Source organism: Caproicibacter sp. BJN0012, assembly GCF_035986805.1.
Taxonomy (GTDB): domain Bacteria; phylum Bacillota; class Clostridia; order Oscillospirales; family Acutalibacteraceae; genus Caproicibacter.
Genome location: NZ_CP142518.1, coordinates 2529501 through 2643460 on the forward strand (window position 1 = coordinate 2529501; position 113960 = coordinate 2643460).

Here is a 113960-nt window from a genome sequence, read left to right on the forward strand (position 1 = left end):
GCTATGGTGGAGCAGGATAACGCAAAAAGGCAGGGAAGAAAACATGCCTGATTCCTGTTTTTTCATTGAATGGCGCAAACTGAAAAGAACTCATTTAGCCTTTATTATGCTGCTGTCCGGTATTTTAGGCGGGCTATACGCTTATGCATTTTTTGCTACACAGGGGAAAAAAATTCTCCGTCTACCTGTCGACCCAATTGACGGGCTGCTGACACAAACCTATGGCATGATCGCTTTGCTGAACGTTTTATCCATTACTGTGGCAGCCTCGCTTCTCTTTTACATTGAATACAACTCATTTGGAATCAAGCGGATGATGACGTTGCCGATCAGCGCGCAGAAATTGTTTTGCAATAAGGCACTGATTCTTCTGCTTCTTTTCCTCGCCGCTTTGCTATTTGAATTTTTGGGGCTTGCCGTGTCCGGAATTCTATTTCTGCCGCAGAAATGGGAAAGTATCGGGTCAATTGCGACATTTTCCTGCTATGTGTTTTTACTGTCGGTTCCTTCCATGCTTTTTATGCTTTTTATGTCGGCCCTAAGCAAAAACATTTGGGTGACGGTCGGAATAGGCGTGGCGGGTTTGTTCAGTGGTTTGGGATATGGTGCGGCCGGAAACGGAAATCCCGCTTTTTTGATCGATCCGTTTGCTTTGTTGTTCTATCCGGCGACGGTTACGAAAAGCACGCCCAATAGTGCTGTAATTGCACTTGCCGTGGCTGATGTGGTCATATTGCTTGCCATTATACAAAATGTTTTGAAAAGGAAGGAGTGGGACCAATGAGTTTGCTTTCCGGGGTACGGCTTGAATTTAAAAAAATCAAACGTTCGATGATTCTTCCGCTTCTGGCGGTTCCTTCTATTCTCGTGATTATAACGGGAATGGCTTCCATCGGTAAATATCTCTCTAGTCAACCTAAAAACGCATGGGAAATGATGTTTGTCCAAAGTTCCCTGATGTTTGCCTATTACCTGATGCCCCTTAGCTTGATTATCATTTGCGTCATGATGCTTCAGACAGAATATGCTCACCGCTCCATCATCAAAGTTTTGACTCTCCCGATCCGGCAGGAAAAAATAGCGTTGGCAAAGCTGATTACCATTGTGTTGCTGACTGCTGTCGAATTAATCCTTTATTTTCTGCTGTTTATCGCAGCGGGAAGTATCACAACGATGGTATCAGGTGTTTCGGTAGTCACACCAATACCTTATCTCTTAAAATGGTGCGTACTCCTGTTTGTGTCGGCTTTGCCGATGGTGACAATTTTTTGGGCCATTACGGTTTTGACACATCGTCCAATCGCGGCGATTGCGATCGAATTTGTATTCGTTCTGCCGGGAATTTTAGTATCCAATCTGCCCATTTGGTGGGCCTATCCGTTTAATTATCCCGGATACCTTATATCCTCAGAACTGAGCCACCTTTCCGGTTCGTCCCAAACGGCCAATCTTCCACAGTTTTGGATTGCCGCCGTTGTTCTGACAACTGTATCCGCAGCGTTGTCAATCCAAAGGTTTGCTAAGGGTGAAATTGAATAACAAGAAGGTGTTATTACAGGAATAAAAAAGGATTATTTCCGCTCATATTAAGCCTTTTGCCTATTCACACTCCCATACAGAGAATTATTTATCCCTTAGCGACAGCAAATATTGTCAGTCTGTTAGCCGCAATGATTATCTCTGTTATACAACTTGTCAAGCACAAGAGCGGAATACTTACAAAAATCGCAGAAAAAGAATAAAGGAATGGCCCGGTGTTTCCCATAGCGGAAACGGCGGGCCATTATGCTCATAACCGGAGATTAAAACTCATATACACTATTTCAGATTGCATCCCAGTTTTTCGGCTTTTCCAATGCACCCGTTTTCAGAATATCACTTTTATTTTCAACGGATGGAATTAGCAGATCTCCAAGGTCGGTCCATTTCTGATATGACGTGATGAACTCATACGTTTTGACTAAACCGTCAAACTCAGATTTTGGGTCTGTTCAGCACGAGCCAGTAAGATACCTTCTTTCATGTTGCTTGTCAGACGCAATAAAATCACAACTAAACTAATTTCTCCTGAACAAAAGGCCATTATTGCGGGAGCGTTTTGCCCCGACCCCAGTCGGTGCTTGACGTTAAGTCTCAGCCCGGGCTGCAATTTAACACTCTCTTTCCAGTGGCTCTTCTGTATTAAACGGAGATGGCCGCGGGGAGATAACCGGTAGCAATGAGATAGTCATTTATGTATTCCTTGATTGCGCTTTTGATGATGGATTCGGCATCCGGCTTTAATTTCCCCTTCCGGATTTGCCGATATTGTATGGGCAGATATTGCTCAATGACATTGAGCGGGATTTCCGCGTGGTTCACATTTTGGATCAGCGTGTTCAGGGAATCCTGCACCTCCGGATCGGGCAGATAATAGCGCGCGCGGTCGGAGAAGCTGTATTTCCGCTTGATCGCCTTCTGCGTCTCGGTGCCGTGGTAATGTTTTTTCCAGTTGCCCGGGTTGGTAAGCATCGCGCGCTCCAGCGTTTCCCTGAATTCGGACAGAACGATGCCGGAATTGTGCAGCACAGTTTTTTCCACATCCTCCAGCGCGAAGATCGCCTCGCGCAGCGCGAACGTGAAGGCGGGACCGACCTTCAGGATGGCGATGCCGTCCTCCACCATTTCTTTCAGTTTTTCCTTCGTCTGATAGTCGGTCGAGTGTCCCTCGAACACGACGCCTCCGTAGTCCTTCAGAGAATCGGTCAGTTCTTTGGCGGCTGCCCGATCATATTCGATGACGGAATCGTCGGCGAATTCCACGCCGGGCTGGACCACGACGCCGACCACGCGGGAAAATGCTTCTTCCAGCCCCTTCGCGGCGAAGGCTTTGCGGAACGCTTCAAAGGTCGACCTGAATTCCGCGGGCTTTGTCACCGCGACCGAGCTCTCGTTTTCCTGCGCACCGCCGGGGATGGGAACCTCGCTGCCGATGATATAGACCGGCTTGGGGGCCTCCGGGTTGCTCCGCTGATATTCGGCATATGCATCCTCCGCCACCCGGCAGAGTTCGGCCGCCCTGCGGGAGATCGTTTCCTCGGAAAGGCGGGTGTTCCGGTTGTCGTCCGCCACGCGCATGCTGGTGTCGATGTGGATCTTGGTGAAGCCGGCAGCCGCGTAGTCATGCAGCAGCACGCGGGATTTCTCCATTGCCTCCGCTTCGTTTTCATCCTGCCAGGTCAGCGGGCCGAGATGGTCGCCGCCCAGAATCAGCTTCTCTTTCGGGAACCCGACTTTTTGCGCGATCCCATTCACAAACCTGACAAAATCAGCCGGGCGCATGCCGGTATAGCCTCCGAACTGATTGACCTGGTTCGCCGTAGACTCGATCAGGACCGGGCTGTTGGTCGCCAAGCCGCTTTCCATTGCCGCTTCCAGCACATAAGCATTCGCGCTGCAGCAGGAATAGATACCGCCCCTGCCGGTTTCCTTCCGTTCTTCTATCATATAGAGCATCGGGTTTTTCATCTTTTGGTACCTCCATTCAAAAATAAAACGGGGTCAGTCCTCGTTGATGAGCATGATTTTCCCGTTGACCTCCCCGGTTATTTCGAAGAGCGGTTGATCAATTCGAATCCGCTTGTGTAAAACAGCCCGCTTTCATTTCGCTTTTCTCTCCTTTGCAATACTCAGGCTTTTCCGTCGCAGCCGCAGACCTTCATGCGTTCCATGACCTGTCGCTTGACCGCCTCGCGGGCTTTGGCACCGTATCGCTTCGGGTCGAACACGCCAGGATCCTGTTTTAAGTAGTCCTTCACAGCGTCGCTGAACACGACGCGCAACTCCGTCGCGAAGTTGACCTTGCAGATGCCGCAGCTGACGCAGTTGCGGATTGCCTCGTCCGTCAGGCCTGAGGCGCCGTGCAAAACCATGGGGACGGTAAGGACCTTGCGCAGGGTGGAAATAAGCTCGACATTCAGAACGGGCTTCGTCTTGTAGACGCCGTGCGCCGTGCCGACACCGACGGCCAGTGAGAAAACGCCGGTTTCCGCGACGAAACGGACGGCTTCGTCCGGGTCGGTATAGCCGGTGCCGGAGCTTTCCGTGTCGTCCTCCTTGCCGCCGACCTTTCCGAGTTCGCCTTCCACGGGAATTCCGCAGGGTGCACAGGCGGAAACCACGGCCTTCGTGATGGCAATGTTTTTGTCGAGAACCTCTTTGGAACCGTCGATCATGATGGACGTATACCCCGCCCGCAGGGCCTGAACGGCGAGGTCGTAGCTGTTCCCGTGGTCAAGGTGCATTGCGACGGGAACGGAGGCATTCTTCGCCGCGGCGCTCACGTTTGCGCAATACAGGTCGAGACCGGCATATTTGATTGTGCCGGGTGTGGTCTGGATCATGACCGGAGCGTGCAGCTCTTCGGCGGCCGCAATGATCGCCTGCACCATTTCCATGTTTTCGGCATTGAAGGCACCGACGGCATAGCCGCCCCTCTGCGCGTCAAGAAGCATTTGTTTCGATGTTGTCAGTGGCATAAGTCATTTCCTCGTATAATAAGATTCGCAGACAGTTTTAAGTGTGTCTGCTTAGTACATGGACTTTCTTTTCAACCAAGCTGAGGATCTCTGCGGCTGAGACGCAATCGCAGGCACGGTGCGCCAAAACTTGTGCTTCGCTGTGGATGCTGCTGCGGATTACGGCGGGGTGGAACGACATGCAGAAGCATGATTTTTTTGTTGCCACGGTCTACCGCAAACGAATACTGCGTGAGATCATGCGTACCGATGCTGTGCTTCGCTGTGCGGATCATCCGAATGGTCTTCACCGAAAAGCCCAGCCGGGCCCGGCGTTCCCCGTTGCTCCGCATTTTTATCAGTCTACCTTGGTCAGAATCTTCATGCTCTTTTCCGAGTTTGCCTTAATATATTTGAACGCATCGAAATACTCGTCGAACGGGAATACCCTCGTAATCAGCGGCCTTGTGTTCATCCTGCCCGTGCCTAGGTATTCGGTGACGTCATCCCAGTCCTTTTCGACGTACATCAGTGAGCCCATCAGGCGCAACTCGCGGTCCTGTACGAACGACATGTTGATCTCCGGGGTCTTGCCGAAAACGCCCACGACCACAATGTCGTTGCCTTTCTTGGAAAGGCTGATTGCCTGGTTGACGGTGGCGCCGATTCCGACACACTCAACAAACAAATCGGCGCCTTCTCCCCTGAAATACCCGCGGATCGCCTCGCCCAAGTCCTCTTTGCCAGAGTTGACGGCAAACGGAATGCCGCATTCCTTTGCGACGCCCAGCCTATAGTCGGACAGGTCCGAAATAAGCACGGATTTCGCTCCCTCCGCCATGGCCGATTGCGCCGCGAGGTTTCCGATGGTGCCGGCACCCAGAACGACGACATTCTTTCCGGCTACGCTCCCGGCGCGGCGGACCGCGTGCAGGCCGACCGCCGCGGGCTCGACTGTCGCGGCCAGGTCCAGCGGCAGCTTGCCGTTGACGACTTTCACCAGCTCTGCGCCGACCGCATAATATTCGCAGGCCGCGCCGGGTGTCTGGCAGCCGAGCACTTTCAGTGTGTCACAGATATTGTAGCGGCCTTCGCGGCAGGGCTCGCATTCTTTGCAGAACACCTGCGGCATTGCCGTGACTTTGTCCCCCACGGCAATGCCCTTTACCCCGCTGCCAATTTTCACGACCGTGCCGGAGAATTCGTGGCCCATGACGATGGGACAGGAAATAAACGGATGCTGCCCAAAATATGCGTGGATATCTGACCCACAGATTCCGACATAGCTTATTTTAATCAGCACTTCGTCATCCTTCGGTTCCGGCACTGCAATTTCCGACATTATGATTTTTTCAGGTTCAACCAATGTTGCAATTTTCGTAAATGCCATCTCCTTTATCCATAAAGTTTAAACTTTTTAATGATTTTGGCGCCGTAAGTGCCATATTCTAACCCGGATTACGGCGCCCAAGGCGGTAAAACTGTCAGTTTTTCATTTAATGAGGCCGATGGACTGATAATATTGATAGAATTTATCCATGTTGTCCTTTGTGATAAGAACCGGGTCGGTATTGACTTTTTCAAATTTCTCTTCGCCTTTGAAGACCTTATCGATGATTTCCATGCCTTGGCTGGCCTGCGTATATGCGCTCTGCTGGACCGTAGCGGTCAGGCCGCCCTGCTTCATTGAGATGATGGAGTCCGCAAGTCCGTCTACGCCGAAGAAGAACATTTCCTTATCGCGGCCCGCGTCCTTCGCGGCTTCCAGGGCACCGAGCGCCATGCCGTCGTTCATGGAGATGACTGCGTCGATATCCTTATAGGTTTGGAGCCAGTCTTCCATCTTCTCCATGCCCTTCGATTTGTCCCAGTCGCAGATCTGTTCGCCCAGGATTTTGATATCTTTGCGCTTGCTGAAAAGAACGTTCTCGTAGCCTTTACGGCGGCCGATGGAGTGGGAATTGCCGGAAGGTCCAAGCAGCACGACCACATTGTATGTGGACTTTTTGCCGGCCGGCAGCATATCGTTTGCCACCTTTGCGATCATTTCGCCGTAGGCGACGGGGTCACAGTTGACGTTCGATGCTTCTTTGACACCTCCGTCGCTCTGATTAATCATCATGACAGGCGTACCGTTGTCGATGATATCCTTGACCGTGTCCGCTTCCGCGTCAGGATCCTGGGGGTGAAGAATGATGTAGTCATAGCCCTTCGTCACGCAGGTTTCCATGATCTGCAGCTGAGTGCCAGTACTTGCCTTGCCGTCAAAGTAGTCGATGGTTATGTTGGGGTACTTGCTGTTCAACGTCTTCAGAGAAGACGACAGCCAGGAAGCGTAGGTCAGGGACATGTCCGTCGCAATGAATGCGACCTTTTTCTGTCCGTAGCTTGCCGAACCTGTACTTCCGGCCGCAGCGGAAGCAGATTCACCCGCGCTGGACGTGCTTTGGCTCGTGCTGCCAGACTCCGCCGAGGAGCAGCCGCCGAACGGAAATGCTACCATGCAAACCAGTAACAGCGCAGAAATCAACTTTTTAGCCTTTTCCATCAAAATATCCTCCTTCGAAAAATACGCAAACGCCTTTTCAGCGTCGGCTACATAGAAAGTTAGGGAGTGCTTGACTTAGGAATCCTTTCTGGCCATGATCTTTGCCGCCGTCTTTTTGTTTTTGGTTGCAATGTCGAACACAACCGCCAGAATAATAAGAATGCCTTTCAATACCTTTTGAATGTAAGAGTTGACGCCCATGAGGTTCATGATGTTGTTTAGAACTCCGATGATGCCGGAGCCGATCATGGTGCCGGTCATGGTGCCAATGCCCCCGGTAAAGCTCGTACCGCCGAGGACGGTGGCCATGATGGCATCTGTTTCATAGCCCAGGCCTTCCGAAGGAATCCCCGCGTTCAGCCGGCCCATCATGACGACGCCTGCAAAAGCAGCCAAGGTGCCGGAGATGATGAAGGCGGTCCATTTCGTCTTCTTAACGTCAATACCGGAAGCTCTGGCCGCCTGGGCATTGCCGCCGATCGCATAGCAGTACCGGCCGAATTTCGTGTATTTCATCAAGATGTGCATGATGATGAAGATGACCAGCATGAAAAAGATAATGATCGGGAGGAAACCAAAGACATACGCTTTGCCAAAAATTTTGAACTCCTTGATATCGTACACGTTGTTGCCGTCTGTGTAGAAGTAAATAATGCCGATGCAGATACTCTGCATGGCCAGCGTAACGATAAAAGAGGGCACCTTGCAGACCGTTACGAAGAACCCGTTAACCGTGCCGGACATGGCGCCCAGCACAAGCGCTGTTATCACGCCGAGCGCCAGGGAGCCGGTGTTCAGGTAGACGATGCACGCGAAGGTCCCCGCCATGCCGGCCACACAGCCGATGGAAAGATCGATCTCGCCCGTGATGATAATCATGCCCTGGGCGAACGACAGGATGGTGACAATGCCGATTTGCCTCATGATATTGGTGAGATTGTCACTTTTCAGAAAAGCGCTCGACAGCAGCGAACATATCAACATCATAAAGACAAGGATCAAAAGCGTCATCCACTTTTTTGCAGCAGCTCTTATGTTCCACTTAGCCATAACATTCTCTTGACATACACTCCATGTGTTGCCAATGCCTCCTTCATCGATTATTGGACCATATATTGGACTTGCAGGCAGGAGCATCGCGCCTATATTGCCAGTCTGAGAATGTCCTCCTGATTAAAGGACCCGCGCTCAAAATTTCCCGTGAGGTGCCCCTTGTTCATGACATAGATTCTGTCGCACATACCGATCAGCTCGGGCATTTCGGAGGAAACAAGGATCACGGAAATACCGAGGTCCTTCACCAAATGAGTGATGATATTGTAAATCTCCTGTTTTGCTCCGATGTCGATACCGCGCGTGGGCTCGTCAAGAATGAGGATCTTCGAGTTGAGCAGCAGCCATTTGCAGAGCATAACCTTCTGCTGGTTGCCGCCGCTCAGGGTGTCGATAGGGTCTTCTATGGAAGCGGCCTTTACCCTCAGCTTTTTGGCAATCTCCTCTGTTTCGGCAAGTTCTTTTTTCAGGTTGATAAACCGGCCTTTTTCAGCGTGCAGCTTTGCGAGCGATATGTTCTCGCGAATGCTGCGAATGCCGATAATGCCCTCCTTGCGACGATCCTCGCTGACCATAAGAATACCGTTTCTGATTGCGCTTTTCACGCTGCCGAGCTGGACCTTTTTCCCTTCGATGAAGATTTCTCCTCCGTCGAAAGGGTCAAGCCCGAAGACCGCCCTCATCAGTTCCGTCCTTCCTGCCCCAACCAGCCCGGCCATGCCGACAATCTCGCACTTTCTGACCTGCATATTGATATCCTCGAACATGTCTTTACTGGAAAGATCTTTCAGCTCGAAAACGACGTCGCCAACGGGAACCTCTTCCTTGGGGTAGTAATTTGTAATCTCTCTGCCGACCATATGGTACACCAGAGAGCTGTCCGTAAACTCGCTCGCCTTTCCGGAAACGATCCACTTCCCGTCGCGGATGACCGTGATGTCGTCGGCAATGCGGAAAATTTCAGCCATCTTATGTGAAATATACAGGAAGCTGACTCCCTGCGCTTTCAGGCGTGCGATGGTGTTGAAAAGCACGTCTACTTCTTTTGAACCTATGGAAGAGGTCGGCTCATCCATAATGATGATGTCAGACTTAAAGGCGACGGCCTTTACGATCTCAAGCATCTGGATCTGCGAAACCGACAGATCCTTCAGCTTTGTGGACGGATCGTAGCCGATATCGTTTTCCTCCAGAATTTTTGCCGCCCGCTCCTTGACTTCCTTCCAGTTCACGATGCCGGGAATCCGGGAGGGAAAGCGCCCCATGAACATGTTCTCCTCAATCGTGAGATCGCCGAAGAAGTTGAGTTCCTGGTAGATCATCGAGATACCGTACTTCGCCGCGTCGCCAGGCCCGTTGATCGCCACTTTTTGACCATCGACGAAAATCTCGCCGCAGTCGGCTGTATAGATGCCGTTTAAGATCTTCATAAGGGTGGACTTCCCTGCGCCGTTTTCGCCCATGATGGCGTGGACGGTTCCCTTTCTCAACGTGATATTGATATCGTCCAGCGCCTTGACGCCGGGAAACGTTTTTGAAATCCCCGCCATCTGCAGTTTTATCTCATCAGACATTCCTGTATCACCTTCCCTGTCAATCGAATCGGCAGTCATACCAGCCGTGATTCCGCGATCATTTTGCCGACCGCTTCCGGAGAGATCCGGCCTTCCATCGGCCCAAAGGCCGCGCAGTTCAGTGAAGCGGCCGCCGTCGCCATTTCAGCAGCGGCTTTCAGCGTCTTCCCTTCGAGGAGGCCGCAGAGAAAGGCGGCGTCGAAACAATCGCCCGCCCCCGTCGTATCGAGCACCTTGACCGGATAAGTGCCGACCTCCGTAGAACCTCTCCGGTCGTAAATGACGCTCCCTCTGGATCCGGATTTTAGGGCCAGGATCTCCAGGACCGGGTTATCAAAACTTTTGCGGACGGCGTCCTCCAGATTTTTCTCTCCCGTGATCAGCATGAGTTCTTCGCGGCCCGGCATCAGGACGCTTGCGTTGTCAGTGACTTCGCGGATGGAATCATAGACCTCCGGGTCGCGCATCAGTTCCGGGCGGATATTAGGGTCGAAAGAAACTTTCGCGCCCTTTGCCAGAGCCGCGTGCATGGTCTTGATGATCTCGCCGGCAAACCGCCTGTTATCCGGCAGGGCGGTGCCCATCACGTGGAAAAATTTCAGGCAATTCATATCTGAAAGGTCGGGAGCGTCAACCTCGACCGCCGCGCTGTTGCCCATATGAAAGATGAATTTACGGGAGCCGTCTGCAAAGTAGGTGACAAATGCGCACCCAGTCGAAAGCTTTCTGCTGTGGTGGATATATCCGCAGTCCACATGGTCCTTTTCCAATCTCTGTACGATGTAATCGCCGAAATCGTCCTGCCCGACCCCGCCGATGATCGCCGCAGAATGGCCCATCTTGGCGACCGTGTCGATGAAGATCGCCGGGGCCCCACTGGGGAACGGCCCGCGGAAATAGTCTTCCCGGTTGAGCGGAATGTCTTCCTTAGGGCGCATGATCTCCACAAGGATATCCCCCATGCAAAGAACCTCTGCCATATAAATCCTCTTCTCTATCAATTGAATTTATCTTTCAGGAATGCAAGCGATTTGCGCAGGTTTCGGTCCATTGTCGCTTCGTCGGCGCCTTCCGTCAGATCGCGCCAGATATGGATGGGCTTCGCGATCTCGCCGCCGCAGCGCATGAACGGTTCGATCACCACGGACTTGCTGTAGCGGATATCGCGCAGCGCCCTGCCCATTTCGTCCCAGGGCATGGAGCCCATGCCGGGCAGCTTGCGGTTTCCCTCTCCCACATGGAAGTGGCCCAGTTTGTCGCCTGCCAGGCGCAGCGCGTTCGGAAGATTATCCTCTTCGATGTTCATATGAAATGTGTCAAGCAGGAGCTTCACATTTCCGCTGCCTACCCGGCGGATATACTCCAGGCCCTCCTTGCAGTCGGTCAGGATATATGTCTCAAAACGGTTCAGGACTTCCAGCGAGCACTCGATGCCCAGGTCTTCCGCCACTCTGGCAATTTTCTGCATTTCCGGTATGCTGTGCTCCCAAGCGGCCGACTTATCGGTATCCACAAAATCGCTGGGCCAAAAGGAGTACATGGCACCGGCAATATCTCGCGAACCGACGAAATCCATGTTTTTCATGGTCTCCGTTATGTACCGGACGCCGGCTTTTCTGACTTCCGGATCGCCGGAGGAAAGGTCATACTCTCTGGTGGGCCCGATGTTCGTTGTCAGGACGAGATTCAGTTCTCTGGAAACATCCTTTAGATTTTCCAGTTCACTGCGGCTCATGTCGTGTAAGTGATTCGCGCCAATCTCCATGATATCGAACCCGGCTTCCTTGACCTTGTGAGCCGTGTGGATATAGTCACAGGCCCAGTCTTTTCCCCAGTAATGATAGAGCACCCCAAATTTCATATCTTTAAATCCCCTAACAAAAAATAATTTTCAGTGTCGTATTCAACAAACGAAGCCGGCACCCGAATTGCGGAAGATTTTGGTTCCCAGAGAAAGCGGATCTTTCGGAAGCCCACGGCGCTGAATGTAGTTCTACGTGTGCGGTCCCGTCCGACAGTGTTTTTTGGGGGACAGCAAATGCAAAACGGTGAAGATAAGCTTGGTGCCGCAGACTGAAGCGCTATTATACTGATTTACTTCATTTAAAAATGCCATTGCCTATTTTTTTAATAAAAAAGCTCTGTATTTAGGTCTCACGCCATCACGATTTAGGCTTATTTAACAATATTATCAGAATTTTTCGCTATATCTTGAACATATATTTTAGTTCCATTTCTTTCTCCAATTATAATTTTAAAAAATTGTGCTCGTGCTCAATTTAAAATTGAGCATCTCTGCCTTGCAAACTCAGTATATAGCGGCGACTGATTTTATTCAATGAATAAAATAGACGATATATTATACAATTTTTTGTAACACTTGACGTAATTATGCATTTTGTAAAATTTTTATTGTGCTCGTGCCTATTTTCTGCTATGCTATAAGCATGGCTCTTTTCTCTTGAAGGGAAAGCGTGTAAAATGTAAAAAGTGAAAATACATAGCCGTACAGCCTGTCAAAAACTGCGTGCCGGGAAAACTCCTCGGAACCGTAGCAGCCCGGTCCCTGCCCTGGATGTTCCAAGACCTGTGGGACAGCACCGCTGTTCAACATCTTCCGGCAAGTCAAAAACAGAACATTCCGAATAATGTCTCCCCTGTTTTTTATCTTCTTGCAGTTCACAAAGTCAACATTGTGTAAAGAGGCGATTCGTCATGTCAATCACAATCAAACAGATTGCGGATCTTGCTAACGTCTCCCGGGCGACTGTCGATAAAGTGATCCATAGTCGTCCTGGGGTTAAGGAAAAGACGAAGCTTAAAGTGCTAAAGATTATAAAGGAAGTCAATTATCAGCCGAACATCATCGGAAAAGCGCTTGTCAGTTCAAAGAAAGCAAAAAAATTCGGCGTCATCCTGACGCCGGAGTACAATCCCTTCGTACACGAACTGCTGCAGGGTATCCAGAAAGCGAACGACGATTTCTCCCCGTTTGGGGTCGAGATCGAGACAAAGATGCTGACTACCTTAGAGCCTGCCGAGCAAATCAGCATATTGAACGATTTTTCCTACAGGGGGTTTACCGGCATCGCAGTGTTTCCCCTCAACGACACCCAAGTCATCATGCGCATCAACCAGATTATTCAGAGCGGCATCGCAGTCGTCACCTTCAACTCCAGAGTGGACGGGATCAACGATCTCTGCTTTGTCGGGCAGAATCACTACAAAGGCGGACGCACTGCCGCCGAACTGCTGAACAAGCTGGTGCCACCGAAAAGCAAGGTCTGCGTCATTATCAGTTCGAAAAAGCTCTCATGCCACACCGAACGGCTGCAGGGATTCAGGGACAAGCTGGCCGAGTGCAGTTCCTCCCTCCAGATCGTCGACATCCAGGAAAACCAGGACCGTAAAGAGGATGCGTTCAAGATCGCGCTGAACAACTACAACAAATATCCGGACCTTGCCGGCATTTATATTTCAGGCGGCGGCGTTGACGGTATCGGCTCGGCACTTGAATTTGTCGGTGCAGCAAAAAAAATCAAAGTGGTATGTCATGACCTTACCCCGGATTCGTGCAAACTGTTGAAATCCGGAGCCGTTGATTTTGTTTTAGACCAGAACCCCTACGAACAGGGATATCAAATTCTGAAGATCCTGTTTGACGATTTGATTATGAACCTTCAGCCAGAATCGCATTTTTTTGAAATCCCCATCACCATCACATCAGAAGAACTGATTCCGTCGAACTGGCCGGACGCTGGGTGACAGAGAGACAATCTCCCTGCATCTTAAGGTACGGCTTCGGATACAAAGCATTTGGAATTCCCGGTATTATCGATGCGCTTAACCGCATGATCGTCCTTCCTCTCACGCTTATTTGATCCCTTTGCAGACAGGGATGAGCGCAAGCAGGGTCACAATGCCGACGATACCGACTAAGATGCCGGTGACTAATATCCCCCAGACCATCGTCATGCACATACCGATGCCCAGCGCCAGTGCGCCAGCGATGCCTACCAAGACGGCCAGAACGGTTTTGCCACTCCACTTGATGGGTGCTTTGTGCTCCATCTTGCGGCGGACTGCGATCATTGCAAGCAGAACCACAAGTCCAACTGTACCCATCACAATGCCGGGTCTGAATGCGTTCCATTCGGGCAGCAGGGACATGCACGTACCGATCGCCAGCAGAATTCCCCCGACGGTGGACATGACCAGGGTGACGAAGTTGCTTTTTTTCATAATGTAACTCCTCCGTTATGATTGGACGATGTCTCATCCATTTGACGGATTGATCTTATCGCCCAAATGTTGATTTGCTTGCCTAAGTTCATGGTCAGGGGAATCAAGGTCACATCCAGACGTTTTCTGATCTGCGGCGTCATGTCGCAGCAGCTGTCCACGATGATTTTACAAGTCACGCGCGGAACACCTCAAATCCTTTCAAAAAACAGAACTTTTCTGCTTCACTTCACATCCGGCGCAGCGCCCGGAGCATTCCCACAGGTCATCCGCCACGGGAGCCCAGTGCTCGGCGGGCGTTTTGCACTTGGCAGAAAGATCACGCACATTTTCGGGGCTTTCCATATCGGTGGAGTGAGCGCCGGACGTTTCCACCATGGACGACAGCGCACCTGGATTATCCAGCAGCGGGCAGGGACGCAGATGGTTTTCATTGAAAGGCTGTCGCTTCCTATACGCCATAAATAATGGTGACTGTAATGCCTCGAATAATGTTTTGTTATGGATATTCGAATCGGAGTATAAGTTTTGATTCAGTATTGCATGTCGTTTTTTTCTTACTTTGCAAGCAAGCCGTTGGCCTTTTCGCACACCTCGTACATTTCGTCATATTTCTGATCGATCAGCGGCGTGACTTTGTCGGTCTTTTTCCTGCGGATGCTCAGAAAGCAGAAGTACGGCAGAATCCAGCCGATGAAGGCGGGGATCGCCAGAATGATGCAGAGCGGCAGCATTCCCGCGAGATAGGAAAACACTGAGCCGGCCATAAAGGCGGTTCCGACAAGGCCGATGCTGAACGCAGCGATCATGGCCCCGTTGGTTTTGGCTTTTTCCAGGCTTTCGATCTGGCCGGCGCAGGATTCAAATTGGCGCTGCAGTCTGCCCAGCTCCGCCTTGTTGCGGATCTTTCGGTCGCGCTTGAATTTCATGGTGACGGAGCCTACACCCTGCACGGGGGTGGAAGTATCCTCCAGAGTCCAGCCGAAGTTGGCGTAGCCGTCCGCATACACCGACTCCATACTGCGGCTTACCGTGATGTCCTTGTACTCATAACCGATAAAATTGTTTTCGTTCCTCGTGATTTCAGCCATCATCAACAACTCCTTTTTGATCTTAAATATCCGGATGACTTTCATCCGTTTTGATGTGCCTATTGTAGCGGTAAAGTATTTATGAAATGCTTACGAAATGTTTAAAAAATATTAAAAGGGAAAACAGCCTTCCAAAAACGGAAAGCTGTTTTTATGAATTTACAGATCAGGAAAGGGGCTTGTCCGATAGTGCCCAACCCTCGATCACCCTTGCACTGATCGGGTCCGGGTTGTCCTTGAAGTTGACGAACTCAAACGACATCTGGTCGAACTTCTCGCCGGTCTTCTTGTTCGTGATATGCACGGAATAGCGGATCGGCACCAGTCGCCTTCGACAAGCATGTTGTAGAATTCACCCAGTTCCACATCGTACGACGCTGCGAAAAACTGCCCCATCAGGTCCTTATACTACTGAAAGGTCAACCGCCTCCCGTAGACATTGTAATGGGCATCCGGCTCGTGCAGGGTATTGCACCATTCCAGCCAGTTCTCGTAGCCGCCGTTCCAGTTTTTGAATCCGGTACGAAGACGATCCTTGATTTGATCCTGAAAATTTTTACTCATTTTAAACCGTCCCTTTCTTTAGTTTTCCCCGGCAGAACCGGGCTGATTTTTATTGTCAAACGGGGATTGCTGCTGTACATCCATTGACAGGGCTTATTCTACTGAAGGAATGTTTATGAATTGCTTATGAAATGTTTGAGAAATATTAAAGACAGAAAAACAGCCTTCCGAAAACGGAAAGCTGTTTTTCTGACCTTTCTATGCGATTAAATCTTTAATCTGACCGTGAATGCGGTCCCTTTGCCGGGCTCGCTTTTAACGGATAAAGAGCCTCCCAGCAGTTCAATAACACGCAGCGAAAGGGTTAAACCGAGACCGTTGCCTTCCCCTGAGTGGGAGGTATCGCCCTGATAAAATTTGTCGAAGATGTGGTTCATCGTCTCCTCACTCATGCCGCAACCGGTGTCGGATATTGTGACCGTAACCGTATCCTCATCCGAAGTCTGAACCAGCGTCACCGTCCCACCGGGATCGGTAAATTTCAACGAATTGGAAAGCAAATTGTTCCAAACGATCTCCAGCATGCTTTCGTCCGCACCGATTACGGCACGATCCTCTATATCCGCAATGAATTCGATATTCTTTTGCTCCCACAGATCTTCAAAAGCGAGCGCGCACTCGCTGAGCTGCCGGCACAAATCAAAGGGTTCGGTGGAGGGCATGATCTGCTGATTTTCCAGCTTGTTGAGCTTCAGAATATTGGTGATCAGCGCCGTGAGCTTCTGGGACGCCGTAATGATCGTATCGGTATATTCTTTGCGCTGCTCAGCCGACAGGTTCTCTTTTTGAAGCGCCATGGCATAGCTTTGAATCACTGAAAGCGGCGTTTTGATCTCATGAGACACATTTCCGATAAAATCATTTTTCAGCGTCTCGATGCTTCCCAGTTCTTCCACCATCTTGTTGAAGTCCTCGAACATTACGTCCACATAATCCTGCTTGTCGGCTCTGTGGACCGGCTCCACGTAAACCGAGAAATCGCCTTCAGCCACACCTTTGGCTGCCTCGCTGAGTTTTCGCATCGGCCTGTCAAATGCACGGACCTTTTGGCGGGCGGTAACAAGACAAAAAATAGCGGTCACAATCGCCCAGTATCCCAGCATGCCCCAGATAAATTCCGGCGGCATGCTGCCATAATCCACGTATTCGTTATAGATCATCCACTGCCCGGCAGAAAGAGTCAGCAGCACAAAATAGGTCAGCGCGTATTCCTTCCATGTAAAATGCTTCGTTTGGACCCGGCTGTCTTTTTTGACCTGCTTTTTCTTCAAGATAATACCGCCTTATACCCAAGCCCGTGCACCGTGACGATTTTGAAATCCTCACAGCAGGAGAACTTGTCCCGCAGCTTCGTGATGTATACGTCCACGGCACGCAGACTGGTGTCGCTGTCGATGCCCCAGAACTCGTCCATCAGCTGCGCGCGGGAAAAGGTATGCTTCGGATAGGAGAGCATTTTATAGAGAATATTGAACTCCCGCAAAGTCACCGGGATTTCCTCATCCTTCACCTTGACCGTCATTTCGTCCGCATCCATAAAGAGGCTGCCCACCGTCAGCTTCTTTTCATTGGCGATGTTTGCCCGGCGAAGCAAAGCGCCGACCCGCAGCACCAGCTCGTCCATGTTGATGGGTTTGATCATATAATCGTCGATGCCCGCCCCAAATCCTTTTTGCTTGGAGGACATATCGTCGCGTGCCGTCATGAACAGGATCGGAATCGTTTTGTTGATTTCCCGTACTGTTTTAGCAAATTCAAAACCGTCGATTTCCGGCATCATGATATCGGAAATAATAAGGTCATAGGGATTGTTATACATCAGATCATAGGCTTCCCTGGGATTCAGGCACCCCTTGGCAGCATAGCCGTTGTCATTCAGATACGTGCAAACGATCTGATTGAGTTTGCTGTCGTCTTCCACAACAAGAATGTTCACCATTAGAAAACCTCCCTTGCTATATGGATCATAACAGATAAATGTTTGAGAATTGTTAAAGTTTATTTTCCATAATAACTTTTTTATTCTTAGTATAACTTATTTTTGTCTGTATCAGTTGTCTCATCATATAGTAAAGCTCCACGGAGAAGAAAAGTCAACATCATCTTTGGTCGGATGATTGGAGGAAAAGAAAGTGAAATATTCTAGCCAAAAACCTTTTGAAAAGGGCTACAATGAAATGATTTCCGTACTCATAGAGATAGTAAAGAAAAATATTCGCTTGCTGTTACCGATTATGTAACTCTTAATCAATACATTAGAAAACTCAACGTATTATTACAATTTCATGTCTTAAAGTGTATTGGAGTTAAACCAGATATTATAGTAGGACGTCTAATCCAGTTTTCTAAAAATTATGCAGCGTTTTATTTTGATAAAGAGACATAAGAAACAGGGTAGTCATTAAAAAATCTGACTACCCTGTTTTTTATTAGCATTAAAGCCACACCGTAACGGCAAAGCCGCCCTTGAAATAATAGGTGTTCGCCTGTGAACCCTTTGGTGGACCCGAAGAGGATCGAACTCTCGACCTCCGCGTTGCGAACGCGGCGCTCTCCCAAGTGGTCCGCAAAGCGGGCCTCTATCCCACACTCAAAAAATGGCTTGATTCGGGGAGGGGATGCGAACCACGCAGCGGAAAGAACCCGCGTGGTTCGCAATTGAAAACCCTAGGAAATTGCAAAACTCCAATAAAAGTTGCTTATATAACTCAAAATCTTCCGCGCAAAGCAGATTGATCACCGCTCAACTGAATTTGACGCAGAAGTTATTCTCTATATACATTTTGCTATTATGTGGTAAAATTATAAATATAGCAATTGTAAGAAGCGAGTAAAAAGTTGCTATGAGTATTATGCGAGGGACGCTTTTTATGGGAATTAAAAAATCAATGGCTGGAAGCCCATTCCAAGTTGAATCTCCATCAAGGAAATATGCAATCGAACATGAAGCTGGAACAAATTTACTAATAGAACCAAAAATTCAGTGTTCTTATAAAAATGGGCATCTTTGCACACTAGATCAAGTGAAATTTCAGAAATGTCAACCCTTTAAATGTGCATATTTGCACACGGAGCTCCGAAACAATGATCATGTTTGCAAAAAATGTGCATACTACTTTGTTAAATGCAGAAAATTTTCTAACGCAAAAGAGTCATATGCAACATTTTGTCATTTCTATACTGATTGTACTTCCCCAAATTTCTGTGAAATAAATAAAAGAGTAGCAGTCAATATTCTTTCACGGGAGCTTAATAAAGCACTTAAAACTCGCGCACACCGCTTGAAATATATTCGACAGGCAGAAAAAGAAAAATCGAAAGTTTCTTGCAGCGATGTAAATAGACGTTACTTAGAGGAAAAAATTATCGAAAAGCAAAACAGTGTTATTGAAATTGACTATCATATACAAAGTATTAAAGAGCAAATTGGAAAAAAGCGCTAACATATAATATCTGAGTATTCTCCGCAGAGAACCTGAAAACTTGGTGAATATGCCCTTCGACCTCTCCGCTTATTATATAACCATCATTTTCTTTCTTTAGACTTTTGACTTGCTTCTTTTTCAAGGCTCCTTATTGTATCGAGGTATGCCTGCTCCACGGGAGCGATGGTTTGCGTCTGATACTTCCGATATTCGGCTGTGGCTTTATCAATTGCTTTCGCGTGACTGATCGTGCCAGATCCTTCCAGCACAGCCTCCCCGGTGGAGGACAGGATGCTGTTCAGGTGACTAATGTAATCGTCCATATACATGGGATTATGCCGCATCGCCTGAATCTCGGCAAAATCAAAATATCCCGAAACGAGGTTGTTCAGAACCTTCAACTCATCCTCTTTCAAGTAATTCTTTGCGACCCCGATATCTTTCAAAGTCGGCATATCACCAGAAAATGAGGTCAGGCCCATAAAGGGCTGAGCTGCATCGGCGCGCTCATAGATTACCTCCGCCGCAGTATGTCCATGCGCGGCAAAATGAAGCTTGTTTTGCACAATTTTAAAGAACCGAACAGATTCTTCGCTCTTAGGATCGTAATCCACGCTTGTGGCATACAGGTCAAGCACCTGCCGATACAGCACTTTTTCAGAGGAACGAATATCTCTGATGCGATCCAGCAGCTCATGCCAATAATTTCCGCCGCCCAATTGCTTCAGCCGTTCATCGTCCATGGTGAAGCCCTTAATCATGTATTCCTTCAAGCGTTCGGTCGCCCAACGCCGGAAATTTGTGGCGATGATGGACTTCACACGGTATCCCAGAGAAATAATCATGTCAAGGTTATAGTGCGTCGTGTTATAGACTTTGCCGTCAGCGGCAGTTGTTCGGAATTTCCGAACAACTGAATCCTCAGTCAGCTCGCCATCCTCAAAAATATGCTTGATATGCTCGCTGATATTAGATTTGCTGGTCTGGTACAATTCACATAGCTGTGCCTGCGTAAGCCAGACCGTTTCGTCCTCCATACGGACATCAATATGCGTCAGACCATCATCGGTCTGATAAATCATAATTTCGCCCTTTTCCTCGGCGGAAGAGGTTGGTCTTGAGCTCATGGTGAACACCTCGCTTACGTCTGCTCTGCAGACTACTTCTTTATTTTATTATACCACGTGAATTTCTGACTGCCTACATGGTCTTGCCAAACAAGATTTAGAATGATCATCCCGCTTCTATGTCATCAAAGAGTTCTCCGTTGATATGAAGAATTTCATCAATGGGAATGCTTGTTCCTTCGCGCAAAATTACGGCACGCTCATAATCGTCAATCTTTTTTACCGTGCCGGAGACGCTTACATATGCGCCGCCGGCCTTCTTTTTGTCCGGAACGAAGTAGGTGATGGTCACCTTGATCGGGTCGGGCAGGCGCTCCTGCACCAGCGTCAGCCGCAGGTCGATAGCGGCTTTTTCGCCCTCGTCCAACTCAATGCGACGATCTGTCAGACGGGCGGTTTCCTCCACCGCCGCTTCGTAGCCGGTCAGCGCGGCAAAGGGAGAGAATTGTGCCGCACGGTCCAGGCGGGACATGGGCGGATGCTTTTCGGAAACATGGTGCGGCAGAAGGAGAATATCGTCATAAGGCGTGTTCATGCTTTGTGCCCTCCGATCTGCCCATTGCGCTGAATGGTGGTCGCACCCTCCTGCAAGTTGGTACCTTTCAGAATGGCGTTCTTCCCGTATTTCTCCTGAATCTGCAGCATGGCGTGCTGCATCCGCTTTTCCCGCTCCAGATCGGCGGCCTCGCGCCGGCGCTTCTCCCGCTCGGCGGAGTAATCCGTGAACAGGTCAAGCTGTTCAGTTTCCCGCGGCCCAGCGGCTTCGCTTTCCGGAACGACATGGTTTGCCGTGAGATAAATGCGGCGCACCAGCAATTTGGGGTTCATGATGCGGTCAAAAAGCGCTGTCACGGCCTCGACAATAAGCTTTGTAGAGGAGGTCTGCCGGTCAAGATTAGCTGTGCCGTGGGCGTGCTTCGGGATCTTCCTGCCATAGCGGTCTGTGGTCACTTCGCCGCTGTAACTGCTGCTGACGGCGGGGTCGGTGAGATTTTCGATGTCGTAGCCCACGGTCAGTACCAGCTGGTCTGTCACAAGCTCCTTGCGTACCAGATCAAGCACCAGCAGCTCCGTCATCTCCCGAACGACCAGCTTTGCTTTCTCAAAGGAATAGGGACACTGTAATACTTGACCGGAGCCGACGCTGTTTGATTCCGGTTTATATGCCTTGATGTCGGCGATCGTGCAGGGTTCCCAGCCCCAGGCGTGGTCAATGAGCAACTCCGCGTTGACGCCGAATAGCCGGTAAAGCCGTTCCTCGTCGCGGATGGAGCAGCGCGCCACATCGCCCATGGTAAAGAGCCCGTTGGCCTCCAGCTTTTTCGCATAACCTTTGCCCACGCGCCAAAAATCTGTTAGCGGACGGTGCGTCCACAGTTGCCTGCGATAGGACTGCTCGTCCAACTCCGCAACGCGCACGCCGTCCTTGTCCGGCGCAATGTGCTTAGCTTCAATGTCCATGGCAATCTTGCAGAGATAGAGGTTTGTCCCGATGCCTGCTGTGGCCGTGATGCCCGTGGTTTTCAGCACGTCCTGAATGATCGTCATGACCAGCTTCCGGGCTGTGCAGCGGTAGGTCGAGAGGTAATCGGTAATGTCCATGAATACCTCGTCGATGGAATAAACGTGGATGTCCGTGGACGCTACATACTTGAGATAGATGTTGTAGATCTCCGTGCTGCGCTTCATATAAAGCGCCATCTGCGGCAGCGCAACAAGATAATCCAGCGCCAGCGAGGGATTTGCTTTTACCTCGGGATCGTGGCTGGAAGCGCCGGTGAGCGTCCGCCCCGGCGCGCGGCTTTTGCGCAGGGCGTTTACCTCCCGAACCTTCTGTACCACCTCAAAGAGCCGTGCCCGTCCCGGCACGCCATAGGCTTTTAAGGACGGCGAAACCGCCAGACAGATGGTTTTCTCCGTCCGGCTCTTATCCGCCACCACAAGGTTCGTCTGCATCGGGTCAAGCCCGCGCTCGATGCACTCCACAGAGGCATAAAACGACTTGAGATCAATGGCGATATAAACTTTTTGTCTGTTTGTTCCCATCGGTATTTTTCCTCAATTGCTCCAACAGCCCCCGGCATCCGGCATCAACCGCCTGCCATGTTGCATTGAAGTCGCGGGTATACCACGGGTCCGGGATGTCGCCCTGACGACCCGCATACTCCACCAGCAAGTGTATCTTGTTCGCATAATCACCGCCACAGATATGGTACATATTGCGCAGGTTTTCCTGATCCATACCGATCAGCAGATCGAAGTGGTCGTAGTCTGCGTTCGTGAGCTGCCGTGCCACTTTGCCGGCGCAGCTGATCCCATGCTCTGCGAGAAGTTTCCGCACAGACGGGTACACAGAATTGCCGATTTCCTCGGTGCTGGTGGCTGCGGAAAATATCTCGAATTGTTTCAAGAGCCCCGCCTTGCTAACCAAATCTTTCATGATAAATTCCGCCATCGGGCTGCGGCAGATGTTGCCGTGGCAGATAAAAAGTATCCTTGTCATGTGGTCCCTCCGGGATGTCTTATTCCGTTTCAGTATAGCATGGTTCCGATACTTCGTCGAGGACAAGCTGCTCCTGTAAACGGGGCCTTTTTAGGTGAAGATAGCGCGTGTGGTAAGTCCAATTTATATAAATAGTAATTGGAAATTTTCGTAAAACCATTGTATAATATATGATATGTAAGGTGAAACAGACAAAGGTTTGTGACGCAAAGCTATAGGGCCTGTTAATGGTCGCCAGATGCACCACTCTGAAATACTATCGCTTTTGTGATAGTGCCTTTTTCTAAAGGTACAGATTATTGGACAGGCAATAATTTATAATTCGTTGTAAATAAAAGCATTAGCCCGGTCGCTTTAATAATGGAGGTAAAAAATGGAACAGAAACAGAAAGTCGCATATCTCAAAGCACTAATTTACATTGCGGCGGCAGATGATACGGTGCAAGATTCCGAACGTGCGCAATTCACGGAGCTTGGCAAGCTTTATGGCCTGACTAATCAAGAAGTTCAGGAGATTGCCGACAGTGTAATTAAGAAAGAAGAATCATTAGAATCTATTCTTGCCGGAATCACTGACCGCCCAATAAAACTCTTGCTTCTCTATGATTTGCTGGCAATATGTTATGCCGACAACAACTATTCTATCGCGGAGAAAAATACCATGAAAACGATTGCTGCTCTTCTTGAAATTGAAGGAAGCAAACTAACAGATATGGAAAATGTGATGACAGAAAGTGTCGAACTCCACGAGAAAATCAATAAAATCCTGGAAAAGTGAAGGGGTGGGATGATATGAAATTAGGCAAGGTTTTACTTGTATTAGGAGCAGGAGCAGCGTGCGTTGTTACTGGTGGCCTTGCAGCGCCAGCAATCGGTGCGGCTGTTGGTACATCCCTTTTGGGATTATCAGGGGCGGCGGCTACATCAGCAGGCTTAGCGGCGCTTGGTGGTGGTGCTTTAGCGGCTGGCGGCGCTGGGATGGCTGGTGGGACTCTGCTTGTTCAAGCAATTGCCGGAGGCGTGGGTGTTCTGGGTGCCGGAATCGCGACAAATGCCGCAGAGGGTGTGAAAGTAAAAAAACAGAATCAAGAACTGCGTGATGAATTGCACCAACAGAATATTGATAACGCTACCAAACAAAAAGTCATTCAGCAGTTAAATAATAAGGTTGAGGAATTAAAACAAGCCTTGGCCGATGAGAAAAAGAAAACTGACTGCAATGAGGACCGGATACGACTGCTCCAAGATCAACTTGATGACATTCTGCGCACCTTGGAAGTTGCTAAGGCGGCATAAGGGTACATTATGGACAAGGATAGCATCATTCTAAAATACGAGCAGGACGAGGTCGCTAATGCTGCTTCTAATTTAGAGACGGCAGCATCACAAAATAATGATCAGTGCAAAGAGTTGGATGAGCTTCAAGAAAAAATGAAGCGAATATACGAACTGACCGGAAAACAGCCGTTCTCACCCTCAAGTGTACAACTTGCAAAACCATCGGAATCTACGGTTGAAAGAAGCACATTTATGCCTCCACAAACGCTTACTTATGACCAGCTTTTTGTGAAAGCCAGTAATTCGCTCGTTGCACGCGGGCTTGATGTGGATAGCCTTGATTACCATTCACTTGTATCAGAAGACGAATTGGTCGCGATAGAGAAAGAATTAAACAGGCCACTTCCCAGACGAGAAAGATGGACAAAAGGCGATTTTGTGGCAGTTTTCATTGCTTCCGCTATTGGGAGCCTTGCAGATGTGATATTAAGCAATCGTAACAACTTATTGACTGGCACGGACTCGGATTTTTCAAAGTGGTTGAATCAGTTTCACCAACATGAGGGTGGAGGACCAATCGACTACCAGGGCCCCCATTTTGGCGGTGGTTTCCATAGAGGACTTTCTAAGGGGCATGATATCCTCCGTTTTATAGAGGGCATCATGATGTTTAAGAATGGGCAATTTGAAGCAGTTCGTTATGAGAATGGCATTGCGCATACCGTTATCAGCACAGTAAATCAATTTGGAAAGCCCTATGAGCAGTTAGGCGTACTTGAGGCAATAGTGCGTTACGCGAAACATATGTTTGCGGATTTATTCTCAACTTGTAGTTTGCCTTTTCCGGGAAGTTCATTTTTGGTTGAGGCAAATAACCGTCAAATGCGTCAATTTGCCGCTGATATGTACAAAAATGGGTTTAATATCAAAACTGTGATAAGCCAGGGGCTTTCCACTATTATCATTGAAGTTATACTGCGTATCTACTTCAGTATTCAATCAGTGGAAAAGTACAAAGATGAATTTGAAATTTCTGAAGACTATTCAAATTTTGAAGCGGCGAAACATTTCTTTAAGCAGGAAAACAAAGATAAACTGGACGAAATGCTATTGGTTGCACACTCAATTGTGACCGCTGTAAATATAGGTAAAGTTGCTATCGAAAAAGCCCCTTGGGAAATAAATGTGACAGAAATCGTTAGTGTTGTCCACTATGGCGTAAAAGTTATGTCTAAAGCAATTGAGTGTAACTCCGAGTATGCAAAACTCATTAGAAGCACTGAGAAATTACATGAAGGTTGGTCATCACTGGAGCAGCGTATCCGTACTGACGAACAGATGGTTCTCTCCGAAAGCTCAAGGCTAATAATTGCCTGATTCAATATGTAATAAGGCCACTCGGCACATAGCTGAGTGGCCTGTTGCTGTCATGTGGCCTCTGCGGGATGTCTTGTTCCGTTTCAGTATAGCATGGTTCCAGGGCTGATGCTCCTGTAAACGGGGCCTTTTAGGTGAAGATATGCCGTCACATCATTTCCATCCCGCTGAGATACTGCGCCTCGGTAATGTTAAAATCAATCCGGATGCCATAGTTTTGGCTTATGGTGACGGCCTTGATCAGATAGGACGCTACCATCTTTTTCTCCTCCAGCGAAGCACCGTCATAAACTTCCGCCCAGGAGAGGAGCCGCTGATGTTCCGCCTTGATGTCCTCAGTCAACTCTGCGGTTTCAGTCGCTTTATTCTGCAAATCTTCAATTTTTGCAGACAGATCGTTGACGCTTTGCTGTACGATATCCATTCGTTTTTTGACCTGCTCCGGCGTAAATACGCAGGTGCCTTCGATGGAATCCAGCATCAGGCCTTCCCATTTGGAAAGCTCCTTGCTGCTCTTGACATACTCCGCTTTGACCGCTTTAAGCTGCTTTTGATATGTGGTGGTCGTTGAGGTGATCTGCCGCTTCAGCAATTCACTTTCTTTCACGTCTTTGGCACGGAAGAAAATGCCGGACAAAATGGAATCTACCACCTGATCCACCTTTTCTGCGCGATAGGTAGAAGGGCCGTCGCACAGGTCTCTATGCTGCGTTCGATTGTAGCATTTGTAGATGGGAATTCGCTCCCGCACCTCGCCGTTCATGGCATGATGGCTTTTACGAGCAGTGGACGCAAAAATGCGGCCACCGCAGTGACCGCAATAAACATTTCCGGAGAGCAATGTCCTGCCGACATTTCGCCGTGGACACATTCTGTCGGGACGGGACACCTCAAGTTCCTCACCGTCTGCCAATTCCACCGTTTGCGCTGCCGCAGCACATTTTTCTTCGTACTCAGCGCTGCGCTGTTCACGGGCCTTTTCCACCCTCTGAAACTGCTCCGGTTCCACGATCTGCAGTTCTGAAAAGATTTCGGACTGCGTCTCTCCGCTGCGTAGGATTCCGACGTACATGATATTTCTCAAAATGTTTTGGATGGAAGAGTAGTGGAAGGGCTCGCCGGTACGCATATTGACGATTCCTTCCTCCGCCAAGCTGGAGGAAATTTTTCTGCCGCCGTATCCATACCGATCTGAGAGCTCAAAGATTTTCTGAACCGTCACCGCTTCTGTCGGCTCAACGGCAATGTCGTATAGCTCACGGTTCTTCTTCCCGGTACGTCCGTTCTTTACGAGCTTGTACCCGTATGGCGCGCAGCCGCCGCGAAACCGTCCTTCCTGGACAATCTGGGCAAGGCGGGTTTTGGTACGGATCGACGTTTTGATGCTCTCGCCGGATGCCTGCCAGTACCGTATGTAATTCAGCAGTTTATCCACATGGTTGTCAAAACGCTGCTGGCCTTCCTCTGCGCTCCAAACCTCAATCCCATTTTTTACAAACCATTCTACGACAAACGGCGTTTCATCCTCCTTGCGGCCCAGACGGTCAAACATGAATACAAGAAGAATATCAAATTTGCCAACCGCAGCGTCCTTTTGGATTTCCTGAATCGCGTCGCGGTCTTTTGCGGAGACTTTGAAACCAGAGACGCCCTTTTCACTGAATTCCTTGACAATTTCCCAGTCGTCCTTGTCAGCGACAAATTCGTGGCACCGCTGCTTTTGCATGGGAATATCGTCCCTTTCAACCTGCTGTTTCGTGGATACACGATACAGACAATAAACGCGTTTTGCCATGATGCTCCCTCCCTTACTGTGCCTGGCAGCGGAGATAGGCTGACTTCAGGATATCCTTGACCAGTTTTGGGATTTCATCGCTGCCGGAATCCGAAAAGGAAAGGCGAACGGTAACGCCGTCAATCACAGTTTCTGTGATTTCCTTCTCCTGTGTCGCCGCATCCTGTGTCATATTCATTACTGCTCATCTCCTCATCCATAAAATCCGAAAGGGCCTGCTGCAACCCGTCTTTCACGGCAGGCAGATCATCTGGTAATTCTTCAGTCATGCCGACCGCAAGACCCAGTAAATCCGAAATCGCGTGCAATTCCTGTATGTTCAGGCTGGGCTCCTGGCTAATCAGGATTGCCCCGTCCACAACAATCATCTGGATATCCGCATCCTCTGCAATTTTGGCCTGACGCAGAAGTTCTGCAGGGATTTGAAACCGCGGTTCCGCGTCGATTTCCGTCAGTGAATTTTTCGTAAGCAGAAACTCACGAAAAGTATTCTTTTCGCCGTCTTCCGTCAAAAACGCCACCTTGACGTGCATTCCGGCAAATAGGCCCATTGCAATCAGCTCTCTTGAGGGGATCTTCAGATTCCCGTATTGATTGATCGTATAGCTGTTCTCTGAAATCATCATTTCAATTACCTCGTTTCAATCTTAATATCACAAAAATAGGGGCCGCTCCGTTTGGTTGAGCAAGCCTGCGGCTAAGTTCTTACATGATGAGCGACCCCCATGGCTTCTGACATTAAGTCAGATTTGAAAAATGGCTCTGTTCGACACTACTCCCCGAGCCAAGGCGACGAACGAGAACAGCGGCTGGCGCCGCTTCATGGGAATCCAACCCCTCCGAGGATCTCTCCGAGCCGCCCCCATTGCTTGAAACTGTGGCTGGGCGGAAGTATCATTGTAGGCTGACGGGATCATTGCGCAGCGGCTTACCGAAGCCGCCTGCCGGGGATGGGTGCGCGCTCGCCGCCTTTTGGCCGTTCGCTTAATGGAGAACTCTCCACAGGCGGGTCTTGGCGCATCCCCGGTATCGCTTTCCTGTTTCGCAGGACCGTTAGCTAACGTATTCTCGCTGTCGGATATGACCGCCCGGGGCGGTGTTTTTCAAGGAACAATGCAGGGACTTGAAATAATCCCTTCACCTATCGCGGCAAAAACGGGTTTTTGACACCCTGTTTTTCAAAATATTTTCTAATTTTGTTCTTGGAAGCCAGAATTGATCTGGAAATATTCTGCTGAGAGGTGCCCTCTTTTTTTGCAATTGCATGGGTGGAAACGCCATCCACACAAAACATCCACATACGGCGACGCTGCAAGTCGGTAAGGCATTCTGCGATACTGCTCATGAGCAGGCAGCAGATCGCTTTTCGATTCTGTTCTTCGATATCAGCAATAAAGGAATCCTCTACCGATGCAACTGCGACAGCCATTTCCGAGAGTCCCTCCAGGGAAAGCGTGTTGTCCGAATATGCATGGCACTCACACTCGGCATCATGATAATTTTCATCGGACCACGCTTTGAAGCGAAGGAACTCTTCTTCGCTGGGGAAGTTCTCACGGGTGAGTCGAATCAAACTACCATCCGCATCCTCATATACGATGGCGTCCCTGTCTTTTTTGTTGAGCGCATAGATGCTTTTTGAATAAAACATTTTGTAACCTCCGAATTTTTGAATTTTGAATGGAAATCAAAACTCAGAGGTCACGGGTATTCAGCGATCTGGCATTGCCATTGGCCGCAGAACATAAAAAAGTCCTTTCCCGAGCAGATGGGAAAGGACTTTTAACGCGGTACAAAGCAATCGGGCAGCGTGCAGAAACACACAAAAAAGCGCCGTATAAAGCGGAATGGACACAGAGGTTCTGTGCTCCAATCCGGCTTTGTACGGCGCTTGGCAGTCTCCTCAGATTTTCATCTGATTCTCTCCGCTTGCTCGATTAGAAGTCGTATTGCGAATGATTCAATTGTAGGAGCCTTATCGGTGCTGGCGATCCCGCCGCCGGCAAGCGGCGTAAACGTGCCAACGTTTCATACGGCGGAAATAGCCGAGATTTACCGGGTATTCCTCTTTGCACTTTTTGCAGAACACCATCTTGTGGCCGGTAATATCGGAAAACACGCGCTCGACGAGATAGCCGCAGTAGGGGCAGTAGATATCCCTGAGTGTCAATGCCGCAGTTTCCTGCTTGGAGTCGGACAGCTTCCTTCTTTTCTCATCTGAAAGCTCTCTTTTTTGGTGATAGGCACGAACCTCGCTCATCAGGCATCACCGCCAGTCCCAATGCCAAGTTCGCCGACAATGTATTCCGAAATGTCATGCCGCTGCAGGATACCCAGCTCCTTGAGCCGATACAGAAAAGCCGCAAAGGATGCACCTATTGCGTTAGCCATTTCTTGAATCAGCAGACGGTCTGAAACGCGAAGGACGCTGTCGCCGTAAATCGGGATGTGCTCTGGCGCGTCAAACGCTTTCATTACATTCCAGAGTATAAATTGGGGCATCAGCAGCGCGGCACCCAGCCGGTCTATCATGGCCTCTTTGAAACTGAACAGATCTTTGATCTCAGCCGGAGAATAAACGCGTTGGCTGTCAAATTCACGATGGAAACTCGCCTGGGGCACGGTTCGATCCATCACAAAATGTGCTCCCTCGTGACTAATGGTGAACCTGCGCCTGCCGCTCTCCGGTTCCTGGCGCAGAAAACGTTCAATCACAATGGTGCCTTTTTCATACACAATCGGGGTAGCCTGTTTCTTCTCATAGATCAGCAGCGGTGTAATGCCGTCCGAGATGAATCCGATCTTATCGGTGTCACGCTCGGCGAAGGAGCGATACAGAAGCGGTAGGTGAAGGAAATCTGTCACAAAGCCTTCAATATCAACGCAGAATGCCGTGCCAGACTCTTTCCCAAGATACTGTCGGATCAGGCCGTCGCCAAGCTCGTCCAATTGCTCATAGGAAAAAATCGCCATAATCTATGTTCCACCTCCACTACGGAGAACGGTCAACGTACCATTGCAGGCCGTCTCTGTACAGATATTTTTCCGCACTTCCTATCTTAATCGTGTAGCGAATTCCTTCAAATTCATGGTGCGCAGCGGTGCAGGCGTGTAGGACTCTTTTGATGTTCCAGCTCCTGCCGTCGTCCCAGCAGATTCGGATCGGCAGCGTGACGCCTTCCTTGTCGCACTTGCAGATCACGGAAACATATACCTTCTGCATGGGACTGCACCTCCTGTCAAATCATCTGCGGAGCTTGTCCGGCTCCGTCTTAAAGCTTTTTAATTACATTTCGGGCAATACCCTGAACCGATATGCGCCGGGGATAGAGATCGTGATTCGCGGGATTGCTACTCTCCGCCTGCAAATAGTGTTTTCGTCTACTTTTATCATAGGCGAGGCGTTTGAGCGTATTGCAGTTATCATCATCCAGCGCCACAACGATATCGCCAACCCGTTCCTGTACGCCTTTTTCAACGACGATCAGGTCTCCTTCGTCGATGCCAGTCAGATTCATGGAATCGCCCTTAGCCTTGAGAATATAAAAATCTCCATATCCGAAGATGGAGGCGGGAAGAGAGACATACTCCTGAATTTCCTCCCGTTCTTCTTCTGGGGAGCCACATCGAATCGTGCCGACGATGGGAGCCAGGGAGCGGTCGGCGTTACTGTTCTGCGTCAGAGTCGTTGCAATTCGTTTGCCGTCATAGGAGATTATGCCTTTCTCGTTCATTTCAACGAGATACTTGTAGGCGGTGCCTCTGGAAACGCCTACCTCATTGGCTATCATCGTGGTGGAAGGAGAGCGGCCATAATCCGTATAATACTGCTCGGCAAAATCGCGGATTTTTTTCATCGTTTCTGGGCTGCGCTTTTTCATAATGACCTCTCCAATTCTTATAAAGAAGCAGTCTGCTTCGTTACTATCATTATACGCAGTCCAGCTTGAATTACAAGAAGATTTTCCCAAAAAGAAATGAGGTGTCGCTTAAAGGCAACACCTCATCACTTAACGTCTGATTTCATATTTCCGAATCCAGTGCTTGAACGGCATCACGAACCATTTTCCCGTATGCCGCGTTGACATCATCCGGCGCTTTGATCTTCACCCTGCCACCGAAGCCGAACACCCAAGCATAAAAGACGTGACTGACGGCAACGTCAACCACGACACGAAATGAAGCTGAATCATTTTCATGGATCTCCACGTCCATTCCAAAGCGATCGAGAATGGCGTCCATGGTGCTGTTGTCGCAGATCAGTTCCACATTCTGGCGTTTGCTGTTGTACATTCGGAAGGAGGTCTTGATGTAGTCATTGATATTGAAGTCGGTTGGAACCGGCGCGGCAGGCTCATCCAGAATCGTCGGCTGCTGAGAGATCCTGTCCATCCGGAAGTTTCCAATGTTTTGGTGCTTTTTGGAATAGCCTACCATGTAATAACAGTCTCCATCCCAGACCAGGTAGTACGGACTGAATATGTATTCTTGACCACCGTTCTTCAGCGTCTTTTCCTTTTGCGCGTTGTAGTCGTAATATTGAAACGCAATCTTTTTACCGGCATTGATCGCCGCGTTCACTGTATCGGCAATATAGAACACTTCCTCATTGTCAGGCTTGAAGCGACTGCATGCTTTGAGATTTCGCTTCAGCGCGTCCGCGCTGTGAATGCTGGCCAGCTTCTGGAGCTTTTTAATCAGGCTCTCGCTCTTTTTCTCTGTAATGAATTTTGACGATTCCACCGCGTCGATCAGAAGCTTAATCTCTGCAAGATCAAAGGTGCGGGAAAGAACACGGTATTTGTTTTGCGTGGATTTGATCATATCAACGTCAAGGCCCGCCTGCGCCAGCACCTGAATATCGTCGCTGACTGTGGTGCGGTGGGCGCTGATGTGATATTCCCGCTCCAGAATATCAATGAGCTCGTTCGTGGTGAGAACATGATCTTCATCGGTTCTTTCCAGTAGTATTTTGGCAATATAGATCGGCCTCAGTTTGTTTTCTATGTTCATGGCGATACCTCAATATCCATGATGTTATCAATGGAAATAGCTTTCCTATCTGTCAGTACAACTTTGCGCTCATATTCATCTATCTTCTTTACCGATCCTGCAACGGTCACATACGCGCCGCCTGACTTCTTCTCGTCCGGCAGGAAATAAGTGATCGTGGCCGTGGGTACTCATCCAACCGTTGGGCTATTCAAATATTGCTCATTGATCGCACTGATGTGCCTCCGCATCTGTTCAACTACGGCATCCGGCGCCGTGATAACTATATCTGGCCCAAATCCACTGATCCATCCGAAAAACTGCGGGCTGACAATAACATCAACCGATACGGTGAAGTGATTATCCCCATCGGGTACAAGGGAAACGTCCTTCCCAAATCTGTCCAGAATTGCCCCCACCAAGTGGTTTGCGACCCTCAACCTGACGGAACGCTCCTCGCCGGAGAACATGCCGAATACTTTCTTGGCATAGGTACCCATGTCCAGAGATTCAAAATGTTCCTGCCCGTCACGCTGTTGGTCCGTTATTGAGATATCCGCCATCTTGTCCACGCGGTAGTGCTTAATGATTTCAGCATCTGAATCAAAGGCGACCATGTAATAGTTCTCGTCGTCCCAGGTGAGCGCATAGGGGCTTACTTCATAGAAGTTCCCGCTCTTTCGGAATATACGTTTTTTAGCAATGTCGTATTCGAAATAGTGAAATCGAATTTTTCTGTTATGGGCTATTCCACTATGAATCTCATCCACGTTGTAATAGATGGACTCGTTCATGCTCTTGATTCGATTCGTAACGTAGACCTGACGATTAAGAAGTTGTGCCTCATAGATGCTGGCCATTTCTTCGATCTTTTTAATCAGAGAACCGGTTTTCTTGTATGTAATAAATTTTGAGGACTGGACGCTGTCAACGAGGAGTTTCAGCTCCGGCAGCTCAAAATATCGGCTGCCGACGTAATAATTGCCCGACTCCTGGATAATGTCCATACCATATGTCCGAAGCAGTTCAATATCGGTATAGATGCTTTTGCGTTCTGCCGGGATGTCGTTCTGGTCAAGGTAGGCAATCATTTGCTTCATCGTTACGGGATGCTGCTCGTCCGTATTCCGCAGCAGGTAATCGCGCAGATAGAGCAGCTTTAATTTTTGACGTTCTGATCGGGCCATATGGAACTCCTCCCATAAATGCTAATTTTCAGGGTCGTTATAGGGTGTGTCCTCCACGCCCGAGGTTTTCAGGCTGGTTACAAAGTGGTCCAGGCCGCGGCGAACAAGCCGCTTCAGCCACTCCGCACCACCGAAGTGTTTGACCAGGGCGGGACTGACGGCGTAGTAGCAGCGGACGAAAGCACGTCCGGGCACTGTCCGCTTCAGCCTGTAGTCGCGGAACCGACGCAGCGTCCATACTTCCGGGCAGTCATAAGACCCATAGACGGCGGTTGCAATGTAGCAGCCGTTCTTTTTTGGGCCGCCGCCCCCGCCTTTTTTGACCTCGTTAAAAGTCTGCATGTATTGCACATATCCATCGATGCCTTTTCCAAAATATCCGTAATCATCCGACATGTGGATTGCCTCCCCTCATTCATTATGCTTTCGGTTATGTTATAAGCATAATGAAAGTGGTGTCCAATACTCAGGACAACATCAGGATATCATAATTGAATTTGTATGACAACCAAAATTGTAATAATCAGTACATCGTATTTAATCTAAAGGCATGGCCTTTTTCTCCGTTTTCCTAAACAGTCCTGATTATTGGACAGCCTTTGACGCATGATGTAGGTGTAATAAAAAGCATCTGTGAAAGGAGTCCGCGTCATGGAAAACTACTTTGTCACGATCACCGGCATGAACCACTATCTCGGCATGAACCCGTATAAGGTCAATCGCCTTGTTAAATTGGTCAAAGAGCCTGACAATCCACACGATCCGGAAGCGATTCGTGTCGAGCTTCCGTTCATCGACACGATTGGCTACGTGGCCAACAGCGTGGGAACTGTTTTCGCCGGTACCTGCAGCGCCGGCAGGCTCTATGACAAGTTTGAGGATTACGCATATGCGCAGGTAATGTTCATCACGCATTCCAGCGTGATTGCAATTGTAGTGCCGAAAGAGGAAGTCGAGAAAAATGATGCACCAGATATGGCCCCGAACACAATGCAAGCCGAGCCACGGGATATCAGCACACCAAAGGCCAAAATCGGATTCTAAGATAGTCCGAAGTTTCCGATGTGTGGTATGATTATCTGTGTATTAAAAAGAAATAGAGGTAAAGTCATGTACATCAAAGATATGAGCATCAGCGACCAGATCGAAGGATTTTTCCTGCTGCGGGATGCGTTTGCAAAAACAACAATGAGCGGGAAACCGTTCCTGAGCATGGTCTTGTCCGACTGTACAGGCACGATCGACGCACAGATTTGGGATTATACCGGCCCCGTGACGCCGAAAGATACCGGGGCTGTGGTGAAAATTTGTGGGACTGTGTCCGAGTTTAAAGGAACAGTGCAAATTACGGTGGAGCGCTTACGCCTCGCTGACACTAACGACCAATACAGTGTCGGCGACCTGGTGCCCACGGCGCCGATCGACGTGGAGACAACTTGGAGGAAGTTGCAGGAAACTGTTGATACAATAGAGGATCAGGATTACAGATCAATCTGCAAGGAGATGCTTGGCAAATACGGTGAGAGAGTTAAAAGCATCCCCGCAGCCAAAAGCGTCCACCACAGTTTTCTGAACGGGCTTTTGATGCACACGACGTATATGCTTCAAACCGCCGATTTTCTGGCCGGACTGTACGAATCGGTAATCGACCGCAGTCTGCTGCTCGCCGGAACTCTGCTCCACGATTTTGCGAAATGCGAGGAGTTTACAACGTCGCAGCTTGGGCTTGTCACAGATTATTCCATGAAAGGGCAACTGCTGGGGCATCTCGTAATGGGCGCTCACGAAGTAGCCAATGTCGCTGCTGAGCTACATGTGCCGGAGGAAAAATCGGTGCTGCTCCAGCACCTTATTCTGTCCCACCACGGAGAGCCGGAGTTCGGTGCCGCTGTCCGGCCGATGTGTGCTGAGGGAGAGTTGCTATCGTATATTGATATGATTGACAGCCGCATGGAGATCTACCGCGAAACGCTGGAGGAAGTTCCCACTGGGGAATTCAGCAGGAGAATCTTTGCGTTGGATCGTAGGATCTACCACCATAATTAGAGGGAAAACAATGATAATAATTGCATGTGTAGACGACAACATGGGGATGATGTTCAATCGTCGCAGGCAGAGCCAGGATCGGGTTCTGAGAGAGCATATCCTGGAGGCTACGAAGGACAGTAAGCTTTGGATGAATCATTATTCCGTAAAGCAGTTCTCGGAAAACAATGCGCCGCAGATCAATGTGGATGATAATTTTATGTCTGAGGCGGGCGACGGCGAATATTGCTTTGTTGAGGACTGCGACGTCACCCCTTACCTACGGTGGGCCGAAAAAATTATCCTGTACCGCTGGAACCGGCGGTATCCGGCGGATCAAACTTTCTCTGTTGATTTGGCCGAAGGCGGGTGGAAGCTCGTCCATACGGAGGACTTTGCCGGATCTTCTCACGATAAAATTACAGAGGAGATCTATACACGATGAAAAAGTCCATTCGCGCGTTGCTCCCGCTGTTTCTGGCGATCGGGCTGCTTCTGTCCGCCTGCTCCGCAGAAAGCTCCTACTCCTTAGACTCAATTCCAGATTATTCCGGCAGCGCATATGTCAACATCAATGACAATAAGCCGTATTTTTCCGATACCGATCTGACGACGACATCCTTTGAAACCTACAGCGAGCTTGACGGCCTTGGCCGCTGTGGAGTCGCCTATGCCAGCGTTTCCACGGACACGATGCCCACGAAGGAGCGCGGCTCGATCGGGCAAATAAAGCCCACGGGCTGGCACACGGTCAAGTACGACTGCATCGACGGCAAATATCTCTATAACAGATGCCATTTGATCGGCTATCAGCTCACTGCGGAAAACGCGAATAAAAAGAACCTGATCACCGGTACCCGCTATCTGAATGTCGATGGCATGCTGCCATTTGAGAACATGGTGGCGGACTACATAAAGGAAACGGACAACCATGTACTTTATCGGGTAACGCCCATATTCGACGGTGATAACCTTGTGGCTTCCGGGGTATTGATGGAAGCGGAGTCTGTCGAGGATAAGGGCGAGGGCATATGTTTTTGCGTCTTCTGCTACAACGTCCAGCCCGGCGTTAACATCGACTATGTCACCGGAGAAAGCACGCTGGCCGAAAGTTATACGCCGGCTGCGGAATCCAGCTAAAAAGCAAGCTTATATCGGGTCGCGCGATGATTATCGCCCTGGGATATAAACAGTGCGGTCAGTGCAAACCATAGAGCGATTAAACAACCTGTGGAGGCTAACAGCGAATACTTATTTTTCTAACGAAACGGAATCTAACATTGACTTTTCCTTTACGGATAACTTCTTATTTAATCTTTAAAGCAAGCTTGAGGAGGCTTTAATATGGATTTCTGGGATCACTTAACACTTGTTACACTGATAACGGTAAGAGATTATTACCGTGACAAAGAAAAGCTGGAACGCAGAGCAAGGAAATTTAATCAGCAATGCAATAAAGAGATCGCAGGTGCTGCCTCTGACTTGTTCAATGCAATTACCGAGGTTTCCGAGAAGGCAAATCCTAATTGCATTCCCAACGAAATAGGAACTGGAAGCATTATATTGCCGGTCTATGCTTTTGCAAAAGTCTTACAGGCTCAAGGCGGAATACCATCCTCTGAACAGAAGTCATTTCTTGATTTTTATTTTAAAAATATGAGTGTTGGCTTCTCAGAAAATGAGTTCTTGGCATCAATGCACAGCAATAACGATACGCAGCATAAAATGGACGCACTTGTGGGAATATCAGAAAACTCCGTAGGGACATTCTGGATTGCTTTCTTCAAGGCTATGTATGTTACGAAAAGCGACGAAGGCACGCTTTCAAAAGTGGCGGACTATTTTTCTTCGATTGTTGTGCGGTTCTCAATACTCGGAAAACCGCAGAGTCAAGTTGCATTGCCTATCTGCGAATTTTTTATCAAGGCAATACATATGCAAATTATTGAATGTCGGAAGCTCCCGGAAAACGATCTGGACTTTATTGGCGAAGTCCCTTATTTGGAGCACAAGCAACGAATAACCAATATTGCCATGTCTCTTCTTTATGCTGCCGGTGAACAAGATGGCCTTGATTTAAATCAAATGTTGCCAATATTCTACATTTCGATGCTATATGACATGGTTAATATGGCAAGCAGAAACACCCATGATAAAGCAGGTATACTGGATTATGCCATGAAGATATGTTCAATAGAGTTTGAGTTTTCTGGCTATGACATTTATATGCATGTTGAAAACGGTGACGAACTCGGCGAGCTGATAGGCATAATGTCAAACAGAATGTTTGTAATAATAGCCGGTTTATCCGGGCAGGCGCATAGGGAAGCAGACGGGCCAAAATTTACCGCTGAATGTTTGGGATTCTTAGTTGGAGTTGAAAAGCAACTATCCAAAGAATACCCATTGAGCGGATTTGGCGATCTTGCTCGGACATATATTACTAACCAAACGCAATCTCTACTTAACTTAATGAAATGAGTGAAAATATTGAATAGCATGAAATAAGCGAGGGGGCTTTGGATTGGATTTAGTTGGTAAGAGAGTCTTGCATAAAGCAAAATTTGGTGAGGGTATAATCACAAGCTTTGCCGATAATCGCATCACAGTTAAATTTGATTCGGACGAAGCAATCAGGCTATTCGAGTACCCGACGTGCTTTCAATCATTTCTCGAACTTATTGATGAAAACGCCGCCACAGCAATGCAGAGCGTCATTGCTGAAAACGAGAAAGCAAAGCGAGAACGTCAGGAAAAGCAGCATCAAGAAGTCGAAGCGCGTAATTTTCAACGGCGCTTGCAAGAGCAAGAGCGTTCTGCAGTTCGCGGTGGAAAAGCCATTGTGCTTCGCCCATTTCCAACTGTAAACATATTTTGTGAGCAATACGAAAAAACGCTGATTGCTGAAATAACTTATCTGAAAACCAACGGGGGTAAGCGGCAGCGCATTTTCGACGGCAAACTGATTGAGAACAAAAATGGCAGTTACATTTATTCTTTTGAGGCTGATTGCGAACTCAATTACCCAGACGGAACGCAGATCACACTCTGGTCGGGGACAAGCAGCATCCCGGCAAGTATCGTAAACTGTGAGGACTTCACGCTTGTTATATCCTCAGCGACCGACCTCAGCCGAGATGTTTCTTCCATTGAGTTCTCTGCGGAACCTTGGCGGCTAATAAATTCGCTGATTGAGCGTCTTAACCATTTGAAAGATACTGCTTCTATGCCAATCGTCCAAGCCTTGGTGTGCGATGGATTTAAGAAAATTCAGTATGGTAAGGAGATCACCAAAGGGCAAGAAAATGCTTGTCAGACGTCTCTCTCTCAGCCGATCACGTTTGTATGGGGGCCTCCCGGAACTGGAAAAACTGAAACATTAGCAAAGATGGCTTTGAAGCATATTTCGCAGGGGGAACGTGTTCTCATGCTCTCATACAGCAATGTTTCGGTTGACGGTGCGATCATGCGTGTTGATAAGCTTGACAGCAATAAACGCGCCGGAAAACTTGTGCGTTATGGATACCCCCGTAACAAAGAACTTTTACAGCATTCGTATCTTACGACTTATAATCTTGCATTACATAATCATCCGGATTTATTGAAGGAGCGGACAGGCCTTACAGTTGAACGCAATGGCGTTTCAAGGGCATCCCCGCGCTATGTCGAAATTGGAGCGAGGTTGGCTCAAATCCGAGCTCATCTTGCTGAGGAAGAAAAAGCGTCTGTTCGTTCGGCTTCCTTCGTCGCAACCACGGTATCAAAAGCAGTTGTTGACAAAGTGATCTATGAAGGCAAATTTGACACCGTAATTTTTGACGAAGCGAGTATGGCCTATATACCACAGATCGTGTTTGCGGCAAGCTTGGCCTCGAAGCACTTTATCTGTATGGGCGATTTCGAACAGCTTCCCCCCATCGTTCAAAACAGCTCTGATTCAATACTCAATGCCAACATCTTCCAATATTGCGGCATCACCAGCGCGGTTGAAGCGGGTCATAGTCATGAATGGCTTTGTCTGCTTGATACACAATATCGCATGCATCCACTCATAGCGGACTTTGCAAGCATCAATATGTATCACTCGCTGCTCCGTTCTGCCGATAATATGGAACGTGAGCGGTCTGCGATAACACATTCGCTTCCGCTTTTTGATCAGCCTCTCGGAATAGCCGACCTAAGCGGAATGATGTCGGTATGTACGCAGACGACAGATTCGTCGCGAATAAACCCGCTAAGCGCGTTGATGGCGTTCGGCTTAGCTCTGCAAGTGGCAGATAAATACGACGTAGGAATCATTACGCCATATAATGCGCAATCTCGTTTGCTTCATGCGATGGCTCGTGACGCAGCTGAGCAGTGTCCGGCGTTGCGCCCAATATCATGTGCAACGGTGCATCAGTTTCAAGGCTCCGAAAAAGATGTCATAATCTATGACGCGGTTGACTGTTATCGCCAGCGTTTTCCGGGAACGCTATTAACGTCAACAAATAATAATTATGCCAACAGGCTTTTCAATGTAGCGCTGACACGTGCAAAGGGCAAGTTTGTTGCTATCGCTAATGTTTCATATATGGAGAATAAGGGCTTGTCCACGAGCCTTATGTTCTCCAAACTAATCAATCGTTATAAGCATACTCCGCAAAGCATTGAAGGAAGCGAGTTTACAAAAGCGTTCTTGAATCCTGATTATCCTTGCTATCAGTGGATAAACGCTCAAAACGGCACCGAGCTTTTTATAAGTGACCTTATTGATGCGAAAAGAGAGATTCGTATCGACATTCCGGCTGAAATGAGTTGTGTTGATATAGTCATAGGCAAAATATATACCGCACTGAAACAAGCTAAGAACAGCGGAGTAAAGGTTGTAATCCGAGCAGAAGACAAATCAACATTGCCTAATGAACTAAAGCCGTTTACCATTGAGAATAAATACACAGCAAATCCGATCACTCTTATTGATAGGCAAATCGTATGGTTCGGCGAGCCGCTGTCTAATGCTAATTTCAAATCAGAAGGGACGGTCTTGCCCACAAGGTATCGTCCTATCATCAGATTTGACGGAAAACACACAGCGAATTCTCTGTATGGCTTTCTCGAGATGAACAGGACGGTTGACCAAGGCACACTATCTTCAGAACAAGATTGCGAAAATGACGGTGCAACTTTTGCGGCATTTGTTGCAAGCAATATGCGCTGTAACGAGTGCGGCAAACCGCTCAAGTTAATTAAAACGAAGGGGAAGTTCTTTTTAGGATGCTCAGGTTATCCAGCTTGCAAGTCTTCAGGAATGATTACAGTTGATCTAATCGAAAAATATTTTTCCAGTCTCGGCAAATTTGGGAAACACTGTCCCCAGGATCATACTTCATTAGAAGCCAAATTGGGACCATACGGGGTCTATGTGCAGTGTTGCGGCTTGGCACGGCACAAGTTCAAACTGGATGAAATATAGCGTTAAGAGCAAGAGAGGGACGGCTTCTCCCTTGACATCCGTCCCCCGCCGGCGCTATGGTGAGGAAAAGGCGGCAGTGGCTTGTCCGCTGCCGCCTTAAAATTTGCTCTGTTCTGCTTCTTTGTCTGGAGTTTAAACACAATTTGGGATAGACCTGGATTTCATGGGTTTGTTCTCAAAAAACATTTTAAATTATTCCACAGATTGCTCTATGAATCTTTCATAGGCATCCGCTTTCACAAATCTTGCGCCCTGTCCCAGTGCTGCAAAGTGCTTTTCACCGCAGCGAATCTTGGCGCTCTCGGTGGGGCGCAGCGCGTCGGCCAGGATATTGCCCTTTGTTTCAACCACGAAATAGAGCTTGTTCTGTCCATTATCCTCAATGACCACAGCCCAGTCAGGATTATAACTGCCCAGTGGTGTGGCAATCTTGAACCAGTCCGGCAGCTTGGCATAGACTTTGACGCTTTCGTTGCCTTCAAACCTTTCGGCAAAGCTGCGCTCCACCTCACTATCGTATACCACATAGTTGTAAACACTGCGGTGGCTTTCGATCATATTGCGGTTCAGGTAGCCGGTCAGCTCCTCGGAATCGAACAGCTCCTGCGCATAGAATTCGCTGTCTCCCAGTTTAGTGTACTTAATGCCGTCCACGATCAGTAGCCGCATCACAGAGGCAATCGTTTTTGCAGCGTCCTCCATGTATGCCTGTGGGTTCTTTTTGAACAGCGGCAGAGTCTTGCTGCGGGTGAGAATCTCAACAATGGTGCGGCGGGTGAGGTTGGTGCGGTTTTGCAGATAGGTCACGATATCCGGCAGGTTCTCTTTTACGTCCGCAGCCAGCACCGAAAGCCGCTGCGTTTCGGCGGCATTTACGCCGCCCTCAGTCACGCTGACCTTGGCCTTGGAATACACCAATTTGGCCGTGCCCACGTTCAGGTTCATCTGCAGATTGTCGCAGCATTTTTGAATCAGTTCTTCGGAATCAAAGTCCACCCGGTAGGTGGTCTTGTATTTGATTTTATCCCACAGCGCCCGGAAATCCTCGCCCAAAAACAGCTCTTTGTTCAGCGCGACCACGCGCTTGTCCGCCGCTGGCTTAATGTTCAGATTGCCGCTGGCCTTCTTGCAGACGGCCGCAATGGCGTCCCTCTGCTCGGCCACCGGTTTCGGCACGGTAAGCGTGTTATTTTTCAGCGCCACTTTCAGCGTGCCGGTCACCTGATCCTTGCCGTCGATATAACCCCAATCTCGGAACGCATGATAAATCAGCTCCGACTTCTCCATGCCGAGATAGGCCACGCTGCCGTCAGCCTGCTTGACCGGGATATTGGCAAAGCTGTGGCTTTCCAGCACGCCGAAACGAATGCCCTCGTCTGTCTCGTACTCGTTCTGCAGCTTCTTGGCAAAAACATCGTAGCTCTCATTCGCCATGACCGTCAGCGTATTGATGGCAAATCCGTGCTGGCGTTCGCCGTTCTGGTTGACGCACAGGCGCAGGCCGCGCCCAATTTCCTGCCGCTTTTTTACATCGCTCTTGGTTTCGTTTAACGTGCAGATCTGGAACACGTTGGGGTTATCCCAGCCCTCGCGAAGAGCGGAGTGAGAGAAGATAAAGCGCAGCGGGCTTTCAAAGGACAGTAGCCGCTCTTTATCCTTCATAATCAGATTGTAGGTGTCGTCATCGGCGGAGGTGGCGCCGTTTGTGTCTTTAAGCGTGCCTTTCTTGTCCACCGAAAAATAGCCGCCGTGTACCTTTTCCACCGGGGTGTCCACGTCCACATCCTGAAACAGGGTGCGGTACTTGGGCCGCTGGATCAGTTCCTTGTAGTTGCGCTCGAAAATCTCGGCGTAGGGGCCTTGATGGGTATTGCCATCCTTGTCGTAATAGCGGTAGTTGGCCACGCGGTCGATAAAGAACAGACTCAGTACCTTGATGCCGCGATGGTTCAGCGCCAGTTCTTTATTCAGATGCTCCTCAATGGTCTTGCGGATCTGCTGCTCTTTGATGGCAAGGTCGTCAATGTCGCCCACGGCCTCACCGATACGCAGGATGGTCGGTTTGGTGGAGAAGCTGACATATTCGTTGCCCTGCTCGCAGTAGATTTCATCCACCAGATAGTTTTCATAAACCTCGCGGCCGCCGGTCAGCTGCTGCAAATCATCCCCGGTGCGCACAGTCACCGGCTTTCGCTTGACGCTGCCCTTAATTTCGCAATCCATCTCAATTTTCGCCGTGATCGGCGATTTTTTATTGTCCACGGAAAGGAGTTTCATGTAGGCATTGTTGTGATAGTCCACGCTCTCAAAGCTGGCGACCTCAATCTGCTTCACCAGTTCCATGTCAAAGGCGTCCACCGCGTCCAGCTTGTAAACCAGATTGTGCTTCACCACATGGGTGGCGGAGTAGCGCAGGGTACACAGGGCGTTCAGAGAAGTCATGGCCTTTTTGGAAGCCACCGCGCCCTTGCCCTCCACCGACTGAGGCTCGTCCACAATCACAAAGGGGCGTGTTTCCTGAATCAGCTCAATGGGGCGCATCCCGTTGAGCTGGTCGTTTTGGCGATGGATGATGTTGACCTTACTCTCCTTGTCCGGGTCGTCAAAGCTTTTTCGGAAGGCGTCGATGTTGATGACCATGATGGAAATATGGTCGCTGACGGCAAAGGAACGCACCTGCTCTAGCTTGTTGCTGTCGTAGATGAAGTAGTCGTACACCGTGTTGTCGTAGAGATTGCCGAAGTGCTCCTGCGTAATTTGCAAATTCTTATAGACGCCCTCTTTGATGGCGATGCTGGGCACCACAATGACGAACTTAGAAAAACCATAGGCCTTGTTCAGCTCGAAAATTGTGCGCAGATACACATAGGTCTTGCCGGTACCGGTCTCCATTTCCACGTCGAAATCGTATGTATTCTTTTTCAGCGTCTTGGTCTGGGGTAGGCCGTTGCGGAGCTGTACCACCTGCAAATTGGCGAGAAGCTCGTCCTCGGTCAGCTCCAGCTTGTTGCCGATGCCGTGGTTGGTGTCCTCCATGCCGATCTGCCCGGCGTAGGCGGAGACGGTGAAGTTGGACTGCTTGGGCGTCTGCCCCCGAAAGAGGTCGACCACAGAAGAAACCGCCCGTTCCTGATAATGAAGGTTTGCGTCAAATTGTAGTTTCATCGGAAACCTCCTCAAAATCTGGCAGCTCTTTATCTGGAGCACAAAGGAGCCCCGGATGTGCATAATTGCTACTTAGGTAAGTAGCTTCATGATCTGGGAAACATAAATTTGATGATTTTGCAACATAAAAAGTTAATATGTACAGTGCCGAAATTGCCTGCACCGCATTAATGTACGTCGCATCACCAAAAAAGCTTCCTCTATTATGCTTAACATGTTGATAGGACTCCCACCAATTTAATTTTCTATTGTTCCAATCAGCGAATGGAGCGATATCTTTCCCGAGCCGTCGTACAGAAACAGTTGCTGTGATTATCTTTGGATATTTTCCAAGAATAGTAGCCTTGTAGGTACCTATATCGCCAGACACTTGATGGCCCGTAATCAACTGACAAAGAATCTTGAACGCCGATTCAACTTCTGTGCAAGCTAAGATAATCAGTTTTGCAAATTCAAACGAGTGAACATTTTCTTGTCCCATTGGCTCAATATATCTTGATGTGTTAGCAAGATCGTTTTCAAGGCTTAAGTAATAATTCCATATGCCTAAAAGTTCGTCCTTCGTCATCATCCACCTCACACCGTTGTAAATGCGTCCTCGTCGAGGCCGGCGCATTTGAGGATTTCTTTGATATTGACCTTGGCGCTGTCGTCGGAAAAGCCGTTGTCCTTGAACACGACCTTCCAGGTCTCCGGGGCAAGCTCTTTGTGTAGCGATACCATGCTCTCGGCCACGTTGGGGGTGATATGGTCATCCAGGCAGATCATCAGCGCGCCCATGCCGATGATATAGACGTCCTTGCCGCCGTAGGTGCGGGTCTCCAGCGGCCAGGTCAGGTCAAGGCCCATTTTGAGCATGATTTCATAAACCACATCCAGCTCGGTGCGGCCATCAACATAGTTGCTGATGCTATCGAACAGAGAAGTCTCCAGCTTATCGGCGTCCGGCTGCCACTTTTTCAGGTTGGAGGTGTCCAGCTTGAAGTCCTTAAAGCCGATGTCCGGCACTTTTTTCGGCCCCTCGCCGATTTTGAACTGGGCGTTCTGTTCCTCAATCTCGACTTTAATTTTCTCGCCCGCACGGCGAATGCGCTCTTTACCGATTTCGCAGATGTTTTTGTACCCGGCCTTGGCGGCTTCGGTGCCCTCGGCGCAGGGTTCCGGCAGCTGAACCATGATGAATTTGCGGTTGCCGCCGTCCTCGGCGTTGAGCTGCATCACGGCGTGGGCGGTGGTGGCGGAACCAGAGAAGAAGTCGAGCACAATGTTATTTTTTTCTGTAGCTAAATATATGGGTCTCAACACAGTACCTATAGGTTTCGGCCGCGGAAAAATGTCTTTTTCAAATCTAAGATCAACAAATTGCTCTGTTCCACGTTCACTATTAACATCCTTGAAAGTCCAAGCAGTTGTTGCCTTTACCCTCAAATCATCGCTTAGATAATCTTTTTCTACTATAGTCCACCTGCTTTTTACCTGCATATAATTGGGGACTAATACAGCTCTTCTTTCAATTGCCGTGTCAATTCCGACGCGCCAGCGTCCTTCTGTACCATCATCCTTTAATGGGATGATTTTTATGTAACCGCTTGGGACATCATCCTCATATGTTGGATAGAAATCACCTGTCTCCTTGTTATACATGAAAAAATAAAACATATTGGGTCGGTCAGACCGTTTATCGCTATCTCCTGTTTTTCGAAGGTCAATATGTCTATAAAGCCTGCCGTCTGTTTCTGCCTTATTATACCTCCGTATGATATTATCCTCTGGCGCAAATCCAGCAAGTGTAGCATCTTGCTTTTGATAGACAACTATATATTCGTATGCTGTTGCAAAATTCTTTTCATCCGATCGACCTTTTGGATTGTTAATATTCGCAATACATGCAAGAAAGTTTCCTTCACCAAAAATCTCATTGCATACTTTTTTCAAGTTATCAATTTCGTTTTCATCTATGCTAATAAAAATCACGCCGTCATCGGTCAGTAGGTTTCTTGCCAGCCTCAGCCGTGGATACATCATATTCAGCCAGTCGGTGTGGTAGCGGCCATTGGCCTCGCTGTTATTACTGATTGGACGCCCCTCACCGTCCACCTGCCCGGTAATCTCCTTGTAATTTTCCAGACTGTCGGAAAAGTCGTCTTGGTACACGAAGTCGTTGCCAGTGTTGTAAGGCGGGTCAATATAGATCATCTTGATTTTGCCGTGGTAGCTCTTTTGCAGCAGCTTCAGCACTTCCAGATTGTCACCCTCGATATAGAGGTTCTGGGTGGTGTCCCAGTCCTTGCTCTCCTCCTTGCAGGGGCGCAGCGTTCCCATGGACGGCGTCTGGGAGAGCCGCAAAGCTTGTCCCTTGCCGTTCCATGTAAAGTTGTACCGCTCGGCACTGTCGTCGGTGTATTCGCCCAACACCTGCTTGAGCTTATCAAAGTCGATCTTTTCCTCGCAGCACACCTCTGGAAACAGCTCCCGCAGCGCCGCAATATTGTCCTTCAAAATATTCTCGGATTGCCCGTTAAGTTTTGTCATTGGTGCTGGCCTCCTACTTTCCTAACAAATTAGATTTTTCTAAATACTGCATAATCTCTTTGCTCTTACAATCAATGCAGGAAATTTGCTCCTCTATTATAGCCTGATATTCCATTGGGGATTTGGTTAAATCAACAGCAAAAGCTTCAACATTTGATTTAATCACATTTATTCGATCACATAGTGTCTTATCAATGAGCATTACATCGCTAACGCTTAACTCCACAAAAACAGACCCAATTTGAAAAGAAACTGAATATGCTTGGGATACAACATCCCGCAATTCACGGAATTGTTCTGCCGCTTTGGGAGTATGCAATTGAAGGAAAAGTTTAAATTGATTGATTGTATGATGGACTTGAATCATTTTGTAATGCATTAATGCTTTTGTGCGTTTTCTAAGTGTACGATAGGATATACCAGCTGTCACAGCTGCCAGTAGTGCGCTTGCGAAAATGCCTATCAAAATATTAGAGGCTGTACAGAAATCGTAATGTGAACATAGAATAGCCACAATAAACGATAATACAGTTAGAACAGCACAGACCCAAAACGACCGCTTATATGTAAGCATTTTATAGTTTCCCTTCCAGCCTTTTAATCTCCATATTCAGTTCCACCTTGCAGTTGAACTACGTTTTCTTTTTCAACGCTGTAGCGCCGCAATATTGTCCTTCAAAATATCATCGGATTGCCCGTTAAATTTTGTCATTTATGGGTAACTCTCTTTCATTTTCCTAAGACGCGTTTGTGATAAGCAGGATCATCTTCTTCTGCATCATAAATCACATGTCGGTCATAATATTCACTTAAAAACGGATAATCGTATTCGTCACCATCTGTCCACGAGCAAAGGAATATCTTCTCAATTCTTTTCCAACGACATAAATTTTCAATGGGCTCATTATCTTTTTTTCGCGCCAGAGCATCGATCGGATAGCAAATGGAAAAATCAAATTGATCGCTTGTCTTTGACCACGTTCCACGATTAAATAAGCTATCAAATTCATAATAGTTATGACCAATCCGAATCTGCTCACCGGCCTTTGGTTGTTTTTCAACGCCGACACAGCCAAGAAATGAATTGCCAGTTATGTTTTGAAGCCCGTTGATTCGAAATAAGACATGAGCATTTTTGTAACACTTCTCGATCATTGCCATAGCGAGAATGTGCTTCTTAAATTGATGTGTTCCCGTAACGAGAATTCCTTTTTCTTCGCTTTTGAAAAACTCTTCTATTTCCTGCATCGCCTGAGCTTTTCCATTCATTAAAATTCACCCGATCCTTTCTCAAATCTCTTAATCTCCATATTGAGTTCCACCTTGCGGTTGAACTGAGTTTCCTTTTTCAGCTCTGCGCGCAGGGCTGCGATTTTCGATTCCGTGGCCTGCCGCTGTGCCAGCAGCGCCCGCGCCTCGTCCCCGTCCGCGACCTCTGCCATTCCGCTCTGGTGAGCATTGAACACGGAAATTCCATCTACCATATCGTTGTACAACTCATAAAAGTTGCCGTTGCGCAGTTTCTGAAAATCCAGCGCCGCGCTCAGCTTCTCGAGTTCAGCGCTGTCCAGCCATGCCGTGCAGGCCGGCTCCTCCAGTACATTTTTCTCGCTGTCATTTTGACTGTTGCGCTGGTGCGCCGCCCAAAGCTGTACCTGATTCTCATGTTGCAGCACCAGCAGCATGGGGTAAGGAATTGTCCGCATGATGATCTCCGCAATGCGTCTTTCTCCCGCCTGCCGGGTCAGCACTGCCTCGATGATCTCCACCTCGCCGTACTCCCGCACTGTATCTCTATAGGGCTTCACAAAGCAGTTCTCTGGCTTGAGGGAATACCGCCATGTGATTTTGTCAATATTTTCGGTAAAGAGCTTTTTATCCGCCGCCGAGAGGTCGGCGTTTTCATAAAACAGCTTCTTGTAAATCACGTTATCCACTTTACAGGCCGCCGGAATATTCAGTACGTCATACATGGTCTCACTCCCTTACTTCAGCACCAAGAAACTGATCAGTTCAAAATCTTCGATGCCGTCGTAATACTCCTTTTGCATGGTGGTGCCGCCCTTACTGAACAGGCTCGCCACGCCGATCTCCTGCTTTTTGCCGATGAGGTTCTGAATGGCAGCCTCCAGCAGCGAGGAATAGGCCTTCATGTTGCTGCCGTCTTGCGTTTCAGAGTTGAACTGCGCCGCCAGCTCGGCAAATACCTCGCTTTGTCCGGAGCAGAGCTTTTTGTAATAGTCGAGAATCTTTTTGGCGTGGAGAAAGGAGACCTTCACCGCGCCGTCCTGCGTGACATAGAGCAGATAATAGGGGAACAGCGCGTTCTGTTCCCGCGTCTGCGCCGCGCCGCGTACCTGCCGCAGCGTGAAAATCACGCCGGGAGTCAGCTCGCTTTGCAGCTCTGCCGGAATTTGCGCTACGGCATACATCCCGGCTGGGGCCTGTGCCAGTTCCTTTTTATGGTCTTTCAGGTAGCCCATAAGGTCGGTTTTGAAGTCGTTGAAGGTCATATCCGTAATGGAGATGCCGCCGGAGATATCCTCCAAATCTACCACCTGATTCTGCAGGCTCCTGAGCTGCTTGCGGCGGTATTCCAAATCCTTCATTTCCCGGCCGCCCTCGTCAATGATGTTTTCCTCGCCGGTGGCGGAGACGTCCAGGAGCACCATGCGCCCCTGCACCCGCTGCTGCAAGTTGATGTATTCATCCAAATCCCGCATAGGCCAAAAGTTGACCAGCTGAATGACCTGATTGGTGGAGCCGATACGGTCGATGCGGCCAAAGCGCTGGATGATGCGCACCGGATTCCAGTGGATGTCGTAGTTCACCAGGTAGTCGCAGTCCTGCAGGTTCTGGCCTTCGGAGATGCAGTCGGTGGCGATGAGCACGTCGATCTCACCGGCCACATCCGGGAATATCTTATCTTTGTTTTTTGAGCGCGGTGAAAACAGCGTCAGCACCGTATTGAGGTCGCTGATTTTCACCCGGCCGCGCAGAGCGGACGGGATTTTCAGCGTGGTTTTATTATCGCCGCTACCGGTGACCACGGCGGCTGTCAGGCCAAGCTCCGTTAAAAACGGCATCAGGTTGGCATAGAGATAGTTGGCAGTATCCGCAAAGGCGGAGAAAATGACCAGCTTCTGATTGTCGTCGTTGAGCGGATTTTTCACTTTGTTGGCAATCAACTTTTTTAGATCGGAGAGCTTCTCATCCCGGTCAGGCGTCACCTCGCGGGCAACCCGCAAAATCCGTTCCAGATTTTCACGGTCACTGAGAAGGTCATCCTTCCATCGAATCAGATCCATATCCTGAAGCAGGACTTTGACCGATTTTCCAACGGCCAGATCCTCCAGCTCCGGGTCGTCCAAATCGATGTCACCGATGCTGACGTCCGCCGGCTCGGACAGCATTTTGCTGTCTGCGAGGGAAAGCGCATGGTCGATACCGCGCAGAATCTTGTCTACCGTCAGAGCAAAGGAATGAATGGAACTCTCCATGCGCTTGAGAATGCCCACGCGCATCAGGTTAACCAGGCTGCTTTCACGGTCAATCTGCTTAAAGACGCCGCTGCCTACCTGGGCATCATAACGCTTGCTGTATTCCGCCCGCTTTTCGGGCAGCAGATAGGCCAATGGAGAGTAAACGCAGAGCGTCAGCCGCTTAATCAGCGTATTGACGTCGCCGATGGGCGGGAACTCGTTTTTACTGTCCACGCCAGAATAGAGGTTTTTCGGCGGCAGGCGCTTGGGGAACTGTCCGATTTCCGCAATGTTGTAGTATTTTTCAATATGCTTGCGGCTGCGGGCAATCGTGATGGTGTCCAGCAGTTTGAAGTAACTCAAATCCATCATTTCTACGAAAGTATCGGAAGTGCGCTCCTCGTCCGGCAACTCCGACCAACGATTGAACACCAGCTGTGCCTTGCGCAGAACGTGCTCAATGCTGGGAATACCCACCTCGGAGAACGCGTCGTTCTTGCCCTCAGTGATGAAAGCAATCTGGTTTTTGATATCGTTCATCCGATTGTTGACCGGCGTTGCGGACAGCATTAGAACGCGGGTCTTGACGCCCGCACGGATAATGTCGTTCATCAGCCGCTCATAGCGGGTGATATGCCCCTTGACTGGTGGGTTGTTGCGGAAGTTATGGCTCTCGTCAATGACCACAAGGTCGTAGTTGCCCCAGTTGACTGTGGCGAGATCAATATCGCCGCTTTTCCCGTTCTCGCGAGAAAGGTCGGTGTGGTTGAGAACGTCGTAATGGAAGCGGTCGGCGGAAAACAGGTTGCGCCGGTCATTCAGAGTATAAATGCTCCAGTTTTCCCTCAGTTTCTTCGGAGCCAGCACCAGAACCCGGTCATTACGCAGCTCATAGTATTTGATGACTGCCAAAGCCGTAAAGGTCTTGCCGAGGCCCACGCTGTCCGCCAAAATACAGCCGCCGAACTTCTCAATTTTTTCAATAATTCCGATGGCGCCATCTTTCTGGAACTGATAGAGCTTGTTCCAAATCTCCGTTTCCTTGATGCCTGTACGGGTTTTCATGACATGATCTTCCGTCAGCTCGTCCAAATACTGATTGAAGATATGATAGAGGGTAACAAAGTAAATGAACTGCGGCGTGTTTTCTTTATAAAGCACCTGTACCTGGCGCAGAACCTCATCCTTGATATCTTCCACCGCGGAATCGTCATTCCAGAGGTCATCAAACATCTTCAAAAACTGCCGGGTGCAGTCACTACCGTACATGCAAAGATTACTGTCCACACGGCTGGAAGGCGTCAGGCCAAGGCCCTCGGTGGTAAAATCCACCGTACCGTTGATGGAAATCGAGTCGGCTCCGTTGTCTATATAGACGAGGCGCGGCTGGGCGGAGTTAGGAGCCTTGAACATCTTGATTTGCGCTTTATGCTCCAGCCATTGGGCGCATTCGCGTGCAACAGAAGCCTGACACATTTCGTTGCGCAGTTTGATTTCATACTGGTTTCCGGTGATTGCCTGTTCGGTTGGATGCTCTATGTAATATTCACGGCTGGACTGATTATCGTTTTTGATAAATACCGGATCAGTGAAAAGCATTCGTATACTTTCCACCTTCAAGAGCTCTTTTTTTAACTCTGCAAAGGCGTAAATTGTGAAGTAGGCTGTCACAATGGACAGCTTACTGCCTTTGCTGATATTTTCACGCAATTCGCCCGCGACGCTACCGTTGCGTTTGTTATCAATCATTTTTGGTGGTTTCATTCTGCCACCTCGGTTTTGCTTTTCTCAAATCGCGGATCGACCGGCTTTTTCGCATCTGGCGGCAGAAGCCAGGTCTTTCCGGCTTTTACTGTTCCGGAGATACGTCCCTGTGCACATAAAATTGCCACCCGACGTGGGGAAATGCCCCATAGTTCCGCAGCTTGCTTTGTCGTCAAAAACTCCATAGAACATACCTCGCTGATCAAATTTCTACAAAAATATATTATATTCTTTTATCTGAATATTTCAAGTTTCAAGTCTTTCAGCGATTAAGATATTAAGATATTTTTATTTTCTCATATGAAGTGTCCTATAAAAAGTACTCTGTACTGTGACGCTCACTTATTGTTCTTTCTCTGCCTATAATCGTTCCCTTCAGTTTGGTCCTTCAAGGGGGGCCATCGTGAACCTCTCCTCGGTCCAGAGAATGGCGATAAAGGCCCCCCTGGCGGAAGTAATGTTTTTACGCTGTTTTACGGCTTGATATTTTGGACTGAATACATATTGGAGCTGTTGCTGCCGTTCTCACGGTAGCACGGCTCCTTTTTGATGAAGCCGTGCCTGGTGAGATCGCCCAGCGCCCGTTTGACCGTGCTGCGGGAGAGATGTAGGTCTTTGGCGATGGTGTTGATACCGGGCCAGCAGGTGCCGCTCCGGTTCGCTCGGTCTTTCAGGTACATGTAGACCGCCTTCGCGCGGTGCGGGATGTCCTCAGCGTAAATAGTTCCGAAATAACTCATACCTTATCCTCCTGCGACTGTGATCTCTGCCTCTGATGCGCTTTGGAATCCCGCAGGCTGTAGTTGGACTGCTGCTGGCTCATGCTGGCCTGCGTGCGCTTGTCGGAGACAGGCACATTCTCAACGGCTTTGTCAGAGTGGTAGCGCGTCACGATTCGCCGCTCCAGTTCGTCCTTGTCAGCGTAGGCCACCTTGCGCTCCGCCTTCTCTGAAACCTCGTACACAGTATCAAAGGTGATGCCCCAGTCGAGGAATAACCGCAGGCGCGTCTGCATGGGATGCGTCCCAGTTTTCATGACAATGAATTGTCCCTTGGGCAGTGATTTCAACTCATCCGGCATCATGAGTGGGCGCTCCATCATCTGCAGGGACTGGCTGGGATCATTCTTACCGCGGCTGATACTGCCGCTCATGACGGTGCGGCTGCCCAGCGCCTTTGAAAGCACCTCGGCGGTCTGGCTGTTGGGCGCGAAGCCGCCGAAGATGGTACATTGACAGTTGTCGACGATGATCTCCGAGCCCTCCTTGCCGTAGTTTTTCTGGAGTTGCCCGAAGCTCTGTATAATCGGCACCATGAGCAGGCGGCGGGAACGGGAGGCGGAGAAGATAAGCTGCAGGGATTCGATAGGCGGGATGGTACCCAACTCGTCGCAGTAGAACACCACGCGGTTCGGCAGTTTCCCGCCATGCTCGTCGGCTACCGAAAGAATCTCCCTGTAGAGTTGCTGGATCATTAGTGACACCATGAAGTATTTCGTCAGGTCTTCTTCCGGCAGTACGATGAAGATGGCGCTCTTGGTATTGCAGAACTTCTCCGCGTCGATGGCGGTATCGAAGCAGAGAATCTGCTCCATCTCGCTGTCGAGGAAGGCGTTGAGCCGTGACAACACGGTGGACATGACGGAGGCCATGGCCTGGTCGGAAGAATTGAGCGCCGCGCCGGCAAACCATTTGGCCTTGTGGTCGGGCGGGAGCTTCGCCATCAGAAGCTGGAACTGGCTTTTGCCTCTGACATTCGACGGCTCCAAAAGTTCCTGCACCATTTTGAACACAGAGATGATGTGACGGCGTTCCTCCGGGTGCTCGTCGTCGGGCGGCAGGAACTCCGCCAGAAGCAGGATCACCGAGGTCAGCAGACCTTCCGCCGCGTCATAGAAGAAGGCGTTTTGTCCGTAGTTGGCACTGTCGCCGGAGGAGTTAATAATAGTTTTGCTGATGATCTTTGCATACTTTTCCGCCTTGGCTTTGGCGGCGAGGTTGTGTTCGTCGGCACGGTATTCATCCATGTATTTGTTGACGAGGTGCAGAAGATTGTTGCCGTCCGAACGGGTGGGATTGCGTAAGTCGATGACGGAGATATTATATCCATAATAGTCGCGGGCCACGGCTCCGTAGTTTCGGAACAGGTCGCCCTTGGTATCGGTGCAGAGAAAGCTCATGCCCGTGGCGCAGGCGTATTCCAGATTGGGATAGAGGAAGAAGGCCGTCTTGCCGACGCCGGATGCGCCGATCATCAACGTGTGGACATCGTCGGTGTCCACCAGAGCTGTGACTTCATTTTTCTTCCCGACACTTCCGAGAATGATGCCCTGCTCCTTCGGTTGCTCCTGTCCCTTGCGCCATGCTTTGGGACGGAACGGGATGCGCTTGTAGGTGCGCTCAATTTCCTTTTTTGAGGCGAACCGTGCGGTGCCGTGCTGACCGTCGCCCACCGTGCGGCTCTTGATGCCGTTGAGAGTATAATAATGCGCCAGCAGCGACAGTCCGCCGATGACGGCGAACATGATCGCGCCTGCGGCAATCAGGATATAGATTTTGTCCTGCATGATTTCACTCCATTTCCATAGTCATTTTTTCTTCCGTCTCACAGGCGTGCACCAACTCATCGTTCCAGTCCTTTTCTTCGGAGTGGTCGATCCGGATGTTTTCATAGCCGTGTTCAGCGAGGAATCCTGTCAGCCGTTCAGCCGCTTTGACGCCGGCATCGTCGTTGTCGAGACACAGGGTGATCTCTCCGAGCTGCTTATACTGCTCCAGCATCCAGAGCATGGCATGCTCGGAGGTTCCGCAGAGGGACACATAGCTGTGCTTCCGCCAGTCCTCCTGATGAAGGCTGATGTACGACAGAAGATCGATGGGCGCTTCGAACACATAAAGCTGATCGGATTTTCCAACCCAGTGGAAGCTGTACCTCGGATCGCTGCTCTCGATGTTGCCGCGATAGCTTTTGCCGGAGGTATAGATGCTCCGCTTGTGCCCGTGACGGGCAACGCCGTGTTCATCATTTCCGACGAACACGGCGTTGTGGTAAATCTTCGTTTTATCTGCGGATGGCTCCGCGCTCTCAAAGATAAGTCCGGCGCGGGCGAACTCCGTCAGCACATCCCGGTCGATGCAGCGGGTCTGCAGGAGGTAGGCGTAGACCCTCCGCATATCCGTGTGCGCTGGTGGGAGTTCGAAAGGTTTCCGCTGCTCTGTGGGTTCTTCCCTCGCCGATAGATACTCGATCCCACTCTCCCCGCCGAGAAGTACGGTCACTGCGTCAGGGAAAGACAGACCATAGAAATTCTGAACGAAATCGATGGCAAGACCGCCCTGCTCTGTGGCGTGATCGAACCACTGGTTGCCCCGGACGGTGACGCTGTGATCCGAGGCGAGGCGCTTGTCCCGTCCGGAGGGAAGAAGCTTTTCGCCCAGAATGCGAAGGAACTCCGGCAGGTCGACGGAGTTGGCCCGACGTTTTTGTTCCTCGGTGAAATGAATATACTGTGCGATGACACTCGCCTCCAATCTCAGTAGGGAATGATGTAGTCCTGCCTCTGCTCCTGATCGTCCTCCTTGTGACCCTGGGCGATCTTCTTTTCTTTCATCTTCCTGCGGAGCTTCTTGTCGATGCCATACCCAACGCCTCCTCGCTGCGGCGGCGTATTATTCTGAAAGACTCGGCTCATGTGATGGAGCAGTCTGGTAGCGGAAAGAAAAACGGACGGGTTCTGCGCGGCCACCGCCCAATGCTCTGTGTAGAACTGCGCGTATGTGTTGCCCTGTTCCGCCGACTGGGTAAGCCACCTCAGAGCGGCTTCCTTGTCCTGCGGTACATCTTCGCCGACGAGATACAGCTTGCCGAGCACATACATGGCGTCTGCGTTCCCGGCCTCCGCCGCGTCAGTGAGATACCGAATCGCCTCCAGGACGTCTTTCTGCACGATATCACCTTGACGGAGCAGTTTGCCGAAGGCGTATGCCGCGTAGGTGTTACCGCTGTCGGCGAGCCGAAGCAGCATTGCCGCCGCGTCACGGGCCGTATCCGACGTTGACTCACGCGCGTAAATAATCCTGACCAGCTTCCGCACATCCTCCGGGACTTTTTGCTCATCTGATGGGGCTTCCTCGAAGTTGAACTCATGGCCGAGCAGCTTCGCCGCCTCCGCGACAACCATATTGCGGATGGGCTTGAATTCCTTCTGCCGGGAAAGCGGCGGCAGTTCAGGCATCTCGTCCTGATAGGTGCTGACGATATCCGTGCGGATGTCATACCAGAGCCGGTAGGCTTCCGCTACGCGCGCGTCCCGCGCCAGTTCGTCCACGATCTCATCCACCATGGCCCTGATCGGCGCCTGCAGATAGCCATACTGCATCTTACCCTTGTGTGCGGACAGCTTTGCGGCGAGTTGCCCCGTCAGCTTCTCGATGCGCTCGTTTCGGATCGTGCCGCTCGCCATCTGCGCGATGAGCTCCTGATACAGCTTTCGCGCGTCCGTCTTGAGCGCGTCGCGGCGCTGGGTGTCGGCAGCGTACAGCTCCCGGAGCTGCTCCGGGAAGATATTCTGTGCCAGCGCGGATTTGATCTGCGTGATGCCCTGCTCGGTGAGGAAACCTTCGGTCGGATCGGTGGAATAAATGATCATGTGGATATGCGGATGATGGCTCTTGTCGTGGAAGGCCGCATACCACCGCAGATGCTCGGGCCTTATCTTGTATCCCTTCGCCAGCTCGGCGGCGCAGGAGCAGAGCATGGTGCGCCAGCTCTCCGGCGACTCGAAGCCCATGGCGTGCGCATCCTCCCGCCGCAGGGAAATGACCGGCGTCCACACGACGCCGGGATGCTCCGCGATCTCCTTCTGCACCTGGGAGATTACCAGCTTTTTACCCGTGCCGTCGAAGAGGCCGTGGGCATCCAGCTTGGCAACGCCGGGGCGCATACCGATGTAGTCCACATAGTTTTCTCGTTTGCCGATCTGATCGAAATTCTGTTCCAGCGCGGTCTGGATAAAGTCCGAAGCGTTTTCCTGCGTCGGTCGGGCGAGGTAATCCTCATACTCGAACCGCCTTTTCGCTGAAGGAAAATCTTTGACCAGCTGGCGGATGAGCCGGTCCTGCTTTTCCGTCGCCGATTTCAGCCTGTCGGTATCCGCTACCGGCGCGACGCCCTCTCGGGTTGCGATGTAGCGGATGAGATACGAGAGATGCGCCGCGCTGCTGTGCCCGCTTTTGAAATGCGGTGAGATGAAAATAATGCGCGGCATTCTTACTCATCCTCTCCGGTGAGCAGGTCGAGACTGTATTCCAGCGGGTATGGGTCGGCATAGACTTTTTCGTAGGTGAGCCTGTCGCCAAGCTGCTTGACTTCGCCAACGGCTTTGCCATGTACATATTTCAACTGTTCAGGACTTACCTTGAACATACCCGCGATGATATTCCATGTTTTCGCTTCCTCCACCGAGAGGCGAAAGAGATTGCGGTTGACATGCGCGCCGAAGCTGTCCAGTGTGCCGTGAAGTACCTGCGATAAGACCGGTGCAAGATATTCCGACGCATCCTTTGCACCCAGATATCCGGCATAGAACCGCAGGGCATTTTCAGTGAACTCATTGAGCGACTGGCAGTTGTCTTTCGGCATCGCCTCTCTGACCATGCGCTCTGTATCCGGCCCAAGCCGGACGGTATATCTGTATTTTTCTTCTGACATATTTTCCTCCTGAAACCGGATGTAGTGATGGCTTTAGTGCATGGGAAAAGCCTGAAGCAACGCAGGTTTACGGGGCGGCATAGTGCGAAATGCGGTGCAAACTCTCAAATCTGGTGCGTCAGGCCGCTCTTTTCGAAACCGCGCAAAGCCCTGTAAAACCGCGCCCCGGCCCGCTCTGCGGGACGGTGTGACAGGCGGTGATGATGTCACCGCTTTATCCTGTACTAAAATCGTGAGCTTGAGCCCGCTCCCGAATCTCCCCAACACAGCCCCAACAGGGTGGTCAAGCCCTGCCAGTGGTATCCTTTCTCTCCGCCCCGTCCAAAAGCCGCACACAGGGCGACACAGACGGCAACGTGCGGTCACTTGATCGGTTCCATTTTCGTCGTATCTTCTCCGCTGGGCGGAACAGGCGAGTGAACTGGTTTCGCCGCAGGCATTTTCGGAGCGGGTGCTTTTACCTGACGTTTGGACTTGGCAGCGGGAGCGCTCTTGCTGTCGAGATATTCACGAAGAGGTTCCGGTACTGATTTTTCATACAGTTCGGCAAGATCTTTTTCCATGCACTGCTGTGCGGTGGTGTTTTCCTTTTGCAGAGAGAAATCCAGTGCCGACAGTTTTTCCTCATCAAAAGGAATTGTAATATTGGTTTTGCTCATACTCGTTCCCTCCAATTAAAATGTAATGAATCGCATAAATGGTTCTGCATCGGGTTCGTGTTCTGCAAACTGCTCGGGCTGTGCAAAGCGGTTTTTGTAATATTCGATCTGTAAATTGGTTAGGGATGCGAAGTCACCTTCACCATTATCCCGGACAATGAAAAACGGCCCGCAGAGGATATCCTCTCCGAGCCGCCTGTTCATTTCCATGCCGTTCAGCTTTCCTTCTTCGTTTACTACGATGATGGCGCCGTCATCCATATAAACGCATTCTATGAGGCCGTCCACCTCTGCCTGCAGGCTGTTGAGATCCGAACCGATATCTTTTTCCTCGGGAGCCTTTCCTGGCTCGACGCGCAGGACGTGCAAGGTTTTGTTTTCTGATTCTTTCATGGTGTTGCCTCCGCTTCTGAAATGTAGTTGATGTATGGGATCTGCAGCCATGCCGTCCAACTCCTCTCAGAGAGCTGCGTCTTGACCACGCCGTATTTAGTGCCCATTGCTTCAATGACTTCTCCGTTTCCAATGTATACACCAATGTGGCCTTCGTGCCAGACCGCAAGCCCAGGGATATCCGGCATGGTGGACATATTTCCCTTGACTGTGGCGTTGTTGTACATCCCGTCCGCGCCCACGTCGGGCATGCCGTTGATGCCATAGCCGATGCTCATGGTGGACGTGTCCAGCCATCCATAGCCCTTGATGAGTCCCACGCAGTCGGTTGTTCTGCATCCCAGCCAGTTCTGCCGGATGAAATCCTCATAGTTGCCCACGCCGTCAGGATACTGTGCCAGTTTGGACGCGAAGAGCGAATCCGTAAGGACGGAGCCATAGGTGCCCCACACATAACCCCAGCCATTTCTCCATGCGTTCTCCGCATAGGTCACGAGGTCGAGATTGTTCTTCGTAGTGGGATCGGCGAAGGCGGAGACGTCCAGTTCGATGCTCACGCCGTCGCCTCGGGTATACCCACCGGAGAATGTATCTCCGCCGCTGTGCGTCCGGGAGTATACCTCATCCGCGTTCTTCCGCACCGCGTCGGTAATCTCTACGCCCATCTTGGAATGGATGTTGGCGTATGCCGTTTCCAACGAAACCGGCACGGCGACGGTATAGGTTTCCGAATGTTCCGTGCCATTGTCATCGGTCCAGGTGCGGGTGCGTTCCTCATAGCTCACGAAGCAGTCCACGAACTGCTCAATGCCAACGGCGCCTGGGTTTTCCTCGCCGAAATACAGAGAATAGAAAACGGCCTTGACCCGATTGGAGTCAAGGCCGCTTCCGCCTTCCGCCATGGCGTTGACAGACGCCACATTGCTGTCCATGATGGCAAGGCTGTTTTGCATATCCGTGATGTGCTGCCGGTATGCTTCCGGAACGGAGCCTGCGATCATGCCGCCGTAGTAGCAGAGGTCGAGTGCCGCCGCGTTGTGATCCGCGCCGCCCGACATAAAGCTGCACACAACGACCAGCAAGAGAATGAGCGGCGAGAGGATGGCGGCTATGATCCAGCCCACGGTTTTGCGGAGCTTTTCGCTGGTGAGGACGCTGGCGGCGATCTTCGCCGCCGCTGCCGGAGAGAGCGCCATCAGCGACCACCTGCCTTGCCGAACAGTTTTTCCTTATACGCCGGGGCATGAACCAAAAGGTTGTACCGCTCGTTGCCGCATTTGTAGAGGCAGACGCCCCGCTGGGGGAAGCGGATGAGATTGTACTCGGATTCTTCGAGCTGGAGCGTATCCATATAAAACTTCTTGTCGATGTTGCCGGCGTTGAACAGGAAGGCGTGGGTTGGGATGCTGAACAGCGGCTTTGTCAGCTCGGCTATGCCGGGGATGGCGAAGTCCTCGAGGTTCTGGCTGGCGAGGATGACGCTGGATTCTTTTTTGCGAACACGCTTCATGAAATTACGGATGTACTCGATTGCGGTCAGGTTCGTCAGGAACAGGTACAGTTCGTCGATGCTGGCAGCGGTGTTGCCCTCGGTCAGCAGCTTATCCGACATGAAGGACAGCACGTTGAACAGCAGGGCGTTCTTCACGTTTTTACTGGCCTGCAGAAGTCCCTTTACGCCGAACACCACGAAACGGCTGGATGTCACATTGGTATGACCGTTGAAAAACTGGCTCTCCGCGCCCTGACACATGGAGTGGAGCCCCAGCAGGATGTCCTGAAGCAATTCCGCTGTGTAGAGCTGAAACTTCTGCGCGTGGTAGGCTTTGTATTCCGCCTCGATCAGCTTATAGAGATCGGAGAGGATGGGATAGTCCTCCGGCGTCAGCTTTGAGAAGTCGGCTCGATCGCTGATGCCCCATTTTTCATACAGTTTTCCCAACATCAGTTCGATCACATCAATATGCTTATCATCAAAATCTTTGTAGCACCTGAAAAAATCTTTGAGGAAGGAAATGTGCTGCGAGAGCTTGGTGGTCTGCCGAAAGGTCTGCGGCGCGTCCTTATCGTCCGCGCCGCAGCCGTCGTCCCATGCCTTTGGCTCCAGGGGATTGATCATGTACTGTCCGCTCATGAGATCGACAAAGCACCCGCCGAGGTTCTCGGCGAGGTCAACGTATTCATGCTCGGGGTCCAGGCACAGGACGTTCTTTCCGCTCTCCAGAATATTGCACAGGAGCAGTTTGAGAAGATAGCTCTTGCCCTGGCCACTGTTGCCGAGAATGAGGCAGCAGGGATTGGTCTTATCGTCGTCGCGCTTGTCAAGGTCGACGAGGATATTACTGCCGAACTTATCGCGCCCGATGTAGAAGCCATGGGCGTCGGTCTTGCCGGAGTAGTTGAAAGGATAGAGGTTGGCGACCGAGCTGGCGGGCAGAACGCGCTCAAACTGAGCTCCGAACACGTTCCATCCACTGGGGCCGACGCAGAGGAAGCCCTGCTGCTGACGGAGCAGGAGCCTGTCCACATTGAGCTTGCTCCGTACCAGTTCCGTCAGCACGTCGGTCTGGAGCAGCTTCAGTTCATCATATTCGTGGGCAATGAGTTCGATATACACCGCGCAGTGGAGGAGCGGCTCGCGGTTGCGGTGCATGGCAGATACCAGCGCGGTCACGTCCTGCAGATTACTTTCCGCGGTGACCGTCTGCTGGAGGTCGTTGGTATTGGAGCCTGCCATGCGGTTTTTGTTTGCCGCGTTGTGGATGATCGTCTTTTCCTCGCTCGGCGTGACCTGCCGAGTGTAGATGCGGAGCGTCACCCCGTCCTTTTCGCCCAGATGCCGCAGGATTGCCTGCTCGTCCGTAGCGGTGGGGTATTCCCGCAGCGCCCATACACACCGATAAGTGTTGCCGCAGAGAAAGTGATCCACATTGAATTTGATGATCCCAGGCGAGATCATGTCGAGGAACTCCTTGATCTGCGCTTCCTGCGCTGGGGCCGCGCTTTTTTTACTGTGTTTATCCAATTGGGTTACCTCCTGATCCCTATTCGCCGAGGATGATCCAGCGATCTCCATCGTTGTCCTCGTATTTTTCTGTCGTGACATTCTGCTCGTAGTAAACGCCGAGGAGCCGTTTGATGCCCTCGCTCTCGCACAGACGTACGGTGAATCCCTGATCTTTGAGAGATTTTTCTATCGTCATCAGGTGAGAGCGCACATCCGTTTCTTTTTCTCTTTTCAGGCGCACGATGATAAGAAACTCACGGGCGGTTGCCATCTGCACCTGCAGGCGGTCGAGACTGACTGCGTCCAGCTCCAGCAGTTTCCGCACAGGGGGCAGGTTCTCCGCATTCGTCCGCGCTTTCAGGAAGCTCTTGTTTTCCTCAAAGTTTTCCCGGCTGTTGATGCAGAGCATCTCCACCTCCGTCTGGCCTTTGAGGACGGTCATCAGGGCGTAGATCCGCGCCGCCACACTGGCGTCGGACAGAACGCTGATGTTGGTCGGCTTGATCGAAAAAAAGACCAGCTCTCCATGGCTGGTCAGAAGGCTGTATTCGGAGATCCCGTCGATGCCGATGAGCTGGCGTGTGGACTGCCGCTCACGCTCGGCGTTCTTCTTTTTTCTGCTCATGTTTTTATCCTCCAGTAGTAGATCTGCTGCTTCCCAAAAAAGAAGCCGAAGGCGTTCACGATAAAATCGCGGATGCTGGTCCCGTCAAAGCGGATGGTGAGAAAGGCGTATACCGCCGATGCCACAACGGGAAGGAAAAAGCGGAGCTGGGCCAGCGCAAAGACAGAAAGCAGAAGCCCCACGCCGATGATGCCCACATCCCGCAGTTCCCACAGAAACAGCGTTGCCTTGGCCTTCAGGTTGTCAGGGTATAGATACAAATATTTCGCCTCCAAAAGTTTTGGGGCCGCCTCCCGGCAGCCCCGCGCGGTCATTTTTGATTATGCGATGTTCGCGTCGTCCAGCGCTTTTTGGATCAGTCCCAGCACGAATTCCCGCTGGCTTACCTTTTTGTCGGTACGCTCCGACTCGCTGTCGAGGTAACGCTTGATCCGCTGGAACAGTTCCTCCGGGATCTGAAACGCCATGGTTCTGGTGCCTTCCATTTTTCGTCCTTCTTTCAGATTGTAGTATTCGGTGATGAGCGCGATGACGTATTGGCTGAGCGTCTGGCCCGACTGCTCCTGTTCTGTCCGCACTCTGGCGTGTAGGGACTCGGGGATCTGAGCACAGAGGTTTTTTGTCGTTTCCACGGTGACAACTCCTTTCCTGATTTGCAAGCCAAGTATAGCGGGAGCGCGGCGCAATAGCTATGACCAGAACCAACGAAGAATACGGGCTAAGTGAAGCGTATTACCCACTGACCGTCTCTCTCAGTACGGCGGCGATGCCGCGCAGGACGAAGGTCACGCATGGGATTGCCACGCTGTTACCCAGCGCCTTGTAACGGGCGCTGTCCGACGCGCCGGGAATATCTGTCCAGCCGTCTGGGAAGCCCTGGAGTCGTTCACACTCCAGAGGTGTCAGGCGACGGATGAGCTGCCGCTGTTCGGTATCCGGCTGGCAGATGAGATCGGTGGCGTCCTTGTGCTGGCGCGCGCTTTCCGTACTGGCAACATCCTGCTCCACGAACTGATCTACGCGCTGCCGATTGAAGACTGCGTGATGATCTAATCCCGAGGGTTGACTTATCCCGATGTTGTCAGGTAAGGGCGGAGCTACTTGTTGAGAATCAAGTATGTGTTTTTCCGTTGTCATCATAAAACCTCCAGATAATAATATTAAAAGTGGTCGGGTAGGCTAATGCCGACTCGGCCACTTTTGGACTGAATCATATTGTTTTAACAGACTATGCAAGACCATACAAACGCTTGATCATCTGCTCGTCATTTTCCCAAATCAGCTCGATTGTAGCATTGGCTTCACATTTATCTGTAATTTTTTGTATGGCTTGCCTTTTCATTTCAGTATCGGCCCAGGCATAGATCCGAGTAGTGTTTACATCGGCATGTCCGAGAAACTCGGACAGTAAAACCAGAGGCATACCTCCCCGATACAAGTGCATCGCTCTGGAATGGCGCAACTGGTGTGGGTGAACTCTATCCGGAAATTCTGAACATAACTTTTTGCCTGTTTCTCCGTATTTGCGCATGAACAGCGAGACAGCATCCGAGGACATTTTGTTTCTGTGGCCATGAGAGATTGTATAGAACAGAAAATCCTCATCTTTCCTTGATATTGCAGGATGAGCTGTATTGAGGTAATTCTTCAGATGCCCAGCAACTTTGGACGAAATGGGTAGTTTTCGCATTTTAGCCCCTTTGCCTGTAAGATAAACAGACGGAGTATTCTGCTGCAATTCCAAATCGCCAATCCGCAAATCCAACAGTTCCTGACACCGTGCGGCAACGTCATACATTAAAATCATAAAACAAAAATCCCGAAAACCTGTTGTCTTCTTAGTATTAGGTTGCAGAAATAATGCTTCGAGAGCTGGCAAGCTCATGAATTCCACTACCTTACCGTGGGCTTTTTTAACGGGTACGTTTGCTAACTCGACCTGGAAATAGATCTTTGCCGGATCGACAATGCTTGAATATTTTGCAAAAGAGCGGATCGCCATCAAGCGCAGATTTACAGTTTGAGGTGAGCATCCCCGCGAAACTGTGAGCCAATCCAAAAAGCCGCAGACATTTGTATAAGTCAGATCATCGAAACCTATCCGAGCATACCCAAGGCCAAGTTCTTCCTTAAAATATTGAAGCAGGAGACTCAATGATTCCCGATAGGATTTCTGCGTATTTTTGCTGTAGTTTTTTTGCTTGAGTAAATATATCTCAAGAAAATTTTTAATTGTTTTGAAAAAGCGTTCGTCTTTCATCAGCATTGTTCTACCTCCGGAATCATATCTACGTAATCTTCAAGGTGAAGATCTGACATTTGTGGAAAAAATTCAGGCACAAGATGAATGTAATAGGCGGTGTCAGACAGATTTTTGTGTCCCATATACTCGCTGAGATAAGCAAGACAGGCATTGACATCCTGTCCTTCCTTCATCCATTGATACAAACGATGTGTGGCAAATGTATGGCGGAGATCATAAAGTCTGGGTTCGTTCCCTGCGCAATGGTGATATAGTCCGGCCTCAATCAAAAATTTCCTGAAGGTGGGAATGATCCACTCTTGGGAATACATCCCCTCTCCGCGACTGCTTGGACTGGGAAAGAAAAATCTTCTTTCCGGATAGATCAACCCAACTTTTTTAGAATACCGGCGGCATAATTCCAGTATTGAGCCCGAAAGCATGACGATGCGGTCTTTATGACCTTTGGATTCCAGTATTTTTACACAGCCAGTATTAAGATCAACATCTTCCGGACGTAGGCGACGAGCTTCAATTGGCCTTAATCCGCAGCAGTAAATCATTCTGAACATCACGGAAACAACTAAGTGCTTTACTTGCGTTCGGGTTGATGGTTGACATTGGTCAATCACACTAAAAATGGTAGATAGTTCCTCTTTGGTGTAGATATGCGGGATGTGACGTTCGGTTTTGCGCATCAGCTCCATTGGAAGGACATAGGCCGCAATGCCTATACCGTTCATATATCTGGCAAGCTCACGAATAACGGAGACTCGGTTGAGTCGAAACAGATTCCGTTCACAGTCCCGGCATTCGGCCCATTTTAGAACCAACTGCTGCGTTATTTGTGTCTCGTTAGGGAATTGTTCTTGGCAAAACCGTTCAAACATATACAAAATACGTTCGCTTTCCAGATAATCGAAACCGAAGGCACGCTTTTGTGCGATTAAACCACATATATACAGAGCGAACGCTCCGGTAAAGTCATATCTCATAGAAGTGCCTCCTGCGTAACTTCAATTCCGTCAAGGTCTAATGCGCAGACAAGTAGCCGCTTTTTACTGATGCGTACATATGGTTTCATTGAGTCAATTTGAGTATGACCTAATATTTCTTTTACGGTATCAATCGGTACTCCGCCATCAATCATTTGCGTGGCCACATATCTTCTAAAGCTATGAAAGCCCTTATGACATCCCGGATCGTAGTTCATCTCAGCCTTGCGCATATGCAATCTCAGTCGATCACCAACCGCATTGGGGGTCATTGCACCATAAGGAAATCGCGCTCTAACGAACAAAAATTCCGATTGTGTTTTTGGGCGTTCATTAAGAATATAGTCTGCTATGGCGTTTCCGACTGCGGGTTCCAAAGGCAGTGCCAATTCCACTCCGGTTTTATGCTGACAAAATCTGATTTCATGGCTGTTCCAATTAATGTTCACTAATTTTAAGTTTACTATATCGACCGCACGCAGGCCAACACTTTGCGCTATAGCAAAAACAGCAGTGTCTCGCTTGGACAAGCTGGAATACTTCATTGCGGAATCTGTAATCGCCACAACCTCTTGCGTTGAAAATACCGGCATCAGCTTTTTCCTCTGCGACGGCCGCGCCGTTAATGAAGGTCTAAAATCAATGCAGTCCATACAGCCCAGCAGATATTCACACAGATTCTTTAGCGCACTTAGCACACGCTCCATGCTGCCTTTATGTTGCGGCGCAACAAACAGTAGAAAATCACTGATCGATTTGAGCGTTATCGTTTTTAATGAAGAATGCCCGTTCGTTTCGAGATATCTGAAAAATTTGCGCGTTATCCCGACAAAACTTTGGATTCCTTTAGGGGTACGCATCTTTCTTCTTTCTTCCCAAAATTTAAATTCCAGCGTAATGTTTTCATAATAGGCAGATAACTGATAAGTTGGACAAGGCTTGATTCTATGCCACACGATGCAACGCCTTAAAGAATATTCTTCCATCATCGCCGCCATCTTACGAACGCGCATATTTATGTGATTCCCAATAAGACCTTCTTGAAATTGCTTCTGGATACCAAGAACTACCTCATTTGTAAACACAGGATCATATAACTCTTTCCCGGCTTTTCGGTACGCCTTGATGAGAGGCCACATGCCCTCATAGTAATAGTTACGAAGACTGTATTTTCCCAGCCCCATCTTGCGTAACGCATTGAGCAGTCCGTCGCAAAGACATTTTAGTTCAATTTCTTTTTGCATAACAAAGTACCTCCATAATATTGTGGATCGGCCTATGACCGTCAACTTCATTATAGAGGTGCTTTCGATATATTTAGTTATTGAAACCATACGAGTAAAAAGAAGGTTTAAACTCCTTATTCAGTTGTCGCTAATTTTCATCTGCAGAAATAGAAATTGCTTTGACCGGGCAAGAGTTTACTGCCTTCATAAGCTTCTCCTGATCGATCTCTTCGCTAATTTCTTTGAGAGAAGCTTTTTTGTTCTGAATTTCAAATAACTCCGGGTAGTTTTTTGTACACAAAGAACACCCCATGCAGGCGGATCTGTTGATAGAAGGGCCGCTCTGATTTGCCCTGAGCTGAGGCAGGTCATCATCCTTTACAATTTTCGCTGTGATCCAAGAAAAAACAACGATGGCGATGACAGTCAAAACCCAGCGAACCGCCATAAACTTAAATCCCAGGAATTTCAACTCATTTAATAGCATCGGGACTTTTATCACTGCCCAAGCGCTTAAAATGATAACCAGATTTCTGACTGAAGCGCCTTTCTTATGCAGCATCACGCATAGTGGAAACGCCGCGTAGATTGGGCCCGCCGATATACTTCCAAGCGCAAGAGAAAGAACAACGCCTTTTGTTTTTGCTTCTTTTCCAAGATACTTCATGATTTTTTCCTTGGGAACCCATAAATCCAGGAGAGCTGTCAGAACAAATATGACCGGCATGATCATAATCATTTCTTTTATGTAATAGAAGCTGTTCTTGACAGAGGCAATGCCCATGTTCTGGTTTATAATAAACATAGCAATGTAAGCTGCCGCAATGAACAGGATAAACAGGTTTTCTTTTGCTTTACGCAGAACCTTCATACAATCACCCCCATAACAAGTGCAATAATAATCGCAAATAGAAAACTCAGCCCGTTTCGCACGGCGGTAAATTTTAAGCCAAACTCACGCTTTTCAAGCGGAAATGTGACGATACCAACCATCGTAAGCGTTGTCAGAAAAGCGACGGATGGAACTATCCCCACGCCCGCGTGCACAAGCGTACCGACAAGCGGAAAAGCAATAAATGCCGGAATCAGGGTAATTGCTCCGAACGCGGCAGCAATAACAGTGGCCAAAAGTACCGACTGCTTGCCGACAAATTCGGCAATGTTCTCAGGCGGGAATACAGTCAGGATTAAACCAATCAAAAAAATAATGGACAAAATACTGCCCAGCATTCCTTTGCCCATGCCAAACGCCATTTTGAGGGCCTGCTTTGTTTTTCCCTTATCCTTGGCAAAAGAAAATATTAGGAATATGGCGGTTCCGATCCACATTGCCAAAGTCAATACATCCATGTGATACCTCCTATAATCTGTTTGATCAGATTATAAAGGGTATTATTCAATTGAAATAGACACCCATGTTTCTTTTTGTTATAATATTCAAAAAGGAGCGGTCTATATGATAATTGAGAAAATACGGCGCATACCCTTGCTTTCGGAAATGGATACCGCCGTTTTGGATAGATGTATTGCGAAAAACCAAATTTTTGTCAGGCATTACTCAAAGGGCGCGACGGTACACCATCAGCATGAAGCCTGTTCTGTGCTCGACGTTGTTTTATCGGGAAAGCTGGTTGCGTATTCCTTATCAGAAAATGGTTCCGCGATTACAATGTTCGAATTTCAAAAAAACAGTATTATCGGAGCTAATTTGCTGTTTGGAGAAAATACCAACTATCCGTTAAATATTTATGGCGTAACAGATGGGGACGTGCTTCATATAACGAGAGAAGCGGTTATGGAATTCCTGCATGACTATCACTTTGTCATGCGGTTTATAAAATCCTTGTCTCTGAATTCCCAAGGTATGAATCGGAAGATTAAAATGCTGACCCAAAAAACGCTGCGTGAGAACTTAATGGACTATCTCAAGCAACAATCTATTATTCAAGGCTCTTCGAAAATCGTCCTTCCGTTCAGCAAAAAAGAACTGGCAGACTACTTGGGCGTTCAACGACCGTCGCTGTTCAGGGAACTGAAAAAAATGAAGGACGAGGGAATCATTGAAATTGATAACCGCACGATTCAGCTATAACAGCTCAAACTGATTTTTGTAAAACCTTAGAACGCCATCGTCCCTGAGCTTGGAAAGCTCAGCCGACATGGCGCTACGCTCGACGGAAAGGTAGTCCGCGAGTTCCTGTCGGTTGAATGGAATGCAAAAGTGACTGCTTCCCGATTTCTTGGCCTCAGCCGAAAGGTAGGCCAGGAGTTTTTCACGGGTGGTTCGTTTCGAGGTGAATTCAATTTTCTGCGTCAGTGATATATTTTTCATTGATACGATGTTTAACATGTTCTGAATAAGCTTGCTGTGAAAACCGCACGCCTTCGCGCACGGGACTGCAAGCCTGTGACAGTCGATAAAGAGAAGCTCACTTTCGCTCATCGTGATCACACTGACCGGAAGCGTTTTTATTTCCGCGCAGGCAAAGGATTCCCCGAACAGATTCCCAATGTCAATTTTTCCAAGGATGCTTCTATTTCCGTAATAGTCATCCTGCACAACCTGAACCTGTCCCGATAGAACGATGCCGAATTTTTCGATGCTTTCGCCGCTGAAAAACACGGTTTGCCCTTTTTCGTAATGAACCGATTTTGCAGTCAGGCATGACAAAAGTGGCAGTAAATCTGATTCTTCAATGCCCTTGAATAATCGTACTGTTTTCAGCACATCCAAATAATTTTTCATAATATCCTCTTTCGTTGGAAATCCAACGGACTTATTGACTTAAGAATAGTAAACTTAAGGCAGAAAGTCAATAATAACCTGAAATAACGCACTCGGAAAAAGAGGTGAACGGAACATGATTCGAAAGATTATTAGAATTGATGAAGAAAAATGTAATGGCTGCGGTCTGTGCGCAAAAGCCTGCCACGAAGGGGCAATCGGCATGGTAAACGGAAAGGCCAAGCTCCTCCGCGACGATTATTGCGACGGTCTCGGCGACTGCCTGCCGGCCTGCCCGACGGACGCGATCAGCTTTGAGGAACGCGAAGCGAAGGAATACGACGAAGCCGCCGTGAAGAAAAGCAAGCTGAGCAAACAGGGAGAAACGCTGGCTTGCGGCTGCCCGGGGACGCAGTCTAAAGCAATCCATCGGGAAAATGAGTGTGAGGCCGTCCAGCCCAATATCAGCGAAAATAAAAGCCAGTTGTCACAGTGGCCAGTCCAAATCAAACTTGCGCCGGTCAACGCTCCGTATTTCGCGGACGCCAATCTGCTGGTGGCCGCCGACTGTACGGCCTATGCTTACGGCGATTTTCACAACAGGTTTGTCAGGAACAAAGTGACCCTGATCGGCTGTCCCAAGCTTGACGAAGGGGATTACAGCGACAAACTCACGGAGATCATTAGGAGTAACAACATTAAAAGCGTCACGGTAGTCAGAATGGAAGTTCCCTGCTGCGGCGGGATCGAAAACGCGGTAAAACGGGCGCTTCAAAACAGCGGCAAAATGATTCCCTGGCAGGTAGTGACGATTTCAACCGACGGAAAAATTCTTGATTGACAGGAGGGTATCATAATGATAGAAAAAGAGTATAAGCTGTCCAAAACCAATGAAAAAGCGATAGAAAAAGTCATATTTGACGAAAACCTGCATTACCTCCACATGGTGTTCAACCAGGGCGAGGGACTGCCGGAGCACTTATCCAATTCAAACGTGTATATGACCGTCATTCGCGGAAGGCTCTCCATCGGACTTGATGATCAGGAAATCCATGAGTATGAGGCCGGAACTCTGCTGAAAATCCCGTTTCAAACTAAAATGAATGTCAAAAATGTGCATGACGAAACGCTGGAGCTGATTGTCGTAAAGGCGCCCGCTCCGAAAAGCTGAGAAAGCGAAGGAGGAAACCGGATGAAAAAGTACAGGTGTATTCCCTGCGGGTATATCTATGATCCAGCGCTTGGCGATCCCGACAGCGGCATCGGGCCCGGCACGGTATTTGAAGATTTGCCCGATGATTGGCAGTGCCCGATCTGTTTTGTCGGCAAGGACGAATTTGAACCTGTTGAAGACTAAATTTTAAAGGAGGAAACAAAAATGAGTATGTTTTGTTATCAATGTCAGGAAACCGCCGGAGGAAAGGGCTGCGCGGTGCGCGGCGTCTGCGGAAAAACCGAAGAAGTAGCAAAGCTTCAGGATCTTCTGATTTACACCCTCAAGGGCATTTCAGAAATTGTAGTCAAAAGAAAGCTGGACGTCAAAACCCTTGGCGAAACAAATTATGAGGTGCTCAGCAGCCTGTTTATGACCATCACCAACGCGAATTTTGACGACGGCTCTATTGAAAAGCAGATCATGAAAATGATCGCCGTAAGAGACGAACTCAGAAATTCTAATGCTTCTGCGGGTTTACACGATGCGGCGACCTTCATGGTGAGCTCCAGAGCGTCTATGCTGGAAAAAGCCACTACCGTCGGTGTGCTGTCAACCGCAAACGAGGACGTGCGGTCTCTCCGCGAGATGATCACATACGGTCTTAAGGGCATGGCGGCCTACGCCGAGCACGCGAAAAACATCGGAAAAGAAGATTCGGCAATCAACGCCTTCATCTATGAGGCGCTGGCGGCAACGCTGGACGATTCCCTCTCCGCCGATGATCTGGTGGCACTGACGCTGAAGACCGGAGAATACGGCGTCAAAGTTATGGCGCTACTGGATGAGGCCAACACATCACGGTTCGGCAATCCTGAAATCACCGAGGTCAATATCGGCGTCAGAAAAAATCCCGCGATCCTGATTTCCGGCCACGACCTGACCGATCTGGAACAGCTTTTGGAGCAAACCAAAGGCACCGGCGTGGATGTATATACCCACAGCGAGATGCTGCCCGCCCATTATTACCCGGCTTTCAAAAAATACGATAATTTCGCGGGCAACTACGGCAACGCCTGGTGGAAGCAGCTCGATGAATTTGTATCCTTCCGTGGCCCCATTCTCTTTACCACTAACTGCATCGTCCCGCCAAGAAGCGAAGAGGTCCGGGGCAGAATCTATACCACGGGTTCCACGGGCTATCCCGGCTGCAAGCACATCGAAGCCGACGAGAACGGGAAAAAGGATTTTTCAGAAATCATCGCGCTTGCCAAGACCCTTCCCGCGCCAGATGAGATCGAAACTGGAAGCATCGTCGGCGGCTTTGCACACAATCAAGTAATGGCTCTGGCCGACAAGGTCGTCGATGCCGTCAAATCCGGCGCGATCAAAAAGTTCTTTGTCATGGCAGGTTGTGACGGACGCATGAAGTCCAGAGAATACTACACCGAGTTTGCCGAGAAGCTCCCGAAGGACACGGTGATTCTTACGGCGGGCTGCGCGAAATACCGTTATAATAAGCTGAAGCTGGGCGATATCGGCGGTATTCCGAGAGTTCTCGACGCCGGACAGTGCAACGATTCTTATTCTCTGGCGGTGATTGCGCTGAAGTTAAAAGAGGTGTTTGGACTCGATGACATCAATAAACTGCCGATTGCCTTCAATATCGCCTGGTACGAACAAAAGGCCGTTATCGTTCTCTTGGCTCTGCTGTACCTGGGCGTGAAGAACATCCACCTCGGCCCCACGCTGCCGGGTTTCCTGTCTCCCAATGTGGCCAAGGTATTGGTTGAAAAATTTGGTATCGCGGGTGTCGGAACAGTTGATGATGACATCAAACTGTTCATGAACGCCTGATAGAGAAAGGAATATCAGCATATGAAAGCGACGATCGACAGAGAAGGCTGTATTTCCTGCGGGCTATGTGCATCAACCTGTCCGGAGGTATTTCGGATGGCTGATGACGGGCACGCGGAGGTTTGCGCGGACCCTATTCCTGAATCTGCGGAAGACTCGGCAGCAGAAGCGCGTGATAACTGTCCCGTCTCTGTTATCATGGTAGAATAGCCAGAATCAGCGCCCTTCTGAAAGGTTTTGGCCGTTCAGAAGGGCACTTTAACTGGAACTCTCAGAGGGCAAGGGGTGTAAAATGAACCATATTGGGCAAGTAATAAATGCTATGATCGCGTATTACGCCGGGGATGTTCGGCGAATCAACCATTTTCTGAAGGTATTCGGTTTTGCCAAGGCAATCGGAGAGATGGAAGGATTAGACGAAAGCACGCAGGAGATTATTGAAATCGCGGCGCTTACTCATGACATTGGGATTAAAAACAGTGAGAAAAAGTACAACAGCTCCGCTGGGAACTATCAGCAGATTGAAGGTCCGCCTGAAGCAAAAAAGCTTCTGGAGGGGGTAGGCATCGAATCAGGTGTTATTGACCGCGTATACTGGCTTATCGCGCATCATCATACCTATACCGACATTCAGGGAATCGATTATCAAATACTGGTTGAGGCGGACTTTCTTGTTAATGCTTATGAAGATAATATGTCGAATGACTCCGTTCACAGTATCGGGAGTAAAATGTTTAAAACATTGAGTGGGAAAGCCATTCTAAACGCAATATATGCCTAAAGGAAAATTAAATCAACAATTAGTATGAATACGAAAAAAGCGGTCCTGGCAGAATTGAACTGTCAGTCCGCTTTTAATCTATTATCTGGAGGTTTTATGATGACAACGGAAGAGAAAATACTTGATTCTCAACAAATAGCCCTACCCTTACCTGACAGCATCGGGATAACTCAATCTTCGGGATTAGACCGGTTATCTGGATGTCTGGATAATCGGTCGGTAGCTGTCAGGGTATAGGAAATATCCGCCTGCCAGCCAAGACCGTTGCCGCCGTTTTGCGGTTGCCGGTCAATGGCATTGCCGGTGATGCAGATAGTATCCGGTTCGCGTGAAACCAGAGGGACGTTGTTGCCGCCGGTCCCATACCGGGCCGACATGGCGGGCGCGACTTTGTGCGGGCCGGAGTATCTGGCATCGATCCCATGGTTTTCGTATACCAGCGGCTGATGCCCTTTCTCATCGGCACGGAGCGTGCCGGTGTGGTCGAGAGACAGATCCATGCGCTTCCCGCCCTGGTCGTTCAGGCACAGAATGGACGGCATCATGTTTCCGCTGGCCGAGGCTTTCAGCGTGGGCGCGCGTTCCTCCTGATACCCGATGGTCCCGGCAGACGGCCCGGCCCCGGCGCAGAATCCGGCTACATTATGGGAGTCAATTCGACTTGGCAATGAGGACGTGGCGTTTTTGGCTATACCCGCCTGCCGTTCCAGCGCCGCTTCAAGCTGCGGCGGCAGATCCTTGCCGCGTTCCTCAGCCCTGCGGAGAATTCCCATACAAGCTGTCCTGCTCAAATAATATCGCTGGGGCACTGTCGCCTGCAAAATCTGCGACAAGGAAGATTCTACGGCGTCTTTGGGCGACGCCCCAGTATTGAGCGTCCAGTACTCGCCAAGCAAGGGAGCATTGGTTTCCCAGCACGGCCCCAGCAGATTCCCACCGTCCGGACGCAGGTCGAGGAATTGAAAGTCTGTCGTCCGCAATTCGGATGGTTTCTTCGAGGACCGCTTGGAAATCCTCACCATCTGCCGAGGAGAAGGCTCCGGGGACGTTTTCCCACACCATAAATCTGGGCCGAACAAGGTGAGCTGTTCGGCCTTGCAATCTATCTGCATCTCTCATCTCCTTTACGACACGGATTTGTTCCATAAAAAGGCCGGAACGGGCGCCGGCTAACCCGGCTCTCGCTCCGGCCACGGAGAGATCCTGACACGGGCTGCCGCCGCAGACGATATCCACGGGCGGAAGCTCGGCGCCACTCAGCTTCGTAATATCCCCGACGTGAACCATGTTCTGGAACCGCAGCTTCGTTACCTCGATGGGGAAGACTTCGATCTCGCTGGCCCATACAGGCACGACGCCATTGCGGACTGCCGCCAGTGGGAAGCCTCCGATCCCATCGAAAAGGCTTCCCATCGTCAGCATAACTTACATCCGCATGGAGCAGAAGGGATGCCTTTCCGCAAACGGCCTTTCTCTTTCTGCCATTTTCTGTGCCGCCACGTATTTTATGGGTATGCCGAGTTTACGGGCGGTGTCAATCTCACTCTGCATACCGCGGGATACCGTATCGCCGAAAACCCACAGCTCGTCACAGTGAGACAGCGCTTCCTTACCCATGTCGAGACCGAGCCGTCTGTCGTCGGAGTCATGTTCGTTCAGCACCTGCGGATATAGCAAATGAGGTGCAAAAAAAGCGTGCCCTTCGTTCATCACGAACCAGCACGCTTTCTCTGCGAACTCCGTATTTCGTTCAATGTCCCCGGCATAGGGGGACGCTACATAAATGAGCTTCATGTTTCCTCCATTTATTTCGGCGTGGCCTGAATGATGGTCCTCGTCGTGTTGACTGCCGCCTGCGCCGTATAGACGGCGCTCATGATATTGGCGCGTGTGCTGGTGTCCAAGCCGAATGCACCGCAGATGCGGGGTACTTCTCCGGCCGCCAGCATAAGGCCGAGCCCCAACAGGCAGTGGTCGGGTATGACCATGAGTCCTGCGGCAAGAATAGTGGCCTGCAAAAATGTTGTGAGACACAAGCCGATGATTTGCTTGCACCACTGAATAAAGCCGTCCATGTACCCACGGGGCACGCTGAACATATACAACGAGCCCACGGAAATCTGAATGAGCAGAATGCCGCCACGCTTGAGATTTGCAAAGAACACCTTAATGATGGCGTAGCCCATCATTATAATAATAAACAGAATCATAATGGGACTTGTGATGGCGCCAAGGCCTCCAAAGACACCCGCACTCGCAGCTGCGTCCAACGAACCCGCCGTGTTGAGATGGTCGATGATATCTGTTGCCAGTGTGTCAATGCCGCGGCCGTAGCCGGTGATTCCGGAGGTTAGGCTGGCCTGTAGGTTTACCGACAGCTTGAACAGCTCCACTGGCACGATGGTAAACAAATTGACGGCAAGAAAGCCCTTGAGCGCATTCAGCAGTGCATCTTTCACGCTGCCGCGTCCGTTCTGATAGTCGATGCCTGTCTCAAAGGCGGAAACCACAAGCCCTACAACATAGAGCGTCCATGCCAAATAGGAGAAAAACAGAACGATACTCTGCACCCATGACATTTCGAACAACTCCACGCCCATATTGCCCATTTGAGCAAAGAAATCACCGAGGAAGCCGACGGTCTGGCTGTAAACCCAGTCGATGATCTGATCCATGACGTCGCCGAGCAGAAAATCCCATATAAACAATTACATAATCACCTGCCTTTCCGACCGTAGTCATATATGGTTACATTCCAAGAATCGTCCACACATACATCGGAGCCGTAAGCGTAAAAACAAGACATGCAAATAATATTGCAGGACCGCTCCACTCAAACTGACCGTGTTTCCTATAGTCGAAGTATGCCATACCCAGCTTTGCAAAGAAAAACACGGCGAGGATGAGGTCAATGGCGGGAAAAACCACGTTGTTGACTACCTGCTTGATCTGACCCGAGGCGTCATCCCAAGTCCCTTCGATGGCTCCGGCGACATCACCGGCAGCGAGGGCGGGCATGGCCATGCAGATGCAGACCAGAAAAACAAGGCAGAGCGCAGCGATGAGCTTTTTGCTTTTCATGATGTTATCAGTCCTTTCCAAAAAAATTGGCCGCTGAGAGTGAACTTCTCAGCGGCCTTGTTGACGTACTTATGGGTTTGCCGGAGCAATGTGCCAGTCCTGCCACAGGTTGCCGCTGATTGTCAGCGAGTCTGTCAGATTCGCGGAGAGCATACCGGCCGGCGTCCATGCGTCAATGAGCCAAGTGTTGACGGTATAGGCTCCATCAGGCATCCAGATCGGCGTGAAATGGGTGCGATTCTTATACGTAGAATATGGGTTCTTCTGAAATTCGAATTTGCCCGAGCTCATCTGCTCCAGCCGCCGCCAATAGGTTTCATAGCCGAATTCCGGGAAATAGCTGACCGCTGTCTGCGGCTTCGTCACCGCCGTGCTTTGCGTGGTGGTGACTTTTCCCGTGACGGTCTGATTGATCCCATAGCCAGACTTCATGGTATCCCCGCTGGCCGTGGGGTTTTTGCTGTCGCACACGATACTCATGGAGGAGATCAGCTTGGCAGTGTAACTGTCATAATCGAACTGCCACCAGCCCTCGTCGACCCAATATCCGTCCTCATCGTCGCCGTACCACACCCAATTCTCCTGCCACCATGGGCGCCATACGCCCCAGCTTGTGGAGCTCTGATTCGCCCGGTTGGGTACCGGGGAATAGGAAAAGCCGTCGTTGCGGCCGTCAGCCACGGGATTCGGCGGTTTATTCTGATCCAGATCCACAATTCTAACGTTGATGGTGGAGTTTGAAGTGCTGCCGGGCCCGATCACCGTGACCGTGATTACCATGTCTTGCTCCGTGTCCGGCGTCGTCCATTTCACCCACGCAAGCTGACTGTTGCCGGATGGGTAGTACACGTTGCTCACGGTGTAAGTGGTTCCGCCTATTCGGAATTTTACGCTGACCGGATCATCCGGATCGGACTGTCCTCCGCTGACCGTGACCGCTGTAATCACCTCGGTGTTGACCCGGTACTCATAGTCAATGGTATCAACCTCGACGGGGTCGGTTCCTTCTTTAAAGCGTACGATGCCAAGCCCCAGGGACGAAATAATGTTCGCGTTGGATGTTGCGCTTGTTGTGGAGCCACTCCAAGCAGGATAACCGAGATCGGATGTTTCCAAAAACATCGCAAAGGGAAGATTTTTATGCGTGAGTGACTGCATCCAGCTCCGAAGCAGGCCATTCACCTGCTGGTCGTAGAGAGCCGCTTCTGTTGCAGTCATTACGATCTTGGCTCCTTGAAAAGTGAAATAGGCAAGCGGCTCAATTAACAACTTATAGTCGCCGTTGATCAGGACGTTGTAATCCATGCCTGTGTGGTTCGCTATAAGCTGCACAAGGAATTCTGAACAGAAATACTTCTTGAGTGCATCAATGTTGTTTGTTCCATTCGTACTTATTACCTGCGGGATAGCTTGAGGGGGATTGATACATGTATAACCACCTTGATATGCCCGCAGAGATATGCCGTTATTGTACTGCAATTTGCTTACTTTCCCGAAGTGATAGATATTTGATGATGGAGTAATATCCGTCAGGTCAATGGGGGTCGTGACCACGGCATGGTCACTTGCCCTCACTACGGTTACACGTACACCATCATCGCCGGGGTTCCAGTAATTTGAGTTTGTCCCGGTACCCATTCCGCCACCACCGCCGTCCATATTACCGCTTCCCCCCGTATCAGCAAAGGCCGTGATGGGGCAAAACAGGCACAGAATAAGCAATAGGCTCAATGATATCTGAAGCAGTTTTTTCATCTGTTCCTCCTTTTACAAATAAAAAAGCACGGTATCTTTCAACCGTGCTTGAGGGATTATTCCGTTCAGTCCATTGTGCCCACTTGCTTGTTTATGTCGCCAGTGCTTTCTCCTTCAGATACTTGATTCTCTCCTAAGTTTGGCACGTTGTCAAATCCGGGCAGACCGCCGCTGGATTTGCCGGAGTCGTTTGAGGAGGTACCCTCGGACGGACTCGTATTGGTGCTGCCAGATGACGGCGTAGGTGTTGTAGCGGATTCTCCATTTGGTTTCTGCGAGGGATTGGTGAGCTGCTCATCGGAGTATTCCGGTTTAGTCACGTCGCTCTGAATGGTCTGCTCGGTACCGCTGTCATCCCCGCCGCCTGCGGGAACGCTGCTGTCCGTGCCGGCCGCGCTGGAGATATCGGGGGCGGAGACCACCACCTCACTATTTTTTTCTGTATCGGTATCCACCGTCACATCGGACGGCTCGGAGCTTTGCGAGGAGATCGGATCATCCGTCTGAGGTTCCGTCATGAAACGGCTTCCGATCAGTACGACAAGTATGGCGCAGGCTGCGAGGCTCACGCCTACGACGAGCCGCCGTTTGCTTTTATCGCTCATGTTTTTCATCGGTGCGTCCTCCCGTTCGTATTGGATAGCTTTCGTCAAGCCACACCCTACCACAACAGCTTTTGGAAGTCTATCCTTATGATAAAATACTTTTTAAAGAAAGTCAAAACCTGGGAATAAAACCTGCGCTGGTCTTGACAGTAATGCGCATGGGTGGCAGGAGCTCCCCGGCAAAGGATACGGGAACCTCCAGCTCAATGGCGCCGTCCGCCTGAAACCGGTTTGACGCCTGGTCGCCGGAAGCAAGCGGAGCGTTCTCAATATCCACCGACAGGCTCCAGATTCTGAATTCCAGCTCGCTATCGGAATTACGTTTCTCATGGTAGCCGCCGCTGGCGGAAAGGCCGAGGAGCTTGTCCAGCCGTCCGTAAATATCGCCGTAATCCAGCGATTCCTCAAAATCACCGGCGGTTGGCTGATAGGCGCCCGAATAGCCCTCCCGGACGCCGTGGTATACGTCATCATAGTTGTCGTTGACGGTAGAGATCACGGCACTCTGTACCGCGTCCCGGACGCCCTGGGCAATCACGATCAGCCGGAAATACTCGGATACGCCGCAGAAGATGAGCGCCAGAGCGAGGGTCACGGCAACGATCAGCGGAAAAGAGGAGCCTCGTTTGCCTGTTAAAATTCGTTTGATTCGTCTCATCTGTCCACCTACTTCCAATAGACTTCGGATTTTCCGGTTGCCTGTGCCTGCAGCGTGACCGGAAAAGAGCCGAAGCCCGCGAAAAGGCCGATATTCATCTCATAGGTCACCGTCACCGTGACTTCCTCATTGAGCTGGATCATTCCCGTTTTTGACCAGGTTACCTCGGGTACCAGCCCGGTACGCTCCCGTAGGAGCTGCTCCTGTGTTGTGGTTTCACTGCTTACCCGCCCAGCGATCTCTGCCTCCCGAATCAGCTCCGAAGCAAAGGTGTCCACTTGCTGCTTGGCAATATAGGCGGGAAAGACCTGCACGGCGAGGGCGATGACCAGCATGGCGCAGAGCACCAGCACCGCCACGTCGATGTAGCCCTCGCCGCGTCTGTTTTTCAGAGCGCGGATCACATGGTCACCCCCTGATCCAGCGTGAGCGGCTTTCGAGTCATCTCCTGGATTTCGTTGCTGAGCATATGCCATTCATTGCCGCTGAAATTCGCGTTGAGAACCTCTTGATTCAGCAGTTCATCCGCTGTGATTTCCATGGCATACTCAATTTCTCCGGGATGTCCCTTCACGCTCTGTCCGGCAAGCAGCAACATGACGCGCTCGGGTGTCAGGTATACGAAGCCACCCGGCGTCATCATATCGAAGGAAGCGCCCGGATGCCGTTCGATGAATTCCCGCACGGTGACCGGAGCATCTCGGCCGGGCGTCGGCTCCACGCCGGGCGCCAGCGGATAGAGGTTTTCGGTGTCCTGACAGTCCATGACCGCCCACAGTGCATGGGAGAAATCCTCGTCATGCACCATCTCCATGCCGTTTTCATTGATCCATTTATCCCGCATGATTTCCAGCGGATTTTCAAACCGCAGGAGCCATTCGGCCTGCTGCTCATCCACGCTTTTCATGAGATGCTCCTTGACCATTTGGGCCGCGTAGATCTTTTCTGCCTTTTCAATCAGCTCGGATGGTGTCATTGCCGACCACTGGTCTGCGAAGGCGGCGTAGTTTTCCTGCAGTCTGTCAAAAAGCAGAACCTGATATTTGTTTTCCATGACGGTTTCCCTCCTTAGAACATCCCGCCGAGGGATGTGATGATTTCATAGACGATGATGACCATGTACGTCATCAGGAAGCACATGAGCATAAAAAAGGAGCAGACGCGGATTTTCGGTGGGATTTTCATGGCTTGGGCCTTGAGTCGCTGGAGCTCCAACTGCTTCATATCGTGCGAGAGCATCTGGAAATACACCGCCCCGTCGTCGCCGCGCAGAACACCGATCAGGCCCCGCGTGATATCCGAGAGCATGGGCGAATTGAACCTTGCCTCAAACCGGGTCAGCGCCGCCTCGTAACTGGAGGAGCGCATATCTGCGGTGAGGATGTCCAGCTCCGCACCAAAATCCGAGTCGGCGTTTTTCTTGAAATTCTCCAGTATCGCCAGCACATCCCGACTGGCCCTGAGCTCCTGGGTGATGGTCGCAACGAACCGGGGAAGCTCCTGCTCGATCCGGCTCCGCTTGGCTGAGAGTGCCTCGTCTGCCTTTCGAATCTCCTTGAAATAAATGAGGACGGCGAGGAACAGAGCCACGGGCGCCAGCAGCGGCAGGACGAAAATGCTCGGGACGGCAAGCACGGCTACGGATGCCGCCTTGACGATGGCCGTGGCCATGAACAGCTCCGGGGTCGTATTCAGCCCCGCCGCCGACAGGACGTTCTTCATCCGACTCCGCTTATACTCATCCATGCTGATCAAATGGGAAAGCCGGACGGCGGCGCTCTGGAGCAGGGTGTCAACGGTTTTGGGCTTTGCCTTAGCCTGTTTACCCGCCGCCAGCATCGCCTTTTGCGCGGCAAGGCTGGGCAGCCGCAGCAGATCCGCGGCAATAAAAAAGAGCCCTGCCGCAAGGAGGACTCCGAATAAAAAAATAGCTCCCGTCATGCCGTCACCTCCGATACTCGATGGGCTGGGTCACCCGGATTACGAACGCCGTCGTGATAAAAATGACAGCGGCGCAGACCGCCAGCACGATTTGACCCGGCGCGGTATGCATCAGGGTGTGGTACCAGTCCTGATTCAGCATGCGCATCAGCGGAATGTTGCCCAATACAAGCACCACCATGACGATATATTCCTTGCGCGGCTCAAATACCATGTTTTCCAGCTCTCCGTTGACCACGCGCACGTCGCTGAGCTTGGTCACAATGGGGGTCAGCGTGGTTTTCAGGCTGCGGTCATACTGACAGTCGCATAAGGTGCCGCACCATTCCTGAAAGACCGGATTGTCGATCTGCTCCCGGAGGTCGCTCAGGGCCGCCTCCACGTCGGGATCGACCAGCCGGACGCGGTTTACAAAGTCACGGAACACCGACAGCACGGGCGGATTCAGATACGCCAGATTTTCTTCAACGGCAGTGAGGATGTCTTCGTTGCGCAGGTACGCTGTGGTGATAATGGACAAGGCGGTTTCCAACTCGGCCGCGATGTTCTTTTTGAAGTGGGTCTGCGTCAGCTTTACATACCAGAACGGCAGGAACATCATTCCCACCGCCATTACGGGAACGAGAAAGAAGTTACTCATAATAATTGCGGCAGATGCCCCCGCGGCGAAGAGCGCCAGAGACAGGGCGCAAAGCATGGGGAATCGGTTTTCCCGGCCGGTCACCTTGAGGATGGACTGCGCCTCGGCAATCTGCCGTCGCAGATAGGACCGTTTTTTCCGGTGAGTTGCCTCTTTGACCTCGTCGCGGATAGATTTCGGTTTATCGATAAGCCGGAAAAAGATTCCCCCGGTGAAGCTCATCGGGGAAATACCGAGAATCAGGAAAAAGCCCGTGATCATGCCGATGCAGGCAATTAGAAGAACGGTGGTCACGCGATTGCCGCCTCCTTTCCCTGGAGCCGCTCGATCAATGGCTGGGGCATCCCGTTTTCAAGCAGCCGCTTGGCGAGGCTGTCCGAAATGGCGTTGACCTGTTCATGGTGTCCCTCAATGATAAATTTTCCGTCCTCCATCCGGTTTTCGGTGATGATGTACTGGAAGAGCGGGCGGAAGCGGCGGGAGCCGTCCGGCAGGATTTCGCATTCCTGAATCTCCATCATGCGCCGCTGCTTGTTTTCGAGCTGCTTGCAGAATACCACGATGGGGTACGCCTCAGTGACGTAGTCCATGAGGGTCTGATCGGGCGTATCCACCGCGCGCTTACACAGGGATACCATGCGGCGGTAGGTGGCCTCGCAGGAGTTGGAGTGGATAGTGGTCACTACCGCCACGCCAGTGCGCGCGGCTTCCTGTGCCGCGTTCGCCTCGGCGCCCCGCATCTCACCGACCACGATAATATCGGGATTGAAGCGAAGCGCCGCATCCAGAAGACTGATCTGATCGATCCGCTGGCGGTCGATGTCGCTGTCGCGGGTCAGGGTATGAATGACCGAGTTGACCACCCGGCCGTCCATTTCCCGCACCAGCGCCAGCTCACGGGAGCCGTTTTCGATGGTGTAGATGCGCTTGTTGTCAGGGACGGTGGTAAGCACCCAGCCGGCCACGGTGGTTTTGCCGGAACTGGTTGCTCCCGCCACGCAGACCGAAATTCCGTACCGGACGCAGAGGGACAAAAAGTCCAGCATCGGCTCCGTAGCCGTGCCGCCCCGGACGAAATCATCCTTTTTCATGCTCTGCGGGTTGACAATACGGATGCTGGCCGCGACGCCCACATCCTCATCCACGATGGGGCTTTTCAGGACTGTGATGCGGATGTTTTTGGAGAGATGGCCCAGCGCGATGGGGCTGGCGTTATCCAGCACCATGCCGCTGACATGGAGCATTCTGCGGATGACGTTGACGGCGTGCTGCGGACCGTCGAAGCGTTCGTCCAGCTTCACGGTGCGACCGTCCGAATACTGCACCTCGATATCCTTCCAGGAGTTGACGTCGATTTCCTCGATCCCGATGCCGTGGATATACTTGGTGAGGAAGCCGAACTCGGCCATTTCCGAATAGAGAGCGTCTACCAGCTTCTCTCCGCTGATGCCGTTTACCGCGATGCGGCGGTCCTGAATATATTTCGTGATATAGCGCTTCATCTGTGCTTTGGCGTCTTCGGAGTTCCCGGTGATGAGGGTGCTGTAGTTGGCGGAGATATATGTTTGCACGTCATTCAGCACGGAGGAAAAGTCCTTGCCTTCGCTTTCGGGGGTAAAGAACAGGGAATGCGCCCGTCCCGAAGCGGTGAATTCCACAGGTCGATTGATCTGCGACGGCTCCTGCCACCGTCTGGCCTCAGTCGGTTTTGGGGGTGCGTCCTCCTGCGCGCGGTTTTTCCTGAAAAAGCTCAGGATGCCCCTTTCTTTCTTCAGCATTCAAATACCTCCTTTGCGATTTTTTCAATTTCCCTGCGCAGCGTGCGGCTGTCCTTGAGGGACAAGTCGGCCAGCAGGTTTCCGGCGAGATACTGATCCTCCAGTTCCCGCGAATACGGCAGTGTGAAAGCCACCGATCCGAGTGCCTGAGCGGTCTGCTCTCCAGCCTGCCAGGGCTTTACGTTAGAGGCCACCTTGTACTGTTTGTCCGCGTCCCATTTGCCGTCCCGCAGAAGCGGAAGCTGGCTGGAAAAATAGCTTACGGATTTGAGATCCGCGCCGGACAGCCGCAGGACGTTGTCGGCTTCCATCAGTGAGACTGCCGAAAGGATGTCGTTTGCGATGTAGCTGCCGCAGTCAATCACTACAAAGGGCGCAGTCTCCCGCAGCCCGTCCAGCAATTCTTTCGCCTGCACCTCCGAGTATGGCGGGTAGGTGTACTCGTTTTCCCCTTTCTTCATGCCAAGGAGAGTAAGATGGCTGTATTTCTTCAGTGTCACAAGGTTGTGCTTGATGAGCGGTTCGGACACATGAGCGGCGGCGAGGATACTGCCCAGGGAATGGTCGCATTCCAGCTCGGAGGGCGGGCAGATGCAGGGCAGCATGGGTGCGGTCATATCGCAGAGCATCAGTACCGTGTTGCGCTTCTGATCGGCAAGGTACTTTGCGATCTTTGTCGCTACGGTGGTCTTGCCGCTGCCGGGAGCACCCCAAACCGCGAGAATGCCGCCCTGAGTTTCCGGCTCGGGCGGCAGCTCATCCTTCTCCGCGCTGCGGGAGAAGATACTGCTTTTCTTGAAGTTCAGCATCACTGCACCCCGCTTTCCGCTTCGGTACTCTGATTGACCGTGGAGTTTGCCTCCGTTTCCCGCGTGCCCCCGTTGTCCTTTGAGGGATAGAGCGACGCCAGCGTTTCCTCCTGCGCTGCGATAAATTTGTCGGCGTTCTCTGCCGTACCGCGGTAGACAAGCGCCAGATGAATGGTACCGTCCGATTCCAGCCCAGCCAGCACCTTACTTTGCTCGGTTGTCACCAGCAGGGTCACGGTGGAAGGCAGCTCCTGATCCTCGTCGCCAGTATCCTCTCCGGTGTCTACGTCGGCGCCGGAGGAGGCGGTCACGCCGATGACCTCCACATACTGGAGTTCGGCGGGGATGACGGTGGCGCCCTGCCCGTTATAGTTGGGGGCAATGACGGATACAATATCTCCGCTCTGGAGCTTGCCGGACAGGCCCTCCGCAAAGCTCTTGATGGTGACCGATATGGCCTGTTTGGTACCGTCGAGGTTGTACAGATAGGCATTTTCCGCAGCGGGGGTGTCGGTCAGCTTGGTACTGAGGATATAATCGCCGATGGAAAGGTCGGCGGCGGCATATTTGCCGACGACAGTATCGGTCTTGCGAATCACGTTGTCAGGCAGGCCGTAACCGCCCACCTCTGCGGTCTGCACCATATCTGCCGTGATCTCGTCGCCGGCCTTAATCTCCTTGACCACGCGGACAATTTCCGCCTTCTCGCTGACGGCGCTGTTGAAAAGCGGCGTTACGCCGAAGCAAATGAGCAGCGAGAGCAGGATGCAAAAAACACCCACCACGGTGCGGTTTTTGAATAGATTCATAGGATTGAGCCTCCTAAGTTCATAATGTACGCGGCGATAAAGCCCGCGGATAAAAAGGGCGCCAGCGGCAGGATGTGTTCTCCCGCCGCCTGCGTTTCGGATTTCTTCAGTTTTCGGATGCCTTTGTCCGCCAAATAGTACCCCAGCACCGCCGTGAGGCCGAGGATCAGGCCCACGGTCCCCGCGGGGAGGCCCAAAACGAAGCCCGCGGCGGCTGTGAGCTTGATATCGCCGCCGCCCATGCCGCCCTCTTTTATAAGGGCGGCGATGAGAAGTGGAAGAGCCAGCAGGACGCCGAACAGCTTATCAGGTGTAAGCGTCCGTAGGCCAAGGCAGAAAATGAGGACGCAGAGTGTGTCGGGGACGATCCGCTTTCGGATGTCCCATACCGAGGCCGCGAGGAGCAGACAGCAAAAAAGCGCCGTCTGTGCGACGCTGTCAGCCGGCATAGTTGAACATTTCTTTGATGCGGTCAACCAGCGTGGGCAGAACCGTATCTCCGAACAAGGAGTACAGCCCGGCCAGGAGCAGACCGCCCAAAACCACGGCGATCAGGATTTTGATGGCCGTATCGATGTACCCCTCGGCGCGGTTGCCGGCAAGCGCCTTGCGGGAGCGTCTGCCCAACACAACCATAGTGATCAGGGCGTTTTTCGCAGATGCGACGGCTTTCACAGCCCCGTTTCTAAGTTTGGAAAACAGTTTTTTCATAATGAAATTCCTCCTAAATTCTGACATTAAGAAGTCTTCCGCAATGGTAGTCACTGCGGAAGGCTTGCTTTTTATGCTGCCTCGCCATAAGACTGTGTGGATGGCAGCGCTTTTAACCCGCGGACCAGTAAAACTCCACGGAATAGGTGATGTTGGATTTGTTATACATGCAATTGTGAGGCGTGTAGTAGTAGAATTCGAGCTTCGAATAGACGCCGGGCGTCAGTGTGCCGTACATATAAACGCCATTGTTGCTGTAGACGCGTCCCGTGTTGCCATCCGTGGCCGCAAACGAGTTGCCAATAGACGAGTCGAAGGATACCGTTTTAAGCTGCTCCCACTGGCCGGTTTGAATATTGTATCCTCTGACCTGCCCGTAGTCGTAGTTTGCGCTGTGCCCGCTGACAGAGGGGACGGTAAATGTCCATTTCGTGATGGTCGCGCCCTGCACACCGTCTTCAATAATGGTCGATTCAGGCCCGGTGAGCGTCATACCGCCGCCATGGGAAGAATCCGCTACAAAAAATATAATAGCCGCCCAGGAGGACTCGGCGCCGGTGGAATCCACTGCCTTGACCTTGACGATATTCTTGCCAAGAGGATAGCCGGTGCTGGTTTCCGCAAGTCGGCCGTCCCATACATAGGTGATGGCGTCACCGTCTGGGTCTGTTGAGGAGGCCGTGATGGTCACCGCCGTGCCGGGGCTGACGCTGTTCCCGCTGGGCGAACGAGTGATGACCGGCGTTGTGGGTGCGGAGTTGGAAACGGTGAACTTCACTTCCGTCCACGCAGAATACAATCCCCAGGCATCCTTGGCGCGGGCTTTGACAGTGTACGTTCCGGCGGCGTAATAGCCATCGGCGCTTGTACCGTCCCACTCATAGGTCATAGCATCGCCGTCCGGGTCAATCGAGGAAGCGGAGAAATTGACGAGGAATTTGCCGTTGCTGGCTGTCCGGGTCGGAGTGGCGCTGGCGGTCGGTGCGCCGGGTGCGGCGTTGGTGACGGTGATGTTCTCGGAGTGAGAAAATACCCGCCCCTCACTGTCCGTGACCGTGGCTGTCAGCTTATAGGTTCCCGCAGCGCTGATGGTAATGCTGCCGCCGCTGTTGGATAGGGTTCCGTTATAGCTTGCGGTGCTTCCGTCCTTGGTCAGCGACCATACGATGCTGTTACTCTCCATACCGGAGCTGTCCGTTATGGTAACGGCTGCCGCCTTTCCAATGTGAACGGAGGCCGGAAGTGTGAAGCCGCACTCCGCGATGGGCTTGAGCGCTGTCGTATTGGATTTAAAGGTAAAGGAACGACCAATTGCGTCTGCACCCGTTGCGATGAGCTGCACGGTGGCGGTTGTGCTGGTGCTGAGCGTGATGGTGCCGCCGCTTTCGGACAGGGTCCCGGCCGCGACGCTGGTGTACGGAACGGCGGCACCGCCATTTATGGATATGCTCCAGTCAATATTCAGACCGTCCAGTTCGGTTCCGGTTACGCCGACCGTAATCGCCTCAGTGCTGTAATTGAGTGCCGGGAGGCTGATCTGTATCTCCGGGATGGGATAGACGGTGATTGCCGAACTTTCGGAGAAGGCTCGGCCCAACGTGTCGGTCAGCGTGACGGTCAGTGTATAACTGCCTTTGTCGTTGAATGTGATACTGCCGCCGTCAACCGCCAAGGTTCCGCTGGTGTATTCGGTATAGGTCTTGGCTGTACCGCCGTCCTTGGAAATCGTCCACACGGCGGTGAGGTTATCCAGATCGGTACCACTGACGAATACTGTGGCTGCTTCACCGACGTACCCGGTCTGCGGCAGGCTCAGCGCGATATCAGGAATGGGATAAACTGTGATTTCTGCGCTGTCCGCGAAGCTCCTGCCGAGGGCGTCGGTCATGGTGACGGTCAGCGTATAGCTGCCTTTATCGTTGAATGTGATACTGCCGCCGTCAGCCGCCAGGGTTCCGCTGGTGTAATCGGTGTAGGCCCTGGCTGTGCCGCCGTCCTTGGAGATTGTCCACGCAATGGTCACACTGTCCAGATCGGTTCCGCTGAGGGACACTGTGTCGGACTCTCCGACGTATCCGGTCTGGGGTATGGTCAGCTTGATCTCTGGAATGGGATAAATGGTAATGTTTCCGGTCTGTGAGTAGCTCCTGCCCAGCGCGTCGGTCATGGTAATGGTCAGCGTGTAGCTGCCTTTGCTGTTAAACGCGATGCTCCCGCCGTCACTTGACAGGGTTCCGCTGACGTAATCGGAATACGGAGCCGCTTCGCCGCTGTCCTTGGAAACCGTCCACACGGTGGTCAGGTTATCCAGGTGAGTACCGCTGACGGATACAGTGGTGGTTTCTGTTGCATATCCGGTCTGCGGCAGGGTAAGATCAATTTCGGGGATCGGGTAAACGGTGATGCTGTCGCTGCAGGAGAAGGTTCTGCCCAGCGCGTCGGTCATCGTGGCCGTGAGGACGTATTCGCCGTCGTCCGCGAACTGGATTTTTCCGCCCTGGGCGTTCAGCGTGCCCTCGATATAGGTTGAAATGGACACGCTTTTGCCGTCCTTGGTCAATGACCACTCCACCGGAAGCACATTGTTGTTCCCAGTGGTTCGGAGGTCGACCGTCCGGTCGGGATAGGTAGTTTCCGGCAGGTCGAACTGGATCGTGAGAACCGGAAGAACCTCAATTTTGTCGCCGGGCTCGAAAAGGAATACCCGTCCGGTAGCGTCGGTTACTCTTGCGACCAGCTCGTACATACCGGCGTGCTTAAAGCGGATCGTGCCTCCATCGTTGGTGAGATCGCCGCTTATATAGGTGTTCCAATCCTGAAATCCGTAGGTGTTGTCCACCAGCCATTCCACGGTCAGACCGTCCATATCCGTGGAGACCGCGTCGATCACGACGTCCGTATCGGTATGCACGGAGTCCGGGAGGCTGAAGGTCAGGGTCGGCACGGGATAGGCGGTGACGGTCTGGCTGTAGCTGTAGCTCCGCCCGGCCGCATCCGTGAGGGAGGCGGTCAGGACGTATTCACCCTTGGTAGTGAACTGAACGCTGCCGCCCTCGTTTGTCAGCGTACCGTCGACATAATCGCCAAGGGTAACCGCAGCGCCATTGCGGGTCAGCGTCCATTCCGCCGTGGCCGTATCAATGTTGGTGAAGGTTGCTTCCACCGTAACAGTTTCATCGGCATGGACAATATCGGGCAGGTAGAAGCCGACAGCGCCCACAGGATACACGGTGACGCTGGAGGAGGTTTCAAAGGTTCGCCCGGTGGCGTCGGTGAACGTAGCGGTTAGGGTGTACACGCCTTTTTCCGTAAACCGGATTGTACCGCCGTTGTTGGTGAGCGTACCATCGATATAGTCGCTCAGTGCGACCGCCTCGCCGCTACGGGTCAGGCTCCACGCGGCAGTCAGGCCGTCCATCTCCGTCAGGGTGGTCCCGAGTTCGATGGCGGTGTCGGTGTGCGAAGTCGAGGGAAGTTCAAACGCGACGTCCGGCACCGAATAGACCGTGACCGTTTCACTGTGGGTGAATTCACGCCCTGTTTCGTCGGTCACCGAGGCGGTCAGGGCGTATTCACCTTTGTCCGCAAACTGGATGGTGCCGCCGTCATTGCCGAGGCTGCCGTTTAATGCGGTATCCAGCTCGGCCGCGGCGCCGTCCTTTGTGAGCGACCACGTTATGCTCAGGTCACAGAGCTCGGCTGACTCGGCGATGGTCACTGTCTTATCAGTATGGGTGGTTTCCGGCAGGTCAAAACTCACGTCAATCACGGGATAAACCGTGACCGTCTGCGAATAGACAGTTTCCCGTCCCGCGCTGTTGACTGCCGTCGCAGTCAGCGTATAGCTGCCGTTGTTTTTAAAGGTGATGCTTCCGCCGCTGTCGGTCAGGGAGCCGCTGACGGCATCCGAGAGAGGCAAGGGTTTCTGCCCATCGTCTGCGGTTGCCTTGGTGAGCGACCATGTGATGGATTTCGCGTATTTCGTCGTGGCGGCAACAGGAACCGCGGTGTCGGTATGCGCCGTTGTCGGCAGCTCGAAGGATACCTGCGCTTTTGGATAACTGACGGAGCCGCCGCCTGAGCTACTGCCAGATCTGGAGTCTTCCTGATTCTTTTTGGCTTCCTCAGCAGCTTTGTCCGCCGCATCCTTCTGCCGCTCCAGCAGGGCGAACGCCTCGGCGCGGGTGCTTTCATCATCCGGCCTTATGGTGTTGTCGGGATAACCTTTCACGAGACCATAATCATCGGCGTAGTGGGCATAGCCTTTGTCGGCGCCGTAAAGCGCGCTGTCATCGGAAAACCCGGTGCGGCCCGTGTAGGCTTCGGCGGCGTCGCCCTTATGAATGGAGCGCACCATCATGCGTATGATCTCGATTCTGGTGATGGGTTCGGTTGACCGGAAGCTGCCGTCGTAGTCTCCGGGGGCGATGATCCCGGCGTCCACCAGGGCTTCAATATTTGCCTCCGACCAGTTCCCGTCGATATCCGAGAAGGTCGGCGTCTCTTTTTCCGCGCCTGTGGCGTCGAGTTCCAGATACCGGGCAAGCAGGGCGCAAAACTCGCCCCGCGTGATGATATTGTCCGGCTTTACCGTGCCGTCCGGGTAACCCGCGATGATCCCACGTTCGGCAAGCTCCTGAATGATGTCCTCCGCCCAATGTCCGGCACTGTCTGAAAACATGTGGTTGGCGGCGTAGGCGCTGCCCAAACACAAGGATAACGTCAGGCAGAGCGTAAGCAGCAAGCTCGAAAGCCTTTTCATTTTTCTTTTCATCAGCTTCCTCACATTCCGCCCATGGTCTGAGTCTGCTGGGCTGCGGGTGCATCGCTCTGCGCCTGAGACTGTTTCTGATTGAGCGCCTGCTCATAAGCTTTCATGACGGCGGCATTAAACTGTTCACGGGATTCCTTGGTACAGGGAAAGCAGATGTCCTTATACTCGGAGCCTACCTTATACTGGGGCATGGCTACAAAAAGGCCCCTGCTACTCTCAAGCACCTTCACGCCGCGGATGGCAAAGGCACCGTTGATGTTGACGCTGGCTGTTGCTCTCTGCGTGCCGCTGCTTTTTGCACCGAAGATCCGGACGTCATAGTTGCCGGAGTTCTGCTCTGCGGTTTTCTCCAGGGCGGCCTGCTCCGCCGCTTGAGTCTGTATTTTTGCCATTGAAAATGTCCTCCTTTTTAATTTTGGATAACAAAAAGCGCCCCGTCCGGGCGCTGGGTCACAAGGTCATCTTCATCCCGCAATCCTGCTCCAGGCCGGGAAACTTAACAGGCCGAAAGCAAGTGCGGTCGAGATAATATAAATTGCCGCCGCTGCCGTCGTAGAGCTCCACGAGGTCGGAGACCGACATCGGGCGGCCTGAAAAGCCGGGCGGCCTGCGTTCGGTGAACTTGTCATAGATCGCCTCCAGATCGTTGGTGTCGAGCTGCCCGTCGTAGACAACGGCGTAATCCTCCATCTTCGGCTCCGGCAGGGGCCTTCCGAAGGTGACGATGTCTTTCCATGCTGCCGCGCCGGGCTTCAGCTGCCAGATGCGACAGCTTTTTAAGACAGGCATGGCCTCATCCGAGTAAGTTGGGACATTTCCGTCGGCAATGCGCTCATAGACGCCGTTGGTCCATTGGGCCTTCAGTTGATTTCTCGTCAGCCATCGCTCCAGCTCATCATTTTGGAACATGGCGTCCATAACGGCGACATCCCGGTCGATGTATCCGGCAGGGTTTCCATAGTAAAAAACACAGCCTTTTCGCTGCTCAATGCCCCGCATGGCGCATCCCTCCTTTAAGTCATGTTCATACCTCCCGTCTGAGACGCTTCGCTCTGCTCCTGTCGGGGCGCGGTCAGCTCTGCCAGCTTTTCCTGCGCCCAGTCCGGTAGAAACTCGTCCTTTAGCACACCGACGAAGTCATGGCGGTTCCAGCGGGTTTCCTCGCCGTCCGAAAGACAGGTGCAGCGCACCGAGCGCCCGTTGGCGTTTGGACTGCAGCCGAAACCGTCGTGGGCGTACCACAGCTGATCCGCCTGTCGCCAACATTCCTCTTTCAGAATGTTGGGCGAAAGAACCAGCACTTTGCCGGTGAAGTCCAGAGAATTGGTATCTGCTTCGCATTGGGCGTGGTCAAACAGGCCCAGTGCCTGATACGCCTCGCGGTATTCATCCACGAACCCGTCCAGCACGGCGGGATGGCTGTCTACCGCGAAAGTATAGTTGTGCTCCTTGTCAGGCGGGATGGAGGTCATTTTTGCCCATGCCTTATTTTTACCGGAGAAACGACCATCATAGGCTTTTTCCTGTATCGTATTCGCCAGCACAAAGTTCACCCGCTTAAAACCGTATTCCGCGATGACGCCGTCAGCGCAGTCAGGATTCAAATGCATTCCGTCAAAGTCACGCCGGATGGCTTCCTCAATGGCTTTTTTGCAGGCAATATTTGCTTTCCAGCTCTCCCGCCAAAGGGCAATCTCCTTGCGCTGCCTGGCATAATCGATGGAGCCGGGATAGAGGTAGACGTCATTTTCCATAGACGACTCTTTCATCCATCAGGCGATCCTCCAGTGCTTCAAGGCACATACCGCAGCTGCGGAGGAAATCCAGAATGGGAAGCGGCACATCGGTTAAATCAAAATCATAATCCGCCTGACGGACACAGATTTCACCGCTGTCTTCGTTTACTTCGCAGGTGAGTTTGGCGTCTCTGGGGATATCCGCTTCCTCCAGCGCCCAAACGGGGACAAGAATGTCCGGTATTTCACGATCGCGGAGCAGTTCGCAAGCCTCACCGGGATCGCCGCAGCAGTCGCAGTGGCCGCAGTCACGGGCAAGCTGCAGCAGAAGTTTGCTGGCCACGTCATTCAGAGAATCCGCCGTGCGGATAAGCTCCATGGCGTCCATCTCGCCGGAGATGACCACCGCCGCATTGGTCAAAGTGTGCAGCTCCAGAGGGACACCATCCAGTTTGCTGAGCTTAAGGGCTGCCTTGGGGATGATGACGCCGTTCCTGCCGGGTTCTTTGATAAATTTCATAAGCATTTTTTCCTTTCCTCATTCGCCATGTTTTGTGAACATATTCAGTTGTAGGGGTTCGTGGTTTTGCCGCTCGGTCATATCGTAATTGGCGATCAGCACCTCCGGGAACTGACTGGCCGCTTCATACCGCTGTTTAATGCTGTTGAGCCGGGTGACCGATTCGATTTGTATGCCTGGCCGGTCATACAGATCCCGTACAAATTCATCGTCGTTGTAGGAAAGCATGAATTTGCCCTGAAAGGCGCCGTCCTCCGGAACCAGCGTATCCCGCAGCCGGATGTGGTCTTTCTCGGTGAAGCCGTCCTCGCCGACGTTTTTGTAGTAGCCCTCGGTGCCATGGTAGGGCGGGTCAATATAGAAAAAGCTCACCGGCGAATCAAAATGCCGAATGAGCCTTTCGCAGTCCTGGTTTTCGATGACCACCTTTGCCAGGCGTCGGTGAGCCTGCTCGATCAGCGGAAAGTTTGACCACATATCATGGCTGCGGCTTCCATAGCTGGTGAGACCGGAGGCATAGGAATAGCGGATGATCTGATAAAACCACACCGCTTTCTGAATTTCGGTTGCAGGACTGTCCCGCGCGAGGGCCGCTTTTATGAAATCAAAATCCTCACGGGAATTGAGTCCATATTTGAGTGCCGTTATCAACGCCTGGGGCTGATCCCTTACGCAGCGGTAAAGATTGGTCAAAAGACCGTTGAAGTCATTGTAGACCTCAAAATCATTGCCGGGCGGCTTGTGAAACAACACCCAGCCTCCGCCGCCGAATACCTCGATGTATTTCTCGTAATACAGCGGAAAGCGCTGGAGAATCACATCCCGCAGTGCTTTCTTTCCGCCGATCCAGCTCATAAAACTGTTCAGAGTCCATCACCTCCGTTCAGCGGGAGACGGGTCTGGGCCGTATCGAAATGCTCCAGCGATTTTTCCAGACCGCAGATGGCGGCGCTGATACCGGAAATGCGGTGTTTCATGTGGGCGATGGTGCGGCGGACCTCCTGTTCCGTCTCGGCATAGTAGTAGCCGTTTTCGCCGCTGGCGATGGGAACGCCCTTTCGGCGCAGGGTGTTGATCTGTTTGCGCAGTGCCGCGCCTTTGACGTCGAAGGCAAATTCCAACTCCCGACTTGTCGCGGCATATTGCTCTCCGGCATGAAAGATTTCCAGGTATCCGATAAGCCTGTCTTTCTGCATTGATCCTCCTTCCCGGGGGCGTTTTCCCGAAAAAGAGCGCAAAAAAGAAGGGCCGTTGTCCTTTTCGGAAAAACGGCCCCTTCGTTGTGTTTGGTTTATTCTTTTATGTCAGTTTCAATTGCGTCCTTGGAAATATCGTCTTTGTGCATCAGCTGAACGATCTTCTGCGGTGCCGGCGGGTCCCCGCCGGCAGCTTTCCAGCCTGCGAGAAAAGCGATGCGCACCATAGCGAACAGCGCGTTTTCCGCCTGATCATATTCACGGCGGTCCAGAAAGTCACCGAACGCCTGTTCAAAGTCAGTGGTCTGCATTTACATCACCTCTCGCGCAATTACTCGTTTCAAATGGTATTTTACCATCAATCCGGGCATAATGCAACATAGAACGAGTATTTGCGCGAATAAGGTTGACGCTTTTCACGTGGGTTCCGGATAAAATATTAATAGGAGGTGCGCCATGGACGATAAACACTATAAGAAATACATCCAGATTGGCCTGAACATCCTGCATTATCGGAAAGAACAGGGACTTACGCAGCTCCAGTTGGCCGAGATGACCGGGTACAGCCGAAACCAGATACAGCGCGTCGAAACCGCCGCAGCCGCGCCCAGTATTGCAATTCTATATGATATCTCGGAAGCGTTAGATGTGCCAATCGAAAAGCTGTTGGAGATCAGATAAAAGAATGTCCGTTTCGGCGGACATTCTTTTATTCCATAGACATTTCTGAAAACCGCTGCGATTGTTCTTTGCAAATATAGCAGCTTCCGTTACGGGATAGGGAGAAGCCGCGTTCTTCCAGAAGTTCAACGGCGTATTCCTCAAAGCCGAAGGTGCTTTGGGCAAGCTCCGGGATGGAGACTCCCTGACTTTTCAGGTCTTTCTCGGCGTACTCCCGAAGTCCGGACACCGGTATCAGATTATAGCGGTTCAGGCTTTCGGCGATGTCAAGCGCCGCCGAAAGCCTGCTGCAGTCCTCATATTCCAATGCCGCGGCGTACAGCTCCAAAAAATTGCGCATTCCTTGACCGCGCTCATCCAGTACAAATCCAAGGTTTTGCCCGTCATAGACCAGATCGGAAATGCGGTCATACTGCTGTGTCAAATCCCTGATCTCGGGCAGGATACACTTTGCCTCCAGCAGTGTGCATTCATCGATATGTTCCACGCCCAGCGCATCCAGCGCAATCCGTATCTCGTCGGGCTTACCGTCGTTTAATTCCTCGTAATCCGGCAGCCGCAGCCACACACCATCGGGAGTATGCTGTGATGTCAGCTTCAGCTTGACGCTCCAATCATTATCCACACAAGATTCGAGGTTGGAGCCGTTATAGTGGAAGTCTGGTTCTTCTGTCGGATAGCATACATAAGCGTTGCCGACAAACAGGCCGGGGTGCGCATTCTCATAATTGCGTCCAAGCTGGTTCAGATCGGTGAATGGATAGAGGCTTTCCGGAAGCGTTGTTTCGCTGCGCAAATAAAACCGGCCGAGTTCCTCATAACTCCCGACCGGGCAGCACACCTCATAATCTTCAAGGCGGAGCAGGTGGTTGATGGCTTCGGAGGCGGATTCGGGTGGCGATCTGAGTATGGCGGCGTCGAGAACCAGAGATTCTTTTTCCGAAAGTGTCGCAAGCCGTTTCTCCAGCCACTTTTTTTCCTGCACTGTGGCAGGGATCGTGTTCAGCCGTTCAATACAATTCATTTACAGCATCTCCATTCCGCCCTGCGCGGACTTCTGAAACGTCGCCGCCATGGGCTGAAAATCATCGCGATCCATACGTCCGTAAGGGGTAATCACGGCATTATCCTGTTCCAGCAGATCCCTGCCGTACGCAGGCAGATTCATATACCGTTGCAGCCGTTCCACATCCTTGCCGTCTACCATGAAATTCAGCTCCGCCAATGCCGCGCTCTCCGGGCTGGAGATTTTTGTATCCAGCATATAGTGATCCAGATTGTCCAGCAAAGATACGGCGCTTTGAAGGTCGCCGCATTCCATTGCGGTAAGAACGGCCTTATACCGGAGTATTTCTTTTCCGGTCATAGTAGACAATTTCTCCGCGAATCCGTTAAGTATTTCAATGTCTTTTACGCTGTCCAACGCCCCCGAAAGCAGCGGTATCCGACAGTCCAGACAGCGGCGCGGCTGGGTATCGGGCAGTGCGGTCTGCGGCAATCCCAGAAAACCACTGTCTGTCAACTCCATAAGGATCTGATAATCGGGCTGCTTCAGCGTCAGGTCCAGGGTCTGAAATGCCTCATTCAGCTCTGTATGCTGTACCACATAGCCCTTTTTAGTGAACACACCGCATTCGCCGATTCGGGCCTCGCGCCCGATTCTTTCAAAGTCCAGCAGTTCAAACACCTTATCCGGAAGATGTTCAACCTCCGGCACAAAGCCGTTCTCGGCGTAGAATCTGCCGAGTTGGGAATCGTTCAGCGCATCTGTCACATGGCAGCAGTCCGTGCTGTAGGCGAGGTCAATGAGCCGCGACATGGGAATGAACCCCTGCTTTTTATTGACCTCCATCTGCACAAGGCCCTCGAAGGAAACCTGTTGCCGCTCGTCCAGCTCTGAGAGCTTCTGCGCCAGGGCGTTGAGCTCATAGAGGCCGGCGTCACCGGAGAGCAGAGGTGCCAATTCCTCAAAATCATAGTATTCATTGATCTGCAGATAGGGCGCTTCGCCCTCGTCCAGCCGCAGCTTGTCCAGCGCGTCCAGCAGCTCATAGGGCGAAGCGGGCAGATCCAGATCCGCATACGCCTCGCTATACGGCGCGTTGGCTCTGGCAAGGTACACATTAAGAATCTTACGCAAGGGTCATTCCTCCTATTCTCGGTCCTTCTGGTTCATAGGCTTTCGGGTCCGCGCCGGGGACGTTCCACCCATGCATGCTGCCGTACTCCATAGCCTGCCGCTGGGATGCTGTCACGCCGAGGCGTTCGTTGTTGTAGTCGGCCAGTTCCTGATTTTTCTCTCTGCTGTCAGTGCTCCAGTCACTTTTGTAGTAGCCGCTCTCGCCGCGCTTGATGCAGATGAGATCGCCGGTACCGGGCAGCGTGGAGAAGCACAGCTCCGGCAGTCCCTCCGCCAGTTTTTGGACGAAGCATTCCTGCTCGGTTCGGATGCTCCAACTGTCCTCGCTGCTCCAGAGATGGGCGTAGAGCTCGCGGTCGCCGACTTTGATTTCTCTTTGCTCAAAGCCCTCGCCGAAGCCATCGCTGGCCTGCCCGGAGATGTACTCCTTCAGCGTGTACAACTCCTTCGGTGTCAGCTCGCCCGTCACCTGGCATTCCGCCACGCCCCAGAGCCTGCCGTTCCGCACCTCGGCGGTGAAATCACAGGACTTGACCTTCTGCTCCACGCTGTCGTTTTTATCGTAATAGTACATGAGGCCGCGTTCCGTTTCGGTGGACAGCCGCTCCCGCATCAGTGCGGCGACAATGTGGTCCGCATAGCCTGCCGCCGTGTGGTTGTCCAGCTCCGTGGGCTCGTCCTCGGTGTCGCCCCATTCATTTTTCTCGTAGCAATCCATGGCCATGGGCATATACAGCTTGAGGAGATGCGTTTCGGGCGGCAGGACGGTGAAGCTGTCCTCGCCGATGATCAACCCAAGGCCGCTGCCGTTATCCCACTTCACATGGAATGTGCCGACGTCGTCAATGCAGTCCAGCGTCCCCATCGTCCCCGGCTCCATGGGGTGGTACTGGTCTTTCATTTCACGAAGCCGGATGCGGCTGCCATGCGGGTACTGCTCCCGCAGAAAATCGATCCATTCCTTTTGAAGTTTCATGTTTACATTCCTCCCATTGTAATAGTCGGGCCGGACAGCTCCAGCCCCGCGATGCTGAGCTGCAATCGCGCGTCCGCTTCCTGTACGGTGCTGTCTGCGGCGAATCGGGGATTGTCCCGCCAACCCTCGTCCAGATGCGTTTCTCCGTCCTGGGCGATTGCCAGATAGACGGTGGCGACGTCATCCTTAGTGACGCACAGGCGCTTGCTGTCGCAGGCAAGGCCGTTGAAGCGGTCGATTGCCCCAGTGAGGGAATTAGTGTCATGTCGAGTTTCACCCTCGCAGGCGAAGTTCTCCACCACGAACCAGCGGTAGCTGTGGGGCAGATTTGGATTCTCCGCGTTTTTAAGCGCCTCGCGGCCACGCTGCGTCAGGCCGTAATCCTCCAGCGGACGCGGGTTTTCCTCACCGAACAGATCGTAGAGAATATCGTCAGCGCCTTTTCGGACGGTGGGATCGTCCGTCAGCACCTCATACTGAAAGCCGGAGGTGGGCTTGTATGGCAACTCGTCGCGGATGACCTGCAAAAAGATGGCCGGATCGGTGTAGGCCAGCGTTTCACCGCTGGCAAAGCTGACCTTGCCGATGACGGGCGGCTCCTGCCGCAGCTCCTGCTGGCGCTTATCAAAGCAGGTCAGGTACGCCTGATAATCTCCGGGCTTAGGATTGCAACGTAGGCAGTAGCGGTAATGCTCGGTTTCCGCCACATAGCCGTACTGACCGGAATTCTTGCTTATCTCCCCGCCGTTGTCGTAGCAGTAGTTGGACATGGAGGACAGGTCCTTCAGAACGGTTTTTCGCAGTTTATCCACCACCTCGCCCAGCTCCTGCTTGAACTCGGGCGAATTGAGGGTTTCGTCGCTGCGGGGCCACCAGGTGTGCCAAAATTCTTTGCCTCCATGGCCAAAATCCATTCGGACATGGCCAATACAGCCCAGCTCCGCGTCCTTCTCCGGCGTCATGGCGTAAAAAAGGCCCGCCTCTGATTCAGAAGCAGGTCGGAGCTTGAATGTTTGATTGTCCGCCGGGTAAGGGATATCATGTTCCTCACAGAACGCCTGAAAGGTCAGGTGCTCGTCAAGGAAATCCAGACTGTTCCCCAGTCGCAGGAAGCCCTCGCCGGGGATGTTGATTTTCTCGTGGGTCAGGACGGAGCCGGCGTGGTTAATTACCACATACGGCTCGATAGTTACCGGCTCGCGGGGATCGTCGTCGCTGCCGCGGAGGTCGTAGCAGTACCAGCCTTCCGGGACACTGTTAGTCTGAATGCGGTTTTCGGTGAGCAGCGCCGGCTTGCCGAACAGCTCGACATACTCGAAGTCTTCTTCTCTGACGTTTACGCGCATGAAAATCCTCTCCTTTGTGATTTATTGTCCAGCGCACCCCCTCAACGGCTCGAGAAGAGTTGTTATTATTGAGATTGTGCTGGCACCGTGATACAATAATTGTATTATTTGAGAAAACAATTTGGTGCATTTTCTAATTGTGAAAAGTTTCGGTTCAGAAAATAGCAATACCATTATGGGAAGTTTCCGTTATTCGCATGGCAAACCATTTGAAGAGACAACGGCGGTGTAACCCTTTCTACTGTTACTGGCGAATGAACTGATGAGAATTTGTAGGTAAAGTACTCAGATTGCAAAGGAGGCTCGAACAAGTACATGAAATTCAAGACAATAACAATTAAGAACTTCCGTAACTTCGCTGATCTTACGGTAAACATCGGCAACAAGAATGTGTTCTTCGGAATGAATGATATAGGAAAAACCAATTTTCTATATGCTATGCGCTATCTTTTTGACCGCGATATGCGCAAGCGAGATTTGATTGACTCTGATTTTCATAAGCGGAATGTTGATGAAAAAATTGAAATCTCAGTAAGCATTGACATTACAGACACAGCATCCCCTGACACCCAAAAGCTGCGAGCCCGCCTCAAGGGTGCTATTGGCAGCACAGACTCTGAGGCTGTTATTCTACTTAAGGCTGTTTACAACAGACTTGATAAACGTGCCGATATAACCATGTGGTGGGGCGGGGGCAGACTTGTCGAAGTTAAGGCAAGCGTTGGCGGCTTTTTCGAGGTTGACACCTTATTTAATGTAATTTACATCAATTCATATGTTGATTTGAATGAGCTGTTTAAAAAGAATATACATAGCCTTATAAAAAACGAAGAGGCTGGTGCAGAACAAGATAAGGCGTCCGAAAGGAACATTAAGACAAAGGTGGATGAAATCAATGAGGAGATTTCAAGATTATCAGGTGTTCGATCATTTCAAGACAAGCTAACACCCTCGTATCGAAAAATGAGGGATGAGAATGTTTCCATAAGTATTCGTTCGAACTTCGCCATAAATCAACTATACTCAAACATTGTGCCGTTTATCCACCAAGAAGGTGATGATAATGAGTACCCTACCTCAGGCGAAGGACGTAAAAAACTACTTGCCTATTCTGTGTACAATATCCTGTCCGCAGAAGCCGCAGACAAAAAAATAAACATTTTCTTGATAGAGGAACCTGAAACGAACCTCCATCGGTCGATGCAAGCTGCCTTGTCCCATTTCCTTTTCGACACAGATGCGAATGACAATACGTTGAATTATCTGTTCATCTCAACCCACTCCCCGTTTGTATTGAGTGAAATGGATGATGTGACCCTCGTTCGCCTTTATAACACTGATAAAATAGTCGCCACAAGTGAATGTTATACTGTACCCAGAGAATGGAAATCAGCAAAGAAAAAACTAAACAGGGAATTGTCGTGGGCAATTTTCGCTGATACAGTTCTATTGGTTGAAGGCGAGTCTGAGTGTATCCTTTTTGAACGGGTATTATCGGAAATTGATCCATATTACGAATCTAAAGGCATCTATGTGCTAAGTGTTGAAGGTATAGGCTTTAAGCCTTATATTAATATCTTGTCTGCCCTAAAGATTAAGTTTGTCATTAAAACGGACAATGATATTATGCAAGTGCCAAGCTCAAGACCACCTCAGTACAGACAAGCGGGTTTTAGCCGGATAAACGGTCTTGTTAAGCATATAGATATAGCTGTTACAACTGACACCATACCCTTAAATCTTTTTTTAACTAAAAATGATAAAAAGCCCAGCAAGAGAAGAGAACATTACGATTCTAACAAAGCTGCCTTGGACGACTTGCGCCGCAGATACGGCTTGTACCTTTCACATTGTGATTTAGAAGAAGATTTGGGGGAGTGTCTGCGAAAAACCAGATTTTGCGAACTACTTGGTGGAAGCACAACGACGGCTTGTGTCAAACTTCTTAAATCAAAAAAACAACATAAGATGGTCGAGCTGGTGGACAGGTTATCCGAAAAGGATTGCAAAAAGATATACAACCACTATAACTTTGCGTGTTTGAAGGCGGTGCGCAATGAAACTTTGTGATATTAATTTATCGCCACAGCAAGAAGATATTGTCATCAATACAGCCGGAAATATTGTTGTGAGCGCGAGTGCCGGAACAGGCAAGACTCATACAATGATAGCAAAAATCTGCCACGATTTGCTTGAGAATAAAACGCACAAAATGATCGCGTCCATTACCTTTACAATCAGAGCGGCACAAGAAATTCGTGACCGTCTTACCCTTGATACAACACAATGTTTTATCGGCACAAACAACAGCTTCGCCATAGAAGAAATTATAAAACCATTTTTAAAGGATGTTTACGGCGATGAATACGATGTTGACCTCGACACCGACTACGCGAATCGTGACAATCGTCTGAATTCTCTTGCTGATGGGCTTGAAAGCATAAAAATTACTCATACGATTTATTCGTATGCCGACAACAGGCGAAACTTCGTTTTTGATTTGGCTCTGGATATCATAAAAAAATCGGAAGCCTGCCGCCTTTACCTACAGGCAAAGTATTTTGGAATATACATCGATGAGTATCAGGATTGCGATATCGATATGCACAAGTTTTTCATGTACCTGTGTGATGAGTTGAGAATAACCACCTTTATTGTCGGTGATGAAAAACAGTCAATTTATCGGTGGAGAGGCGCAAACCCAGCTTCGTTCATATCGGTATTTACAAAAGCAGGATTTACTCATAAATTTTTGACAGAAAACCATCGTTCAGATAAGCAAATCCAAGATTACTCCAATCTTTTGTTTGCTGCGACAAGAGAACTTGTTACCCAACCACAGAACACAGGTGATATTATTTGGCTTGCGGCAACGAACGAAGATTGGGCGTCAAAGGTTATCCCGCTGCTTGACGCAAGCAAAACATCAGCTTTGCTTCGGAGCCAAAAAGAATACAGCGGATGGACACAAAAATATGGTGCAAGCGAAGGGGCAACCCTCTTGTCGCAAAGTGGCATCGAGCATATCTATATTCCTCCGACGCCTATTGATGACATCACAACAAATGCGGCTTGGCTTTACACTGCGATTGCAAGTTATATCTTGCTTAGCTCATATTCGGCATACGATTTTATAAACGACATACCAACAGAAAACGACAAGGTATCTGTAGGAAGAACACAGCAAATGCTGCGAGCGATTGAACAGCATGTCGATGAACAGGCTATCTTTGCCCAAAAAGTAAATACTCTTGCTGATTATCTGGGATACCCAACAATGCCCCAGCATATTGAGAGCCTATTTGAGACAATTGTAGACCCCAAATATGCTGTGGCACTTAACCCCGAAAAGCCAAAACATTGCACCCTTACACTTCATTCTTCAAAGGGATTAGAGTTTGATCAGGTAGTCATATTCATTGAAGATTATGCTCACAACGGTGCAATAAACGACGAGCATATAAATAATCATTATGTAGCTTGCACACGGGCAAAGTCAAAACTGATCATTGTTAACACGGAAACGAATGATGCAAATGCCGTAAGGCACAAGATCATATCACTTTTTCAAGACGCAAACATTCCATGTGGCGACCTAATAACTGTTCAGTAATATGCCTATTTATTGTAAATGAAACTCTTGCAGTCTGGAGAAGTCAAGATCCGTGCAGAACGTGAACACCCAAAATCTGCAGCTTATGCGGCCAGGCCTCTGGCGGCCTGACGATACATGGCCGGCGGCAGACCGCCGGGGTTCGCAGTGTAGATTCTCTGCCGATTGTAGTAGGTCATGATGTACCGGAACACGATGCTCTTAACCTGTGTCATGGGCATCCGCTCCGTCCTGATTCGATAAAGCTTTTCCTTCTTCAGCGTAGCAAAAAAGCTCTCCATCCTGGCGTTGTCGTAGCAGCGGCCTGTACCGCTCATGCTTTGAACCGCACCGTATTGCGCCAGCAGCTTCCAAAATGCGGCACTGGTAAACTGGCTGCCGCGGTCGCTGTGCAGGGTCATCCCATAAGCCCCCTGCACCTGGCAAGCAGACTGGAAAGCCCGAATACACAGCCCTTTCCTCATGTTGTCATCCATGGCAAGACCGACAATCTCTCCGTTATAACAGTCCAGAACTGCTGCCAGGTACAGCTTGCCGTCCTGACACTGGATCTGCGTGATATCCGTCAGCCACTTCCGGTTAGGAGCGTCTGCGGTAAAATCCCGGTGAATCAGGTTCTCCGCCTTCTGCGCAGCCAAGTCTGCTTTTGTCAGACTGCTGGAGTGACGAGAAGAGCGATGGAGCAGACCTCCACGCTTCATGGCTCGCCGTACGCTGCTTCGGCTTTCCCGGATACCATGCTGTGTAAGCGCCAGAAGAATTCGGCCAACACCATAATTGTCATTGTCCGGGTTTTGTTTATAAATCTCTCGTATTTTGACCAGAAGCAGCTGCCACGGTTTTGGCTTGCCAGCCGACTGCAAAGAGCGGTAGTACCCGGATTCACTGACTTTCACAACCCGGCACATGGTATGAATGCAGAACCGCTCACGGCGCAGCGTGATGTACTCATACAACCGCACCGGCTTTACCGTTTCCGGTCTTTGGCGAAAAAACCCAGCGCATCTTTGAGAATCTCATTAGCTTTCCGCAGCTCCACGATTTCCTTTATCAGTCGGCGCTCGTTCTCGGAAAGCGGCGCGTCACGGCGAATGCCGCTGCCGACGAAGGCGTGATCTCCGAAGGCCTTTCGCTTCTGCCGCCACTCCGCCAGAGAGTAGTACGGAATGCCCAGTTGTGCCGCCGCCTGCTTCACGCCGATTTCATCGGACAGCTTGACCGCTTCTTCTTTGAACTCCTTGTCATATTTGCGCATTGCAAACACCACCTTGTTCTTTTCTTAATCCTATCACATTTTGGGTGTTTGCCCTCTGCACTTCTATGATATCCCTCCAGTCTTATTTAATAAGAGCAAGATTCTCATTATGTTTACACTCAGAACAGCGTTATATTATCCATCTGTAGACCTACGCCTCCAATTGGGGCATCCGCCATCAGCGTCTCCAATTGCATTGTTCCATGATAGGCCACATAGCCGCGATCAACGAACTCTCCCTGCTCGTGCTCTATACGCTCGGCCCCGTATCGTGCAAAGTCGATATAGCCGACGAGGTTTTCATCGTACTCGAAATGGCCGGACTCTATAATTATGTACTTGCCGTATTCCTCTGGGGTACGCACCTTGGGAATATATTCGAACATCTCCAACTCTTTCGCAAGGTTGGTGATCTGATTGGCTTGCTCCGGTTTAGCGAGTGCTACAACCGCTCCCAGCTTTTCATGGTCGGCAGGGCTTAACTGCTCAATGGCACGGCACATCTCATTGAGATTCGACAGACTTTCATTCTCAAAGTCCAGCGCCGCATCAACCTCCTCTGGCAACTCGCTTTCCAAAAAACGCATGCACAGATTGCCATAGTTGTCGATACCGGCGCGTAGCATGGCGCGCTCGAGCTGTGTCTGCGATACAGGCAGATAGAGATAGACCGCTGAGCTGTCTACCGGCGCGTAGCGGGAAGCCATCTCCAGCTCCATTAAGCAGTCCTCGTAGCGATATTGCGGAAAATTGCGGCCGTCATAGAGCTGCGCCATTTCAAAGTCATTGTCGTACACCACGCCGTAGGGCGTGACTCGTCCCACCGCGCCCTCCAGAAGTGCCAGCGCAATTTCACGGAAATCCTTGTTTTTCATTTCTTCAACAGCCGCAGAACCGCCGTTCATTGTCAGGTAGTGTCTGCGGCCCAGAGACTCCAGGCCCCTGAAATCTGTAGCCACGGTGGCCTCCTGACAGCAGAAGCTCAGATTGATGAACTCGTCGATGCCGTGGAGATCGAGCCGTGAGGCCATGCCCTGAAATTGCGCTTTCTCGTACTCATCAAAGCTGTCCAGCCGCTTGGCGAGGTAGTCTATTTCGTCGAGGTTGGCGTTGGAACGCTCCAATCGCTTGAGTGCCGACAGCTCGCTGCGGATTTCCTCAATTCGGCAGTCCTGCTTGACCGCATCGCCGATCTCCAGCGGCTCCAACAGATCCATGGTGCTTTCATAGTCGCTGTTTTTGACTGGGAAGGGAATTGTGGCAACGCCGTATTGGGGGTGGTTAGGATTCGCGAGTACCGCTTGCAGCATTTCATTTTTCCTCCTGCCTTTTATTCATTTTCTCTGTGATAGACCGTATGCAGTCACCGTCGCCGCCCCAGCAGATGAAGCCGTGGGCCGGATAGGGACAGCCGTCGCAGCGCGCAAATACGGTGCAGGTCGGGCACTCTGCCTGCGCGGACGAATGTTCCGGCGCAAACAGAAACGGCCATTTGTGGCGATAGAGCCTATTTTCCATGACAGATTCCTTCCTGAACACAAAAAAACGCCGAAGCTTTCAATGGAAAACTCCGGCGCTTTTGGCTCTGATTTACTTTTACATGGTCGGCTGAGAAAATGCGGATTGCTCCTGCGCCATCCGCTGCTGTAAATTGGGGACAAGCGTTTCTATCTGCTCCTGCGTTTCGCGGAGCAGCGTTTCCTGATCGCAGGTGAGCTCGTTCTGGTCATCCAACACAGCCTGCACACAGCGGGACAGCTCTGTCAGCTGCTCGGGCGAGAAAAGCTGTCCTCGCCGAATCAAACCGCTGCGCACGGCAAAATCCTGCTTGGCAGCGGTATAGTTATTCGACATGTAGTGCCCCTGTGTCACTCCGGTTTTCTCGTAATCCCAGTCCCAGGTGACAAACTGAACGCCATACCGGGTGGCGTGACCGGCAAGGACAACACCGTTGAAATCGGCCAGCAGCCTGTACGTCTCGTCCAGCCCCTGCGCCTTGAGAAGCGGAGCCGCATCCATGAGCTTCATATACTCCGACACAGTTTCCGCAGTCTGGGTTACTTCGTGCAAAGCATCTTTGCGCTCCACGCTTCCGATATCCGCGTCCCGGTATCTGACGCTGCCGGTTTCGCTGATCCGGCAGAGGGGAAGCCTGTCGACCAATACGGGCAGCAGTCCATTGTCAGGGACGGAAGTATCATAGCCGTCTCGCCGCAGGGCGATGCCGATCTCCGTAAAAAAATCAGTCCTATTTTTCGAATCATTCTGTTCCATTCCGTTCACTCCTTAAATTGCATTTTTTAAAACAAAAAGGCCAGCATTCTTTGCAGAATGTTGGCCCTGAGCACCCTATTGTACTTCTGGGGAGAAGTTCGATTTTTCTTGATATTGCAATACTTTTGGAAATTTAGATGCGAACCGAGCGCAAGGTATAGTTCGCAACTTCTAAGGTTTTGAGGCTGTTTTGCCTGTGGCATTTTAGGGATGGCTTTTGAGTCAATTCTTGCCCTCTTTTTCACATGGGAAAATAGGATGCGAACCAGGCGAGGCCAATTTTACGAAAAAGCGTGGAAACGGCAGGTTCGCAGGCCCTCAAAATCCTCAAAAAAGTTATAAAAAAGCGGCTAAATCAATCGATTTAACCGCTTTCTTGGTGGAGACGAAGAGGATCGAACTCTCGACCTTGGGATGTTGATAAAACCACAGATTATTGCTCCTTAAAATTAAGTACGGTCATTCCTACGAATTTATAATAAATTTCCACCAGTTGGGTGATATTGCCCTCTGCGTCCTTCTCCCGCTGATGCACGACGATCTTGTCGATCAGCTTATTAAGAATCCGGGCGTCCAGTGCAGTCAGATTTGTGTATTCCTGAATCAGTTCCACGAACTGCTCCGCCTGTTCCTCGCCTTCACGGGCGCTCTGTGCGGCTTTTTCATAGTCCGCGACCGCTTCCTCCAGTGCTTTGCGTTCCTGCTCGTAATCGGCGGACAGGGCGGCGAAGCGCTCGTTTGTGATGGCTCCCGCCGCGTTCTGTTCCAGCAGTTTCTTGAGAATGCCGTCCAGTGCCGCAAGGCGCTTTTTACATTTCTCAGCCTCTTTTTTCCAGCTCTGAAGCTGCTTGACGCCCTGTTCGGCTTTGGCCTCCCTGAGCGTTTTCAGATACTGTCCATGGTAGAGATACGCATACCGGGCCTGCCTGCGGACATCGTCCAGAACAACGGTGCTGATCTGATCCAGGGTGATGTAGTGGCTGGAACAGTATTCCTTGCCGTGGCGCATGTAATACCAGCATTTGTACTGCCCGCCGTCCGGCTTGGTCTTGCGGTGAACCGCTGAGAAGGAGAGGGCGCTGCCGCAGTCTGAGCAATAGAGGAGTCCCGCGAACATCTGCGGCTCTCCATCCTTTTGCGCTCTGCGTCTGGATTCCATCTGTTTATGAACAATTTCCCATTGCTCCGCGCTGACCAGCGGCTCATGAGTATGTTCCACCACAATCCAATCCTCCCTGGCTTTTTTCTCCGTTTTCCCGTTCATGACCTTGCTGCCCACCCGGTTGTGGGCGACGCAGCCCAGATAGACGGGATTGTTCAGGATGGACTGGATGGATGTCACATGCCACTGCGTTCCCTGTTTCCAGTAGTCGCTGTGATAATAGTCCGGATTTTTCTGGTTGAAGTAGGTCAGCGGATTAGGGATGTCCTCGGCGTGGAGTGTTCGGGCAATCTTGTTATAGCCCGCCCCGTGGGCCGCCATGTCAAAAATGCGTCGCACGATCGCCGCCGCATCCTCGTCCACAATCAGGTGATGCCGATCGGCTGGATCTTTAATATACCCGTAAGGAGCTTTGGCGGCGAGGTACATCCCCTGTTTGGCGCGGGCTTTTTTTGCGTCCCTAGTTTTGGTGGAAATATCGCGGGCGTAGAAGTCATTCATCATATTCAAAATGGGAACGCTCAGATTGTAAGCTCCGTTGGCGCTGTCCACCGAGTTGCCCGGCGCGATGAACCGGATGTTTTTTCGGATGAAATAATTGTCCAGGTACATTCCGGACTCATAATAGTTTCGACCAAAACGGCTCAAGTCCTTGCAGATAACGGTATTGATGGTTCCGGATTCAATGGCATCCAGCATTCGTCGGAAGTCCGGGCGGTCGAACGAAGTTCCGCTCACGCCGTCGTCAATAAAGTAATCCACAATATGAAATCCGTGCTGGTGGCAGTAGTCGGTCAGCATTGCTTTCTGGGTTTGGATGCTCTCGCTTTCGTCTGTATCGGGGTCATCTACGGAAAGCCGGCAATAGATGCCGGCATTTACTGTTGCCTGCATAACACTCCTTTCCCGGACTCAATATCGCCCCGCGCTGCGGGACCGCCTGTTCGCAACAGCAACCTGTCTGTATGTCCAACATACCACAGACACGGCCCCAAAGCTATTACAATTTTATGTTCAGCCCAAATTTTCATTTTTGCGTTCATTAGTCTGTTCCATATCTTCGATCATCAACTCGCCCAATTTCGGGACGATGGTTTCCCAGCCGCAGAACCGGTCGATTACGCAAAAACTGACTCCCCCAACTTTTATGCTGTGGGCAGCTTTTTCTACGGGCAAAATCACGCCGTGGGCCTTGTCCAGCGCTTCCTGAAACTGTTCTTTATTCATCGTCTTCCTCCATGATATCAAGCTTCATTTTGCTCTTTATCGCATTCTTCAGTGGAACGTAGCCCCTGCTTTGATTGACCAGCCGCACGGCTTTCCCTCTTAGTTTCTGCGTCTCGTCATATGGAATCTCCAGCAGCGACGCAAGAAGCAGGTTGACCTGCGCCAACTCCACCGCAATTTTGTAGGAAAGCTTTGACAGATGCTCCTCCAGATCCTTCATTTCGCTGCGCTCAATCTTTCCATAGAGTTCCGCCAGTTCACCGGAAAACTGCCGCAAAATATCCCGGCTTACAAATTCCCGGATAGAGGCATCAATGAGCTCTGAACGGTTCTGGAAGCCGAGCCGCTCCCGGTTCTCGTCCGCAAGTCGCAGGGTTTCAACTGGCAGAGATACCGTGATTTTCTCAATTCTCTGATTCATCCGCATCCTCCTCCGGGTTAAGTCCTTCATGTTGATACGAATAGATATTGTCAAAGCGGATGTTGCCGATTGTACATTTGACATCCTTTACACACTTTTTGCGAAGCTTTTTCAGCCCTTCATCGTCCAGGTTAAACTGGCACGCGGTTATATGGGAGACCATGGCGAGCTCCACACACATCCGGAACAGCTGACGGCAGATACGGGCTTCCAATTTTGCAAACTGATCCTCCAGAAACGTAAGGGTGGTTTTGTGGATGTACTCCGTACTGTTTTTCGTTTGAAGGAAGCCGAGGTAAAATTTGACCGCCCGGCAGACGAAATCGCTCCGGCTCGAGCATTCATACAGCGGAAACACAGCATCGATCTGCTTAACCATATCGGGCGGCATCCAGATCCCGGTCTTTTCTTTCTTATCATTGCTCACTGCTATAAGCTCCTTTCACCTCTAAAATTCGCTGGGGACTTCCTGACAAATGCCCAATCTTCGGCAATAGTCTGACATCCGGACGGCTTCGTCGGGGCCGTGCTTCGGATTGTTTCTTTCTCCAACCAAGGCGCGTAAAATCCCGCAAACCCGCGTCCCGACCCGCGTTGCGGGACGGTGTGAACCTCGCGGACGCCGCAAGCGGCGCCGCGATTTAACCTGCACCGTTTTCGACCCAATGGTTTACTCCTGAGAAATGATATTCTGATCTGTTTTACCGAGCAGTTAAATTTCTGTACTTCATTGACACATACCTCCCGATTTTGCATCAAAAAATTTCTTTACTATAAAAGCAATTGAAATCGGGTACTGAACGGATTTTTTTGTAAAAGCTGAAAAATTTCATATGCATGCACAGTTTAGGAATCTATCAATTGTTGAATATGACTGCAAGCGGTTGGTATAAATCCCTCCAAAATATCAGTGACAACGAATTTGTTTTGTGATAAGATAATAATAATACAAATCTATATATTATCTTTTGGGAGGGTAATAAGGGATGGAAAAGGAATACGGAGAACTCTGCGGCACCTCTCCGTATAATTCTATTCAGATTCATCCGGAACAAGGAGAATATCTGCTCGAGGCCAGGGATTCAGGCGGTGTCGAATATGATCCTTTTTCTGTTATGGATGAAATCCTATATGAATTACTTTGTATTGGTTATCTCTCTCGCCGGGGAAAAGAAATCAGCGATGAAGTGCAGAGGTTTTGTTTTCAATATGGTTTGCTCGGCTTTGAAGAGTCGGAAATACAAAAACGATATGAAGACAATAGCGTCAAATTGTATTCAGGTAGTGTGTTGAACGCAAAAGCGCTTACGGAACAGCAGCAGGAACAGACGTTCCGCCCATTTCAGAGAGAACTGTATTTACAGAGGCGACGGAAAAAGCGAAGCAGGAAAGGTGAACAACGGAATGATTCTCCAGGGGAACCGATTCTTTATGAGTTGAACTATGAACACTGTGAAGCAGTGACCTGGTATGGACGATATGGTCAGCAGTTACTGGAGCGGTTGGAGCGGTTCTCGCGTGGCGAGCCATATCCCCTGACACTTGGGAATGTTCGGATGCGATATCAGATTGAGAACGGCCAGGCCAAACGACGCTGGGCGTTTGATTCTCTGAAGAGCGCCTGTGAGATCGGCTTTGCAGAAATGCTATTGGAAGCTGTTCCGGCAATCCGCCTTTGCAAGCGATGCGGCAAGCCGTTGCTGACTCACCGAACACGCGCGGCGTATTGCTCCGCCTCCTGTCGCAACGTGGAAAATGTTAAACAGTCCCGGTGTAGAAGACGGCTTGCTGAAACAGCGGGAGAAAAATAAGCGCACAAAGATAGTTATACATTTGGATGAATCCAGAAAAATTTATGATATCATGGTATACTTTTCCTTTAGAGGTGAGCCAAGTTGGTGCATTCCTTCTTGCTTTTTCTCCTGTTAAATAAAAACTGCACCAACTTGGTGCAGTTAGCAAAGGGCCGACGCTTCTTTACCAAAGCGTCGGCCCTTTGCTAACTCTCAATTTGAACAATCTGTTCATATAGGGCGATAAATTTTTTCTCAATGGCTCGGTTTTCATGGTAGTGACCGAAAATCCAATATTTAAACTCACAGCGGTTTTTCACGGTCTCAAAGAAGTCGGTGAGACGATCAGACTGGTACTCCCCTCCCCCGAGAATATTCGCAATGCTGGTAGGACAGCAATGGGTGACCATGTAATCCAATCTCCAGCCGCAGCGTTCCAGATTGGCAAGTGCAGTCTCATATTCCTTATCAGAGGGGAGTTCTTCCTCCCACCATGAGATATGGTTGATCCGGTAAAATCTGTCCTGTACCTGCATAATTTTCAGTCGCTTGAGAAAATCCGGCGCATCCGGCTCAAGAATTCCGTCGCTGATGTCATGAGAAGAGGCTCCTCCCATTGCAAAAAAGCGCTTTCCTTCGATCTCATAGACCTGTCCGCGCATCAAATGAATCACAGATCTCCGAATGAACTGAACCTCGCCGCCATGCCATTCGACAACCGGATACCGCGCCAGTAAATCGTAGTTTTCATGATTGCCATCCACAAACAGCGTGGTAAACGATTTTTCCTCCAGCCATTTCAGCCAGTAACGCTCCTGCTTGTTCTCCGCCCAGATGCCGAAATCGCCGCACACAATGACAAAATCGTCCTTAGTCATACGCTTCTGTTCAGGGAAAATGTCCGCACTGAAGCGGATAAAATCGCCGTGTGTGTCGCCGGTTATAAAAATCATACCGTCACCTTGCCTCTGATTTTATAGGATATCATAAAAACCAGAGCCATGCCCTGAATAGCATTGCCGGACACTAACCGCTGAATCGCAAACTGCATAGATGCTATCGCTGGGAGCACCAAATTCATTTATCATCTTTTTCTGTCGTGCCCGCCTGGGGCAATTCGACAAGCTTTATCTCCGGTTCCGGATCTGATATGTACACTTCTTCGACTTCCCGCTGAGCGGAAATCAGCATGTCGATTGCATTCTCCGTTGCACAAAACAACTTTTGGTACATATCTTTGTAATCAGGCAAGGCTATCACCTCAGAAAGCATTATAACCTATTTCAGGTTGAAAATCAATAACCTAATTCAGGTTATGGGATACTAATGCCGAGGTGATTTACGTGTACCAAAGACTTCGAGACCTGCGCGAGGACGCAGATTTGAATCAAATCCAGCTCGCGCGCCTTTTGGAAATGTCTCAGACTGGCTATTCCAAATATGAAACCGGCGAAAACGACATACCAACGCAGGTTCTTATCAAGCTTGCACGGCTTTATAAGACCAGTGTAGATTATATTCTTGGCCTCACAAACAATAGAACGCCTTACAAATAAGTGGTATGGGTCGGATATGATCCGTCTTACCCAGAGCTTCACATAGAGCAAGTTATCTTGGTGCTGCAATTCTGACGATGCTTTTTTACATAAGTTGTCAGGCAATGCAAAGTCTCATCAATCATGATTGGCTTGTCTCCGCCGTTGAGAATCAGCATCATCTATCAATCCCGCATTCGGATCACATAGTAAACGACATACCCGATGTGGACTAACCGTAGCGGCTGTTGCATGTTTTATCGTTCTGTCTTTAGAGTTGCTTATATGGATATGTCAGGGCACGGTTTTGGAAAGACAAAATATCTTTATTTAGAATTTTTCCATCTTTTATATCGGTTGCATCTTCTAATACTTTATTATTTGATTCCTCAACAATATACGGCAAATAAGGCAGGATTCCGTTTGATATTTCCCAGGATGCGCTGTTCCATAAAAGAGATGGGGTATGATCGACCGCATAATATTTGATATTCCCAATTTTAAAAATCGGATCGGAAAAGCTTGTCGGACGCGCAAAGCTGAACCCCATTCCCAATGAACAGCTTATATCAATGATCAGGCATGTCTTTTTAAATTTTTGAATATCGTTTTTCCCAACGTAAATATCCGGATGATTAGGATTCTGCAGGACGCCGTTTACAATGACGTCCTTATCTACCAGCTCATCAGCAAAAGGCGTTTTATCTCCGTCATAACCTATGACTTCGATTCGTCCTGCCCCGTTTTTAGTTATTTGCCGATACTGGATTCCCGGTATTTTATCGACGGTCAAATAGGACGGCCGGCGGGTGTACACCGTGATATCGCTGAATCCATGCCCCTGTAAAGCATAGAGAGCGCCCCTGCTGGCAGAACCCATGCTGATAACGGCTACCTTTCGCTTCGGCCCATAGCCGCCGTCTATTCCCGTCAGTTGAAGGGCGTGCTGAACGCCGCAGTATCCGGCCATCTCATTGTTTCTATAAAATATATGGGTTAGATCGCGTTCTCCCTGATGATACATATTTTCCCACGCTATGAGTGTCAGCTTTTTATCTATGGCATACTGAGTGATGATACTCTGTTGGACACTGTGCAGCCATCCCCACACGAGGGAATCCTCCTGCATCTCTTCAAAATCTTCCGGAACAGGTTTTGTAATTAATATTGCCTGACAAACATGAAAAAGCTTTTCGCGTTCTATCAAACGGTTTCCGGTCAGCAGAGATATTCTCTCATCGTCCATACCGAACGGAACGCCATATCCCATTTCAAAGAATAAATGCTTCCTTGTTTCCACCGGGATCCAACTAATTTGATCCGGGTGGATGGGAACCCTTTTTTCATGCTCTTTCTTTGAAGTGCCGATTACTGCAATATCCATATTTACGTCCTCACAGTCATACTTTTTAATATATTATCATTATCCCCAAAAACAAAGGATTCATGGCGGTGTGAAGAGGATTATTATCGGTGC

General features: G+C 50.6%; 122 protein-coding genes and 2 pseudogenes (1 of these 124 only partly in view). 26 read left to right on the top strand and 98 right to left on the bottom strand.

Annotated elements, in window-relative coordinates; genetic code table 11:
* The 3 genes in view from VA597_RS12265 to VA597_RS12275 are tightly spaced (each overlapping or abutting the next) and all read left to right on the top strand, a layout consistent with a single transcriptional unit that may run on beyond the window.
* Window positions 1-51: the 3' end of an ABC transporter ATP-binding protein gene (locus tag VA597_RS12265; RefSeq protein WP_128743163.1), read on the top strand. Its footprint begins 711 nt before the window's first position; the window shows 51 of its 762 coding nt (coding positions 712-762); its start codon lies beyond the left edge, outside the window; the stop codon is at window positions 49-51.
* A complete protein-coding gene (locus VA597_RS12270; RefSeq protein WP_128743164.1) occupies window positions 44-784 on the top strand; it encodes an ABC transporter permease in 741 nt (246 codons plus the stop codon). Before VA597_RS12265 ends, VA597_RS12270 begins: the two co-directional genes overlap by 8 nt.
* Window positions 781-1539: an ABC transporter permease gene (locus VA597_RS12275; protein WP_128743165.1), complete on the top strand. Its 759-nt coding sequence runs from the start codon at window positions 781-783 to the stop codon at window positions 1537-1539. Before VA597_RS12270 ends, VA597_RS12275 begins: the two co-directional genes overlap by 4 nt.
* A gap of 642 nt (window positions 1540-2181) precedes the next feature.
* Here VA597_RS12275 and VA597_RS12280 read toward each other — a convergent pair.
* The 9 genes from VA597_RS12280 to VA597_RS12315 all read right to left on the bottom strand — a co-directional run bounded on the left by VA597_RS12280 (window position 2182) and on the right by VA597_RS12315 (window position 11532).
* Entirely contained in the window at window positions 2182-3507 is a 1326-nt protein-coding gene (locus VA597_RS12280) for a class II D-tagatose-bisphosphate aldolase, non-catalytic subunit (protein WP_128743166.1), read from the bottom strand.
* 161 nt (window positions 3508-3668) lie between these two features.
* On the bottom strand, window positions 3669-4517 hold the full coding sequence (locus tag VA597_RS12285) for a class II fructose-bisphosphate aldolase (RefSeq protein WP_128743167.1): 849 nt from the start codon (window positions 4515-4517) through the stop codon (window positions 3669-3671).
* 71 nt (window positions 4518-4588) lie between these two features.
* Complete coding sequence (locus VA597_RS17795) at window positions 4589-4849, bottom strand: putative PEP-binding protein (protein ID WP_128743168.1); 261 nt, start codon at window positions 4847-4849, stop codon at window positions 4589-4591.
* Window positions 4850-4854: 5 nt separating this feature from the next.
* Window positions 4855-5838 (bottom strand): zinc-dependent alcohol dehydrogenase, encoded by a 984-nt coding sequence (locus VA597_RS12290; RefSeq protein WP_164919059.1) that lies wholly within the window; start codon window positions 5836-5838, stop codon window positions 4855-4857.
* A gap of 150 nt (window positions 5839-5988) precedes the next feature.
* Window positions 5989-7044, bottom strand: a complete 1056-nt coding sequence (locus VA597_RS12295; protein ID WP_128743170.1) for a sugar ABC transporter substrate-binding protein — start codon at window positions 7042-7044, stop codon at window positions 5989-5991.
* A gap of 75 nt (window positions 7045-7119) precedes the next feature.
* Window positions 7120-8031: an ABC transporter permease gene (locus tag VA597_RS12300; protein ID WP_326974648.1), complete on the bottom strand. Its 912-nt coding sequence runs from the start codon at window positions 8029-8031 to the stop codon at window positions 7120-7122.
* Window positions 8032-8186: 155 nt separating this feature from the next.
* A complete protein-coding gene (locus VA597_RS12305; RefSeq protein ID WP_326974649.1) occupies window positions 8187-9671 on the bottom strand; it encodes a sugar ABC transporter ATP-binding protein in 1485 nt (494 codons plus the stop codon).
* Window positions 9672-9706: 35 nt separating this feature from the next.
* Entirely contained in the window at window positions 9707-10651 is a 945-nt protein-coding gene (locus tag VA597_RS12310) for a sugar kinase (RefSeq protein ID WP_326974650.1), read from the bottom strand.
* A gap of 17 nt (window positions 10652-10668) precedes the next feature.
* Window positions 10669-11532 carry a D-psicose 3-epimerase gene (locus VA597_RS12315; protein WP_326974651.1) on the bottom strand — a complete coding sequence of 288 codons (864 nt, stop codon included), beginning with the start codon at window positions 11530-11532 and terminating at the stop codon, window positions 10669-10671.
* 854 nt (window positions 11533-12386) lie between these two features.
* Between VA597_RS12315 and VA597_RS12320 the strand changes: the two genes are divergently transcribed.
* Window positions 12387-13436, top strand: coding sequence for a LacI family DNA-binding transcriptional regulator (locus VA597_RS12320; RefSeq protein ID WP_326974652.1), 1050 nt, complete (start codon window positions 12387-12389; stop codon window positions 13434-13436).
* A 108-nt stretch (window positions 13437-13544) separates the two neighbouring features.
* Here VA597_RS12320 and VA597_RS12325 read toward each other — a convergent pair whose 3' ends face one another.
* From VA597_RS12325 to VA597_RS12360, 8 genes are all read right to left on the bottom strand, one after another.
* Window positions 13545-13913 (bottom strand): hypothetical protein, encoded by a 369-nt coding sequence (locus VA597_RS12325; protein WP_326974653.1) that lies wholly within the window; start codon window positions 13911-13913, stop codon window positions 13545-13547.
* A complete protein-coding gene (locus VA597_RS12330; RefSeq protein ID WP_326974655.1) occupies window positions 13910-14092 on the bottom strand; it encodes a hypothetical protein in 183 nt (60 codons plus the stop codon). The genes VA597_RS12325 and VA597_RS12330 overlap by 4 nt, the downstream gene beginning before the upstream one ends.
* 22 nt (window positions 14093-14114) lie before the next feature.
* Entirely contained in the window at window positions 14115-14375 is a 261-nt protein-coding gene (locus VA597_RS12335) for a hypothetical protein (protein WP_442872774.1), read from the bottom strand.
* A gap of 95 nt (window positions 14376-14470) precedes the next feature.
* The gene (locus tag VA597_RS12340; RefSeq protein ID WP_326974656.1) at window positions 14471-15007 is read right to left on the bottom strand and encodes a hypothetical protein; all 537 of its coding nucleotides are present in this window, start codon (window positions 15005-15007) and stop codon (window positions 14471-14473) included.
* Between the two features lie 163 nt (window positions 15008-15170).
* Entirely contained in the window at window positions 15171-15326 is a 156-nt protein-coding gene (locus VA597_RS12345) for a hypothetical protein (RefSeq protein WP_326974657.1), read from the bottom strand.
* An 86-nt stretch (window positions 15327-15412) separates the two neighbouring features.
* Complete coding sequence (locus VA597_RS12350; protein ID WP_326974658.1) at window positions 15413-15568, bottom strand: hypothetical protein; 156 nt, start codon at window positions 15566-15568, stop codon at window positions 15413-15415.
* Between the two features lie 206 nt (window positions 15569-15774).
* Window positions 15775-16839, bottom strand: a complete 1065-nt coding sequence (locus tag VA597_RS12355; protein ID WP_326974659.1) for a HAMP domain-containing sensor histidine kinase — start codon at window positions 16837-16839, stop codon at window positions 15775-15777.
* Window positions 16836-17507, bottom strand: coding sequence for a response regulator transcription factor (locus tag VA597_RS12360; protein ID WP_326974660.1), 672 nt, complete (start codon window positions 17505-17507; stop codon window positions 16836-16838). Before VA597_RS12360 ends, VA597_RS12355 begins: the two co-directional genes overlap by 4 nt.
* A gap of 931 nt (window positions 17508-18438) precedes the next feature.
* On the opposite strand from VA597_RS12360, the gene VA597_RS12365 reads away from it, so the two are divergent.
* Window positions 18439-19011 carry a hypothetical protein gene (locus tag VA597_RS12365; protein ID WP_326974661.1) on the top strand — a complete coding sequence of 191 codons (573 nt, stop codon included), beginning with the start codon at window positions 18439-18441 and terminating at the stop codon, window positions 19009-19011.
* Between the two features lie 83 nt (window positions 19012-19094).
* Here the strand turns inward: VA597_RS12365 and VA597_RS12370 are convergent, their stop codons facing one another.
* The 4 genes from VA597_RS12370 to VA597_RS12385 form a co-directional block, all read right to left on the bottom strand.
* On the bottom strand, window positions 19095-20075 hold the full coding sequence (locus VA597_RS12370; RefSeq protein WP_442872775.1) for a virulence RhuM family protein: 981 nt from the start codon (window positions 20073-20075) through the stop codon (window positions 19095-19097).
* Window positions 20076-20226: 151 nt separating this feature from the next.
* Window positions 20227-20655: a hypothetical protein gene (locus tag VA597_RS12375; protein WP_326974663.1), complete on the bottom strand. Its 429-nt coding sequence runs from the start codon at window positions 20653-20655 to the stop codon at window positions 20227-20229.
* The gene (locus tag VA597_RS12380; protein WP_326974664.1) at window positions 20652-22166 is read right to left on the bottom strand and encodes a Y-family DNA polymerase; all 1515 of its coding nucleotides are present in this window, start codon (window positions 22164-22166) and stop codon (window positions 20652-20654) included. The genes VA597_RS12375 and VA597_RS12380 overlap by 4 nt, the downstream gene beginning before the upstream one ends.
* On the bottom strand, window positions 22129-22623 hold the full coding sequence (locus VA597_RS12385; protein WP_326974665.1) for a low molecular weight protein-tyrosine-phosphatase: 495 nt from the start codon (window positions 22621-22623) through the stop codon (window positions 22129-22131). The genes VA597_RS12380 and VA597_RS12385 overlap by 38 nt, the downstream gene beginning before the upstream one ends.
* Window positions 22624-22996: 373 nt before the next feature.
* On the opposite strand from VA597_RS12385, the gene VA597_RS12390 reads away from it, so the two are divergent.
* The 3 genes from VA597_RS12390 to VA597_RS12400 are packed head-to-tail and all read left to right on the top strand — an operon-like array spanning window position 22997 to window position 25278.
* Complete coding sequence (locus VA597_RS12390) at window positions 22997-23401, top strand: tellurite resistance TerB family protein (protein ID WP_326974666.1); 405 nt, start codon at window positions 22997-22999, stop codon at window positions 23399-23401.
* Between the two features lie 14 nt (window positions 23402-23415).
* Complete coding sequence (locus VA597_RS12395; protein ID WP_326974667.1) at window positions 23416-23919, top strand: hypothetical protein; 504 nt, start codon at window positions 23416-23418, stop codon at window positions 23917-23919.
* Window positions 23920-23928: 9 nt separating this feature from the next.
* A complete protein-coding gene (locus tag VA597_RS12400; RefSeq protein ID WP_326974668.1) occupies window positions 23929-25278 on the top strand; it encodes a hypothetical protein in 1350 nt (449 codons plus the stop codon).
* A 148-nt stretch (window positions 25279-25426) separates the two neighbouring features.
* On the opposite strand, the gene VA597_RS12405 is transcribed toward VA597_RS12400, so the two are convergent.
* The 10 genes from VA597_RS12405 to VA597_RS12450 all read right to left on the bottom strand — a co-directional run bounded on the left by VA597_RS12405 (window position 25427) and on the right by VA597_RS12450 (window position 33648).
* Window positions 25427-27073, bottom strand: coding sequence for a recombinase family protein (locus tag VA597_RS12405; protein ID WP_326974669.1), 1647 nt, complete (start codon window positions 27071-27073; stop codon window positions 25427-25429).
* Between the two features lie 119 nt (window positions 27074-27192).
* Entirely contained in the window at window positions 27193-27699 is a 507-nt protein-coding gene (locus VA597_RS12410; RefSeq protein ID WP_326974670.1) for a hypothetical protein, read from the bottom strand.
* Between the two features lie 515 nt (window positions 27700-28214).
* A complete protein-coding gene (locus VA597_RS12415; RefSeq protein WP_326974671.1) occupies window positions 28215-28724 on the bottom strand; it encodes a sigma-70 family RNA polymerase sigma factor in 510 nt (169 codons plus the stop codon).
* A 324-nt stretch (window positions 28725-29048) separates the two neighbouring features.
* Window positions 29049-29333 carry a hypothetical protein gene (locus VA597_RS12420; RefSeq protein WP_326974672.1) on the bottom strand — a complete coding sequence of 95 codons (285 nt, stop codon included), beginning with the start codon at window positions 29331-29333 and terminating at the stop codon, window positions 29049-29051.
* The gene (locus VA597_RS12425; protein ID WP_326974673.1) at window positions 29333-30046 is read right to left on the bottom strand and encodes an ImmA/IrrE family metallo-endopeptidase; all 714 of its coding nucleotides are present in this window, start codon (window positions 30044-30046) and stop codon (window positions 29333-29335) included. Before VA597_RS12425 ends, VA597_RS12420 begins: the two co-directional genes overlap by 1 nt.
* 19 nt (window positions 30047-30065) lie before the next feature.
* Window positions 30066-30296 (bottom strand): hypothetical protein, encoded by a 231-nt coding sequence (locus tag VA597_RS12430; RefSeq protein ID WP_326974674.1) that lies wholly within the window; start codon window positions 30294-30296, stop codon window positions 30066-30068.
* A gap of 49 nt (window positions 30297-30345) precedes the next feature.
* Window positions 30346-30954, bottom strand: a complete 609-nt coding sequence (locus VA597_RS12435) for a LexA family protein (RefSeq protein WP_326974675.1) — start codon at window positions 30952-30954, stop codon at window positions 30346-30348.
* Between the two features lie 142 nt (window positions 30955-31096).
* Window positions 31097-32086, bottom strand: coding sequence for a helix-turn-helix transcriptional regulator (locus tag VA597_RS12440; RefSeq protein ID WP_326974676.1), 990 nt, complete (start codon window positions 32084-32086; stop codon window positions 31097-31099).
* A 170-nt stretch (window positions 32087-32256) separates the two neighbouring features.
* Window positions 32257-33252, bottom strand: coding sequence for a helix-turn-helix transcriptional regulator (locus VA597_RS12445; protein ID WP_326974677.1), 996 nt, complete (start codon window positions 33250-33252; stop codon window positions 32257-32259).
* A 21-nt stretch (window positions 33253-33273) separates the two neighbouring features.
* Window positions 33274-33648 carry a CFI-box-CTERM domain-containing protein gene (locus VA597_RS12450; RefSeq protein WP_326974678.1) on the bottom strand — a complete coding sequence of 125 codons (375 nt, stop codon included), beginning with the start codon at window positions 33646-33648 and terminating at the stop codon, window positions 33274-33276.
* A 255-nt stretch (window positions 33649-33903) separates the two neighbouring features.
* Here VA597_RS12450 and VA597_RS12455 point away from each other — a divergent pair, with 255 nt between their 5' ends.
* From VA597_RS12455 to VA597_RS12480, 6 genes are all read left to right on the top strand, one after another.
* Window positions 33904-34296 carry an HIRAN domain-containing protein gene (locus VA597_RS12455; protein WP_326974679.1) on the top strand — a complete coding sequence of 131 codons (393 nt, stop codon included), beginning with the start codon at window positions 33904-33906 and terminating at the stop codon, window positions 34294-34296.
* A gap of 66 nt (window positions 34297-34362) precedes the next feature.
* Entirely contained in the window at window positions 34363-35298 is a 936-nt protein-coding gene (locus VA597_RS12460; RefSeq protein WP_326974680.1) for a 3'-5' exoribonuclease YhaM family protein, read from the top strand.
* Window positions 35299-35308: 10 nt separating this feature from the next.
* Window positions 35309-35722 (top strand): ribonuclease Z, encoded by a 414-nt coding sequence (locus VA597_RS12465; RefSeq protein WP_326974681.1) that lies wholly within the window; start codon window positions 35309-35311, stop codon window positions 35720-35722.
* Window positions 35719-36417: a DNA/RNA non-specific endonuclease gene (locus VA597_RS12470; protein WP_442872776.1), complete on the top strand. Its 699-nt coding sequence runs from the start codon at window positions 35719-35721 to the stop codon at window positions 36415-36417. The genes VA597_RS12465 and VA597_RS12470 overlap by 4 nt, the downstream gene beginning before the upstream one ends.
* A gap of 204 nt (window positions 36418-36621) precedes the next feature.
* Window positions 36622-37758: a hypothetical protein gene (locus VA597_RS12475; protein ID WP_326974682.1), complete on the top strand. Its 1137-nt coding sequence runs from the start codon at window positions 36622-36624 to the stop codon at window positions 37756-37758.
* A 43-nt stretch (window positions 37759-37801) separates the two neighbouring features.
* Window positions 37802-40732: an AAA domain-containing protein gene (locus VA597_RS12480; protein ID WP_326974683.1), complete on the top strand. Its 2931-nt coding sequence runs from the start codon at window positions 37802-37804 to the stop codon at window positions 40730-40732.
* Window positions 40733-40924: 192 nt separating this feature from the next.
* Here the strand turns inward: VA597_RS12480 and VA597_RS12485 are convergent, their stop codons facing one another.
* From VA597_RS12485 to VA597_RS12610, 26 genes and pseudogenes are all read right to left on the bottom strand, one after another.
* Window positions 40925-43897: a type III restriction-modification system endonuclease gene (locus tag VA597_RS12485; RefSeq protein ID WP_326974684.1), complete on the bottom strand. Its 2973-nt coding sequence runs from the start codon at window positions 43895-43897 to the stop codon at window positions 40925-40927.
* Window positions 43881-44468, bottom strand: a complete 588-nt coding sequence (locus tag VA597_RS12490) for a hypothetical protein (RefSeq protein ID WP_326974685.1) — start codon at window positions 44466-44468, stop codon at window positions 43881-43883. Before VA597_RS12490 ends, VA597_RS12485 begins: the two co-directional genes overlap by 17 nt.
* A gap of 5 nt (window positions 44469-44473) precedes the next feature.
* Window positions 44474-46429, bottom strand: a complete 1956-nt coding sequence (locus VA597_RS12495; protein ID WP_326974687.1) for a site-specific DNA-methyltransferase — start codon at window positions 46427-46429, stop codon at window positions 44474-44476.
* A gap of 13 nt (window positions 46430-46442) precedes the next feature.
* The gene (locus tag VA597_RS12500) at window positions 46443-47003 is read right to left on the bottom strand and encodes a hypothetical protein (protein WP_326974688.1); all 561 of its coding nucleotides are present in this window, start codon (window positions 47001-47003) and stop codon (window positions 46443-46445) included.
* A 155-nt stretch (window positions 47004-47158) separates the two neighbouring features.
* On the bottom strand, window positions 47159-47698 hold the full coding sequence (locus VA597_RS12505; RefSeq protein WP_326974689.1) for a hypothetical protein: 540 nt from the start codon (window positions 47696-47698) through the stop codon (window positions 47159-47161).
* Window positions 47698-48402 (bottom strand): DUF4391 domain-containing protein, encoded by a 705-nt coding sequence (locus VA597_RS12510; protein WP_326974690.1) that lies wholly within the window; start codon window positions 48400-48402, stop codon window positions 47698-47700. Before VA597_RS12510 ends, VA597_RS12505 begins: the two co-directional genes overlap by 1 nt.
* 12 nt (window positions 48403-48414) lie before the next feature.
* Complete coding sequence (locus VA597_RS12515) at window positions 48415-51660, bottom strand: helicase-related protein (RefSeq protein WP_326974691.1); 3246 nt, start codon at window positions 51658-51660, stop codon at window positions 48415-48417.
* An 11-nt stretch (window positions 51661-51671) separates the two neighbouring features.
* On the bottom strand, window positions 51672-51860 hold the full coding sequence (locus VA597_RS12520) for a helix-turn-helix domain-containing protein (protein ID WP_326974692.1): 189 nt from the start codon (window positions 51858-51860) through the stop codon (window positions 51672-51674).
* Window positions 51861-52148: 288 nt separating this feature from the next.
* A complete protein-coding gene (locus VA597_RS12525) occupies window positions 52149-52415 on the bottom strand; it encodes a helix-turn-helix domain-containing protein (protein ID WP_326974694.1) in 267 nt (88 codons plus the stop codon).
* On the bottom strand, window positions 52412-54241 hold the full coding sequence (locus VA597_RS12530; RefSeq protein ID WP_326974695.1) for a VirD4-like conjugal transfer protein, CD1115 family: 1830 nt from the start codon (window positions 54239-54241) through the stop codon (window positions 52412-52414). The genes VA597_RS12525 and VA597_RS12530 overlap by 4 nt, the downstream gene beginning before the upstream one ends.
* A gap of 4 nt (window positions 54242-54245) precedes the next feature.
* A complete protein-coding gene (locus VA597_RS12535) occupies window positions 54246-55205 on the bottom strand; it encodes a DUF3991 and toprim domain-containing protein (RefSeq protein ID WP_326974696.1) in 960 nt (319 codons plus the stop codon).
* Between the two features lie 2 nt (window positions 55206-55207).
* The gene (gene mobP3, locus VA597_RS12540) at window positions 55208-56941 is read right to left on the bottom strand and encodes a MobP3 family relaxase (RefSeq protein WP_326974697.1); all 1734 of its coding nucleotides are present in this window, start codon (window positions 56939-56941) and stop codon (window positions 55208-55210) included.
* Between the two features lie 2 nt (window positions 56942-56943).
* The gene (locus VA597_RS12545) at window positions 56944-57384 is read right to left on the bottom strand and encodes a hypothetical protein (protein ID WP_326974698.1); all 441 of its coding nucleotides are present in this window, start codon (window positions 57382-57384) and stop codon (window positions 56944-56946) included.
* A 362-nt stretch (window positions 57385-57746) separates the two neighbouring features.
* On the bottom strand, window positions 57747-58043 hold the full coding sequence (locus VA597_RS12550; protein WP_326974699.1) for a DUF6103 family protein: 297 nt from the start codon (window positions 58041-58043) through the stop codon (window positions 57747-57749).
* Window positions 58044-58058: 15 nt separating this feature from the next.
* Window positions 58059-58436 carry a DUF3846 domain-containing protein gene (locus tag VA597_RS12555; protein WP_326974700.1) on the bottom strand — a complete coding sequence of 126 codons (378 nt, stop codon included), beginning with the start codon at window positions 58434-58436 and terminating at the stop codon, window positions 58059-58061.
* Window positions 58433-59632, bottom strand: coding sequence for a hypothetical protein (locus VA597_RS12560; RefSeq protein ID WP_326974701.1), 1200 nt, complete (start codon window positions 59630-59632; stop codon window positions 58433-58435). The genes VA597_RS12555 and VA597_RS12560 overlap by 4 nt, the downstream gene beginning before the upstream one ends.
* Window positions 59632-61395 (bottom strand): VirB4 family type IV secretion system protein, encoded by a 1764-nt coding sequence (locus VA597_RS12565; RefSeq protein ID WP_326975686.1) that lies wholly within the window; start codon window positions 61393-61395, stop codon window positions 59632-59634. Before VA597_RS12565 ends, VA597_RS12560 begins: the two co-directional genes overlap by 1 nt.
* A gap of 85 nt (window positions 61396-61480) precedes the next feature.
* Window positions 61481-62068: a hypothetical protein gene (locus VA597_RS12570; RefSeq protein ID WP_326974702.1), complete on the bottom strand. Its 588-nt coding sequence runs from the start codon at window positions 62066-62068 to the stop codon at window positions 61481-61483.
* Window positions 62065-62328 (bottom strand): hypothetical protein, encoded by a 264-nt coding sequence (locus VA597_RS12575; protein WP_326975687.1) that lies wholly within the window; start codon window positions 62326-62328, stop codon window positions 62065-62067. Before VA597_RS12575 ends, VA597_RS12570 begins: the two co-directional genes overlap by 4 nt.
* Window positions 62329-62388: 60 nt before the next feature.
* Complete coding sequence (locus VA597_RS12580) at window positions 62389-62700, bottom strand: 4-oxalocrotonate tautomerase (RefSeq protein ID WP_326974703.1); 312 nt, start codon at window positions 62698-62700, stop codon at window positions 62389-62391.
* Between the two features lie 100 nt (window positions 62701-62800).
* A pseudogene (locus VA597_RS12585) lies at window positions 62801-63118 on the bottom strand (DNA cytosine methyltransferase); the annotation flags it as partial.
* A 178-nt stretch (window positions 63119-63296) separates the two neighbouring features.
* Window positions 63297-64334 (bottom strand): tyrosine-type recombinase/integrase, encoded by a 1038-nt coding sequence (locus tag VA597_RS12590; protein ID WP_128742631.1) that lies wholly within the window; start codon window positions 64332-64334, stop codon window positions 63297-63299.
* Window positions 64328-65305, bottom strand: coding sequence for a tyrosine-type recombinase/integrase (locus VA597_RS12595; RefSeq protein ID WP_326974704.1), 978 nt, complete (start codon window positions 65303-65305; stop codon window positions 64328-64330). Before VA597_RS12595 ends, VA597_RS12590 begins: the two co-directional genes overlap by 7 nt.
* Window positions 65302-66549, bottom strand: coding sequence for a tyrosine-type recombinase/integrase (locus VA597_RS12600; RefSeq protein WP_326974705.1), 1248 nt, complete (start codon window positions 66547-66549; stop codon window positions 65302-65304). The genes VA597_RS12595 and VA597_RS12600 overlap by 4 nt, the downstream gene beginning before the upstream one ends.
* 130 nt (window positions 66550-66679) lie before the next feature.
* Window positions 66680-67402: a permease gene (locus tag VA597_RS12605; RefSeq protein WP_128742634.1), complete on the bottom strand. Its 723-nt coding sequence runs from the start codon at window positions 67400-67402 to the stop codon at window positions 66680-66682.
* Window positions 67399-67881, bottom strand: coding sequence for a permease (locus VA597_RS12610; protein ID WP_128742635.1), 483 nt, complete (start codon window positions 67879-67881; stop codon window positions 67399-67401). The genes VA597_RS12605 and VA597_RS12610 overlap by 4 nt, the downstream gene beginning before the upstream one ends.
* A gap of 106 nt (window positions 67882-67987) precedes the next feature.
* On the opposite strand from VA597_RS12610, the gene VA597_RS12615 reads away from it, so the two are divergent.
* On the top strand, window positions 67988-68623 hold the full coding sequence (locus VA597_RS12615; protein WP_128742636.1) for a Crp/Fnr family transcriptional regulator: 636 nt from the start codon (window positions 67988-67990) through the stop codon (window positions 68621-68623).
* Here the strand turns inward: VA597_RS12615 and VA597_RS12620 are convergent.
* Window positions 68618-69277, bottom strand: coding sequence for a Crp/Fnr family transcriptional regulator (locus VA597_RS12620; protein WP_040660380.1), 660 nt, complete (start codon window positions 69275-69277; stop codon window positions 68618-68620). The genes VA597_RS12615 and VA597_RS12620 overlap by 6 nt on opposite strands.
* Before the next feature lie 115 nt (window positions 69278-69392).
* On the opposite strand from VA597_RS12620, the gene VA597_RS12625 reads away from it, so the two are divergent.
* The 6 genes from VA597_RS12625 to VA597_RS12650 all read left to right on the top strand — a co-directional run bounded on the left by VA597_RS12625 (window position 69393) and on the right by VA597_RS12650 (window position 73047).
* The gene (locus tag VA597_RS12625; protein WP_040660378.1) at window positions 69393-70097 is read left to right on the top strand and encodes a 4Fe-4S binding protein; all 705 of its coding nucleotides are present in this window, start codon (window positions 69393-69395) and stop codon (window positions 70095-70097) included.
* A gap of 15 nt (window positions 70098-70112) precedes the next feature.
* On the top strand, window positions 70113-70427 hold the full coding sequence (locus VA597_RS12630) for a cupin domain-containing protein (RefSeq protein ID WP_040660376.1): 315 nt from the start codon (window positions 70113-70115) through the stop codon (window positions 70425-70427).
* A 21-nt stretch (window positions 70428-70448) separates the two neighbouring features.
* Window positions 70449-70613 (top strand): rubredoxin, encoded by a 165-nt coding sequence (gene rd, locus VA597_RS12635; protein WP_040660375.1) that lies wholly within the window; start codon window positions 70449-70451, stop codon window positions 70611-70613.
* Between the two features lie 21 nt (window positions 70614-70634).
* Window positions 70635-72266: a hydroxylamine reductase gene (hcp, locus tag VA597_RS12640; RefSeq protein WP_040660373.1), complete on the top strand. Its 1632-nt coding sequence runs from the start codon at window positions 70635-70637 to the stop codon at window positions 72264-72266.
* Between the two features lie 21 nt (window positions 72267-72287).
* The gene (locus tag VA597_RS12645; protein ID WP_128742640.1) at window positions 72288-72476 is read left to right on the top strand and encodes a ferredoxin; all 189 of its coding nucleotides are present in this window, start codon (window positions 72288-72290) and stop codon (window positions 72474-72476) included.
* 82 nt (window positions 72477-72558) lie between these two features.
* Entirely contained in the window at window positions 72559-73047 is a 489-nt protein-coding gene (locus VA597_RS12650) for an HD domain-containing protein (RefSeq protein WP_128742641.1), read from the top strand.
* 263 nt (window positions 73048-73310) lie between these two features.
* Here the strand turns inward: VA597_RS12650 and VA597_RS12655 are convergent.
* The 24 genes and pseudogenes from VA597_RS12655 to VA597_RS12770 all read right to left on the bottom strand — a co-directional run.
* Window positions 73311-74469 (bottom strand): annotated as a pseudogene (locus tag VA597_RS12655) (DNA cytosine methyltransferase); the annotation flags it as partial.
* 3 nt (window positions 74470-74472) lie between these two features.
* On the bottom strand, window positions 74473-74841 hold the full coding sequence (locus VA597_RS12660; protein WP_326974706.1) for a DUF7768 domain-containing protein: 369 nt from the start codon (window positions 74839-74841) through the stop codon (window positions 74473-74475).
* An 11-nt stretch (window positions 74842-74852) separates the two neighbouring features.
* The gene (locus tag VA597_RS12665) at window positions 74853-75755 is read right to left on the bottom strand and encodes a conjugal transfer protein TrbL family protein (RefSeq protein WP_326974707.1); all 903 of its coding nucleotides are present in this window, start codon (window positions 75753-75755) and stop codon (window positions 74853-74855) included.
* 40 nt (window positions 75756-75795) lie between these two features.
* A complete protein-coding gene (locus tag VA597_RS12670; protein WP_326974708.1) occupies window positions 75796-76128 on the bottom strand; it encodes a DUF3852 domain-containing protein in 333 nt (110 codons plus the stop codon).
* Window positions 76129-76197: 69 nt separating this feature from the next.
* Window positions 76198-77883 carry a hypothetical protein gene (locus tag VA597_RS12675; protein WP_326974709.1) on the bottom strand — a complete coding sequence of 562 codons (1686 nt, stop codon included), beginning with the start codon at window positions 77881-77883 and terminating at the stop codon, window positions 76198-76200.
* Between the two features lie 65 nt (window positions 77884-77948).
* The gene (locus tag VA597_RS12680; RefSeq protein WP_326974710.1) at window positions 77949-78536 is read right to left on the bottom strand and encodes a DUF6550 family protein; all 588 of its coding nucleotides are present in this window, start codon (window positions 78534-78536) and stop codon (window positions 77949-77951) included.
* Between the two features lie 64 nt (window positions 78537-78600).
* Window positions 78601-79146 (bottom strand): hypothetical protein, encoded by a 546-nt coding sequence (locus VA597_RS12685; protein ID WP_326974711.1) that lies wholly within the window; start codon window positions 79144-79146, stop codon window positions 78601-78603.
* 8 nt (window positions 79147-79154) lie between these two features.
* Entirely contained in the window at window positions 79155-79550 is a 396-nt protein-coding gene (locus VA597_RS12690; protein ID WP_326974712.1) for a DUF4320 family protein, read from the bottom strand.
* Window positions 79547-80200, bottom strand: coding sequence for a hypothetical protein (locus tag VA597_RS12695; protein ID WP_326974713.1), 654 nt, complete (start codon window positions 80198-80200; stop codon window positions 79547-79549). The genes VA597_RS12690 and VA597_RS12695 overlap by 4 nt, the downstream gene beginning before the upstream one ends.
* Window positions 80201-80214: 14 nt before the next feature.
* Window positions 80215-81087: a secretion protein F gene (locus VA597_RS12700; RefSeq protein ID WP_326974714.1), complete on the bottom strand. Its 873-nt coding sequence runs from the start codon at window positions 81085-81087 to the stop codon at window positions 80215-80217.
* Between the two features lie 4 nt (window positions 81088-81091).
* The gene (locus VA597_RS12705) at window positions 81092-82021 is read right to left on the bottom strand and encodes a type II secretion system F family protein (protein ID WP_326974715.1); all 930 of its coding nucleotides are present in this window, start codon (window positions 82019-82021) and stop codon (window positions 81092-81094) included.
* Complete coding sequence (locus VA597_RS12710; RefSeq protein ID WP_326974716.1) at window positions 82018-83505, bottom strand: type II/IV secretion system ATPase subunit; 1488 nt, start codon at window positions 83503-83505, stop codon at window positions 82018-82020. The genes VA597_RS12705 and VA597_RS12710 overlap by 4 nt, the downstream gene beginning before the upstream one ends.
* The gene (locus tag VA597_RS12715; protein ID WP_326974717.1) at window positions 83499-84314 is read right to left on the bottom strand and encodes a ParA family protein; all 816 of its coding nucleotides are present in this window, start codon (window positions 84312-84314) and stop codon (window positions 83499-83501) included. The genes VA597_RS12710 and VA597_RS12715 overlap by 7 nt, the downstream gene beginning before the upstream one ends.
* The gene (gene cpaB / locus VA597_RS12720) at window positions 84314-85123 is read right to left on the bottom strand and encodes a Flp pilus assembly protein CpaB (protein WP_326974718.1); all 810 of its coding nucleotides are present in this window, start codon (window positions 85121-85123) and stop codon (window positions 84314-84316) included. The genes VA597_RS12715 and cpaB overlap by 1 nt, the downstream gene beginning before the upstream one ends.
* The gene (locus VA597_RS12725) at window positions 85120-85572 is read right to left on the bottom strand and encodes an A24 family peptidase (protein WP_326974719.1); all 453 of its coding nucleotides are present in this window, start codon (window positions 85570-85572) and stop codon (window positions 85120-85122) included. Before VA597_RS12725 ends, cpaB begins: the two co-directional genes overlap by 4 nt.
* Window positions 85562-85759, bottom strand: a complete 198-nt coding sequence (locus tag VA597_RS12730) for a DUF6133 family protein (protein WP_326975688.1) — start codon at window positions 85757-85759, stop codon at window positions 85562-85564. The genes VA597_RS12725 and VA597_RS12730 overlap by 11 nt, the downstream gene beginning before the upstream one ends.
* A gap of 187 nt (window positions 85760-85946) precedes the next feature.
* A complete protein-coding gene (locus tag VA597_RS12735; RefSeq protein WP_326974720.1) occupies window positions 85947-90608 on the bottom strand; it encodes an S-layer homology domain-containing protein in 4662 nt (1553 codons plus the stop codon).
* An 8-nt stretch (window positions 90609-90616) separates the two neighbouring features.
* A complete protein-coding gene (locus tag VA597_RS12740) occupies window positions 90617-91000 on the bottom strand; it encodes a SpoVG family protein (RefSeq protein ID WP_326974721.1) in 384 nt (127 codons plus the stop codon).
* Window positions 91001-91058: 58 nt separating this feature from the next.
* The gene (locus VA597_RS12745) at window positions 91059-91607 is read right to left on the bottom strand and encodes a YodL domain-containing protein (RefSeq protein ID WP_326974722.1); all 549 of its coding nucleotides are present in this window, start codon (window positions 91605-91607) and stop codon (window positions 91059-91061) included.
* 14 nt (window positions 91608-91621) lie between these two features.
* Window positions 91622-92377 (bottom strand): DUF3849 domain-containing protein, encoded by a 756-nt coding sequence (locus VA597_RS12750; protein ID WP_326974723.1) that lies wholly within the window; start codon window positions 92375-92377, stop codon window positions 91622-91624.
* Entirely contained in the window at window positions 92352-92864 is a 513-nt protein-coding gene (locus tag VA597_RS12755; protein ID WP_326974724.1) for a hypothetical protein, read from the bottom strand. Before VA597_RS12755 ends, VA597_RS12750 begins: the two co-directional genes overlap by 26 nt.
* A gap of 18 nt (window positions 92865-92882) precedes the next feature.
* Window positions 92883-93719 (bottom strand): DNA adenine methylase, encoded by an 837-nt coding sequence (locus VA597_RS12760; protein ID WP_326974725.1) that lies wholly within the window; start codon window positions 93717-93719, stop codon window positions 92883-92885.
* Window positions 93720-93727: 8 nt separating this feature from the next.
* The gene (locus VA597_RS12765; RefSeq protein ID WP_326974726.1) at window positions 93728-94060 is read right to left on the bottom strand and encodes a hypothetical protein; all 333 of its coding nucleotides are present in this window, start codon (window positions 94058-94060) and stop codon (window positions 93728-93730) included.
* Between the two features lie 95 nt (window positions 94061-94155).
* Window positions 94156-94371, bottom strand: coding sequence for a hypothetical protein (locus tag VA597_RS12770; RefSeq protein WP_326974727.1), 216 nt, complete (start codon window positions 94369-94371; stop codon window positions 94156-94158).
* 145 nt (window positions 94372-94516) lie between these two features.
* Between VA597_RS12770 and VA597_RS12775 the strand changes: the two genes are divergently transcribed.
* Window positions 94517-94741: a helix-turn-helix domain-containing protein gene (locus VA597_RS12775; protein WP_326974728.1), complete on the top strand. Its 225-nt coding sequence runs from the start codon at window positions 94517-94519 to the stop codon at window positions 94739-94741.
* A gap of 28 nt (window positions 94742-94769) precedes the next feature.
* On the opposite strand, the gene VA597_RS12780 is transcribed toward VA597_RS12775, so the two are convergent.
* Genes VA597_RS12780 through VA597_RS12795 form a run of 4 tightly spaced genes read right to left on the bottom strand, consistent with a single transcriptional unit; the run spans window position 94770 to window position 99203 of the window.
* Window positions 94770-95765, bottom strand: a complete 996-nt coding sequence (locus VA597_RS12780; protein ID WP_326974729.1) for a hypothetical protein — start codon at window positions 95763-95765, stop codon at window positions 94770-94772.
* Complete coding sequence (locus VA597_RS12785; protein WP_326974730.1) at window positions 95766-96881, bottom strand: antirestriction protein ArdA; 1116 nt, start codon at window positions 96879-96881, stop codon at window positions 95766-95768. It abuts the gene before it with no gap.
* On the bottom strand, window positions 96874-97857 hold the full coding sequence (locus VA597_RS12790) for a DUF4314 domain-containing protein (protein ID WP_326974731.1): 984 nt from the start codon (window positions 97855-97857) through the stop codon (window positions 96874-96876). The genes VA597_RS12785 and VA597_RS12790 overlap by 8 nt, the downstream gene beginning before the upstream one ends.
* 2 nt (window positions 97858-97859) lie before the next feature.
* Window positions 97860-99203 carry an LPD28 domain-containing protein gene (locus VA597_RS12795; RefSeq protein ID WP_323410753.1) on the bottom strand — a complete coding sequence of 448 codons (1344 nt, stop codon included), beginning with the start codon at window positions 99201-99203 and terminating at the stop codon, window positions 97860-97862.
* A 315-nt stretch (window positions 99204-99518) separates the two neighbouring features.
* Between VA597_RS12795 and VA597_RS12800 the strand changes: the two genes are divergently transcribed.
* Window positions 99519-101273 (top strand): ATP-dependent nuclease, encoded by a 1755-nt coding sequence (locus VA597_RS12800; RefSeq protein ID WP_323410752.1) that lies wholly within the window; start codon window positions 99519-99521, stop codon window positions 101271-101273.
* Window positions 101260-102816, top strand: coding sequence for a UvrD-helicase domain-containing protein (locus tag VA597_RS12805; RefSeq protein ID WP_323410751.1), 1557 nt, complete (start codon window positions 101260-101262; stop codon window positions 102814-102816). Before VA597_RS12800 ends, VA597_RS12805 begins: the two co-directional genes overlap by 14 nt.
* An 83-nt stretch (window positions 102817-102899) precedes the next feature.
* On the opposite strand, the gene VA597_RS12810 is transcribed toward VA597_RS12805, so the two are convergent.
* The 9 genes from VA597_RS12810 to VA597_RS12850 form a co-directional block, all read right to left on the bottom strand.
* Window positions 102900-103772 carry an IS3 family transposase gene (locus tag VA597_RS12810; protein WP_326974732.1) on the bottom strand — a complete coding sequence of 291 codons (873 nt, stop codon included), beginning with the start codon at window positions 103770-103772 and terminating at the stop codon, window positions 102900-102902.
* Between the two features lie 11 nt (window positions 103773-103783).
* On the bottom strand, window positions 103784-104071 hold the full coding sequence (locus VA597_RS12815; protein ID WP_323410749.1) for a transposase: 288 nt from the start codon (window positions 104069-104071) through the stop codon (window positions 103784-103786).
* 119 nt (window positions 104072-104190) lie between these two features.
* Window positions 104191-105381, bottom strand: coding sequence for an antirestriction protein ArdA (locus VA597_RS12820; protein ID WP_323410748.1), 1191 nt, complete (start codon window positions 105379-105381; stop codon window positions 104191-104193).
* A 1-nt stretch (window position 105382) separates the two neighbouring features.
* Window positions 105383-105589 carry a hypothetical protein gene (locus VA597_RS12825; RefSeq protein WP_323410747.1) on the bottom strand — a complete coding sequence of 69 codons (207 nt, stop codon included), beginning with the start codon at window positions 105587-105589 and terminating at the stop codon, window positions 105383-105385.
* 78 nt (window positions 105590-105667) lie between these two features.
* On the bottom strand, window positions 105668-106345 hold the full coding sequence (locus tag VA597_RS12830) for a hypothetical protein (RefSeq protein WP_326974734.1): 678 nt from the start codon (window positions 106343-106345) through the stop codon (window positions 105668-105670).
* 433 nt (window positions 106346-106778) lie between these two features.
* On the bottom strand, window positions 106779-108401 hold the full coding sequence (locus VA597_RS12835) for a recombinase family protein (RefSeq protein WP_326974735.1): 1623 nt from the start codon (window positions 108399-108401) through the stop codon (window positions 106779-106781).
* A gap of 120 nt (window positions 108402-108521) precedes the next feature.
* Complete coding sequence (locus VA597_RS12840; RefSeq protein ID WP_326974736.1) at window positions 108522-108734, bottom strand: hypothetical protein; 213 nt, start codon at window positions 108732-108734, stop codon at window positions 108522-108524.
* Window positions 108727-109155, bottom strand: a complete 429-nt coding sequence (locus VA597_RS12845) for a ribbon-helix-helix domain-containing protein (protein ID WP_326974737.1) — start codon at window positions 109153-109155, stop codon at window positions 108727-108729. The genes VA597_RS12840 and VA597_RS12845 overlap by 8 nt, the downstream gene beginning before the upstream one ends.
* Window positions 109139-109582: a hypothetical protein gene (locus VA597_RS12850; RefSeq protein WP_128743173.1), complete on the bottom strand. Its 444-nt coding sequence runs from the start codon at window positions 109580-109582 to the stop codon at window positions 109139-109141. The genes VA597_RS12845 and VA597_RS12850 overlap by 17 nt, the downstream gene beginning before the upstream one ends.
* Window positions 109583-110141: 559 nt before the next feature.
* Here VA597_RS12850 and VA597_RS12855 point away from each other — a divergent pair.
* Window positions 110142-110966, top strand: coding sequence for a hypothetical protein (locus VA597_RS12855; protein ID WP_128743174.1), 825 nt, complete (start codon window positions 110142-110144; stop codon window positions 110964-110966).
* Window positions 110967-111154: 188 nt separating this feature from the next.
* Here VA597_RS12855 and VA597_RS12860 read toward each other — a convergent pair whose 3' ends face one another.
* A complete protein-coding gene (locus VA597_RS12860; protein ID WP_128743175.1) occupies window positions 111155-111901 on the bottom strand; it encodes a metallophosphoesterase family protein in 747 nt (248 codons plus the stop codon).
* 124 nt (window positions 111902-112025) lie between these two features.
* Window positions 112026-112199, bottom strand: coding sequence for a hypothetical protein (locus VA597_RS12865; RefSeq protein WP_164919060.1), 174 nt, complete (start codon window positions 112197-112199; stop codon window positions 112026-112028).
* A gap of 92 nt (window positions 112200-112291) precedes the next feature.
* Between VA597_RS12865 and VA597_RS12870 the strand changes: the two genes are divergently transcribed.
* A complete protein-coding gene (locus VA597_RS12870) occupies window positions 112292-112504 on the top strand; it encodes a helix-turn-helix domain-containing protein (RefSeq protein WP_128743176.1) in 213 nt (70 codons plus the stop codon).
* Between the two features lie 250 nt (window positions 112505-112754).
* Here the strand turns inward: VA597_RS12870 and VA597_RS12875 are convergent, their stop codons facing one another.
* A complete protein-coding gene (locus tag VA597_RS12875; RefSeq protein WP_128743177.1) occupies window positions 112755-113867 on the bottom strand; it encodes an alanine dehydrogenase in 1113 nt (370 codons plus the stop codon).
* Between the last annotated feature and the right edge of the window lie 93 nt (window positions 113868-113960).

Coding starts and splice junctions, on each gene's coding strand:
- VA597_RS12805 (WP_323410751.1), top strand. CDS start 101,260: ATGAAACTTTGTGATATTAATTTATCGCCACAGCAAGAAGATATTGTC.
- VA597_RS12295 (WP_128743170.1), bottom strand. CDS start 7,044: ATGGAAAAGGCTAAAAAGTTGATTTCTGCGCTGTTACTGGTTTGCATG.
- VA597_RS12780 (WP_326974729.1), bottom strand. CDS start 95,765: ATGAATTGTATTGAACGGCTGAACACGATCCCTGCCACAGTGCAGGAA.
- VA597_RS12475 (WP_326974682.1), top strand. CDS start 36,622: ATGGATTTCTGGGATCACTTAACACTTGTTACACTGATAACGGTAAGA.
- VA597_RS12650 (WP_128742641.1), top strand. CDS start 72,559: ATGAACCATATTGGGCAAGTAATAAATGCTATGATCGCGTATTACGCC.
- VA597_RS12360 (WP_326974660.1), bottom strand. CDS start 17,507: ATGGTGAACATTCTTGTTGTGGAAGACGACAGCAAACTCAATCAGATC.
- VA597_RS12670 (WP_326974708.1), bottom strand. CDS start 76,128: ATGAAAAGCAAAAAGCTCATCGCTGCGCTCTGCCTTGTTTTTCTGGTC.
- VA597_RS12630 (WP_040660376.1), top strand. CDS start 70,113: ATGATAGAAAAAGAGTATAAGCTGTCCAAAACCAATGAAAAAGCGATA.
- VA597_RS12855 (WP_128743174.1), top strand. CDS start 110,142: ATGGAAAAGGAATACGGAGAACTCTGCGGCACCTCTCCGTATAATTCT.
- cpaB (WP_326974718.1), bottom strand. CDS start 85,123: ATGAATCTATTCAAAAACCGCACCGTGGTGGGTGTTTTTTGCATCCTG.
- VA597_RS12445 (WP_326974677.1), bottom strand. CDS start 33,252: ATGGCCCGATCAGAACGTCAAAAATTAAAGCTGCTCTATCTGCGCGAT.
- VA597_RS12280 (WP_128743166.1), bottom strand. CDS start 3,507: ATGAAAAACCCGATGCTCTATATGATAGAAGAACGGAAGGAAACCGGC.
- VA597_RS12485 (WP_326974684.1), bottom strand. CDS start 43,897: ATGAAACTACAATTTGACGCAAACCTTCATTATCAGGAACGGGCGGTT.
- VA597_RS12390 (WP_326974666.1), top strand. CDS start 22,997: ATGGAACAGAAACAGAAAGTCGCATATCTCAAAGCACTAATTTACATT.
- VA597_RS12735 (WP_326974720.1), bottom strand. CDS start 90,608: ATGAAAAGAAAAATGAAAAGGCTTTCGAGCTTGCTGCTTACGCTCTGC.
- VA597_RS12685 (WP_326974711.1), bottom strand. CDS start 79,146: ATGAGACGAATCAAACGAATTTTAACAGGCAAACGAGGCTCCTCTTTT.
- VA597_RS12470 (WP_442872776.1), top strand. CDS start 35,719: ATGAAAAAGTCCATTCGCGCGTTGCTCCCGCTGTTTCTGGCGATCGGG.
- VA597_RS12825 (WP_323410747.1), bottom strand. CDS start 105,589: ATGGAAAATAGGCTCTATCGCCACAAATGGCCGTTTCTGTTTGCGCCG.
- VA597_RS12340 (WP_326974656.1), bottom strand. CDS start 15,007: ATGATGGCTGAAATCACGAGGAACGAAAACAATTTTATCGGTTATGAG.
- VA597_RS12325 (WP_326974653.1), bottom strand. CDS start 13,913: ATGAAAAAAAGCAACTTCGTCACCCTGGTCATGTCCACCGTCGGGGGA.
- VA597_RS12380 (WP_326974664.1), bottom strand. CDS start 22,166: ATGGGAACAAACAGACAAAAAGTTTATATCGCCATTGATCTCAAGTCG.
- VA597_RS12430 (WP_326974674.1), bottom strand. CDS start 30,296: ATGCAGAAGGTATATGTTTCCGTGATCTGCAAGTGCGACAAGGAAGGC.
- VA597_RS12760 (WP_326974725.1), bottom strand. CDS start 93,719: ATGAGCTGGATCGGCGGAAAGAAAGCACTGCGGGATGTGATTCTCCAG.
- VA597_RS12410 (WP_326974670.1), bottom strand. CDS start 27,699: ATGATGATTTCAGAGAACAGCTATACGATCAATCAATACGGGAATCTG.
- VA597_RS12415 (WP_326974671.1), bottom strand. CDS start 28,724: ATGTTTTATTCAAAAAGCATCTATGCGCTCAACAAAAAAGACAGGGAC.
- VA597_RS12840 (WP_326974736.1), bottom strand. CDS start 108,734: ATGAATAAAGAACAGTTTCAGGAAGCGCTGGACAAGGCCCACGGCGTG.
- VA597_RS12740 (WP_326974721.1), bottom strand. CDS start 91,000: ATGGCAAAAATACAGACTCAAGCGGCGGAGCAGGCCGCCCTGGAGAAA.
- VA597_RS12595 (WP_326974704.1), bottom strand. CDS start 65,305: ATGAGATATGACTTTACCGGAGCGTTCGCTCTGTATATATGTGGTTTA.
- VA597_RS12305 (WP_326974649.1), bottom strand. CDS start 9,671: ATGTCTGATGAGATAAAACTGCAGATGGCGGGGATTTCAAAAACGTTT.
- VA597_RS12450 (WP_326974678.1), bottom strand. CDS start 33,648: ATGTCGGATGATTACGGATATTTTGGAAAAGGCATCGATGGATATGTG.
- VA597_RS12675 (WP_326974709.1), bottom strand. CDS start 77,883: ATGAAAAAACTGCTTCAGATATCATTGAGCCTATTGCTTATTCTGTGC.
- VA597_RS12800 (WP_323410752.1), top strand. CDS start 99,519: ATGAAATTCAAGACAATAACAATTAAGAACTTCCGTAACTTCGCTGAT.
- VA597_RS12730 (WP_326975688.1), bottom strand. CDS start 85,759: ATGGTTGTGTTGGGCAGACGCTCCCGCAAGGCGCTTGCCGGCAACCGC.
- VA597_RS12545 (WP_326974698.1), bottom strand. CDS start 57,384: ATGTCAGAAGAAAAATACAGATATACCGTCCGGCTTGGGCCGGATACA.
- VA597_RS12615 (WP_128742636.1), top strand. CDS start 67,988: ATGATAATTGAGAAAATACGGCGCATACCCTTGCTTTCGGAAATGGAT.
- VA597_RS12395 (WP_326974667.1), top strand. CDS start 23,416: ATGAAATTAGGCAAGGTTTTACTTGTATTAGGAGCAGGAGCAGCGTGC.
- rd (WP_040660375.1), top strand. CDS start 70,449: ATGAAAAAGTACAGGTGTATTCCCTGCGGGTATATCTATGATCCAGCG.
- VA597_RS12270 (WP_128743164.1), top strand. CDS start 44: ATGCCTGATTCCTGTTTTTTCATTGAATGGCGCAAACTGAAAAGAACT.
- VA597_RS12830 (WP_326974734.1), bottom strand. CDS start 106,345: ATGGAACAGAATGATTCGAAAAATAGGACTGATTTTTTTACGGAGATC.
- VA597_RS12610 (WP_128742635.1), bottom strand. CDS start 67,881: ATGGATGTATTGACTTTGGCAATGTGGATCGGAACCGCCATATTCCTA.
- VA597_RS12565 (WP_326975686.1), bottom strand. CDS start 61,395: ATGATCTCGCCTGGGATCATCAAATTCAATGTGGATCACTTTCTCTGC.
- VA597_RS12530 (WP_326974695.1), bottom strand. CDS start 54,241: ATGCAGGACAAAATCTATATCCTGATTGCCGCAGGCGCGATCATGTTC.
- VA597_RS12645 (WP_128742640.1), top strand. CDS start 72,288: ATGAAAGCGACGATCGACAGAGAAGGCTGTATTTCCTGCGGGCTATGT.
- VA597_RS12385 (WP_326974665.1), bottom strand. CDS start 22,623: ATGACAAGGATACTTTTTATCTGCCACGGCAACATCTGCCGCAGCCCG.
- VA597_RS12315 (WP_326974651.1), bottom strand. CDS start 11,532: ATGAAATTTGGGGTGCTCTATCATTACTGGGGAAAAGACTGGGCCTGT.
- VA597_RS12320 (WP_326974652.1), top strand. CDS start 12,387: ATGTCAATCACAATCAAACAGATTGCGGATCTTGCTAACGTCTCCCGG.
- VA597_RS12620 (WP_040660380.1), bottom strand. CDS start 69,277: ATGAAAAATTATTTGGATGTGCTGAAAACAGTACGATTATTCAAGGGC.
- VA597_RS12755 (WP_326974724.1), bottom strand. CDS start 92,864: ATGAAATTTATCAAAGAACCCGGCAGGAACGGCGTCATCATCCCCAAG.
- VA597_RS12625 (WP_040660378.1), top strand. CDS start 69,393: ATGATTCGAAAGATTATTAGAATTGATGAAGAAAAATGTAATGGCTGC.
- VA597_RS12400 (WP_326974668.1), top strand. CDS start 23,929: ATGGACAAGGATAGCATCATTCTAAAATACGAGCAGGACGAGGTCGCT.
- VA597_RS12860 (WP_128743175.1), bottom strand. CDS start 111,901: ATGATTTTTATAACCGGCGACACACACGGCGATTTTATCCGCTTCAGT.
- VA597_RS12405 (WP_326974669.1), bottom strand. CDS start 27,073: ATGGCAAAACGCGTTTATTGTCTGTATCGTGTATCCACGAAACAGCAG.
- VA597_RS12350 (WP_326974658.1), bottom strand. CDS start 15,568: ATGAGTAAAAATTTTCAGGATCAAATCAAGGATCGTCTTCGTACCGGA.
- VA597_RS12375 (WP_326974663.1), bottom strand. CDS start 20,655: ATGAACACGCCTTATGACGATATTCTCCTTCTGCCGCACCATGTTTCC.
- VA597_RS12875 (WP_128743177.1), bottom strand. CDS start 113,867: ATGGATATTGCAGTAATCGGCACTTCAAAGAAAGAGCATGAAAAAAGG.
- VA597_RS12600 (WP_326974705.1), bottom strand. CDS start 66,549: ATGCAAAAAGAAATTGAACTAAAATGTCTTTGCGACGGACTGCTCAAT.
- VA597_RS12715 (WP_326974717.1), bottom strand. CDS start 84,314: ATGCTGAACTTCAAGAAAAGCAGTATCTTCTCCCGCAGCGCGGAGAAG.
- VA597_RS12835 (WP_326974735.1), bottom strand. CDS start 108,401: ATGCAGGCAACAGTAAATGCCGGCATCTATTGCCGGCTTTCCGTAGAT.
- VA597_RS12695 (WP_326974713.1), bottom strand. CDS start 80,200: ATGGAAAACAAATATCAGGTTCTGCTTTTTGACAGACTGCAGGAAAAC.
- VA597_RS12660 (WP_326974706.1), bottom strand. CDS start 74,841: ATGAAGCTCATTTATGTAGCGTCCCCCTATGCCGGGGACATTGAACGA.
- VA597_RS12515 (WP_326974691.1), bottom strand. CDS start 51,660: ATGATTGATAACAAACGCAACGGTAGCGTCGCGGGCGAATTGCGTGAA.
- VA597_RS12495 (WP_326974687.1), bottom strand. CDS start 46,429: ATGACAAAACTTAACGGGCAATCCGAGAATATTTTGAAGGACAATATT.
- VA597_RS12525 (WP_326974694.1), bottom strand. CDS start 52,415: ATGAGTTATTTCGGAACTATTTACGCTGAGGACATCCCGCACCGCGCG.
- VA597_RS12555 (WP_326974700.1), bottom strand. CDS start 58,436: ATGAAAGAATCAGAAAACAAAACCTTGCACGTCCTGCGCGTCGAGCCA.
- VA597_RS12335 (WP_442872774.1), bottom strand. CDS start 14,375: ATGGCGTATAGGAAGCGACAGCCTTTCAATGAAAACCATCTGCGTCCC.
- VA597_RS12770 (WP_326974727.1), bottom strand. CDS start 94,371: ATGCAGACCACTGACTTTGAACAGGCGTTCGGTGACTTTCTGGACCGC.
- VA597_RS12550 (WP_326974699.1), bottom strand. CDS start 58,043: ATGAGCAAAACCAATATTACAATTCCTTTTGATGAGGAAAAACTGTCG.
- VA597_RS12310 (WP_326974650.1), bottom strand. CDS start 10,651: ATGGCAGAGGTTCTTTGCATGGGGGATATCCTTGTGGAGATCATGCGC.
- VA597_RS12275 (WP_128743165.1), top strand. CDS start 781: ATGAGTTTGCTTTCCGGGGTACGGCTTGAATTTAAAAAAATCAAACGT.
- VA597_RS12790 (WP_326974731.1), bottom strand. CDS start 97,857: ATGAAACTTCAAAAGGAATGGATCGATTTTCTGCGGGAGCAGTACCCG.
- VA597_RS12465 (WP_326974681.1), top strand. CDS start 35,309: ATGATAATAATTGCATGTGTAGACGACAACATGGGGATGATGTTCAAT.
- VA597_RS12285 (WP_128743167.1), bottom strand. CDS start 4,517: ATGCCACTGACAACATCGAAACAAATGCTTCTTGACGCGCAGAGGGGC.
- VA597_RS12710 (WP_326974716.1), bottom strand. CDS start 83,505: ATGCTGAAGAAAGAAAGGGGCATCCTGAGCTTTTTCAGGAAAAACCGC.
- VA597_RS12820 (WP_323410748.1), bottom strand. CDS start 105,381: ATGCTGCAAGCGGTACTCGCGAATCCTAACCACCCCCAATACGGCGTT.
- VA597_RS12460 (WP_326974680.1), top strand. CDS start 34,363: ATGTACATCAAAGATATGAGCATCAGCGACCAGATCGAAGGATTTTTC.
- VA597_RS12815 (WP_323410749.1), bottom strand. CDS start 104,071: ATGCGCAAATATGACAAGGAGTTCAAAGAAGAAGCGGTCAAGCTGTCC.
- VA597_RS12725 (WP_326974719.1), bottom strand. CDS start 85,572: ATGCCGGCTGACAGCGTCGCACAGACGGCGCTTTTTTGCTGTCTGCTC.
- VA597_RS12845 (WP_326974737.1), bottom strand. CDS start 109,155: ATGAATCAGAGAATTGAGAAAATCACGGTATCTCTGCCAGTTGAAACC.
- VA597_RS12490 (WP_326974685.1), bottom strand. CDS start 44,468: ATGATGACGAAGGACGAACTTTTAGGCATATGGAATTATTACTTAAGC.
- VA597_RS12290 (WP_164919059.1), bottom strand. CDS start 5,838: ATGTCGGAAATTGCAGTGCCGGAACCGAAGGATGACGAAGTGCTGATT.
- VA597_RS12440 (WP_326974676.1), bottom strand. CDS start 32,086: ATGAACATAGAAAACAAACTGAGGCCGATCTATATTGCCAAAATACTA.
- VA597_RS12560 (WP_326974701.1), bottom strand. CDS start 59,632: ATGGCGCTCTCTCCGGCAGCGGCGGCGAAGATCGCCGCCAGCGTCCTC.
- VA597_RS12605 (WP_128742634.1), bottom strand. CDS start 67,402: ATGAAGGTTCTGCGTAAAGCAAAAGAAAACCTGTTTATCCTGTTCATT.
- VA597_RS12505 (WP_326974689.1), bottom strand. CDS start 47,698: ATGAATGGAAAAGCTCAGGCGATGCAGGAAATAGAAGAGTTTTTCAAA.
- VA597_RS12750 (WP_326974723.1), bottom strand. CDS start 92,377: ATGAAAGAGTCGTCTATGGAAAATGACGTCTACCTCTATCCCGGCTCC.
- VA597_RS12435 (WP_326974675.1), bottom strand. CDS start 30,954: ATGAAAAAGCGCAGCCCAGAAACGATGAAAAAAATCCGCGATTTTGCC.
- VA597_RS12520 (WP_326974692.1), bottom strand. CDS start 51,860: ATGGAGTTTTTGACGACAAAGCAAGCTGCGGAACTATGGGGCATTTCC.
- VA597_RS12590 (WP_128742631.1), bottom strand. CDS start 64,334: ATGCTGATGAAAGACGAACGCTTTTTCAAAACAATTAAAAATTTTCTT.
- VA597_RS12700 (WP_326974714.1), bottom strand. CDS start 81,087: ATGACGGGAGCTATTTTTTTATTCGGAGTCCTCCTTGCGGCAGGGCTC.
- mobP3 (WP_326974697.1), bottom strand. CDS start 56,941: ATGCCGCGCATTATTTTCATCTCACCGCATTTCAAAAGCGGGCACAGC.
- VA597_RS12510 (WP_326974690.1), bottom strand. CDS start 48,402: ATGTATGACGTACTGAATATTCCGGCGGCCTGTAAAGTGGATAACGTG.
- VA597_RS12795 (WP_323410753.1), bottom strand. CDS start 99,203: ATGCGCGTAAACGTCAGAGAAGAAGACTTCGAGTATGTCGAGCTGTTC.
- VA597_RS12370 (WP_442872775.1), bottom strand. CDS start 20,075: ATGATTTATCAGACCGATGATGGTCTGACGCATATTGATGTCCGTATG.
- VA597_RS12365 (WP_326974661.1), top strand. CDS start 18,439: ATGGGAATTAAAAAATCAATGGCTGGAAGCCCATTCCAAGTTGAATCT.
- VA597_RS12745 (WP_326974722.1), bottom strand. CDS start 91,607: ATGCGGGGCATTGAGCAGCGAAAAGGCTGTGTTTTTTACTATGGAAAC.
- VA597_RS12455 (WP_326974679.1), top strand. CDS start 33,904: ATGGAAAACTACTTTGTCACGATCACCGGCATGAACCACTATCTCGGC.
- VA597_RS12775 (WP_326974728.1), top strand. CDS start 94,517: ATGGACGATAAACACTATAAGAAATACATCCAGATTGGCCTGAACATC.
- VA597_RS12765 (WP_326974726.1), bottom strand. CDS start 94,060: ATGCAGAAAGACAGGCTTATCGGATACCTGGAAATCTTTCATGCCGGA.
- VA597_RS12425 (WP_326974673.1), bottom strand. CDS start 30,046: ATGGCGATTTTTTCCTATGAGCAATTGGACGAGCTTGGCGACGGCCTG.
- VA597_RS12300 (WP_326974648.1), bottom strand. CDS start 8,031: ATGATGTTGATATGTTCGCTGCTGTCGAGCGCTTTTCTGAAAAGTGAC.
- VA597_RS12570 (WP_326974702.1), bottom strand. CDS start 62,068: ATGAGCAGAAAAAAGAAGAACGCCGAGCGTGAGCGGCAGTCCACACGC.
- hcp (WP_040660373.1), top strand. CDS start 70,635: ATGAGTATGTTTTGTTATCAATGTCAGGAAACCGCCGGAGGAAAGGGC.
- VA597_RS17795 (WP_128743168.1), bottom strand. CDS start 4,849: ATGCGGAGCAACGGGGAACGCCGGGCCCGGCTGGGCTTTTCGGTGAAG.
- VA597_RS12500 (WP_326974688.1), bottom strand. CDS start 47,003: ATGCTTACATATAAGCGGTCGTTTTGGGTCTGTGCTGTTCTAACTGTA.
- VA597_RS12420 (WP_326974672.1), bottom strand. CDS start 29,333: ATGAGCGAGGTTCGTGCCTATCACCAAAAAAGAGAGCTTTCAGATGAG.